This window comes from Sphaerimonospora mesophila, from assembly GCF_001417795.1.
Taxonomy (GTDB): Bacteria; Actinomycetota; Actinomycetes; order Streptosporangiales; family Streptosporangiaceae; genus Sphaerimonospora; species Sphaerimonospora mesophila.
The window spans coordinates 713,899-829,241 of the sequence record NZ_BCBX01000030.1 but is presented as its reverse complement, the minus strand read 5'-3'; the positions used below and the strand labels follow the sequence as shown (position 1 = coordinate 829,241).

General features: G+C 69.2%; 97 protein-coding genes (2 of these 97 only partly in view). 60 read left to right on the top strand and 37 right to left on the bottom strand.

All coding sequences use genetic code 11. The features are described from left to right. On the bottom strand, positions 1-127 hold the 5' portion of the coding sequence (locus AP234_RS03940; RefSeq protein WP_055478081.1) for a hypothetical protein. It extends 227 nt beyond the left edge of the window; the window shows 127 of its 354 coding nt (coding positions 1-127); it begins with the start codon at positions 125-127; its stop codon lies off the left edge, out of view. Positions 128-295: 168 nt separating this feature from the next. On the opposite strand from AP234_RS03940, the gene AP234_RS03935 reads away from it, so the two are divergent. From AP234_RS03935 to AP234_RS03930, 3 genes are all read left to right on the top strand, one after another. Continuing rightward, positions 296-1,024 carry a hypothetical protein gene (locus AP234_RS03935; RefSeq protein ID WP_055478080.1) on the top strand — a complete coding sequence of 243 codons (729 nt, stop codon included), beginning with the start codon at positions 296-298 and terminating at the stop codon, positions 1,022-1,024. Between the two features lie 724 nt (positions 1,025-1,748). Continuing rightward, positions 1,749-3,782: a helicase HerA domain-containing protein gene (locus tag AP234_RS34205; RefSeq protein ID WP_063842749.1), complete on the top strand. Its 2,034-nt coding sequence runs from the start codon at positions 1,749-1,751 to the stop codon at positions 3,780-3,782. Between the two features lie 2,124 nt (positions 3,783-5,906). Beyond that, the gene (locus AP234_RS03930) at positions 5,907-6,812 is read left to right on the top strand and encodes a DNA adenine methylase (protein WP_055478079.1); all 906 of its coding nucleotides are present in this window, start codon (positions 5,907-5,909) and stop codon (positions 6,810-6,812) included. Here AP234_RS03930 and AP234_RS03925 read toward each other — a convergent pair. Both AP234_RS03925 and AP234_RS34595 read right to left on the bottom strand, forming a co-directional pair. Then, positions 6,772-8,247 carry a hypothetical protein gene (locus tag AP234_RS03925; RefSeq protein WP_055478078.1) on the bottom strand — a complete coding sequence of 492 codons (1,476 nt, stop codon included), beginning with the start codon at positions 8,245-8,247 and terminating at the stop codon, positions 6,772-6,774. The genes AP234_RS03930 and AP234_RS03925 overlap by 41 nt on opposite strands. Positions 8,248-8,806: 559 nt before the next feature. Further along, positions 8,807-9,217, bottom strand: a complete 411-nt coding sequence (locus tag AP234_RS34595; RefSeq protein WP_200926202.1) for a hypothetical protein — start codon at positions 9,215-9,217, stop codon at positions 8,807-8,809. A gap of 88 nt (positions 9,218-9,305) precedes the next feature. Between AP234_RS34595 and AP234_RS39110 the strand changes: the two genes are divergently transcribed. Then, positions 9,306-9,434, top strand: a complete 129-nt coding sequence (locus tag AP234_RS39110; protein WP_268778007.1) for a hypothetical protein — start codon at positions 9,306-9,308, stop codon at positions 9,432-9,434. Positions 9,435-9,528: 94 nt separating this feature from the next. Here the strand turns inward: AP234_RS39110 and AP234_RS34200 are convergent, their stop codons facing one another. The 4 genes from AP234_RS34200 to AP234_RS39105 all read right to left on the bottom strand — a co-directional run bounded on the left by AP234_RS34200 (position 9,529) and on the right by AP234_RS39105 (position 15,879). Continuing rightward, entirely contained in the window at positions 9,529-10,593 is a 1,065-nt protein-coding gene (locus AP234_RS34200) for a restriction endonuclease (RefSeq protein ID WP_083501741.1), read from the bottom strand. Positions 10,594-10,595: 2 nt separating this feature from the next. After that, the gene (locus AP234_RS34195) at positions 10,596-11,678 is read right to left on the bottom strand and encodes an endonuclease NucS domain-containing protein (RefSeq protein ID WP_152990218.1); all 1,083 of its coding nucleotides are present in this window, start codon (positions 11,676-11,678) and stop codon (positions 10,596-10,598) included. A gap of 519 nt (positions 11,679-12,197) precedes the next feature. Then, positions 12,198-13,571 carry an IS1380 family transposase gene (locus AP234_RS03910; protein WP_268778006.1) on the bottom strand — a complete coding sequence of 458 codons (1,374 nt, stop codon included), beginning with the start codon at positions 13,569-13,571 and terminating at the stop codon, positions 12,198-12,200. A gap of 463 nt (positions 13,572-14,034) precedes the next feature. After that, positions 14,035-15,879, bottom strand: a complete 1,845-nt coding sequence (locus tag AP234_RS39105; protein WP_083501740.1) for a vWA domain-containing protein — start codon at positions 15,877-15,879, stop codon at positions 14,035-14,037. A gap of 691 nt (positions 15,880-16,570) precedes the next feature. On the opposite strand from AP234_RS39105, the gene AP234_RS03900 reads away from it, so the two are divergent. Next, positions 16,571-16,999 carry a PaaI family thioesterase gene (locus AP234_RS03900; RefSeq protein WP_055478075.1) on the top strand — a complete coding sequence of 143 codons (429 nt, stop codon included), beginning with the start codon at positions 16,571-16,573 and terminating at the stop codon, positions 16,997-16,999. 99 nt (positions 17,000-17,098) lie between these two features. Here AP234_RS03900 and AP234_RS03895 read toward each other — a convergent pair whose 3' ends face one another. From AP234_RS03895 to AP234_RS35885, 5 genes are all read right to left on the bottom strand, one after another. After that, on the bottom strand, positions 17,099-17,656 hold the full coding sequence (locus tag AP234_RS03895; RefSeq protein ID WP_235557938.1) for a GNAT family N-acetyltransferase: 558 nt from the start codon (positions 17,654-17,656) through the stop codon (positions 17,099-17,101). Between the two features lie 34 nt (positions 17,657-17,690). Then, positions 17,691-18,155 carry a hypothetical protein gene (locus AP234_RS37770; RefSeq protein WP_063842747.1) on the bottom strand — a complete coding sequence of 155 codons (465 nt, stop codon included), beginning with the start codon at positions 18,153-18,155 and terminating at the stop codon, positions 17,691-17,693. A 233-nt stretch (positions 18,156-18,388) separates the two neighbouring features. Further along, positions 18,389-19,906, bottom strand: coding sequence for a hypothetical protein (locus AP234_RS03885; RefSeq protein ID WP_055478074.1), 1,518 nt, complete (start codon positions 19,904-19,906; stop codon positions 18,389-18,391). Positions 19,907-19,916: 10 nt separating this feature from the next. Next, the gene (locus tag AP234_RS03880) at positions 19,917-22,622 is read right to left on the bottom strand and encodes a hypothetical protein (RefSeq protein WP_055478248.1); all 2,706 of its coding nucleotides are present in this window, start codon (positions 22,620-22,622) and stop codon (positions 19,917-19,919) included. Between the two features lie 290 nt (positions 22,623-22,912). Further along, positions 22,913-23,239, bottom strand: coding sequence for a hypothetical protein (locus AP234_RS35885; protein WP_152990217.1), 327 nt, complete (start codon positions 23,237-23,239; stop codon positions 22,913-22,915). Positions 23,240-23,538: 299 nt separating this feature from the next. On the opposite strand from AP234_RS35885, the gene AP234_RS03875 reads away from it, so the two are divergent. The 4 genes from AP234_RS03875 to AP234_RS03865 all read left to right on the top strand — a co-directional run bounded on the left by AP234_RS03875 (position 23,539) and on the right by AP234_RS03865 (position 27,009). After that, positions 23,539-24,021, top strand: a complete 483-nt coding sequence (locus AP234_RS03875; RefSeq protein WP_083501738.1) for a nuclear transport factor 2 family protein — start codon at positions 23,539-23,541, stop codon at positions 24,019-24,021. Then, positions 24,021-24,182, top strand: a complete 162-nt coding sequence (locus AP234_RS35880; RefSeq protein WP_152990216.1) for a DUF1028 domain-containing protein — start codon at positions 24,021-24,023, stop codon at positions 24,180-24,182. The genes AP234_RS03875 and AP234_RS35880 overlap by 1 nt, the downstream gene beginning before the upstream one ends. Then, positions 24,179-25,585: an amidase family protein gene (locus tag AP234_RS03870; RefSeq protein WP_055478072.1), complete on the top strand. Its 1,407-nt coding sequence runs from the start codon at positions 24,179-24,181 to the stop codon at positions 25,583-25,585. Before AP234_RS35880 ends, AP234_RS03870 begins: the two co-directional genes overlap by 4 nt. Before the next feature lie 101 nt (positions 25,586-25,686). Then, entirely contained in the window at positions 25,687-27,009 is a 1,323-nt protein-coding gene (locus AP234_RS03865) for an MFS transporter (protein ID WP_063842746.1), read from the top strand. A 42-nt stretch (positions 27,010-27,051) separates the two neighbouring features. On the opposite strand, the gene AP234_RS03860 is transcribed toward AP234_RS03865, so the two are convergent. After that, the gene (locus AP234_RS03860) at positions 27,052-28,476 is read right to left on the bottom strand and encodes a PLP-dependent aminotransferase family protein (protein ID WP_055478070.1); all 1,425 of its coding nucleotides are present in this window, start codon (positions 28,474-28,476) and stop codon (positions 27,052-27,054) included. Positions 28,477-28,605: 129 nt separating this feature from the next. Between AP234_RS03860 and AP234_RS03855 the strand changes: the two genes are divergently transcribed. From AP234_RS03855 to AP234_RS03840, 4 genes are all read left to right on the top strand, one after another. Next, the gene (locus AP234_RS03855; protein ID WP_152990215.1) at positions 28,606-29,661 is read left to right on the top strand and encodes an LLM class flavin-dependent oxidoreductase; all 1,056 of its coding nucleotides are present in this window, start codon (positions 28,606-28,608) and stop codon (positions 29,659-29,661) included. A gap of 389 nt (positions 29,662-30,050) precedes the next feature. Next, a complete protein-coding gene (locus AP234_RS03850) occupies positions 30,051-32,027 on the top strand; it encodes a hypothetical protein (protein WP_152990214.1) in 1,977 nt (658 codons plus the stop codon). Next, positions 32,027-33,448 carry an extracellular solute-binding protein gene (locus AP234_RS03845; protein WP_152990213.1) on the top strand — a complete coding sequence of 474 codons (1,422 nt, stop codon included), beginning with the start codon at positions 32,027-32,029 and terminating at the stop codon, positions 33,446-33,448. Before AP234_RS03850 ends, AP234_RS03845 begins: the two co-directional genes overlap by 1 nt. A gap of 383 nt (positions 33,449-33,831) precedes the next feature. Further along, on the top strand, positions 33,832-34,638 hold the full coding sequence (locus tag AP234_RS03840; protein WP_055478066.1) for an MgtC/SapB family protein: 807 nt from the start codon (positions 33,832-33,834) through the stop codon (positions 34,636-34,638). Positions 34,639-34,652: 14 nt separating this feature from the next. Here AP234_RS03840 and AP234_RS03835 read toward each other — a convergent pair whose 3' ends face one another. Further along, positions 34,653-34,937, bottom strand: coding sequence for a hypothetical protein (locus AP234_RS03835; RefSeq protein WP_055478065.1), 285 nt, complete (start codon positions 34,935-34,937; stop codon positions 34,653-34,655). Positions 34,938-35,102: 165 nt separating this feature from the next. Here AP234_RS03835 and AP234_RS03830 point away from each other — a divergent pair, with 165 nt between their 5' ends. Then, positions 35,103-35,900 carry a Scr1 family TA system antitoxin-like transcriptional regulator gene (locus AP234_RS03830; protein WP_055478064.1) on the top strand — a complete coding sequence of 266 codons (798 nt, stop codon included), beginning with the start codon at positions 35,103-35,105 and terminating at the stop codon, positions 35,898-35,900. After that, on the top strand, positions 35,891-36,088 hold the full coding sequence (locus AP234_RS03825; RefSeq protein WP_055478063.1) for a DUF397 domain-containing protein: 198 nt from the start codon (positions 35,891-35,893) through the stop codon (positions 36,086-36,088). Before AP234_RS03830 ends, AP234_RS03825 begins: the two co-directional genes overlap by 10 nt. Before the next feature lie 4 nt (positions 36,089-36,092). Here the strand turns inward: AP234_RS03825 and AP234_RS03820 are convergent, their stop codons facing one another. Then, entirely contained in the window at positions 36,093-37,451 is a 1,359-nt protein-coding gene (locus AP234_RS03820; protein WP_235557937.1) for an LCP family protein, read from the bottom strand. A 195-nt stretch (positions 37,452-37,646) separates the two neighbouring features. Between AP234_RS03820 and AP234_RS03815 the strand changes: the two genes are divergently transcribed. Beyond that, positions 37,647-38,735: a glycosyltransferase family 2 protein gene (locus AP234_RS03815; protein ID WP_083501736.1), complete on the top strand. Its 1,089-nt coding sequence runs from the start codon at positions 37,647-37,649 to the stop codon at positions 38,733-38,735. Here the strand turns inward: AP234_RS03815 and AP234_RS03810 are convergent. Both AP234_RS03810 and AP234_RS03805 read right to left on the bottom strand, forming a co-directional pair. Next, positions 38,712-39,398 carry a Uma2 family endonuclease gene (locus AP234_RS03810; RefSeq protein ID WP_083501735.1) on the bottom strand — a complete coding sequence of 229 codons (687 nt, stop codon included), beginning with the start codon at positions 39,396-39,398 and terminating at the stop codon, positions 38,712-38,714. The genes AP234_RS03815 and AP234_RS03810 overlap by 24 nt on opposite strands. Before the next feature lie 209 nt (positions 39,399-39,607). Next, positions 39,608-41,011 (bottom strand): SDR family oxidoreductase, encoded by a 1,404-nt coding sequence (locus AP234_RS03805; RefSeq protein ID WP_055478060.1) that lies wholly within the window; start codon positions 41,009-41,011, stop codon positions 39,608-39,610. Between the two features lie 161 nt (positions 41,012-41,172). On the opposite strand from AP234_RS03805, the gene AP234_RS03800 reads away from it, so the two are divergent. The 7 genes from AP234_RS03800 to AP234_RS03775 all read left to right on the top strand — a co-directional run bounded on the left by AP234_RS03800 (position 41,173) and on the right by AP234_RS03775 (position 47,273). Next, positions 41,173-42,681 carry a CDP-alcohol phosphatidyltransferase family protein gene (locus AP234_RS03800; protein WP_235557936.1) on the top strand — a complete coding sequence of 503 codons (1,509 nt, stop codon included), beginning with the start codon at positions 41,173-41,175 and terminating at the stop codon, positions 42,679-42,681. Next, a complete protein-coding gene (locus AP234_RS39100) occupies positions 42,678-42,806 on the top strand; it encodes a hypothetical protein (RefSeq protein WP_268778005.1) in 129 nt (42 codons plus the stop codon). Before AP234_RS03800 ends, AP234_RS39100 begins: the two co-directional genes overlap by 4 nt. Then, on the top strand, positions 42,803-43,474 hold the full coding sequence (locus AP234_RS03795; RefSeq protein ID WP_055478059.1) for a DUF5941 domain-containing protein: 672 nt from the start codon (positions 42,803-42,805) through the stop codon (positions 43,472-43,474). The genes AP234_RS39100 and AP234_RS03795 overlap by 4 nt, the downstream gene beginning before the upstream one ends. Before the next feature lie 91 nt (positions 43,475-43,565). Next, entirely contained in the window at positions 43,566-44,300 is a 735-nt protein-coding gene (locus AP234_RS03790; protein WP_055478058.1) for a sugar phosphate nucleotidyltransferase, read from the top strand. A gap of 122 nt (positions 44,301-44,422) precedes the next feature. Further along, positions 44,423-45,463, top strand: a complete 1,041-nt coding sequence (locus AP234_RS03785) for an iron-containing alcohol dehydrogenase family protein (RefSeq protein ID WP_055478057.1) — start codon at positions 44,423-44,425, stop codon at positions 45,461-45,463. After that, positions 45,441-46,199 carry a CDP-alcohol phosphatidyltransferase family protein gene (locus tag AP234_RS03780; RefSeq protein ID WP_055478056.1) on the top strand — a complete coding sequence of 253 codons (759 nt, stop codon included), beginning with the start codon at positions 45,441-45,443 and terminating at the stop codon, positions 46,197-46,199. Before AP234_RS03785 ends, AP234_RS03780 begins: the two co-directional genes overlap by 23 nt. 192 nt (positions 46,200-46,391) lie before the next feature. After that, entirely contained in the window at positions 46,392-47,273 is an 882-nt protein-coding gene (locus tag AP234_RS03775; protein ID WP_055478055.1) for a glycosyltransferase, read from the top strand. 27 nt (positions 47,274-47,300) lie between these two features. Here AP234_RS03775 and AP234_RS03770 read toward each other — a convergent pair whose 3' ends face one another. The 3 genes from AP234_RS03770 to AP234_RS03760 are packed head-to-tail and all read right to left on the bottom strand — an operon-like array spanning position 47,301 to position 50,793. Continuing rightward, entirely contained in the window at positions 47,301-48,095 is a 795-nt protein-coding gene (locus tag AP234_RS03770; protein WP_055478054.1) for an acetoacetate decarboxylase family protein, read from the bottom strand. Between the two features lie 53 nt (positions 48,096-48,148). Next, positions 48,149-48,790: a response regulator gene (locus AP234_RS03765; RefSeq protein ID WP_055478053.1), complete on the bottom strand. Its 642-nt coding sequence runs from the start codon at positions 48,788-48,790 to the stop codon at positions 48,149-48,151. Continuing rightward, a complete protein-coding gene (locus AP234_RS03760) occupies positions 48,778-50,793 on the bottom strand; it encodes a histidine kinase (protein ID WP_152990212.1) in 2,016 nt (671 codons plus the stop codon). The genes AP234_RS03765 and AP234_RS03760 overlap by 13 nt, the downstream gene beginning before the upstream one ends. Positions 50,794-50,941: 148 nt before the next feature. On the opposite strand from AP234_RS03760, the gene AP234_RS03755 reads away from it, so the two are divergent. Next, on the top strand, positions 50,942-51,292 hold the full coding sequence (locus AP234_RS03755; protein ID WP_055478052.1) for a hypothetical protein: 351 nt from the start codon (positions 50,942-50,944) through the stop codon (positions 51,290-51,292). Positions 51,293-51,328: 36 nt separating this feature from the next. Next, positions 51,329-52,033 (top strand): hypothetical protein, encoded by a 705-nt coding sequence (locus AP234_RS03750; RefSeq protein WP_055478051.1) that lies wholly within the window; start codon positions 51,329-51,331, stop codon positions 52,031-52,033. A 222-nt stretch (positions 52,034-52,255) separates the two neighbouring features. On the opposite strand, the gene AP234_RS03745 is transcribed toward AP234_RS03750, so the two are convergent. The 3 genes from AP234_RS03745 to AP234_RS03735 form a co-directional block, all read right to left on the bottom strand. Then, positions 52,256-54,406, bottom strand: a complete 2,151-nt coding sequence (locus AP234_RS03745; RefSeq protein WP_055478050.1) for an acyltransferase family protein — start codon at positions 54,404-54,406, stop codon at positions 52,256-52,258. A 284-nt stretch (positions 54,407-54,690) separates the two neighbouring features. Then, the gene (locus AP234_RS03740) at positions 54,691-55,617 is read right to left on the bottom strand and encodes a permease-like cell division protein FtsX (protein WP_055478049.1); all 927 of its coding nucleotides are present in this window, start codon (positions 55,615-55,617) and stop codon (positions 54,691-54,693) included. A 19-nt stretch (positions 55,618-55,636) separates the two neighbouring features. Next, positions 55,637-57,841 carry a hypothetical protein gene (locus tag AP234_RS03735; RefSeq protein ID WP_083501733.1) on the bottom strand — a complete coding sequence of 735 codons (2,205 nt, stop codon included), beginning with the start codon at positions 57,839-57,841 and terminating at the stop codon, positions 55,637-55,639. Positions 57,842-57,933: 92 nt separating this feature from the next. On the opposite strand from AP234_RS03735, the gene AP234_RS03730 reads away from it, so the two are divergent. The 4 genes from AP234_RS03730 to AP234_RS03710 all read left to right on the top strand — a co-directional run bounded on the left by AP234_RS03730 (position 57,934) and on the right by AP234_RS03710 (position 63,327). Next, positions 57,934-59,427 (top strand): hypothetical protein, encoded by a 1,494-nt coding sequence (locus AP234_RS03730; protein WP_063842744.1) that lies wholly within the window; start codon positions 57,934-57,936, stop codon positions 59,425-59,427. 258 nt (positions 59,428-59,685) lie between these two features. Further along, complete coding sequence (locus tag AP234_RS03725; protein WP_055478048.1) at positions 59,686-61,800, top strand: LCP family protein; 2,115 nt, start codon at positions 59,686-59,688, stop codon at positions 61,798-61,800. Positions 61,801-62,065: 265 nt separating this feature from the next. Next, positions 62,066-62,251: a hypothetical protein gene (locus tag AP234_RS03715; RefSeq protein WP_055478046.1), complete on the top strand. Its 186-nt coding sequence runs from the start codon at positions 62,066-62,068 to the stop codon at positions 62,249-62,251. Positions 62,252-62,664: 413 nt separating this feature from the next. Next, the gene (locus tag AP234_RS03710) at positions 62,665-63,327 is read left to right on the top strand and encodes a permease-like cell division protein FtsX (protein ID WP_152990211.1); all 663 of its coding nucleotides are present in this window, start codon (positions 62,665-62,667) and stop codon (positions 63,325-63,327) included. Between the two features lie 10 nt (positions 63,328-63,337). On the opposite strand, the gene AP234_RS03705 is transcribed toward AP234_RS03710, so the two are convergent. Continuing rightward, the gene (locus AP234_RS03705) at positions 63,338-65,167 is read right to left on the bottom strand and encodes an HNH endonuclease (protein WP_062414695.1); all 1,830 of its coding nucleotides are present in this window, start codon (positions 65,165-65,167) and stop codon (positions 63,338-63,340) included. Between the two features lie 1,135 nt (positions 65,168-66,302). On the opposite strand from AP234_RS03705, the gene AP234_RS03700 reads away from it, so the two are divergent. The 8 genes from AP234_RS03700 to AP234_RS03665 all read left to right on the top strand — a co-directional run bounded on the left by AP234_RS03700 (position 66,303) and on the right by AP234_RS03665 (position 74,393). Further along, positions 66,303-66,515, top strand: a complete 213-nt coding sequence (locus AP234_RS03700; RefSeq protein WP_055478043.1) for a hypothetical protein — start codon at positions 66,303-66,305, stop codon at positions 66,513-66,515. 172 nt (positions 66,516-66,687) lie between these two features. Further along, positions 66,688-67,590 (top strand): glycosyltransferase family 2 protein, encoded by a 903-nt coding sequence (locus AP234_RS03695; RefSeq protein WP_083501731.1) that lies wholly within the window; start codon positions 66,688-66,690, stop codon positions 67,588-67,590. A gap of 11 nt (positions 67,591-67,601) precedes the next feature. Further along, on the top strand, positions 67,602-68,672 hold the full coding sequence (locus AP234_RS03690; protein WP_055478041.1) for a glycosyltransferase family 4 protein: 1,071 nt from the start codon (positions 67,602-67,604) through the stop codon (positions 68,670-68,672). A gap of 103 nt (positions 68,673-68,775) precedes the next feature. Further along, entirely contained in the window at positions 68,776-69,627 is an 852-nt protein-coding gene (locus AP234_RS03685; RefSeq protein ID WP_200926200.1) for a class I SAM-dependent methyltransferase, read from the top strand. Next, complete coding sequence (locus tag AP234_RS03680) at positions 69,624-70,613, top strand: lysylphosphatidylglycerol synthase domain-containing protein (RefSeq protein ID WP_083501730.1); 990 nt, start codon at positions 69,624-69,626, stop codon at positions 70,611-70,613. Before AP234_RS03685 ends, AP234_RS03680 begins: the two co-directional genes overlap by 4 nt. Positions 70,614-70,927: 314 nt before the next feature. Continuing rightward, the gene (locus AP234_RS03675) at positions 70,928-72,055 is read left to right on the top strand and encodes a glycosyltransferase family 4 protein (protein WP_055478039.1); all 1,128 of its coding nucleotides are present in this window, start codon (positions 70,928-70,930) and stop codon (positions 72,053-72,055) included. Between the two features lie 229 nt (positions 72,056-72,284). Beyond that, positions 72,285-73,379: a sugar phosphate nucleotidyltransferase gene (locus AP234_RS03670; protein WP_055478038.1), complete on the top strand. Its 1,095-nt coding sequence runs from the start codon at positions 72,285-72,287 to the stop codon at positions 73,377-73,379. Between the two features lie 6 nt (positions 73,380-73,385). Next, on the top strand, positions 73,386-74,393 hold the full coding sequence (locus tag AP234_RS03665; RefSeq protein WP_235557935.1) for a DNA-3-methyladenine glycosylase family protein: 1,008 nt from the start codon (positions 73,386-73,388) through the stop codon (positions 74,391-74,393). A gap of 11 nt (positions 74,394-74,404) precedes the next feature. Here the strand turns inward: AP234_RS03665 and AP234_RS37035 are convergent, their stop codons facing one another. Beyond that, complete coding sequence (locus AP234_RS37035) at positions 74,405-74,569, bottom strand: hypothetical protein (protein ID WP_160330372.1); 165 nt, start codon at positions 74,567-74,569, stop codon at positions 74,405-74,407. A gap of 207 nt (positions 74,570-74,776) precedes the next feature. Here AP234_RS37035 and AP234_RS03655 point away from each other — a divergent pair, with 207 nt between their 5' ends. Beyond that, positions 74,777-77,368, top strand: a complete 2,592-nt coding sequence (locus AP234_RS03655) for a bifunctional FO biosynthesis protein CofGH (RefSeq protein ID WP_055478242.1) — start codon at positions 74,777-74,779, stop codon at positions 77,366-77,368. Between the two features lie 148 nt (positions 77,369-77,516). Here the strand turns inward: AP234_RS03655 and AP234_RS03650 are convergent, their stop codons facing one another. Beyond that, positions 77,517-78,842, bottom strand: a complete 1,326-nt coding sequence (locus tag AP234_RS03650; protein ID WP_055478036.1) for a coenzyme F420-0:L-glutamate ligase — start codon at positions 78,840-78,842, stop codon at positions 77,517-77,519. 124 nt (positions 78,843-78,966) lie between these two features. Beyond that, positions 78,967-79,923 (bottom strand): 2-phospho-L-lactate transferase, encoded by a 957-nt coding sequence (gene cofD / locus AP234_RS03645; RefSeq protein ID WP_055478035.1) that lies wholly within the window; start codon positions 79,921-79,923, stop codon positions 78,967-78,969. Positions 79,924-80,089: 166 nt separating this feature from the next. On the opposite strand from cofD, the gene AP234_RS03640 reads away from it, so the two are divergent. The 4 genes from AP234_RS03640 to AP234_RS03625 all read left to right on the top strand — a co-directional run bounded on the left by AP234_RS03640 (position 80,090) and on the right by AP234_RS03625 (position 87,419). Continuing rightward, a complete protein-coding gene (locus AP234_RS03640) occupies positions 80,090-82,327 on the top strand; it encodes a hypothetical protein (protein ID WP_152990210.1) in 2,238 nt (745 codons plus the stop codon). A 207-nt stretch (positions 82,328-82,534) separates the two neighbouring features. After that, positions 82,535-82,777 carry a WhiB family transcriptional regulator gene (locus tag AP234_RS03635; protein ID WP_200926223.1) on the top strand — a complete coding sequence of 81 codons (243 nt, stop codon included), beginning with the start codon at positions 82,535-82,537 and terminating at the stop codon, positions 82,775-82,777. A gap of 152 nt (positions 82,778-82,929) precedes the next feature. Next, positions 82,930-85,899, top strand: coding sequence for a glycosyltransferase (locus tag AP234_RS03630; protein ID WP_083501728.1), 2,970 nt, complete (start codon positions 82,930-82,932; stop codon positions 85,897-85,899). Further along, positions 85,896-87,419, top strand: a complete 1,524-nt coding sequence (locus AP234_RS03625) for a DUF5719 family protein (protein WP_055478032.1) — start codon at positions 85,896-85,898, stop codon at positions 87,417-87,419. The genes AP234_RS03630 and AP234_RS03625 overlap by 4 nt, the downstream gene beginning before the upstream one ends. Before the next feature lie 484 nt (positions 87,420-87,903). Here the strand turns inward: AP234_RS03625 and AP234_RS03620 are convergent, their stop codons facing one another. Beyond that, a complete protein-coding gene (locus AP234_RS03620; protein ID WP_055478031.1) occupies positions 87,904-88,371 on the bottom strand; it encodes a metallopeptidase family protein in 468 nt (155 codons plus the stop codon). A 111-nt stretch (positions 88,372-88,482) separates the two neighbouring features. Here AP234_RS03620 and AP234_RS03615 point away from each other — a divergent pair, with 111 nt between their 5' ends. From AP234_RS03615 to AP234_RS03595, 6 genes are all read left to right on the top strand, one after another. Further along, a complete protein-coding gene (locus tag AP234_RS03615; protein WP_055478030.1) occupies positions 88,483-88,848 on the top strand; it encodes a DUF3499 domain-containing protein in 366 nt (121 codons plus the stop codon). 64 nt (positions 88,849-88,912) lie between these two features. Next, on the top strand, positions 88,913-90,268 hold the full coding sequence (locus AP234_RS03610) for a phosphomannomutase/phosphoglucomutase (protein ID WP_055478029.1): 1,356 nt from the start codon (positions 88,913-88,915) through the stop codon (positions 90,266-90,268). A 4-nt stretch (positions 90,269-90,272) separates the two neighbouring features. Further along, positions 90,273-90,446: a Trm112 family protein gene (locus AP234_RS34585; RefSeq protein ID WP_083501727.1), complete on the top strand. Its 174-nt coding sequence runs from the start codon at positions 90,273-90,275 to the stop codon at positions 90,444-90,446. Continuing rightward, positions 90,443-91,600 (top strand): SIS domain-containing protein, encoded by a 1,158-nt coding sequence (locus AP234_RS03605; RefSeq protein WP_055478028.1) that lies wholly within the window; start codon positions 90,443-90,445, stop codon positions 91,598-91,600. The genes AP234_RS34585 and AP234_RS03605 overlap by 4 nt, the downstream gene beginning before the upstream one ends. Before the next feature lie 33 nt (positions 91,601-91,633). Next, complete coding sequence (locus tag AP234_RS03600; protein WP_055478027.1) at positions 91,634-92,551, top strand: cation diffusion facilitator family transporter; 918 nt, start codon at positions 91,634-91,636, stop codon at positions 92,549-92,551. Between the two features lie 164 nt (positions 92,552-92,715). Next, a complete protein-coding gene (locus AP234_RS03595) occupies positions 92,716-93,024 on the top strand; it encodes a hypothetical protein (protein ID WP_055478026.1) in 309 nt (102 codons plus the stop codon). 85 nt (positions 93,025-93,109) lie between these two features. Here the strand turns inward: AP234_RS03595 and AP234_RS03590 are convergent, their stop codons facing one another. Beyond that, positions 93,110-93,442, bottom strand: coding sequence for a MerR family transcriptional regulator (locus tag AP234_RS03590; RefSeq protein ID WP_055478025.1), 333 nt, complete (start codon positions 93,440-93,442; stop codon positions 93,110-93,112). Positions 93,443-93,662: 220 nt separating this feature from the next. Between AP234_RS03590 and ahcY the strand changes: the two genes are divergently transcribed. The 3 genes from ahcY to AP234_RS03575 all read left to right on the top strand — a co-directional run bounded on the left by ahcY (position 93,663) and on the right by AP234_RS03575 (position 97,158). After that, on the top strand, positions 93,663-95,090 hold the full coding sequence (gene ahcY, locus AP234_RS03585; protein WP_055478024.1) for an adenosylhomocysteinase: 1,428 nt from the start codon (positions 93,663-93,665) through the stop codon (positions 95,088-95,090). A 294-nt stretch (positions 95,091-95,384) separates the two neighbouring features. Beyond that, positions 95,385-96,632, top strand: a complete 1,248-nt coding sequence (locus tag AP234_RS03580; RefSeq protein WP_055478023.1) for an adenosylhomocysteinase — start codon at positions 95,385-95,387, stop codon at positions 96,630-96,632. 115 nt (positions 96,633-96,747) lie between these two features. Next, positions 96,748-97,158, top strand: coding sequence for a VOC family protein (locus AP234_RS03575; RefSeq protein WP_055478022.1), 411 nt, complete (start codon positions 96,748-96,750; stop codon positions 97,156-97,158). 161 nt (positions 97,159-97,319) lie between these two features. On the opposite strand, the gene AP234_RS03570 is transcribed toward AP234_RS03575, so the two are convergent. Continuing rightward, complete coding sequence (locus AP234_RS03570) at positions 97,320-98,228, bottom strand: RDD family protein (protein ID WP_083501726.1); 909 nt, start codon at positions 98,226-98,228, stop codon at positions 97,320-97,322. A gap of 75 nt (positions 98,229-98,303) precedes the next feature. On the opposite strand from AP234_RS03570, the gene AP234_RS03565 reads away from it, so the two are divergent. The 4 genes from AP234_RS03565 (at position 98,304) to AP234_RS03550 (ending at position 102,459) form a co-directional block, all read left to right on the top strand. Next, positions 98,304-99,296, top strand: a complete 993-nt coding sequence (locus tag AP234_RS03565) for a stage II sporulation protein M (RefSeq protein ID WP_055478020.1) — start codon at positions 98,304-98,306, stop codon at positions 99,294-99,296. Between the two features lie 164 nt (positions 99,297-99,460). After that, positions 99,461-100,255, top strand: a complete 795-nt coding sequence (locus tag AP234_RS03560; RefSeq protein WP_160330371.1) for a GOLPH3/VPS74 family protein — start codon at positions 99,461-99,463, stop codon at positions 100,253-100,255. A gap of 135 nt (positions 100,256-100,390) precedes the next feature. Continuing rightward, positions 100,391-101,869, top strand: coding sequence for an APC family permease (locus AP234_RS03555; RefSeq protein WP_055478018.1), 1,479 nt, complete (start codon positions 100,391-100,393; stop codon positions 101,867-101,869). Next, complete coding sequence (locus tag AP234_RS03550; protein ID WP_055478017.1) at positions 101,866-102,459, top strand: GNAT family N-acetyltransferase; 594 nt, start codon at positions 101,866-101,868, stop codon at positions 102,457-102,459. The genes AP234_RS03555 and AP234_RS03550 overlap by 4 nt, the downstream gene beginning before the upstream one ends. Positions 102,460-102,534: 75 nt before the next feature. Here AP234_RS03550 and AP234_RS03545 read toward each other — a convergent pair whose 3' ends face one another. The 5 genes from AP234_RS03545 to AP234_RS03525 form a co-directional block, all read right to left on the bottom strand. Next, a complete protein-coding gene (locus AP234_RS03545; RefSeq protein ID WP_055478016.1) occupies positions 102,535-103,941 on the bottom strand; it encodes a DUF58 domain-containing protein in 1,407 nt (468 codons plus the stop codon). Between the two features lie 181 nt (positions 103,942-104,122). Then, complete coding sequence (locus AP234_RS03540) at positions 104,123-105,196, bottom strand: AAA family ATPase (RefSeq protein ID WP_152990209.1); 1,074 nt, start codon at positions 105,194-105,196, stop codon at positions 104,123-104,125. Continuing rightward, entirely contained in the window at positions 105,193-106,443 is a 1,251-nt protein-coding gene (locus AP234_RS03535; RefSeq protein ID WP_235557934.1) for a DUF4350 domain-containing protein, read from the bottom strand. The genes AP234_RS03540 and AP234_RS03535 overlap by 4 nt, the downstream gene beginning before the upstream one ends. Next, complete coding sequence (locus AP234_RS03530) at positions 106,440-107,102, bottom strand: DUF4129 domain-containing protein (RefSeq protein ID WP_055478014.1); 663 nt, start codon at positions 107,100-107,102, stop codon at positions 106,440-106,442. The genes AP234_RS03535 and AP234_RS03530 overlap by 4 nt, the downstream gene beginning before the upstream one ends. Continuing rightward, complete coding sequence (locus tag AP234_RS03525) at positions 107,099-108,508, bottom strand: glycerophosphoryl diester phosphodiesterase membrane domain-containing protein (RefSeq protein WP_055478013.1); 1,410 nt, start codon at positions 108,506-108,508, stop codon at positions 107,099-107,101. The genes AP234_RS03530 and AP234_RS03525 overlap by 4 nt, the downstream gene beginning before the upstream one ends. A 362-nt stretch (positions 108,509-108,870) precedes the next feature. On the opposite strand from AP234_RS03525, the gene mtrA reads away from it, so the two are divergent. From mtrA to AP234_RS03505, 4 genes are read left to right on the top strand one after another with little or no spacing between them, the layout of a single operon-like run. Further along, entirely contained in the window at positions 108,871-109,548 is a 678-nt protein-coding gene (gene mtrA / locus AP234_RS03520; protein WP_055478012.1) for an MtrAB system response regulator MtrA, read from the top strand. Positions 109,549-109,563: 15 nt separating this feature from the next. Further along, positions 109,564-111,306: an MtrAB system histidine kinase MtrB gene (mtrB, locus tag AP234_RS03515; protein WP_055478011.1), complete on the top strand. Its 1,743-nt coding sequence runs from the start codon at positions 109,564-109,566 to the stop codon at positions 111,304-111,306. Next, on the top strand, positions 111,296-113,149 hold the full coding sequence (locus tag AP234_RS03510; RefSeq protein WP_083501723.1) for an LpqB family beta-propeller domain-containing protein: 1,854 nt from the start codon (positions 111,296-111,298) through the stop codon (positions 113,147-113,149). The genes mtrB and AP234_RS03510 overlap by 11 nt, the downstream gene beginning before the upstream one ends. A 55-nt stretch (positions 113,150-113,204) precedes the next feature. Then, the gene (locus AP234_RS03505) at positions 113,205-113,957 is read left to right on the top strand and encodes a phosphoribosyltransferase family protein (RefSeq protein WP_055478009.1); all 753 of its coding nucleotides are present in this window, start codon (positions 113,205-113,207) and stop codon (positions 113,955-113,957) included. Between the two features lie 9 nt (positions 113,958-113,966). Here the strand turns inward: AP234_RS03505 and AP234_RS03500 are convergent, their stop codons facing one another. After that, the gene (locus AP234_RS03500) at positions 113,967-114,455 is read right to left on the bottom strand and encodes an SRPBCC family protein (RefSeq protein ID WP_055478008.1); all 489 of its coding nucleotides are present in this window, start codon (positions 114,453-114,455) and stop codon (positions 113,967-113,969) included. Then, positions 114,452-114,814: an ArsR/SmtB family transcription factor gene (locus tag AP234_RS03495; RefSeq protein ID WP_055478007.1), complete on the bottom strand. Its 363-nt coding sequence runs from the start codon at positions 114,812-114,814 to the stop codon at positions 114,452-114,454. Before AP234_RS03495 ends, AP234_RS03500 begins: the two co-directional genes overlap by 4 nt. A 143-nt stretch (positions 114,815-114,957) precedes the next feature. Here AP234_RS03495 and AP234_RS03490 point away from each other — a divergent pair, with 143 nt between their 5' ends. After that, positions 114,958-115,343, top strand: partial view of an ArsR/SmtB family transcription factor gene (locus AP234_RS03490; protein WP_055478006.1) — the 5' portion only. 445 nt of this gene lie beyond the right edge of the window; 386 of the gene's 831 nt are visible here — the first part of the coding sequence; it begins with the start codon at positions 114,958-114,960; its stop codon lies off the right edge, out of view.

Sequence of the window (115,343 nt, the reverse complement as noted above, 5' to 3'; positions counted from 1 at the left end):
GCCGCCCCTTCTGATCCACGATCAGCACCGTGGTCAGGCCGCGCTCCTCCAGCTCGTCCCGAAGCTCGGTCAAGAGCCTCTCTTGGTATTCCTGCTGCTTTTCGCGGATCGTCCGCATCGGCTCCATGCCCTGTGCTCCCTTCGACTCGTACGGCGCGCCCGGTGTCGCGCCGATTGCCGTACGAGCGTCCGCCAGAGCAAGGGAACCTCTACACCGCAACTCAGGGACGTCTAGGGACGTCTCATGTTAACGTCGCAGGCAGAAGCAACCCCCGTCACAGGAGGTGCACCACCGGTGAGCGACAACCTGCGCCACGCCCTCGCCCGCGCCCGACTCCAGACCGTCGACGTCGCCACCGCCCTTGCCGTCGATCCCAAAACCGTCGACCGCTGGCTCAAAGGCCGCATCCCCTACCCCCGCCACCGGTGGGCCATCGCCGACCTCCTCCATGTAGACGAGGCCGACCTCTGGCCCGACATCGTCAAACCCCGCCGGCCCATCGTCTCCGAGGTCCAGGCCGTCTACGCCCACCGCTGGACCGTCCCGCAAGCCGTATGGCGTCGCCACTTCGAGGGCGCCACCCGGCAGATCGACATCCTCACCTATAGCGGCCTGTTCCTCGCCGAAGACACCGGCATGATCCGCCTGTTGGCAAGCCGAGCCCGCGAAGGCGTGCGCGTGCGTATCCTCCTCGGCGACCCCGACAGCCCCCAGGTAGCAGCCCGAGGAACCGAAGAAGGCATCGGCCCCGACGTCATGGCCGCCAGAACCAGAAACGCACTCACCCTCTACCGCCAGCTCCAGGACGTGGACGACGTCGAGATCCGCCTTCACCGCACCGTGCTCTACAACTCCATCTACCGTGCAGACGACGACCTTCTCGTCAACACCCACGCCTACGGCACCCCAGCAGCCCAGGCCCCCGTCATCCACATGAGAGCAACCGCGGACGAAGGTACAACAGCCGTCTACCTCGCCAGCCTCGAAGCGGTCTGGACAACCGCAGAACCCAGCACAGCCTGACCCGGCCGTCCCACCGTGATCGGAAGCAACTTTTCTTCTCGCTATCAAGGGCGAGCCGCCTACGGCGGCCCGCCTCGCGCGCTGGTCGGCCAGCCGGCCGGGCGTGCGGCTCTCCGGCCGGTCCCGGCCGGCGCCGCCCGCGCGCTGAATCCGAGCTCACAAAAAAGGAACAGTGATCTTCGCCTGCCATGGATGCAGGCACACCGGGCAGGGCCAGCGTCCCTATATCAAGCCGTGGGTGTAGACGAGGGCCGCAAGCTCCTCGCTCCAAGACAGAAGATCTGAGAAGAGTTCCTAAGCCAGGAGTTGAGGAACGGCTGAAATAGCAGGATGATCTATTTGGAGTGCACGACTGTCCAGCGGTCGGCTAGCTGCCGCTTGCATACTTCTTGCACTCTCTTCGAGTCCCGCCCTCAGAGATGGAGACAGAGAGCCATGATCGGACGGGCAGAGAAGATCACTTGCGAGGATGGCGGCACCGGTGATCTTCGCTCGGCAGGGTTAGGAGCTCTGGCATCGGTGACGGACGCTTGGACCCTTGCTGCAGAGCGAAGGCCTTCCGGTCAGTCTGTACCGCGGCAAACCCGGAGTAAGCGAGTTTCCTGTGACTCATCGTTACACGATGAGCGGTAGTCGGCGCAGTCCCGACCCCCCGAAGCGAAATTCGATTCACAAATCGAACCTGACGATCCGACCAAGGCCTAGCTGAACCTGAGAGGCGCGCATGAGCATCGTTACCGCCGTCACAAACAAGACCAAAGCTCTTAGCCCCCTGGCCGTGCTCATAAACGACGATTGCTTTGCCGTAGGCGGCATCTACCAATTGGATTACAGTTCGGCGGTTGTGCTCACTGACGACTATCAGAAGCACATTGCAGGTGGTGTCCCGCTTGGGGGCTACCTGCTCGCCGCGGCCGGGAATAAGACCGGAGCCGGGTTCGTGCTTGATGACGAGGAACTTATTCTGCTGCGTGTCCGCGGCACGGCACCGCTCCCAAACGAGGCGGATCTAGTTCAGACACGTCTTGCGGTCGTTCGGGATGCGACGACGAGCGGTAGGGCATTTGACGAGGTCACCGACGTGCTCACTCGGAACGAGCTACAGCAGTCAGCCTTCGACTGCGAGGTAATCGGAACCTTCTATACCTCTAATACCAACAGTGCGATCATAGAATTCGGTGCCGACATCGACAACGTTGTTGCATCCGCAAGGTATCAGGTCTTCCTACCCTCCTCTCGGGTGCTTTCCTGGCTCGCGTCCTATCCCGAGGCTGGGGCCGATGACACCCTTCCCCTCGGCACCGTTAGATTTGCTTCCACGATGCGGCGTTCACGTATGGCGGGGACTGACGCCGCCGAGGTGAAGGTCCATGTCTCCGACTTTATTTCCCGCAAAACCGCCGTGTTCGGGATGACCCGAACTGGCAAGTCGAATACGATCAAAACCCTGGTCACAGCCGTTCATAGGTACGGCTCAGAGCATGACAAGTCCATCGGTCAACTCATCTTTGATCCACAAGGCGAGTACGCAAACATTAACCCTCAGGATAAGACCGGCCTAAGGCTGCTCGGTGACGCAGAGACAGTACGGATCTACCGCTTTGGTGCTGATGGCTCCGATCCGCAAGTGCGCCCCCTTGGCATGAACTTCTACGACGTAAATAAGCTTGAAGCTGTAACCGACTTCGTGAACTCCGCAGTCATGGAACAGTACGGTGCTTACGCGTACGTGAAGAACTTTACCTCAATAAATTGGGAAGAGCCGCCGGCCTCGGAGCATTCCGAGCATGCGGCGTGGAGCCGTGCCCGTGTGGGATTTTATGGGCTCCTCTCCCTATGTGGACTCATCGGCGACCGCTTCTCCGACTCGGGTAAAAGTACAAACGTGAGAAATGTAAGTATCACGTTTACGTGGAACAAGACTGACTATGATGCCTTCAATAGCACCCATCCCGGGTTAGTCCAGGCGCCCTCGAGTGGGAATACTTACCGGCTCAGTAGCCCTCGTGCGGCTAAGGAGCTCACGCTCTATATGGCGAGTAATGGGAAATGGAATAGCTCCTCGTCCAACCCCAACGACCCGAGGCCGTTCAAGTTCATTGCTGAGGTGCTGGAACGAGCCAGCGTCAAGGCTGCCATTCGAACACTAAGAGAATTCCACACCTCGCATGCACAGGAGCGCGTTGAGGACCAGGTATGGGACGACATGATGAACGGGCGCCTTTCTATCGTGGATCTTGCCTACGGCTCGGGTGACGTTCCCCGGATTATCTCGGAGAACATCGTTACTCATATTCTAAATGAGGCCAATATTCGCTTCCGCAGCAACATGGACCTGATCCCACTACAGATCGTTGTCGAGGAAGCTCATAATTTGTTTGAACGCGGAGCTAAGGACACGGCTGCGAATCCGTGGGTACGTCTCTCTAAAGAAGCTGCCAAGTACAAGATCGGCCTAGTCTATGCCACGCAAGAAGTCTCCAGCGTAGATCAACGCATCCTGTCGAACACATCCAACTGGATCGTTGCCCACTTGAATTCGGATAAGGAGACCCGCGAACTGTCGCACTACTACGACTTCAAGACGTGGGCTGACAGCGTCCGCCGCTGCGAGGATATAGGTTTTGTTCGAATGAAAACCTACTCGGGAAAATACATTGTTCCTGTTCAGGTCGCCCGTTTTGATCACGACATGATCAACCAGGCACGTGTTGCGGCAAAGCTTAACCCCTATTCGCTGGAAGACCAGGACGACTGACGTGCCCTATCCGAATGAACGAGCTCACAGGCTCGGCCACGTCCCCACGGTCAACAACAAGGCTGTTCAAGAGGCGTTCTCGCGGTGGCAGGTCTCTCAGGCACGGCCTAGCGATGGCAGTGGGATCAGGGAACTATGTGTATCCGTCGACACGCTCACAAGCTCTACCGCTGCCTCGGACGTACGTTTCGCAATCACTGTGGACGGGTCGGACACGGAAGTCGAAGCGACCCGCGAGCACCCGACCATCAAGGTGGGATACATCCGCGTCGCCGGGTCCTTCCTTGAACTCGATAAGCTTACCTCCACAGAGACAGGGCCATTCGTCGACCCCCGAGAGGTGCGCCAGTCACACAGCGAATGGGCATTTGACACGGCGCTTCCTGGTTCCGGCTTAGTCAGACCTGGTTGCAGCGGGATCGACACTTGGCGCCAGGAAGTTGACCATTTCTTCAGTTCAACCAGGTTCGACCAAGACTCTCCGCTCACGCTCGCGGACGCGCTATTGACCATGCACGGTACCCCGGGTGCCCCAGCCGTAGACGCACCGATCCGAGCATGCCCAAACTGCCGACACCATTTCGCTGCTGGCGACGAGCCAAGAGTGAACAAAGCGGGAGGTTCCTGCCCTGATTGCCGGACTCCCCTTTATCTTACGGACGTGCTCCGGACTCACACCGAGTACACGCCCGAGGGATCTAATCAGACCTGCATTACTCGGGTGATGCTTGTAGCTGAGCGGCTTATGACGCTCAGCTACCTAGAACACTTTTTCACCAGTATCCTCCACCCCGAGGATATACTCCAGCGGACAATCTTTATCAGCGACGGACCGCTTGCCCTGCATGGCACCGTCGCGCCCTTGAAGCGCCGTCTCTCGAATTATCATGAGGCCATGTACAGATGGGCCGATGCCAAGGGTATCTCGGCACCATTACTCGTTGGTGTGGAGAAACAAGGAAGATTCGTGGAGCATGCCGAGCTTATTCGGGATTTAATCCCCGAGGGGCACGTGATGAGACTCACAACGGACTACATAAACCGGATGACTGGACGACCTGAAGGTAACCAATACGGCACGGACGAATTCTATGGTCGGCGTTTCATATACCGCACCACAACTGGCGACCCGCTCGTAATCACCGTCCCGCCCAAACCGGGTGTGTTGCCATACGAGGGACAAGGGGCCGAAGAGTTCAGTAGCTACCCGACTCTGCGAACAATATGTGAGGTTCTTGATTCCGTGCGAACGCGTCTATACCCGAATGCAATTATTCCTGTTGCGCTAGCGCACAATGCCGCTGCTCTTCCGCTCGGAGTGGGGCATTCAGTGCTGCGTGCCATGGCGCAGCAGGGCGTGGGCCTTCCCGAAAATACGCAAATCCGATACCGGTCGCCTTTCCGTTAGAAAGTTGGGCTCTGTCACCGCGGGTGCCGCGGGCAGGGTTCTCGTCTTCACCGAACGCCCGCGGGCATTGTGCGACGGCCAACCGGGCGGGCATTCTGCTCTCAGGACACGATCCTGGCTGACCATGTGCACGCGCTCCCCGGCCATCGAGATGAGAGACACTCTAGGCGAGCAAAGAGCCCCGCGGCCAGCGCCAAGACTAGGGTGACGTGGACCCGCCCGCCAAGGAGATGAGCCGTAGGCGGTGCGGGTGGGAGGCGCTTCTCTCCTCCTCGGTCACCTCGAAGGGATGCCGGTCCGGCCGCCCAAGGTCAAGCCGCCCACAGGCAGAGCAACCATCGGACGAGGAAGGTCACCAGGCACGACGGCTTGACCCAGGCGTCCGGCCAGGGCATTGCTGCGCCCGCCCGACGAGGAGATGACCAGGAGTGACGCTTACGTCACGAATGCCTTAACAAACCTGCCTGAAGCTATGGCCAGAGGATTACCATGCGGTGCTGTAACGGATATAGTCGTTACATGGATGATGTCGTCAGTCTAAGCGATGGAGACTTGGTCAAGCTAGGCCGCGCGGTGTATGCAGAGCGTATGAAAAGGCGTGGTGCCCTGAAGAAGTGCCGCAACTGCCAAGAGTTGTTCGCCGGGCGCCGCGACGCGAGGTTCTGTTCGGCACGGTGTCGCGTGGCGGCACACAGGGCGAGCAGGATGGAGGCAGCGTGACAGAGCCCCTCCGGATCGTTGCCTCAAGGAGGTACGGGACCTTATCGCCGCTGCGCTATCCCGGGGGAAAAGCGGCACTAGCCGGCTTGTTCGCGGACATAATTGGTGATCTAGGCCTGCAAACGCCCCGGTACGTGGAACCTTACGCAGGCGGCGCAGGCGCAGGAATCGCTCTGCTCAGGCAAGGGATCGTTGACCACCTAGTCATCAACGACATTGATCCAGCCGTGTACGCTTTCTGGCGTGCTGTGGTTGAGCACAATAAAAAGTTCGTGGAAATGGTTCATACGGTGCCGCTGACGGTTGCCGAATGGACACGCCAGCGCGAGATATATCGAACGGGCGACGACGACATACTAAAGCTTGGTTTTTCGTTCTTCTATCTAAATCGCACAAATCGCTCCGGCGTTTTGAATGCCGGAGTTATCGGCGGCCAAGACCAATCGGGAAACTATAAAATCGATGCCCGATTCAATCGCGACACTCTAGCCGAGCGCCTCGAATCAATCGGAGAACTTGCCAACCAAATTACGGTAACCAACCTAGATGGCCGTACCGTCATTCAGAATCACACTACCGACGAATCAACCTTCCTGTACATCGATCCGCCCTATGTTCGTGCTGGCTCTCACATGTATCTTAACGCGTTCGATGGACGCGACCATAAGGCGCTTTCTGAGGAGGTCAAGGCTATCCAGCAAGCGCATTGGATCATGACTTACGACGTTGCACCGCTTATTGAGAGACTTTATGGAACACACTTTCAATCCCGCCTTGAGCTGAGCTACTCCGCACGATACCCCGGCAAGGCAGAAGAGCTCCTCATAGCCTCGCCGATGGTTGCGGCGGCGATATCGCGCATCATGGGGTTGACTGTCCCAGCGGCCTCAGTAGATGCCTGATCAAGGGGTTCACGAGCTGCCATGCGGTCCGCACGTCGTTGGGTAGAACGACAGCATCAGCACTGTGGGATACGACGTTGAACCACTGAATAGAGCCCGGCGTTTGCCCATTTCCCGAGCTGATAGTGTTGATCGAACTTTTTAGGGCTTTGATGTTCCCATAATCCTGGATGACGCGGGGGAAGATTCGAGATAGTTCTCCCGTCACGGGAGAAGCCGTCGACTCAAAGTGGAACTTGATCGTGCCTTCCAGGACGGACCGCAGCAGCATAGCTGTGGCTGCTGGGAACTGAACTACATTGATGGCGCGTAGCTCAATATATCTGGTCTTGAGATTAACCCCAGCACCGGAGTAGTCGACGCCGGACAGATCCAGAGTGGTCTTCGTGTTGGGATGGTTAGGACCACGTGGTGTACGGGCCGGGTTCGACGTACCGCCAGGGCCCGGACCACCAGGGCTACCTCCAGTCCTGCTCCTGACTCCAGGCCGCGGAGGGGGAGTTGGAGAAGGTGAGGTACCCCCAGACGCGGTGGGAGCAGCCATGGGCTGACCAAAGCTCTCCAGTTTTGTCAGAAGGATGTTATATTCGTCCGTATCCTTCTTGAATTCCTGTGATCGCGTATTCAGCTTGTTTGCCCGAAATTGGTTCAGCAAATATTCGACTGCCGCAAGCTGATGCGGAGGTAGCGCACTAGCAATTTGTTCGGGCGTAAAAGTCCGAGGAAGCAGGTGCCCGTCGCGGTCAAACTCGATCCCTATAGCTGCGGCCAGGCTCTTGTGCCGGTAGGCATACTCGAACGCCGACATCTTCAAATCATCACCAGCCGCATAAGTGCGCAGACTGTGATCGTTGAAGTGTACGGCGGCCAGAAACTTGCGTGTAACGGCCATCCTGATAAATCGCACGACCTCGACGTCGGGGTACTGTGCCTTGACATCATCGACGGTGGTATCCGTGTCAAGGAGCGAGTAATAGAACGTGGCCTGCTGGTCACGACTCCAACGTCGCTTAGAGAGGCCCGTATGAAGCCGTGCGATATGAGGTGCCGCGGTCTCCCGGTCAGGAACCACGATAACCCGGATAGCCGTCGGCAAGCTTTGCGCCTCGACTTGGTATCGCCGGAGCAGTGCCCGCACCTCGTTTTCGTACGCAGGAACAAGAGACGGGTCACGAAGTGCTTTTAAGGCGCTGACGCGCCGGTTTCCTTCAAGGACCACGTAACCCGACGAGACCGCCATAACGATCGGCACCTCGTTGTCGAAGTATCCTTCACGTAGGATAAGGCGCGCTGCGCCCATGACATCTTCGGAAGCGAAAAGGTATTTGAGTGCAGCGGCTTCATTCGGGCTCCGAGTCGGAACTCGGTAGTTGTCGAGGTCTAAAAATAGGTCGTCAACGTCTGCCTCGATGATCGGATACGGACTGTAAGCCATGACTCTTCTTTCTCATCGCCAAGTAGCCACGTCAAGCCGGCCAAGGAAACCGGGGTAGCGGTATTCTGCCAAGCAATGGCAATCCGAATGCTGGGGAAGGGGGCCGGCTTGAGTGCGAACAAACCGCTCATGCCTCCAGGAACGCCTCTACATCCGGCAATTGTCACTATAGCCTCAAGCCCCCGACTGGGCGACGGATTATCGGATCGTTCCCGTTTGGCGGCTCATGTTCCTATCGCACCGAAAGGTGATGTTATATCCCAAATTGTGGTAGTTCTGCTGCCTGTGCTGAGGTTGCTACCGTACACAGCACGGCATACAGCAGCGCCCACGAACACCCCGCCACCCTGGTCCTGCATCTACCGCTCAGAGGGCGTCTCGCCATCTGCGAGAGGCTTGCTGCCCTCCGGGGGCTTGGCATCTGATGATGTGGTGACTCGTCTTGGCGAGCACGGGACATAAACGGATGATCTTGCATGTGCTGCGGGCTGGGCGAGGCGTTTCCCAGCTCGCATCAGGTGAGCCAGATGTACTGCCCGCGATCTCCTGATGCAGCTGTTCAATCAGGCTGCCGCGCGGCTTCCGGTCCTCGGGCCTGGCGGCCCTGCGGTCCGGGTCCACTTGGCGCCGGATGACGAGGGCAGGCCGTCGGACGTGGGTCTCGGGTGAGGTCCAGTCGATGAGCGGGACCGGGTTGGTTCGGTGTCCATCCCTCGCGGATTGTCTTCCGGATGCACTGCGCGACGAGGGAGGGGCGGATGCTCACCGATTGTCCGCCGAGCCAGTTGTCGGGTCTGGCGTAGGGGAGCGCGACGAGGAGGACGCTGGCCGGCTTCTCGGCGAGTTCGACGGCGAAGGTCATGGGGGTCCAGCCGTTCGCTTGGCAATAGGTGGGCTTGTGGCGGACGCGCCAGCGGTACGCCACATCGCTCACGGCGATGAGACGAGAGCCCTTCTTGGGAAGCGTCACCAGGCATCTCCTGATCATGGTCTGTTCCGTGACTGTTCCGTGGGAGCACCGAAACCAACGGCAACCGATGGAAGGTCCCGGAAAGCGTATGCCCTGGTCAGCGGCGAGATCCAGGAGTTATCGCAGGTCGCCCAGGAGTGCGGCGGAGAACACCCAGATCTACGAGGGCACCAACCAGATCCAGCGCATGGTCATGGCCCGCCAGCTGTTGAAGTAGTCGTTGACCTGCAGAAATCCCGCCTCCCATGTTGGGCAGGCGGGGTTCACTGCCGCGCGCTGACACCCCCGCTGCGGAGGTACAGACCTGAACGTCACGTCTCCGATGCAAGCATCCACACACGTTTTAATGGCAGGTCCGCCTGGATCTCCTCGGGCAGTTGATCGTAAACATGGCTGAGCTCCCGGAGAACATCATCGGAGGTCCAGAGTCGCACGTTGAAGAACTTTTGACGGAGTTCCCGATCTGCGTCACGAGTGACGCCATTCCAACTGACGACGAGGACCTGGTCGGCTCCTAAATGGCCGGCAACGCCCTGGACTTCACGAATAACACGGACGTCCACAGGTGCCTGTGTGAACTTTACCTGAATGCAGATTCGGGGGTGATCCATGCCAAGAGGGCCAGAGCCAGCCAACACGTCGCTCCTGCCGTCTTTACCGTTCGGGGCGATGAAGGTCGTCATACCTTTGGCTTGGAAGATAGCCGCTATTAGCTGCGAGAGCTTATGGCCTGGGAACCGTTCGCTGATCCGGTCGGTGATCTGATCACGCACCAACCTCTCCAGCTCGAACTCTGTGGCCTCGGTGTCGGTACCTGCCTCGCCTGCGGATTGAGTTTCTTCTCCAGCACCTGGGTCAGAAGCTCCGCTCGCCAATGCCAGGACACGCTTGTACGCGTCATTTCGAGTAAGTTCGCAGATAGTGAGAAGAGAGCCGAGCGAGTGCCTTAGATCCTGCCCGATCGCCGTTCGAGCGACTTCGGTGCGAAGCCATTTCACTGGCCGCGTATGACGGGCGTCTTCGGGGAGCTCGATCCGGTAGGCATAGTCGCCGGTCACTCGGCCGATGGCGATAGCGGGTTTGCTCTTGAGAGGGAGAACGACCAGATCACCCACTTGCATGCGATGTAACATCGTCCACAGCTGGCCAGTCCAGTTAGCCACTCGCTGCTTGGTAGCGTCTGGGTAGGTGCCAATCACTAGATCGCGTAGGGCGCTTCGGTCTTTATAGCTCGACAAGTCCTGGAGTTCAGGCCAGCCGAGCATGACCAACGCCTCATCGAGTGCGAGATTCTCGTGCTCGCCGCGTCGACCCGACCTAACCATCCATGCTTTGGGCATCATCGACCTCGTTGTTTCTTTCTTGAGCTCCAGCAACCCTAATTACTCAGTTCACCCCGAACGCTATCCGCAGGTACGTCACTGTCAGCCTGTTCGGCGATCTGACCGATACTCAGGCCCGACTCAATGTGCCACCATTTGCCGCCGTTGGCATAGGCAGGCCTGTCTCCCGTGACCTGTACCATGATCTCCTTAATCAATGTAGTGGGAGGGTACTGCTTGGAGTCGTAGGCCCATTTGAGGGGACGAGTGGAATCCGCAACCCATGTTGCTCTGCCACGTCGGGGATCTTCCTCAACCCAGCTCCTGATGTCTTCGAGAGCTGAAGAAAACTCCGGAGCAGGTGGGTCAAGGCGCAGATACAACTCAGTCCCCGGCTCGATCAGCCTGCGCTCCACGATCCGACGGACAGCGCGAGTGTTGCGACTGCCCTCTGTGGCACGGGCGGCAGCCTTGACCTTGTCCTCACGCATCGGCTGAACGACGAAGTCCTCGATGCCGGGTACCGGATACAACGTGGTCGCCGTGAGTACTGGCGATGCGCCAGTCACCCATGCCTGGACCTGGAGCAGCTTGGCCTCAATGCCCATCTCATTCAGCCAGACGACCGCTGAGAGCACCTGGGGAGGAAACTGCCGGGCTACGACGATGATGCGGGGCTGCCGAAGAATCTGCGGGTTGAGTTCCTCGCCCCCACAATGCTCTCGAAGGCGGCGGAGAGCCTCATCGTCTGTCAGCGGTTCAATGCCATGTGTCATGAATTTCGCTAGTATCCTGGCAAGATCTTGCTCTGTCAGTCGCGACACCATTGCCGCGTACGTGAGCGCTTGGAGATGCACATCCGTCGGCGCATCGTCTCGCTTAAGTTCGATGACGACCAGTCGACCCCCTGGGTCAAGCGCGAGGATGTCGAGCCGGTCCCTGACGGGCGCGCCATCCGCAGACGCCCACCGATCATATTCCTCGGTGAGGACGAGCAACCCCTCTTCCACCAACTCAGGATGTGTAATGATCCATTGCTGTAGATTTTTGCGCTCGGTGTAGTTGAGCTCGTGCAGCGAAACTGCCTTCGCAGGCGTCGGGCCCGAGCTTCCGAGTGCGAGCACATATGTCCCGGCCATGCTGCCTCACCTCATGGATCATGAGTAGGAACAGAGACGTGGCCGCAGCTCCGAATCTGGCAAGGAGCTCGACCTGGTGGAAGATAAATGGACGTCGGTGCATAGTCACATACCAGGCCGAACAGATGTTGACTTGAGTGCCATGCCCCCAGCGCTTGCGGCCCGCCCTACGCCCATCGCCTCCAGACGGAGGATAAACGAGCAGTAAGGCGAATGTGAGGGAATGGACCAATCAGGCCGCTCGGTTTCATGCGCCGGGGACGTGCCCGCCCCTGACGGCTGCGGTGATCCTGGTGATCAGTGGGAGATCAAGATCAGCGGCAACTGACGGAGGGTCCCGGCAAGCGTAGGCCTTAGCCTCGATCTTTCGTGCCGGTCCGGTGGCTGGCTGAGTGGTTCGGCTGGAGTGTGATTTTGGGGTCCTGGTCAGCGTGGTGGCCCGGCTGTCGCGCCGGGTGGGCGGGGTTCCACGGGCCCACGGGGGTGTCCTTCCTGGTCGTCGGGGCGGGTTGGTGCTGGTCAGGTCGGTGCCGGGAGCGCCTGGAGCCGGGTGATGGCGGCGACCAGTTGGCCGGCCCAGGGCCAGGATGCGGCGATGCCTAGGCGGAGACGCCGTCCGCCGCGGACCAGGCGGGCGGCGACGGCGAACAGGCGCAGCCGTAGCCGTTTCGGTTCATACCGGCGGGCCGGTCCGTCGAGGGCGAGCATCTGCATCCAGGTGATGAGCTCGCAGGCCAGCGCGACGATCTCCGTCCAGATCTGGTTCTGGGTGAAGTCGTGCAGCGGCAGGTTGCGCAGCCCGGTGTCCTTGGTGGCGCGGATGCGGTCTTCGCAGCGGGCGCGGCGGCGGTGGCGTAGTTCCAGGTCGGTGAGCTGGCCCCGCGTGGTGTTGGTGACGAAGCAGGTGAAGCGGTGCCCGTCGATATCGGTGAAGCGCAACTGGGCGCCCGGGTGCGGGCGCTCCTTGCGCACGATCAGGCGCATGCCTTTCGGCCAGCCGTCCAAGGTGACCAGGCTGGTGAGCTCGGCCACCCAGGCACCGGGGCGTACCTTGCCCTCGGCGTCGTAGGCGGGTGTCCACGCCTGTTCGGGCAAGACCCCGATCGCGGCCTGGACCTCGTCGGTGAGGGTGAACCCGATCGAGTACGACAGCCGCCGCCCGGGCCGGGTCAGCCAGGTGAGGAACTCGTGGGTGCCGCCGCCGGAGTCGGTGCGGATCAGCACCTGGCGGCGGTGGTGCTTGGGGAGCTGGGCCAGCGCCAGGCGGGTCGCGGTGATGTGGTCGGCGGCAGTGTTGGACCCGGCGTTGCCGGGCCGCAGCACGATCGCCAGCGGTTCCCCGCCACCTGCGGGGCCGTGGTCGGCGAAGACCGTCATCGGGTGGAACCCGAAGGTCTTCTTCCAGGTCGGCGCGGCCTGTTGCTTGTCGGAGTGGGCGATGACGATGGTTGCGTCGATGTCGATGGGGATCAGTTCACCGTCCGCGCCGGGGGCGTGGGTGCCGGCCGGCGTCCAGGCCCGCTGCCTGGCGGCGGTCCGGGCCACGCGGATCGCCTTCAACGCGCGGACGGGGTCGGCGGCCAGGCGGTCGATCGGCCGGGACACGGTCGGGTCGGAGGCGATCGGGCCGAACACCTCGGGCTGGGCGCGGAGCATCGCGATGTCGGCCAGGCAGTCCCCGCCCAGCGCCAAAGTGAGGGCCAGATCGGCGATGACCTTGCCGGGGTCGTGCACGGCCCGGGACGGACGCCACCGCTCCAACTGCGCTGACAGCGCCGCATCCAGCCCGGTGGCCCGCAACGTCTCCAGCAACAGCAGCCCACCGGTCTGCGAGACGAGTCCCGAGCCGTCAGCGGACACCATGATCTTGCGCCGGGAGACGATAGGCTTCACTCGGAAAGTGCCTTCTGAACTGGTGCGGACAGGACTCTAGACAAGCCCCATCCTCCCAGCTCAAAGGCGCTTTTCTCATATAAACGATCAAGCCCACTCAAATTCGCCGCGAAAGCCCGAGGCTAGCGATAACCGCCCCGTGTCCCTTTTGACTTGACACATAGCGCATCCAGTACCTCGGCCAGGTCGGACCGCGGATCGCGGATGGTGACGTGCTCCAGGTGGAGGGAGAGCACGTCGATCGGGGATGATGGCATGCGAACGCGACCCCTGTTCTTGATCGACTACCTAGGCGCCGACGATCATGAGGGGTCGCATTTGTCATCTCCACCCATCTCACCAGCCGAGAACGCTCGAGCCCTGGTCGCGCTGCTGAAGGGGCAAAGCGTGAAGCCCGGTTGAGGCCGGGCGGAGCCACGGGGTTCCGCCCGGCCTCGGGGTTGATCGGTTCAGGTGGATCGGGTCATGGGCAGTTGCCGATATCGCTTTCGGCGGAGGCCAGGACGACGTTGGTCTTGGCCAGGCCGAGGGCGTTGACCGTGACGTGGACGGCGTTGACGGTCAGGCCCTTGTCGGGGGTCGTGAACGGGATCTGCTCGTTGAGGACGAGCTTGACGACGCCCACGTTGACCGTTGTGTTGGGCTGGATCTTGGTGGGTTCTGCGATGACCACCGTGTTGCCGACCTTGAGGAAGGCGATCGTGGTGGCCCCGGTCGAGCCGGCGCAGGTGGTGGTGGAGCTGGAGTTGATGGTCTTTACGCTGATCACCGGGATGCCGGTGATCCCGATGGTGGTGTCGTCGATGGAGGCGGTGGCCACGGATTTGCCGGGGAACTCCGTGGTGGCGACCTTGGCGCACAGGGCGTGCGCGCTGATCAGTCCGCTGAGGGTGGCGGTGCAGGGCACCGAGGTGGCACCGGTCGAGGTCGTGGAGATGTCGCCGGTGTCGGGGGTGGGTGCGATGTCGACCAGTTGGATGCCGGCCAGGGAGGCGTCGGCGGTGAGGCCGTAGGCCCGTCCGGTCAGCCGCTGCGGCGTGACGGTGACCTGTTCGGCGCTGCACGGCGAGGTGACGGCGTTGTTGTGGGCGTCACCACTGTAGGTGGCGGACCACCGGTAGGTGCCGGCCGCGCCGATGGTCACATCGCCGGATGCGGCGGTGCCGCTGTCCGTCACCGTCCCGGTACGCGTCGCGATGGGCGTCGCACAGTCGGTGTCACCGGGCTCGAACAGCTCGAACTTGACGGTGCCCGTCGGGTGATACCCGTCGGACAGGGTCGCCGTGTCAGAGACGTTCCCGCCCGCGGGTACCGAGCCCGATGGCGTCGTGGCGATCGATGGGGTCGCCTTTGGGACGTGTTCGCTGATCGTTTCAGTGAAGCCCGGCGACAGGACGCCGTTGAGCAGGAAGTCCACCTTGCAGGTGAGGGTGCTTCCCGGTACGGCTTCGGCGCCGACGGAGACGGTCTCGGTGAAGGTGGCGTCATCGCCGCTGGTCACCGTCCGGCTGCCCGGAGTCAGGGACACCGACAGGTTCGGGTCGCAGTCGCGCAGTTTGTGGGTGACCGCCACCGGCATGTTGTGCAGGGCCGCCAGGATGGTGTCGCTGACCTCCGAGGAGTCGATGCCGGAGAACAGCCGTCCACCCGTGGCGTCGGTGATCGAGGTTGCCTGCCCGGTCGAGTCCAGCCCGGACAGGTCGAACGCGAGCACGGTGACGTCGGCCGCCTGCAGTGCGCTGATCGCATCGGCGAGCGTATGGCCGTTGCTGGGGTCATGGCTGGGCGCGTCCCCGATCAGCAACACCATCCGAGAGCTGTTCGGCCGGAAGTCGACCGCCCCGGACGCGACCTGGAACAGACCGTTGATGCCGTCCTCGGGGAAGTCTCCGCCGCCCGATGCGACCAGCGAGTTGAGACCGTTGGTGACGTCGGTCTGGTCGGCGGTGAGGTTCTGCGCCACCCGGAAGGACGTCGCGTCCGACATGTCCCGGTACTCGGCAACCGCGAATTGCGCGTCCGGCTGCGCCGAGGCGACGTTGGACAGGATGGTGTTCGCGTTGGTCTGCACGTTCGAGATGACCCCGCCCATGCTCCCTGTTGTGTCGATCAGGAATGTGATATCCGGCTTGGGCGGGATCGCCGGAGTGGACACGGTCTTGGCGATCGTCGTAGATCCACCCGGGGCCAGGTCCAGCGTCACCTCCGCCGGGGTCACCCCGGGAGCGGCGTATGCCGTCCCTGCCCCGGCCACCAGCATTGCACCGGCCACCACCACGTACATGGCGGCCCGTAATCTTCGCGTCATTCTCACGGTGTCATTCCTTCTGGTACGGCGTTATGCCATAACGAATTCGGGATCCGGCCGTGCAGAATTTCTGTGGTTAAGCCACCCGAGAAGCCGCCTCCTCACATGTTGGCGCGGGCCGATACCAAATCGCATTGGCTGTCAACCCCGGTGACCTTTTCAGCGCCGGCTGCTGATCAACGAGGCGGGGTGTGGCCACGGACATATGTTGACTGGTCAGTGAATAGATGTAAATAGGATGCTTACAGAAAGTTCCAGTCTGGCCGCAGTCGGCCACGTCTCGCCGGTGAGAGGCGTCCACGAGAAGCGATCTTTGTCGAGATCTTTTCGGCTACGTCAGATGAAATGAGTGATCCACGGTCTGCCTTGAAAAGGGCGGCCGTTTCCGGTCCTCCGGACCGTCTGAATCGTGGTCCCGGCTATCGGGTCGATCCGGACCACGATGCCGCCTTGCCTATGAGGTAACGGCTCCTCATGCGGATCGGCAGCGAGCAGAACATATCCGCGGGCACTGACAATGGGCATGCGTTCGACCGTTGGCCATATCCGCATCAACCGGACTCCGTGGGCCTCTGAGCGATCACTGTTCCGTCCGGAGACACCTCCGAAGGAGTGATCTTCGGAGCACGCCCTTCCGGCGATAGCCTCGAACGATGCCGATCGCACCGACAAGTGCTGAGGGAAAGGACACATGACCTCCACCGAGATCCTTGACATCGCCGCGGCCACCCAGGTGCTCGACTCTCAGCCCTTCAGCCGCGTCATCGGAGCCCGGCTGGTCGAGTTCGAGCCGGGCAGGGCAACGCTGGAGATCGACATACGCGACGATCTCCGCCAGCAGAACGGGTTCCTCCATGGGGGAGTGCTCGCGTACGCGGCGGACAACGCCCTCACGTTCGCGGCCGGAAGCGTGCTCGGCCCGGCCGTCCTGACCGGTGGATTCTCCGTCAACTACCTTCGCCCGGCGCGGGGTGGGACGTTGCGCGCGCAGGCGGTCGTCGTGCACGCCGGCCGGCGGCAGGCCGTGGCCCGCTGCGATCTGTACGCGGTCAGCCCCGAGGGAGAGAGCGTCCTGTGCGCGGTCGCCCAGGGGACCGTCATGACGACGCAGACCTCGTGACGAAAGATCGGCCGAGAGCGGGTGGATCCCCTGGGAGGGGAGCGCTTCATCCGCGTGGGGACCGCCACATTCGGACGGGGCTTGGAGCCGAAGCGCTCATCATGCGGATCCGCCAGGGGAACCTGCTGGCTGCAGGTCGAACTCGTCGCGCAGGATGGAGTAGAGGAGTTGGTCGTGCCAGCGCCCTCCGCGCCATTGGGCCCGCCGTACGACGCCCTCGAGCTGGAATCCGATCTTCTCCAGGCACCGGATCTCCGCCTTGTTCTCGGGATCGGTGGTCGCCTGGACGCGTTCCACCCGCGTGTGCGTGAACAGATAGCGAACGAGTTCCCGTTGGGCCGAGGTCCCGATGCCTCTGCCTCGTGACTCCGGCAGCAGGCCGATGGCGATCTCCCAGCACAGCGACGTGTCACGACGCCCCCAACGCCGCTCCAGCCACTCCACCCGTCCGGCGAGTTCGCCGCCCACCGTGACGGCGAGCATGTTGTCCGCTCCCGCCAGGAGCCCGCGAGTGCGCAGGGCCTCCCGCAGCGCCACAGTCGGAGTGAAGCCGAACCACTGGTGCCGGGTCGCACCGCTCTCACTCTGGAAGGCCAGATCGAAGGCGTCCAGATCGGCTTCGGTGACAGGCCGAAGTTCCAGACGATCGGACATCATTGTCGATTCTCCTCGGCTGTCGTGTCCGATGGTGTCAATCGGAAGGTGCCGGGTCGCTGCTCGGTCGGCCCCGACTCCAGATCTGAGTGCATCGAGGGAGGTCTTCGACGCCGCCGCCTTCAGGGATCATGCCCCAGAGGAAGGGGATCAGGTAGCGAGGCGGTTCGCCCAGGAGCACGGTCAGTTCGTCCTCTGTGACGTTGAGGGTGAATGCCGCGCCCGGTCGTGCTGAGTCCCATCCGTGTTCGACGGCCCGCCGGATGCATCCGTTGACGAGGATGGGACGGATCGCGATCGTCCGCTCTCCCAGCCAGTTGTCCGGCCGGGCGCAGGGGAGCGACACCACAAGGACGCTCCCCGGCTTGTCGGCTCGTTCAACGGCGAAGCCGAGCGGGCTCCAACTGTTGCCCTGGCTGTAGGTCGGCTTGTGGCGGACACGCCAGCGGAAGACGGTGCCGTCGACGGTGATGAGCCGCGAGCCCTTCTTCGGCATCGCCACGGCCGCCTCCAAGATCTGCTCTTGTTCCCTTGCCGTTCCGTGAGAGCATCGGAGTCAGCGAGAAATGGTGTGAGAACGTCTGTGAGCGTAACCGCCGTTCATCAATATGATCGAGCTGTTTTCGCCAGAAGCGCCTGTCGACTGCCGCAGCGGAGCCGCACTCGACGCGGCCGCCGGCCCCACCGGCTCGCCGAGCGTCCCGATGCCCGCGAGCGTCCTGATTCAGAACGGGCTCACTCCGCGCTCACGGCGACGTTCAACGTCGCACGGCTGAACGTGGCGAGGATCCGCTGGTGGGTCTGCCGGGGGAGGGACCGCGTCCCGGGTTCGCCGAGTGGTGTGCCCGGTCGGGCCGAAGCCTCACTCAGCAGGTCGTCGAGGCCGGCTCGGGCCACCATCAGGAGTCCGTGCGTGGCGCGGGTGCAGGTGACGGCGAGCCGGCCGAACGCCGAGTTGAACTCGTCGAGGTGGTCGGCTCCGGAGAGCGGGTGGACGGCGACGGTGATGGCGTTGGTCTGACCCTGCCAGGAGTCGACGGTCGAGGCGAGGAGCACGCCGTCGGGCAGGCCGTACTTGTCCGTCAGTCGCTCGACCAGGGCGGTCGCGTCGTCCACGGCCTGGTTGCGGGTGGCGAGAACGACGATCAGGGGGTCTCCCGAGGGCGCGGCTGAGCTGATTCGCACCTCGTCCTGAGGGCCGCCGACGCCGTCGTACCGCCGCCGCACCACCGTGAACTCGTTCTCCAGAAGCGGCGTCAGCAGGTCCTCGATCACCCCGAGGAGGGGCGGGTCGACGTCGGCCGCCTCGGGGTCGGCAAGGCCGTCGACTTCGAGCAATGTCGGGGTGCCGGTCGCGACGGACGCCCAGATCGCGCCGGCGGCCCCGGCCAGGGCCGGCAGCTCGACGGTACGGTCGCCCGGAGCGGCGACACAGTCCAGCCGGTCCCAGTCGCTGTAGAAAGCCCTCCAGAGGGGAAGCTGACTCGCCGTGGGGCGCCACACCGCGGGGAGGTCGACGGCGAAGGTTCTGTCGTCGTCTTCGTAGGCGGTAGGCCAGGCACGGTAGGGGTTGTAGCCGGGGTCGCCGCGCCACGGGTTCTGGCCGGGGTCGATCGGCGGCAGCTGGCCGACATCGCCCACGCCGACGGAGAGCGGGGCCAGCCCCTCGACCATCGCGTAGCGGTGCAGCGGCAACTGCCACGCCTCGTCGACGAACAGGACGTCGTACGGCACGTCGCCGTTGGCGGCGGGACCGAGATGATCGAGGAAGCGCTGCCCCTCACCCCACGCGCCCATCTTGTGCGAGGTCCCGAGGACCACCTCGCACGTCTGGGGAATGCCACCGGTGGAGGTGGCGACCGAGACGTGATCGAGCACGTCCTGCGGCACCTCAGGCAGCCGGTTCGCGGCCACGAACAGGCAGACCCGCGGAGCGTCCAGCCTTTTGCCCAGCTTCTTGCCCAGCTCGCCGGCGAGTGGGAACACCTGCTTGTTGGCGAAGGCGGTGACGCCGACGCGGGTGCAGTTCGGATGATTCAGGGCTGCCTCGACCATGCGCACGAGCGCGTAGGACTTCCCGGCGCCGGCGGCCGCACGCAGCAGGATCTTGTCGTAGTCCGCGTCACCGCTCAGTACGGCCGAGAGCGTGGCGATGGCGCGTCCAGCGGCCTCGATGTTCCCGCCGGCCGCGGCGTCGTGATGAATCGCGTCGTCGATCGACGCGGCCACAGGGGGTGAGAAGGTGATCGTCATTGCCGTTCACTCAGTCCAGGTCGTCGATGGTCAGCCGGTCCGGGGCGGGCGTGGGCGGAGGCAGCGGTTCCTCAGGCAGCCGCCCCTCGGCATCGGGCCCGACGTCGAACCGATCTTCGTCGACCAACGGCGGCCAGACCTCGGGGTTGAGCTCACCGCGGGCCCGGCGCTCCGCGAGCTCGTCCGACCACTCGGCCTCGGCGACGGCGTGGGGCCGGCAGCACCACCTGTGGCCTTCCGGGTCGGCGGCGTACGCGTCGGCGGTGCACGTGGCCTTGGGCGCGGACTGGTCGTCCAGGGACGGCCGCGCCACGGCGATCTCATGGCCGGATCGGAGTGGCTTGCCGAACCAGTCGGCGTCGGCCAGGACCAGTACGTCGCCGACGGCCAGGCCAGCAGGCATGACGGCCGGCTCCCAGCGGAGTCCTTCGGCGTCGTCGATCGAGGTGAGCGTGCCGACCGGCATCTGCCCGAATTTGAACGACCCTTTTTGGATCTTGATGGTCGTGCTCGGCTGCTCGACGAGACTGCGGCCGTTCCTGTGCAGCGCGGCGACCCGTGACCCGTTGACCAGGCGTCGTGACCGCACATCGAGGCGGACGGGGTCGAGATCGATCACCGTCGCGAGGGCAAGCTCGCGGATCCCGGCATCGGTCGCCCTGTCGTACGCGATCGAAGCATCGGCCAGGCAGGTGAGCTGGTCGAAGCATTTCCGGTCGGCGTCCAGCATGTCGACGTGGGAGTTGCGCCAGTTCCGGTGCGTACGAGAGAAGCGGACGAGGTCGGAGGCCTGTAGCGCGACCCGCCGGCCCCAGACCTCCTGCGCGTCGCCTTCCAGGACGCGGTGCACATCGCGCAGCCGCGAGATCGGCAACCTGTCGAGGACGGCCTGCGCCCTCTCGAGCACCCCGACGCGATAGTCGATCGCCGCCTCCACCAGCGCGTTGTAGGTCGCGGTGTCCCCGTCGTTCAGCGCCCGGTGGACGTCGTCGGAGACGGAGTTGGAGAGCCGAGCACCGGGGGTCTCCGGCTGCGCGGCGATGGTGTCGGAGACCTGGCGGTGGTCCAGCGGGTCGGCGGCCTCGGCCCAGGTGACCAGGTAGTCCAACCGGCCGGCGTCCACGGCCGGACCGCCGGGCGTCACATGTGAGGCGACCACGGCCCGCATGTCGACGACGGGCGAGCGCAGGCTCATGGCCCGGGCCCGGTCCTCCTCCAGCAGGAATCCGACCGCGAGCCGCTCGTCGGCGTGCAGCGGCTCCGGCACCGTGGCGGGCTCCCCGTCGAAGGTCAGGGCCGGGCGGCCGCTGTCGAGGTCGTGCTGCCAGCGCAGCCGGCTCAGCTCGATCCCGGCCAGGGAATCGGCGGCGGTGGCCAGCAGGTCGGCGGTCGGACGGTCCGGAACGACCAGGTGGACCGGCCCGAGACCGGCCCCCTGGATCTCGCGGATGGCGACGCCCAGCGTCCGCATCATCGCCCGGCGGGTGAGCGGCGAATGCGGGTCGGTGAAGACGCGCCGCACCCAGCGGGCCGGCCCGTCCGCCGCCACTTTCTGGACGGCCACGCCGTGCACGCCGAGAGCCGCGGCATCCGACTTCACGAGCACCAGGTTGATGGTGCCGGCCGACCCGCACGGGTCCGTACGGAGGCGTCCGGTCCATTGCGGGAGGCCGCTGACGGTGGCCCTGACCTGTGCGACGGTGCTCTGGGCCATGCCGCTCTGCGGCACGTGCCCGGCATCCCCAGTGGCGGACACGAGCCCGGCCAGAGCGGGTCGGCTGAAACGGTCGATTCCGATCTCGGCGAGCACGGCGAGCGGGTCGTCGTCGGCACGGAGCTCCTGCCGACAGTACGAGAAGAGATTGCAGGTCACGCAGCTGCGTGGGTCGAAGGCCGCCGTCAGATGAGCGATGTACGCCGACAGCTCCTCCTCACTCGGGGAAGAGCCGCCGAGCTTCGCCCTCGCCGCGAGCCGTTCGTCCGCTCTCATGCGGACCTCGACGCGATGGTCGTCCAGCAGCTCCACGACGGCCTCGGGCTGCAGGAAGGCGTTCCGCGGTACGGCCAGGGCGCCGTACCGGTGCACCCGCATGCCACTCGGCAGCCTGCTCCAGGCGGCGACGGACTCGGCGCCCAGGGCGACCTGCAGGAACCCTTTGAGCATCCGGCCGTCGTCGATGCGGGAGCGAATCCGCTCGTAGTCCTTCGCGTCGCCCATGACGAGCCAGGAGCCGATGCCGCCGCCGTCGCCGTTCTCGCGTGGGCAGACGACCGCGAAGTCCGGCTGAACGGCGGTCGCGTCGGAGACATCCTCCAGATTGAGGTACGGCACGGCGAGCGCCGTCAACATGGTGGCCTCGCCGGAGGAGGCCGCCTTGACGTGCGCCTGGGCGAGTTCGGCTGCCGTGACGGCGACATCGCCGTGACAGTCACGCCGTCGCACGGCCTGTGGGCGGGGGAGGCCGAGTTGTCCGACCGTCTTCGTGAGCAGCTCGGAGACGAAGCGTTCGGAGTGCACGAGGCTCTCGAAGGTCAACGCCCGCGTCCATCGGGCCTCGGGGATCCCGGCGGTGATGTCGGGATGGCCGACATGGGCGGCCAGCGCCTTACGGGTCCTGCCTGTGAGGAACGGATCCGTCAGCCGGAACCGCTCGCACCCGGCGTGCGCCGACGCCGCGACGGCGCTCGTGCCACCTCCTGACTGAAGTCCCCCCACGCCCACCGCTCCTCACGCTCTGTCGCCTTCGATAGGGAACTGTAGAGCGGGACATGGACACATGGGCCGTCATCGCTCTGAGGGACAGGTCTTCGACCGGGGAATCGAGGGCCGGGGCCGTACCGGACGCCGGTGCCGCCCCGGGCCTCCCCGATCCTCTGACTTCCCGACCGTCCGCCGTGTCGCTCCGGCAGGCCGCCATCACCGGCCATCGCCGACAGGACGTCCCGAGCCTCGGCGGCACCGATGCCAACTGGGAAACGTCGATTTTCGACGTTTCTCAGTTGCACTCAGTGGCGGCTGCGATCGCGGTTCCACCGGTTGGACGTCGTAATGGCCGTACACCGGAATCGTCGGGACCGGTCTGATTCCTTTCGCTTTCCGAACACGATCGGGACGCCGGCGGTCGGCATCACCCTGGATTCAAGACCGCAGTCGCGCATCGATTTCTCCGGACGCTCGGTGACCGGGCGGAGATCACCGCCTTCGGCGCTTACCGCAGGGTGGGCCGCGATTTCGGCGAGGGTCCGCTCGGCGACGGATTTTCCTTGATCAAGGCGCTCGGATGACGGGCGGCAGCGCGCCTGCCACAGATTGTTCTCGGGACGGTCCGGCATTCCGCCATCATGCGCCGCCCGGTCCGGCGGTCCCACCCGTGAACGGGCGTCGGCGGTCCGCGTCCAACGGCCGTGGCCGGCCACGGCCGCGCAGGCTCCTCTCTCCGGCTAACCCGCTCTGACCTGCTGATACGTCGAGATTGAGAGCACGCTCGGCCCCGCGGGAATCCCGGCGGCCGGCGCTCTGGAGGATGGGCGATGATCGCCGATTAGTAGCCACTCGGGCCGGAGTGGATATCGACCGCCGTTGGTTTCCTCGGTAGCTTCTAGCCAAGCCATCCGAGCAGGAAGAGAGCGCGATGGATATGAATACCGCGGACGCCGCTTCACCGGTTTCGACGTCGTTTGACGGCGGTACGGAGACCGATCGCGAACAGCTTCTGTTTCTCCACCATGAATACCTCAGAGCGAACGACGACCTCGATTATGAACGCCTCAAGAACGTCTGGGACGACAATCCGGAGAACCGGCACTACAACACCAACGGGCACACCTACGACGGCCTGCCCGACTGGGAGAACATCTGGAATTTCTATCGTCCCCAGTTCCGGCTGATCAGCCCGTACTCGCCCGGCCGGGTGCGAATCGTCGTACGCGGTGACATGGCCTGCATCACCGCCGACTACGTCAGCCGCCACAAGGAGTGGATCGGGCGGACCTCGGAGCACAATCCGAGCTACTATCGGGCCACCCAGGTGGCCGTACGGACCGAGGGCGAGTGGAAGGTGATCCACGCGCACTTCTCGGTCCAGGACACCGGCCCTCGTCCCGACCGCGTCTGATGACCTTCTCCATCGTGGCGCGCGACCCGGTCGCCGATCGCTTCGGCGCGGGCATCGCCACGGCACGTCCCCGCGTCGGAGGTCGGACGCTCGTGGCGCGACGCGGAACGGCGGCCACCGCCTGTCCGCACCCCTCGGCGGACGGGGGCGGCAGGGCATGACGACGGACTTCCACACCTGGACCGCGATCGAGACGGCGAAGAAGATCAAGGACAGGGCGGTGAGCCCGGTAGAGGTGATGGCGTCTCTGCTCGATCGGGCGGCTCTGCTGGACCCGGCCTATGCGTCGCTGCAGGCTCTGGACGCGGAGATGGCGATGGACGCGGCCCGGCGAGCCGAGGCCGAGATCACGTCGGGGGCGCCGATCGGGCCTCTGCATGGAGTGCCGGTCAGCGTGAAGGATCTGCTGGCGACCGCCGACCTGCCGACGCGGCGGGGCTCGAGGCTCGTCGCGCAGGACACCCGGCTTCCGGACGCCCCGAGCGTTCGCCTGCTGCGGAATTCGGGCGCCCTGGTGTTCGCGAAGACGACGACATCCGAGTTCGGCCACAAGGCGACGACGGACAGCCTGATCAGCGCGCCCACGTGTAACCCATGGGACAGGTCGAGGACCGCCGGAGGCTCGTCGGGGGGCGCCGGGGCCGCGGTGGCGCTGGGCCTCGGACCGCTGGCGGTGGCCACGGACGGGGGAGGCTCCATCCGGATTCCCGCCTCCTTCTGCGGGGTGCTGGGAGTCAAACCGACGTCCGGCACCGTTCCCACCTTTCCGCCCAGCCGGCTCGGGGTGCTGGGGCACATCGGCGTCCTGAGCCGCGATGTCAGGGACGCAGCCCTGGCCCTTGCCCTGCTGGACGGCCGCCATGAGGCCGATCCCGACGTCGAGTGGGAGCCGGAACCCCTCATCGCGGCCGAGCGCGGACGGGTCCGCGTCGGGGTCTACCGGACGGTGGACGGGACATCCGTCGACCCCGACGTCGACCAGGTGCTCTGTGAGTTCGTACGCGGCCTGGAATCGATCGGCCTGCCGGTCTTCGAGGTCCCGGTCGACCTTCCGGAGGCGGGGCCGATCTGGGACACCCTGTTCATGTCGGCCATGGCGGACGAACTGGCGATGTTCGACGGACGCGCGACGGATGGCGTGTCGTCGAGCCTGCTCGACGCGCTCAGAGCGTGGCGACGGACGCCGTCAGGAGCCGGAGAGGAGGCCGAGGTGCGCCGCGCGGTCCTGCGGCACACCGTGGCGGCCCTGTTCGGCCACGTCGAGATCCTGGTCGGCCCGACCCTGCCGGTCACGGCCTTCCCGCTCGGACAACGGGGGCCGGTGCGTGCCGACGGCCGGCGTGACGATCTCACGAGCTGGTGGAGGAACACCCAGCTGTGGAATCTGACCGGCATGCCCACGGTCTCGCTCCCCGCCGGCTTCGACCGTACGGGCCTGCCGGTCGGCATCCAGATCACCGCCAGAACCGGCCAAGATCATCTCATCCTCCGGGTGTGCCGGACCCTGGAGGCCGAGGGCCGGACCTCCCTGGGGGCGTTCCCCCGCGTGGCCCTCGCCGACTGACGCGCGAGACCTCACGAGTGCCACGGCGTTCGCGCCACGGACGATTCCCCGCTTCTCGGTCCCCCCATTCTCCAACCCGCTCCGAGAAAGGTGCCCCCCTCATGAGTGACACACCGAGTGCCGTACCGGCATCGAGCAGCCGACCTGACGTCGATCCGGCCGCCACGAGACGGGTCGTGCGCGCCGGAACCATCGGAACCGTGATCGAGTATTACGACTTCGGGCTCTACGGCTACACCGCGACGGTGCTGGCCAGGGTCTTCTTCTCCGACGAGAACCCGACGACGGCGCTGCTGTCCAGCCTGATCGTCTTCGGTGTCGCGTTCTTCATGCGCCCGCTCGGCGGGGTCGTCTTCGGACACATCGGCGACAGATTCGGCAGGAAGCACGCGCTCGCGTTGACGATCATCGGCATGTGCGCCGCGACCTTCCTGATCGGGATCCTCCCGGGCTACGGCGCGATCGGCATCGCGGCCCCCGTCCTGTTGCTTCTCGCCCGGCTGGTGCAGGGAGTCTGCGCGGGCGGCGAACTCGGCGGTGCGGCGGCCTACATCGCGGAGAGCTCGCCGGAGAACCGCCGCGGATTCCTGACCAGCATGACCCAGTTGGGCTCGATGGTGGGCCTCGTGGGGGCGTCCCTCATCGTCGCCGTCGTCACATGGGCGGTCCCGGTCGACCAGCTCGACTCCTGGGGCTGGCGGATCCCCTTCCTCGTCGCGCTCCCGCTGGGGCTGGTCGGGCTGTACATCCGGTACAGGCTCGCCGACTCTCCGGCCTTCCAGGCGATGTCGAAGACGGAGAAGGTGGTCTCGACCCCGCTCCTGACCGTGGTGAAGCGGCATCGGGCCGGCGTCCTGAAGGTCATCGGCATCAACGTGCTGGCCGCCCCCGGCTATTACATCGCGTTCGTCTACTCGAGCATCTTCCTTCAGGGACAGGGAGGATATTCGACGAGCGCCGCGACGTGGATGACGACGATATCCCTCCTGGTGGCCACGGGTGTCATTCCGGTCGCGGCCCTGGTCTGCGACCGGGTGGGTCGCAAGCCCGTCCTGATGGCGGGAAGCGTCGGATTCGCGGTGCTGGCGTTCCCGGCGTTCCTCTTCATGCAGAGCGACACCCCGGCGGTGGCCATCCTCGGCCAGTTGATGCTGGCGATCTGCGAGGCCGTCATGATGGGCGCCATGCTGGCGACCCTGGTCGAGCTGTTCCCGGCGACCGTTCGCTACACGGGGATCGCCCTCGGCTTCAACCTGGCGCATGCCGTGTTCGGCGGCACAGCGCCGTACGTCTCCGCCTGGCTGATCAGCACCACGGGGTCGGCGATGGCCCCCGCGTGGACCGTGATCGCCGTGGCACTGGTCGCGATCGCGACCATCCTCACCCTGGAAGAGACATCCCGGAAACCCCTGCGCCTTGTCTGAGCGGGCCTGATCGCGATGAGAACGGCGAGTGGGCCGGCCACGTCAGGGCCGGTAGTTCTTCCAGGCTTCGGCGAGCCGGTCCACCGCCTCGATCGTCTCCCCGGCCGATCGCGCCAGCGATATCCGAATGGTCGCCGAGGGCTGCTCCGAGAGGTCGAAGACCGACCCCGGGACCACCTCGACGCCATATCGAGCCGCGATATGCGCGAAGTGCAGGCCGGTCCCACGTGGCAGCTCGGCCCAGAGCGCCAGGCCGCCGTCGGGGCGGCGCCAGGTCCACTCCGGGATCACGGCCGACAGGCCGGAGTCGACGATTTCACAGTTGGCCCGGAGCCGCCGCCGACGACCGTCGACGAGTTCCTGAGACCGTGGCAGGAGCTTGGCGGCGACGATCTGCGGCAGCAGGCTCGCGCCGCTGTCGAACAGGGACTTGAGCCTGGCGATCCGGGTGACGACGCTGCGTGGAGCCCGGATCCAGCCCAGTCGAAGCGTCGGGCTCAACGTTTTGGAGAGGCTGCCGACAGTGATGATCGGACCGTCAGGGGCGTATTGCGCGGCGGTGTGTCCGGGCCGATCGCCGAGGCCGTACTCCAGCAGGGTCGCGTTCTCCACGATCGGCACGTCGATCTGCGTGGCCAGCTCGGCCGTGGCTCGGGCGTGCGAGTCGGTGAAGCGCAGGCCCGTCGGATTGTGGAATCCGGAGGTCAGCCAGATGAGACCCGGCTGCCTGGTCCTGGCCAGCCGCGCCGCGCTCTCGACGAAGTCGTCGCAGCAGGCCGGCGGCAGGGGAAGGGCCGCCAATCCCAGGTGGCGGAGCAGGTCGAGTGTGCCGTTCCAGGTGGGGCTCTCCATCGCGACCAGGTTCCGCTCCCGCGCGAGGGCGGAGAACAACAGCGAGGTGCTCTGCTGGACGCCTGTGGTGATGACCACCTGGTTGGGCAGGGTGGGCATGCCCAGGCCGGAAAGGTGCGCGGCGACCGCGTCCCGGAGAACCGGGAAACCCAGCGGCAGGTACCCGCCCAGCTCGCTGTTGGCGGCCATGTCCCCAGGCGATATCGCGGCCAGGGCGTCCACGATCCCCTCCGCGTCCTTGAAGGCCGCGGTCGCGAGGTCGATGACTCCGGGTACGGGCTCCAGCGCGGCGCGAAGCACTCGCAGAACGGCGTACGAACGGGCCTCCTCGCCGGCCCGGTCCGTCGGCCCGGACGGGCTCGCCGCTCTGCGCGCGATCCAGGTCCCCGCCCCCTGTCGCCGCTCCAGCCAGCCCAGGTCGTCCAGCCGGGCGTACGCGTTGATCACTGTGGTGCGGCTCACGGACAGGGATTTCGCGAGTGCCCGTTCGGAAGGCAGGCGGGTGCCTATCGGCAGCTCTCCGGACTCGATCCTCCGCTGGATCGCCAGGGCGAGCTGATCGTACAGTGGCCCGCTTCCCCGGGCCCATATGCCCAGAACCTCGTCGAGGCTCATCGTTGTCCCACCTAATCCCTCAGACAGGAGCTTAAGGGTATGAAACGGTTTATCCATCTACAACAGTTCGCGACCTGGACGATCGCCTCGATGCCCGCGGAACAGACGAGCTGAGACCGGAGTGACGCCGTGCGTTTGAAGATCAGTGCAGTGCTGCCGGCTCAGTTGCCGATGACCGCCTGTCTCGCCGCCGCCCGGCTGGCCGACGGTACGTCGATCCATCGGCTGTGGGTCACCGAGAACCTCTACACGCGAGGCGCCTTCGCGCTCGTCGGGGCCATGGCGGCGGTGACGGAACGGGTGCGTCTGGCGGTCGGCACCGTGAGCCCCTTCCTGCGTAATCCAGCGGTGCTGGCGATGGAGGCCGCGACGCTGCAGGAGATCTCCGGCGGCAGGTTCAGCCTGGGCGTCGGGGCCGGACCGGCGACCCGGCTCGCCCAGGCCGGCGTGCACACCGAGAGGCCGCTTTCTGAGCTCACGGAGGCGGTGGAGGTGCTTCGGGACGTGCTGGCGGGTAAGCGGCCCGACTACCGCGGCCGGCGCTTCGCCAACGAGGCGATCACCCTGGAGCCGCCCAGCCCGTCCTGCGCCGACGTCGACGTCTACCTCGCGGCGATCGGGCGACGCATGCTCGGTGCCGCGGGACGGCATGGCGACGGCCTCCTGATCTCGATGTTCTGCCCGCATGCGCAGGTGCGGGAATCGGTCGCCACGGCCCGGGCCTCGGCCGCCGAGGCCGGTCGGAACGCCGGCGAACCCGACGTGGTCGTGTACCTGCCGATCAGCGCGAGCAGGACCGACCCCGCCGGAGCACGGCGACGCGGCCGGGCCTTCCTCGCGGAGAACTTCGCGCGGTTCCACGGAGTGGAGGCGTACGAGCGGATGCTCCTGCGGAGTCCCCACGTGGACCGGGAGGTGATCGCCGGCATCGCGGCCGCCTATCTCGGCGGAGACGAATTCGACCACCTGATCTCGGACGAACTGCTCGACGACTTCGTGATCTGCGGCGGCGAGGAGCAGTGCGCACGGGCCCTCGAGCTCTGGTCGGCCGACGACCTGGGCGTGAACGAGGTCGCGTTGGCGCACTGCGGGCCGGAGCGCGACCTGGCGGAGGCGATCGAGGTGCTGGGCATGCTCGCGGCGGCCGGCGGCGGCTCGCGGCCGGCCGCGGTACGGGAAGCCTGACCGTCGTCGTGATGCCCCGGCCGCTCGGCGTTCCGGGGCATCACGGTTCCATTGCCGTTGTTTCCGTGCTTTCCCCGGTATATCCGCTGATTTTCTAACCGTTCGCGCGTGAGGCAGGTTTACGTGATCATTACTGACGAGTAAGGGTTACGCTTCGCAGTCCGGCCGCACACAATTGGGTTCGATGTTCATGATCCGGCTTCGGCTGGGAGTTGTCCGGCTCGACGAACAGGCCTCTTACTATGTCCGCGCCATCGCCGCCCATGGGAGAAAACCAGCGGAGACCCTCGGGAGACGAACCCGGAAGAAATGATCACGAGGAGGACGCGCCCGGTTCCGACCGCCGCGCCAAAGTGGTCGACGGGGCGTTGACGGCTGCGCTCAGCTCGGTGGCGGTAAAGATCGCGGAGATGTCCTGGGACGCCCTGCACCGTCAGATCGAGCGGTTGCCGGGCGGACCGCTCGCCGTGATCCCGACGGTGGGGTTGCTTCTCGCGTTTCTGCTGCGCTTCAGCCCACGGCTGGGCGCCATCCCGCCGAGGGTGCTGCGCTGGTCGGTGGGCAGGGCCACGCGCGTCATCAGGGCGATAGGGTGGCCCGCCCGCCTCACCCGGTGGATGCGCAGGCTCCGCGGATGGCTCGCCCGCGTCCGGGCGCCGCTGGCGGTCGGCTATCTCGCGGCCTGTTTCGGCGCGGCGGTCGCGTTCGTGGGGTTACTGCTCACCCAGACGGTGGGGGGTCCGTGTGATCCGCCCCAGGAACTCCGCGTGATAACCGCGCAGGAGAACGTGTCGGCGTTACGTGAGCGCAGTGAGGAGTACACCGCGGAGAACCGGACGTGGGCCGGGTGTGCGCCGTTTCGGATCTCCGTGGGGGCCGCTCCGTCCGTCGATGAGATGATCAAGGGTTTCGGCAACAGGTGGCATCGGGATTATTCACTTCAGGAGAACGCGCCGTATTTCCGGCTGCTCGGCCTGACTCCCGACGCCTGGATCGCCGGCAGTTCGGCGGAGGTCGATTACGTCAGGGAGGGCGTCTCCACCGAAGGAAAGGGTGTCCCCGGGGAAAGCGCAGAACTGGTGAAGGGGCCGAGTGTCGCGACCGAGGGGATGGTGTTCGCCACCTTCGCACGCGTCGACGAGCTCGAACAGGCCGTCGCCGCCTCGGACGGAAACCACGAACTCGAGAACCTGGTGCCGCAGATCCGCTCTCTCGGGATGCACATCGTCTATCCGCAGCCCGGTCTCTCCTCCGCGGGGCTCGTCGCGGCCGCCTACCTCGTGGATCTGACCGAGGCGGCCGGTGACGCACCCGAGAACGTGAACTTCGACACGAGCGTCAGCGCCCTGCTGTGCCGTATGCGCGGGGACGCGGACCAGCAGTTCCGGAACAACCTGGTGCTGGTGGTGCCGTCGCACAGCGTCGTGGACTACAACCGGGGAAGGGACATGGCCCAGGAAGACTGCCCGAAGGGCGCGTCCGACGGGTCGTACAGTCTCAACGCGATCTCCTCTCCCGGACTGCCCGCACTGGACCACCCGTTCGTCAAGATCGACTGGTCCGGAAACAACGACCCGGCCCGCGGCGCGCTTCTGGATGATTTCGCCGGCTGGCTCGCCGACCGGGGGCTGTTCGGTGGCGGAAAGCCGGAGGGCACGCCGGGTGAAGGCGGCGCGGCCGACGCGGGTGCGGCCAAGAGCAGGAAACTCGACGCGCGGGTGCTGAAGGAGGCGCGGCCGAAGATCGCCGAACTGTTTCATCAGGTGAAGCTGCGGATCATGCTGGATGTCTCGGGATCCATGCCCTGGTCGGCCGACGCCTCCAACATTCGCGACGCCTTCTCGCGGATGAAGCAGACCCTGATAACCGATGACCGGCTCTCCGTGGGCATGTTCTCCAGAAAAGGGAACGGCGAGCTCGCCCTGGAATCCGTACGCCTGCCCGACGTGGCCACGGGAGAGGCGCGGCCGGGAAATTTGGACGCACTGCTCCAGCGGATCACGCTCGACGACGGCCCCCGGTTCGACGCGCCGATATCGCAGATGCTCGAGGGGTTGGACGACCTGCTGCCCGGCCGTTCGGTCGCCGTCGTCACGGACGGGGGGATCTTCAATGACGAAATCGATCCCGAACGTGCGGCGCAGACCATCGATGCGGCGTTGAGCAAGAGTGAAAGCGTGCAGAACCTCTACATCCTGGTTCTCGGCGGACAGTGCCCGGCGGGCGTCTCCGCCCCGGCGCCGGCCCTGTCGCCATCCGCGCACGACACACCGAAAGACAAACGGATGGCCTGCGACCTGACCACCGAGAACGATATCGGGGACGCGCTGACCCGAATGATCTCCAAGATCCGGGAGTGGTCCTGATGTCGAAGGCGCGGCGGAATTCGGGTCAGCCGCGCCAGACCCGTGTCGCCTGGGCGGGGTTCGCCGCGGGTCTGATGATCGTGACCCTGATCGGGCTTCGCCCCCTCGGCTGGATCTCGACCGGGACCGACTGCCATGGCGGAAAAGACGGGAAAGACCAGGAACTCGTCGTGGCGACCGGGGCGGAGGTGGGCGCAGGCGGCATCCGGCGCCGCTTGATCAAGGAATGGAACAACGATCCGAAGAAGAACATCAAGGCCAGGCTCGTGGAGATATCCGAGTCCACGGACGAGCAACGTGCCGAGATGGTGGCGGCGGCGCAGTCGGGCAGGTGCGTCTACGACGTTCTTCTGCTGGACGTCGCGTGGACCGAGGAGTTCGCCAGGAACGGATACATCGTCCCGATCCCGGCCGAGGCACTGGCCGGACGGGAGTTCCTGCCCAACTCACTGGAGACGGGAAAGTTCGAAAACGAGCAGTACGCGGTGCCCTTCGCCGCCGACGCCCCACTGCTGTACGTACGGAACGATGGAAAGAACCCTCCTCCGCCACCGAGGACCGTGCCGGATCTCCTGTCGTCCGCACGAAATCGTGGCTACGCCGCGCAGTTCAGCGACTATGAGGGCGGGACCATCAACCTGATGGAGGCGATCCTCTCCGGAGAAAGCACGGGAACCGGCGGAGCCGAACGGATCATGGACGCGCTGAAGGATTCGGGAAAGGTCCTGGGCACCCTGGAGGAATGGCATGACGTGGCGACCGCCAGCAATGGCGACCTCCGCGAGGAGAGCAGCCTGCAGGCCTTCCGATCAGGATATGTCGGATATATGCGTAACTGGCCTTTCGCCTACCGTCGTCTGGTCATGGACCCCTCGATGCGGAACGACCAGGGAGGCTTGAAGTTCGATCTTCAGGCGTTTCCGGGGGTCGGCATTCTGGGCGGGGTGAACCTGGCCATCACGCGGAACTCTCCCCACAAGAAGGCCGCCGCCGAGTTGATCGGCGCGCTCACCTCCCCGGACGCCCAGCGTCTGCTGTTCGCCTGCGGTGGCTACGCGCCGGTCCTCGAGAGCGTCTACCGGGACTACGCGCAGGTGACCGGTGGGGCGAAGACGTGCGGGGAACTGCTGGACGGCGAGACCGGTGAAGGGGACCGCTCCGCCGAGCCGGAGTCCGAGATCACGACCGGTCAACTCCGCGATTTCGCCGAGGCGGTCCACCAGGCGGTGGACCGGGCCGTGGTGCGGCCGAAGTCGGCCTACTACTCCACCTTCAGTGAGGTGTTCCGTTCGTGTCTGCTCCCGGTCGTCCTCGGCTCCGCGGTCCCTCCCGACTTCGCCGAATTCGCGGACGCACTTCGTGACGCGATGGACGGCAAACGACACTCAGGCGACCACTGCCCGGCACCACCCGAAACCTGAGCCGTGAACAGGCGACCCCCTGCCCCGCGCCGCCACCCCCCTTCCCCCCGTGATCTTGTAGTTGCTTGCAAGCAGCTCCGCTCACCTGCGCATTCGCCTTTCGTGATCTTGCAAAAACTCGCAGGAATGCCTCTTGGTCAGGGAAAACACCGTTTGTGATCTTGCAGTGCAAGATCACGAATTGGATGGTCGCAGGTGGACCCTGTTATGTGCGAGGTTCTGCAAGATCATGAAAGGGGTTTGTCCAGGTCATCGGCCGTTGCTGCGAGCATTCGCAAGATCACGCCCTTGGTGTGTGGGGGGCCTCGGGTTTACGGCTGACGGGAACGTGTCATGACACTCCTTGGCGCTTCGCCGAGTGAGCGGTGGAGGGGAGACGTGTGATGGGCACATCGGCGGCCGGAGTGCTGGCGGCCCCGCTGGGCGGGGAGGGCTGGTCCGAGGTCGTCAAGCTGGGGTTGGCGTTCATCCTGTCCGCGGTCATCGGGTTGGAGCGGGAGTGGCGGAACAAGAGCGCCGGCCTGCGCACGCACACCCTTGTCGGGGTCGGCGCGGCGCTGTTCATGCTGGTCTCCAAGCACGGTTTCGGCGATGTGCTCGCCCATGGCCTCGTGGTGCTCGACCCGTCCCGGATGGCCGCCCAGATCGTCTCCGGGATCGGCTTCATCGGCGGCGGTGTGATCTTCGTACGACGCGACGCGGTGCGCGGGCTGACCACGGCGGCCGTCGTGTGGGTGGTGGCGGCGGTCGGGGCCGCGGCCGGCGCCGGTCTGCCCATCCTGGCCACGGGAGTGGCCGCCGGGCACTTCCTCGTGGTGTTCGGGCTCACCCCGATCGCCAACCGGCTGCCCCGTCCGGCCCGGTTGCCGTTCCAGCTCCGCCTGACCTATCTGGAGGCCGCCAAGGCGCTGCCGGAGGTGCTGGAGATCTGCCGGCGCCGGAAGTTCACCGTCTCCGATGTGAGCGTCGACCGGTCCGCCTTCCACGTCGAGCACGGGCACCTGATCGAGGCCGGTCGGGACAACGGCCGGGAGCATCTGCTGGGCGAGCACGTCGCCGGATCGTCGAAGGCGTCTGCCGTGCTGTCGGTGCGCGGGACCGGTTCGATCCCCGACCTGGTCGCCGAGGTGGCGGCCCTGCCGGGGATCGTCACGGTCAGCGGCGGTGTCACGGAGACTCCCAACGAGTGATCCCCTCCGCCCGCTCACGTCGGGAGGATCGGGCTCTCCTCGATGTCGAGCACCCGCATCACGATCTCGGCGACCTTGCGCAGTTCCGTACTCGTGCCGACCAGGTCGCCCCACGACCAGCGGAACACCACCAGATCTCCGTGGGGCTCGGCGACGATCGTGTCCGTCATGGAGCACGAGTTCAACGACACGACCCGGATCGCCGGGCGCCGGCGATACTCCACCGGGCTTACGGAGAATCGGTCCTTGTCGATGAGATCGGCGAGGCCCTTCAGCGCCTCCCTGGGCGTGATCCGCATCGGCTGTCCCCCTACCTCTCATGGTTGTGGGCATCCAGGATCACACTGGTCGATTACTTCCGGTAGATCTAATATCTACACAGCGCAATCAGTGGGATCGTCCGCCGAGCACGGTGGTGTCCCGTGGGATCTGGTACGGCTGAGCCGTACGGCTGGGAGGATCGGATGCCGGCCGCTCGTCAACTCGACCCCGGCGCATCGGCGCTGTCGTTCTTCGGCGCCGAGCTTCGCCGCTTCCGGGCACGGTGCGAGATGAGCCAGGAGGCTCTCGCCAACAGGATCAACTATGGGCCTTCCCTGGTCGGAATGATCGAGACCGCGCAGCGGATGCCGACCCTGGAGTTCGCCGTCGCGTGCGACGAGGCCCTGGAGACCGATGGCGCGCTGGGCCGGCTCTGGCCGCTCGTGTCGCGGGAGCGCCAGCCGTCGTGGTTCGCCCCCTGGCGGGAGATCGAGCACGAGGCGACCTCGCTGCGGACCTGGCAGCCGCTGGTCGTGCCCGGCCTGCTCCAGACCCCCGACTACGCCAGGGCGCTGCTGCGGTCCGAGGACGCGGTCGTGGCCCGGATCGAACGTCAGGCGATCTTGCAACGGGAGAACCCCGCGCCGCCGACGCTCCGCTGCGTCCTCGACGAGTCCGTCCTCCTGCGGCCGGTCGGCTCCGCCGAGGTCATGCGAGCCCAGCTCGAGAAACTCGTGAAGGACACGGAGAACTCCCGGGTCTCCGTGCAGATCGTCCCGATGGGTGTGCATCCCGGCCTGCAAGGTGGGTTCGTTCTGGCGACCACTCCGACGGGCGCTGCCGTAGGGTATTTGGAGACGGCGGCGAGGGGCCAGGTCACCACTCACCCCGACGACCTCGACGTGCTCAACGAGGTCTATGAGGAGATCAGGACCGAGGCGCTCTCCCGCACGGATTCGCTCGCCCTCATCAGACGAACGGTGGAACGCAGATGGACGTGAGCAGGCTCTCCTGGCGGAAGAGCAGCTTCTCCGGCACCAACGGCGGGGACTGCGTCGAGGTCGCCGAGCTTCCCGACGGCGGACGCGCGGTCCGCGACAGCAAGGCCCCCGACGGCGCCGTGCTGTGGTTCACCCGGTCGGAGTGGGCCGCCTTCACCGCCGGCGTCCGCGCCGGCGAGTTCGACTGACCACCTACTGCTTGCAGATGTTCTGGGTGGCGGTCCGGGCCGAGGGGGTCGGCGAGGTCGTGGGGGAGGGGGTCGCCGTGGCCGCGACCGTCACCTTCTTGACCGTGTTGTTCCGCTGACCGAGCACGACCTCGATGCCCGAGACGTCCGGCTGCTCGCGCAACTCCGCGCCGGGGAACGCGGCGGCGACCGTGCGGGCCGAGTCCTCCCGGCCCGGCGGATAGCGGACCACCGTGTTCTCGAAGTCGTGCTTGGCCGTGTTACCGGGTGTCGACGGCACCTGGAACCCGGCGGCGACGAGAGCGGTCTTCGTACGGGCGCCCAGCCCGTTGATCGTCGTCCCGTTGAGCACGCGGACCGCGATCCGCTCCGGAGGGATCGTGGGCGCGGTCGGCGACGGCGACGGTGACGGCTGCCCCGACGGCCTGGCGGAGGCGGAAGCCGTACCGGAGGGTTTGGGAGACGTCTCGATCAGCGGCTGGTCCTTGGCGATCCGCTGGAACAGCTCCTTCGCGGCCGGCTTGTCCCACAGCACCGCGGACTCGCCGGTCGGCGTCCGGTAGTTCACGTCGGCCAGCGGCACGGTCGCGAAGGCCACGTCGTCGGTCGAGACGCCCTTGAGCTGGTTGGCCAGCCCGAGCAGGTCGTCCGCCAGGGCCTTGTCGACGGTGATCGCCTTGAGCGCCGAGCCGACCATCCCGGTGAGCCGCGCCGGGTTGGTCAGCGTGCCGCCGCTGATCGCCTTGTTCAGCAGGGCCGAGATCACCTGCTGCTGCCGGTCGATCCGGTCGAGGTCGGAGCGTGCCGTGGCACGTGTACGCGCGTAGGCCAGCGCGTTGATGCCGTCCAGGTTGTGCGTCCCCGGCTGCATGGTGAGCCGGGTCTTCTGGTCGTTGATCGGCACCGGGGTGCAGACGGTCACGCCGCCGAGAGAGTCCACGACATCGATGAAGCCGAGCACGTTGACCTCGATGTAGTGGTTGATGCGCAGCCCGGTGGCCTCCTCGACGGTCCGCACGGCCAGCTTGGCGCCGCCGAACTGGTAGGCAGAGTTGATCTTGTGGGTGCCCTTGCCCGGGATCTCGGTCCAGGTGTCCCTCGGCAGGCTGACGACCGTCACCCGCTCGCGATCCTCCGACAGGTGGATGACCATCATCGTGTCGGTGCGCTCGCCGACCTCGCGGCCGAGATGGAGCTGGTTCTGCTGCTGCCTGGTGAGGTCGTCCCGCTTGTCGACGCCGACCAGGAGGATGTTCATCGCGCCGCGCGGCCCGGAGTCGCCGGCGGTCCCGGCCTCCACCGCCTGGATCTGCTTGGCGGCGTAGCTGGACGCCAGCCACATGCCCCCGGAGCTGAGCAGCACGACCCCCGAAAGGGCGCCGGAGATAATGACTGATCGGAGATTTGTCCGTTTTTGTCGGGCGCGTCGGGCCGTGATCCTGACCCCCCCGTAGCCGTCTCCGCCTATGCGGACGCCGGAGTCCTCCTCTTGGTCGCCAGGCATTCCCGTCCTCCGGTTGCCGCCTCCACCCCCCCGTACAGTAGCGTGAGCGCAACCATGAATCCCTTCTCCGACTCGCGCCGGCCGAGTCAGACGTCCATGCGCGGCTGGCCACCGGTTTCGGTGATCATGCCGGTGCTCAACGAGGAACGGCACCTGCGCGAAGCCGTACGGCAGGTCCTCGACCAGGACTACCAGGGCCCGCTGGAGGTCGTCCTCAGCGTCGGCCCGTCGAAGGACCGCACGCAGGAGGTGGCCGACGCGATCGCCGCGGCGGACCCCCGCGTGATCGTCGTGCCCAACCCGACCGGCCGCACCCCCAACGCGCTGAACGCGGCCATCACCGCGTCCCGCAACCAGATCGTGGCCCGGGTCGACGGGCACGCGATGCTGCCCCGCGACTACCTCCGCACGGCCGTGGAGACCCTGGAGACCACCGGGGCCGACAACGTCGGCGGCATCATGGCGGCCGAGGGCATCACGCCGTTCGAGCAGGCCGTCGCGCGCGCGATGACCTCGAAGATCGGGGTGGGCAACGCGCGCTTCCACACCGGCGGGAAGGCCGGCCCCGCCGACACCGTCTACCTGGGCGTCTTCCGCCGTACGGCGCTCGACCGGGTCGGCGGCTATGACGAGCACTTCCAGCGCGCGCAGGACTGGGAGATGAACCACCGCATCCGGGAGACCGGTGGCCTGGTCTGGTTCCAGCCGCGCATGCGGGTCACCTACCGCCCGCGGCCCAACGTCCGCGCGCTGGCCAAGCAGTACTTCCACTACGGCAGGTGGCGCCGGGTCGTCGCGCGCACCCACCAGGGCACGATCAACCTGCGCTACCTCGCGCCGCCCATCGCGGTGGCGGCCATCGCGCTCGGCCTGGTCGTCTCGCCGTTCTTCTGGCCCGGGTTATTGATCCCCGGTGGCTACGTCGCGGCGATCCTCGCCGGTTCGGTCGCCACCGGTCGCGGCCTGCCGGCGGGCGCGCTGGTACGGCTCCCGCTCGTGTACGCGACCATGCACATGTCCTGGGGCACCGGCTTCCTGACCAGCCCGCCCAGCCTCAGCAAGCAGCCGTCCGGCAGCATGCGGGTCGGCAGGTCGCGGCAGGAGGGCGAGCGGGTCGGCCTAGACGACCTCTTTGAAGACTGACGTGTCCAGGGTGAAGTCGATCGGGTCGGGAATGTAGATCTCCCGCCCGAACGTCACCGTGGAGATCACCCGGTAACGCCCCTCCTTGGGCTCGCTGAAGACGGTCACCGTCCCCGACTCGGCGAGCGGGTCGACGAGAAGCATGACGGGGACGCCCCCACCCGCGTAGATGTCGGGCTTCAGCTCGCGGTCGTCGTAGGCGCTGCCCGGAGAGACGACTTCGGCGACCAACTTCAGACCCGACGACAGCAGTTCCCGGCCGCCCCACCTCGTGCAGTTCAGCGGGGCGAGCACGAAGTCGGGTTCGAGGGGGTCACGGGTGCCGTCGATGCACACGTCGACGTTGCCGGCGAAGGCTTCCCACCCGCGCTCGTCGATGATCGGAATGAGCAGGCGGAACAACCGCATCGCCGCCCTGCCGTGTTCGGGGGTGCCCACGGGGCTCACTATCAGTCTCCCATTGATGATCTCGGTCCGGAGGCCCGGAAGGTGGGGTAGCGCGTCGAACAGCTCACGGGGAGTGCTGGGCAGCGGTTGCTCGGGAACGGGCTCCAGGGTGGGCCGATGCGTCGGCGTCGGCCCGTCTTCCGGCGCGGGGCCGTGCGCATGCGCGGTGCTGCGTACAGGTGCGCGGCCGTGCGGCTTGCGTGACGTGGCGACCATCGTTCGCACATCCCTTCGTATCCATGTCGATACGCTCCGTAGGTATCGCGAGTATTTCACTCATCCCTGACAAGCGCATTTCCCTGTGGATAAGTGCTCTCGTCCGGCAGCCTGGCCGCCCGGGCCCAGGGTGGCCTTGATCGCCCGTCGAAGTGCCTACACCCGGAGGACCGGCTCGATCACGGTGCTCGTGGACGGGTCGGACCGGCTCAGGCGTGTGCCTGCCGTACGGTCACGACCTGCCCGGTGAGACGGGACAGGAGGACGTCGAGGCTGGTCCTCGCGACGGCCCCGGCCGATGGCGGCGTGGCGGGTTCGGCGTCGGAGGCATGCGGGTGCGCCGGCGTGGCGGTCCGCTCCGGGTCGACGCAGTTGACCCGCACCCCGTGGGCGGCCCACTCGTCGGCCAGCGCCTCGGTGAGGCTCACGACGGCGGCCTTCGCGGAGGAGCGCAGACCATGGGCCGCCGGGCCGTACGCGTGGGGCGAGGGGGTGTGCAGCAGCAGGTGGCCGCCGCTCTCCGCCAGGTATTCGAACGACGCGTCGGCGAGGTTGACCGGCCCGAGGTAGCCGACCGCGGCGGTCTCCGCCGTGACGCGCGGGTCCGCCTCGGCCGGCCCGCCCGGGTGCGGCACGGCCACGGCGTTGACGACGTAGTCGATGCGCCCGGTCTCGCCGTACACGCGGGCGAGGGCGTCGGCCACCGCCGCGGGGTCCTCGACCCGTACGCCGTCCGGGGCGCGGGGGAACCAGCGGACGGCCGCGCCGTACCCCTTGGCGAGCTCCACGAGCTCGGCGCCGACGCCGGCGCCGCCGAAGACGACCAGCGTGCGCCCGGACAGGCCGTCACGACAGGCGTCGTCGGTGAGTGCCGGGACGGCGCCCCCGGCCGGCCGGAAGAGCCGTTCGGCGATGGCGACGTCGACCGGATGGGTGACCTTCATGTTGCGCTCGTCGCCCGGCACGATGTGGATCGGCACGTCGGGCAGGTAGCGCAGCACCACGCCGCAGTCGTCGGTCGCCGGCCGCTCGCCGAAGGCCGGGTCGGCGAACGCGAGCTCGTACGCCGCGCGGATGACCGACAGCCGGAAGCACTGGGGGGTCTGCACGCGCCGCAGCACCGAGCGGTCGGGAATGTCACGGACGATCTCCCCCTGCGACCCGGGGGCGGTGACCACGATCGTGTCGGCGGACGGGATCGCCACCTCGACGGCCTCGTGCCGTTCCAGCGCGGCCACGCACTCGCTGATGATCCGCGGCTCGATCAGCGGCCGGGCCGCGTCGTGCAGCAGCACGTCGCACTCGTCGTCGCCGAGCGCGCGCAGGGCCAGCCAGGTCGACTCGGTACGGCTCGCGCCGCCCTCGATGACCTTGGTCACCTTCCGGTAGCCGTTCCGGCGCACCAGTTCCTCGGCGACCTCGACGAATCCGGGAGCCATCAGCACGACGACCTCGTCGATCTCCGGATGGCCGTCGAACGCGCCGATGGTGTGCTCCAGGATCGTCCTGCCGGAGATTTTCAGCAGCTGCTTGGGGATGTCGAGACCGATCCGCCGGCCGACGCCGCCGGCCAGCACCACTCCGACCCTGCGCAGACGCGATTCCGCGATCATGTTCTCCTCCCCGCACCCGACGATACCGGGGCACGAAGCACGGAAAGGTGATTGCCACCAAGTGATCACTCGGTTACGTTGCGAGGTGAGTGTTCGGTTACCGAGGTGAGTTCGGAATGTCAATACGGGCCGACCCGGGCAGATCTGGCATGGCGCCGGGCATGACACGGGGTGGTGACACGGTGGCGGTGGTCCTGGCGACCACCCCGGCGGCCGATCTGCCCTGCCCCGACGGCACCACCCTACTGGAGCGGCTCACCCGCCAGCTCGTCACGCTGCCCGTCAGAGACGTCCATGTCGTGGCCAGGCCGGACGGCGTCCACCCGCAGGCGGCCAAGCCGTACGAAGCCGGGCCGTACAGACTGCCCGACACCACGAGCGACGGGCTGGCCGAGGACCTGCGACTCGTCGCCAAGACGGCCAGGACCGCCACGTCACCGCTGGTCGTGCTCGCGGCCGATGTCGTCGCCCACACCGAGGCCCTGGCCACGCTGCTGGCCGATCCCGACCGGCCCACGGGGGCGATCGTCGGGCCCGTGGCCGGATCCGGCGAGCGGGCGCCGCTGCACCCGCCGGTACGGACGGAGTCGGGCCGGGTCGTCGCGGCGGGCAACTCCTTCCACGAGGTCGAGCGGGCCGACGGCACCTTCGGCGGCGTGCTCCAGGTGGGCGAGGCGCACCTGACGAACCTCGCCGAGGTGGCGGAGGAGCTGGGCGATCTGGCGGAGCGCGGTCTGCTCGGCCGGGCGGGCGACGCCGAGGTGCCCGACCTGCTGCTGACCGGGCTCGTACGCACCGGGGTGCCCGTCCGGTCCGTCGCGATCGGCGCACTGCGCTGCGCGCGGGTGGCCGACCGGGCCGGGGCCGAGGAGGCGGTCAGCGGGCTCGCCGAGGTCGACGAGTCCCGGGCGCGGCTCGACGCGGCGATCAAGACGGGCGACGGCTTCTTCACGACGTTCTTCGTCAGCTCCTGGTCGCGTCATGTCGTACGGCTCGCCGCCCGGCTCGGGCTCACGCCCAACGCCGTCACCGGCATCTCGGTGGGTCTGGCGCTCATCGCGGCCATCTGGTTCTCCGAAGGGCAACGGACCGGACTGGTGGTCGGGGCCGTCGCCCTGTATCTGTCGTTCGTCCTCGACTGCGTCGACGGGCAGCTCGCCCGCTACACGCGGAGATTCTCCGCACACGGCGGCTGGCTCGACGGGATCTGCGACCGGCTGAAGGAGTTCGTGGTGTTCGTCGGGCTGGCCTTCGGCTATCAGGCGGCGCAGTCAGGTGAATCCGGCGGCGTGTGGCCGCTCGCGGTGGCCGCGGTGATCCTCCAGGTGGTCCGGCACATGGTCGACTTCTCCTACGCCGGGTCGCTGGCCGACTCCGGCGCCGTCGCCGGGCCGCGCCGTCCTCTGGCGGAGAAGGCGGAGACCGATCCGGCGGCGGGGCCTCCGGCCGGTCCGCCGGTCGCGTCGTCCCCACCCGGAGGTGGTGGGCCGTCCGCCAGGACGTACTGGCTCAGGAAGATCATCGTGCTGCCGATCGGGGAGCGGGTGGCGCTGATCGCGATCACGGCCGCCCTGTTCGACGCGCGGGTGACGTTCCTGGCGCTCCTCGGCTGGGGCATGGTCGCGCTGGCGTACATGTCGGCCGGCCGGATCATGAGGGCGTTTTCATGACGACCGGCACGGTCACGACGGCGGGCCAGGACATGACGACCGGCACGGTCACGACGGCGGGCCAGGACACGGCGATCGGCACGGTCACGATGGCGGGACCGGTCATCCAGGGGGAGCGATCATGACGACCACGCCGTCCACGGAAGCAGCGGACATCACGCCGGCTCCACCCCGCACCGTCGTGGCCTATCGCGACGACGGTCCGCTGGCCAAGGCCATGGGCCTGCTGCTCTCCGGCCAGATCCCACCGCTCCCGCCGGTGATCGCGGGGGCCTTCGTGATGGGCGCCCTGCTGCTCGCGGGGATGACGGGCCGGGGTGATCTCGCCATGTTCGCCCCGGCCGTGCTCCTGCTGCTGGCGGGGTCCGGCGCTGCGCACGACCACGACGGCCGGCTCGACTGGCTGGTGCCGCCGATCCTGCGGCTCACGGAGTACGGATTCATCGCGGTCGTCGGCTTCGGCCGGTCGGTGCCGCCGGTGCTGATCTTCGCACTGCTCGGGGCGCTGGCCTTCCACCACTACGACGTCGTCTACCGGGTGCGGCAGCGCGTCCAACCACCCCCGTGGCTGGCCGCCGTCGGGCTGGGCTGGGACGGCCGGCTGCTCGTCATCGCCGTGGCGGGCCTGCTCGACGCGGCGACCGTGGTGTTCGTGCTGCTGGCGGGATATCTGTGGGGTGTGTTCGGCTGGGAGAGCGTCACCTGCTGGGGCGCCGCACCGGGAGTCACCCCGTCGGCGCAGGAGGGTCCTGCGGCGGCCGTTCCGGCGGCCGGACAGGGGAGTCGAGATTGACGCTATGACCGGGTGATTGCCCACACCGGACCAAAAGCCAACTAACCTTTGGGGTTACTGCCTCACGCTCGACCTCAAGGAGTGCGCGAAATTGCTCGGAATGGTGCTGGCCGCCGGGGCCGGACGCCGCCTGCGGCCGTACACCGACACACTGCCCAAGGCGCTGGTGCCGGTCGACGGTGAGACCACGATCCTCGACATCGCCCTGCGCAACCTCGCTGCGGTGGGCCTCCGCGAGGTCGTCGTCATCGTCGGCTATCAGGCTCAGGCGGTGCACGACCGCAAGGCCGATCTGGAGAGTCGTCACGGTGTCACGCTGACGCTCGTCCACAACGACAAGGCCGAGGAGTGGAACAACGCCTACTCCCTGTGGTGCGCCCGCGACCACTTCGCCAAGGGCGCGCTGCTGGTCAACGGTGACACCGTGCACCCCGTGTCGGTGGAGCGTACCCTGCTGTCGGCCGAGGAGGACGGCTCGGACATCCTGCTCGCGGTGGACGACGTGAAGCCGCTCGCCGACGAGGAGATGAAGGTCACCCTCCAGGACGGCCGGCTCAAGAGGATCACCAAGCTGATGGATCCCGCCGAGGCGTACGGCGAGTACATCGGCGCGACGCTGATCCGGCCCGGGGCGGCCGAGCGGCTGGCCGACGCGCTGCGGGCGACCTTCGAGCGTGACCCCCAGCTCTACTACGAGGACGGCTATCAGGAGATGGTCGCCCGAGGTGAGAAGATCACGGTGGCGCCCATCGGCAAGGTCGAGTGGGTCGAGGTGGACAACCACGACGACTTGGCCAAGGCCCGTGAGATCGCATGGCGATACTGATCCTCACGGGTCTACGGGAGTCCGGGCGAGGCGCTCTGTACTGCCCTTCCGCGGACATCCCCCCGGGCCGCCCGCGGGCCCTCACCGTCGCCTGAGGAGTTCTCATGCCGATATTGGCAAGGATGCTTCCCGCCCCCCTCACGATGGAGGTACGGCGGGGCGCGATCGCGCAACTCGGCTCGTTGCTGGCCGACAGCCGGGTGGCCACCTCCGGCCAGGTGGCGGTCGCGGTCGGCCCGAACCAGGGTGACCGGATCGCCGAGATCATCGCACCCTCTCTGGGCGATGCCAAGGTCTTCCGGGTCGCCGCTGGAACGGTCGATGCGGCCATCGCGCTCGGCGGCGACCTGCGCAAGGGCGCCTTCGAGGCGGTCGTCGGGATCGGCGGCGGCAAGACGATCGACGCCACGAAGTACGCCGCGTCGCTGGCCGGGATCCCGATGGTCGCGGTGGCCACGAACCTCTCCCACGACGGCATCTGCTCGCCGGTGGCCTCCCTCGTGCACGACGGGGGCAAACCCTCGTTCGGCGTGCCCATGCCGTTAGCGATCATGGTGGACCTCGACTTCGTCCACGACGCCCCGCCCTCGCTCGTACGCGCCGGAGTCGGCGACGTGCTCGCCAACCTGTCCGCCATCGAGGACTGGCAACTCGGCAGGACCGAGCGTGGTGAGCCCATCGACGGCGTGGCGATCTCCATGGCCCGCACCGCCGCCGAGGCCGTGCTCGGCCGGTCCGACTCCGTCGAGTCCGACGCGTTCTTGACCGTCCTGGCCGAGGCGTTGATCCTCTCGGGCATGTCGATGGTCATCGCCGGGTCGAGTCGGCCGGCCAGCGGTGGCGACCATGAGATCATGCATGCCGTGGACCAGCTCTTCCCCGGGACCGCCAATCACGGCGAACTGGCCGGGATCGGCACGGCTTTCTGCTTCTTCCTCCGCGAGGACGCCCACCGGCTCGGCCAGGTGACCGGCTGCCTGCGGCAGCACGGGCTGCCCGTCACCCCCGGCGAGGTGGGCCTGTCGAACGAACAGTTCACCGAGGCCGTCATGCTGGCCCCCAACACCCGGCCCGGCCGTTACACCATCCTCGAGCACCTCCGCCTGGCGGAGGACGAGGTCAGGGCGAAAGTTGAGGACTATGTCCGCGCCGTCGGTCGCTGAGCTTCGCGCGGTCGCCCAGCCGCAGACCACCATGGACCGCCGCAGCGGCGAGCACTGGGCCGGGCTGCTGTACATGCGGCGGCTGTCCATATACGCCACCTGGCTGCTGGCCAAGACGCCGATCACGCCCAACCAGGTGACCGGCCTGATGATCCTCAGTGGGGTGGCCGCGGGAGCCGTACTGGCCCTGCCGGGGATCGCGGCGGCGGTGGGCGCCGCGCTGCTGATCCAGCTCTACCTGCTGCTCGACTGCTCGGACGGTGAGCTGGCCCGCTGGACCGGTCGCACGTCGATCACCGGGGTCTATCTCGACCGGGTGGGGCACTACTTCGCCGAGGCGGCGCTGCTCATCGGCCTGGGTTTCCGTGCCTCGCAGACGGTGCCGGACTGGTACACCGTGCTCGGCTTCGCCGCCGCGCTGGGCGCGATCCTGATCAAGTCGGAGACCGATCTGGTCGACGTGGCACGCGCCCGGTCCGGGCTGGTCGCCGCCACGGAGACGCAGGCGGGGCAGTTCACCTCCCGCCGGCTCGGCCTCGCCCGCAGGATCGTCGGGGCGACCCGGTTCCACCGGTTGATCCAGGCGGTCGAGCTGTCGTTGATCGTCGTGATCGCGGCCGTGCTCGACCTGTGGTTCCCCGCCACCCGGGTGCTGGTCGTCGCCTGCGCCGTCGTCGCGGTGATCCAGCTCGTGCTGCACCTGGTGAGCATCCTCGCGTCCCGGCGGCTTTCATGATCGGGCCGCAACGGGGACGCCGGTTTCCTCCAGGGAAGTGTCGCGGCTTCACCTGCGGTTCGGTAACGGTTCGCTGGCAGTTCCGATACCCTTATCGCGCAGTGAACGCGGCGGATTCCGGATGGCCCGGCCACACAGACTCGGTGATCATGAAATTGTGTGTAGTGCGCCCAGCGTCGAGGCGATGACGCCGTGAAGATTTCGTGTGTCATCCTCACCATGGGCAACAGGACCGCCGAGCTCGACCGTGCGGTCGCATCCGCGCTCACGCAGACCGACGCCGACGTCGAGGTGGTGGTCGTCGGGAACGGCGCCGATGTTCCCGCTCTCACGGCCCGGCCGCTGCCCGGCTCCACCGCCGATGTCAAGACCGTACGGCTCCCGCAGAACGTCGGCATCCCGGAGGGGCGCAACCGCGGCGTCCAGGAATGCTCGGGGGACATCGTCCTCTTCCTCGACGACGACGGATGGTACGCCGACTCGGCGGTCGCCGCCCACGTCCGTGACCGGTTCGCGCACGAGCCCGACCTCGCCGTGATCTCGTTCCGGGTGATGGACCCGGAGGGCGGCTCGGTGCAGCGGCGGCACGTGCCCCGGCTGCGCGCCGGCGACCCCGAACGATCATCGCCGGTCACGACCTTCCTCGGCGGTGCCTGCGCCATAAGGAAGTCCGCGTTCCTGCAGGTGGGCGGGCTTCCGGAGCGGTTCTTCTACGCGCACGAGGAGACCGACCTGGCCTGGCGGCTGCTCGGCGAGGGCTACCGGATCGAGTACGACGCGCAGACCGTGATGTATCACCCGCTGGTGCTGCCGAGCCGGCACGCGGACTTCTACCGGCTCAACGCCCGTAACCGGGTCTGGCTGGCCCGCCGCAACCTGCCCTGGCCGCTCGCCGCGACCTATCTGCTCAACTGGATCGTCCTCACGCTCGTCCGTGAGCGGTCCGCGACGGCCGCCAAAGCGTGGTTCCGCGGCTTCGCCGAAGGGCTGCGCGAGCCGGCGGGCGAGCGCCGCCCGATGTCCTGGCGCACCGCCTGGCGGATGCTCCGCCTCGGCCGCCCCCCCATCGTCTGAGGGCCCCGATCCAGGCGCCGCCCCGGTTCACATCTCCTCGGCGTCGGCGAACTCCATCGCGAGACGGTCGATGGTGACGGTCATCAGCGCGTGCTTGGGCAGACCGAGCTCGCTCAGCTCCTTGGCGACCGGGTGGTTGCCCAGCCTGACCAGCGCGCCGCCGGGCCGCCAGCGGATGCCACGCGGGCGGACGGTCCAGGGCACGCGGCGGGTGACCCCCTCGGCGTGGGTGTAGGCGTCGAGCATCCTTATCCCGTCACGCCTGCCAGGCAGCGCCGTACGCAGCGCCGCCGCCGGCAGCGGGAGACCCGGCCGGGTCAGCAGGTCGACGACCAGCCGCCCGTCCCTGCGCACGGTGCACCGCTTGTACGGCGTGCCGAGGCGGAGGTCGATCTCCGCCAGTTCCTTCGGGAACCCCCAGATGCCCCGGCCCGCCTCCAGCGTGAAGCCCTGGTTCACCGGCAGCCAGTGGATGAAGGCGCCGCCCCCGGCCGTCCGCAGGTCTTTCAGACCGGCCAGCGCGCCACGCCGGGGCGGCGGGCCGCTCGCCGGAGGCCGTACGAGAAACGCGACGCCGAACTCGTGGTAGGCGTCCAGATCGGAGTCCCGGTACTGCACGAACAGCAGCGTGCAGACGGCCCTGCCGGGCAGCACCTCGGTGACGTCCATCCCGGAGTAGGCGAGGACCGCTCTGGCGGGATCGGCCCGCACGAGGTACATGGCGGCGCAGAGCGTGGCATCCCGGACCCTGACCGGCATGTCCACCCGGCGCCCCTGAACAAGGTGGCTGACATGGCTCGGTACGCCTTCGCGTGGTGACATGCCTCCCAGTACAGCAAGCCCGGCCGCCGAATGACACCCGTCGCCCCGGCGGGTCACGACCTGTTCAGGTAGACGAGCACGGCCAGCACACGGCGGTGGTCCTCCGCCGAGTTGGCCAGGCCGAGCTTGGCCATGATCGAGCTGACGTGGGTCTCGACGGTCCTGTCGGTGAGCCACAGCCGCCGGGCGATGCCGATGTTGGTGCGGCCCTCCGCCATGAGCGCCAGCACCTCGCGCTCCCGTCCCGTCAGCGAGGCCAGGGGATCGGCGATGCCGCGGCCGCCGATGAGCCGGGAGACGACCTCGGGGTCGAGGGCCGAGCCGCCGGCCGCCACCCGCCGCAGCGCGTCGAGGAAGTCGTCGACGTCGAACACCCGGTCCTTGAGCAGGTAGCCGAACCCGCCGCGCGACACCAGGTCGACGGAGTGGCGGGTCTCGACGTGCTGGGAGAGCATGACGATGCCCAGGTCGGGGTGGCCGTCGCGGATCAGCCTGGCCGCCCGGGCGCCGTCGTCGGTGAGGTCCGGCGGCATCCGCACATCGATGATCACCAGATCGGGGTCGGTGGCCTCGACCGCGGCGATCAGCCCAGGGGCGTCCTGCGCCTTGGCCACGATCTCGTGCCCGGCATCGGCGAGCAGCCGGGCCAGCCCCTCCCGGAACAGCGCCGAGTCTTCACCGATCACAATGCGCACGGCAGCACCGCCTCCACCCGGGTGCCGCCGCCGACCGGACTCGTCAGCCGCAGCGCACCGCCCGCGGCCTCGACCCGGTCCACGAGACCGGCCAGCCCCGCGCCGGGCCGCACCTCGGCGCCGCCGGGCCCGTCGTCGCTCACCCGGACGGTGACCAGGTCGCCGGTACGGCTGACGCGGACGCCGATCGAGACCGGGCCGGCGTGCTTGACCGCGTTGGTCATCGCCTCGCTCGCCACGAAGTAGGCGGTCATCGCCACGTCGTCGGACAGACCGTCGGCGGAGACGTCCAGCGACACCGGCACGGGGGCCTTGCTCGCCAGCATCGCCAGCGCGTTGCCGAGGCCGTCGTCGAGGCTGCTCGGCCGCAGGCCGTGCGCGATCCGCCGCAGCTCGGTCACCGCCGCGGCGAGCTCGGCCACCCACTCGTCCATCAGCGCGTCGAGGTCGGCGCCGGCGCCGCGGCGGCGCTGCGCCAGCCGGATGGCCATGCCGAGGGAGACCAGGCGCTGCTGCGCCCCGTCGTGCAGGTCGCGTTCGAGCCGCCGCCGCTCCTCGTACCCCGCGTGCAGCAGCCGGGTGCGGCCGGCCTCGGTCTCGGCGAGGGCCAGGCTGACCTCGATCCGCAGCCGGACCACCTCCACGAGCAGTGCGCCGGCGGCCGCCACCTCGCGCAGCAGTTCCCTGCTGCCCGTCCTGCCGCGTACGATCGCGCCGATCTCCCGGCCGCCGAGCCGTACCGGCGCCGTGTGCGCGTCACCGGCGTCGACCGGGTCGCCGGCCGCGTCGACCAGTCCGGGCGAGCCGGGCAGCCGGTAGCCGACCCGCAGCAGCGGGTCGCGCAGCGCGGCGCGCAGCACCCCCTCCAGCTCCTCGGGCTGCGCCTCGCCTGCGTACGTCCGGTCGCGCAGTTCCTCGATGGCGGTCAGCGCCGCCTGCCGTGCCGGGTAGAGCCTGCGGTCGACCCGGCGCTGCAACCGGACGCGCAGCGGCGCCAGCGCGGCCGCGCACACGGCGGTCGCAGCCGCCGCCGCGATCGGCGAGTCGCGACCGGCGGTCAGGCCGGCGAGGAACGCGGCGACCGTATAGAACGCGAGCAGGATCGTGGTGACCAGGGTGTAGGTGACGGCCGCGCTGATCGCCCTGTCGACGTCGTAGAGGTCGTGCCGCAGCACGGCGATCGCCGTCGCCACCGGGATCGACACGGCCGTCGCCGCCAGGCCGACGACCACCAGGTCCGCACTGCCGAAGAACAGGTAGCCGGCCCAGCACAGCAGCAGCGTGAGCGGCAGGAAGCCGGCGCCGAGGGCGAACCACTTCAGCTGCGCCCGCCCGACCTCGTCGGCCGTCCGCCGGTAACGGATCACCGCGGCCGACGCCGACGTGACCAGCAGCCCGAGGAAGACCGGCAGCAGCGCCTCTCCCACGGTGAGCAGCATCGGCACGTACGCCTCCGGAGGACGCAGCAGATGCGGCGTGTTCTCGAACGGGGGCGGATACGGGTCGGTGACGGCCGCCGCGATCAGCGTGAACAGCGTCGGCACGGCCAGCAGTCCGACGGCGACCCAGCGCCGGCACCGGCCGGGCAGCCGGCCGTCGGGGAAGACCAGCATGAGCAGCGCCGCCGGCACATAAAGGAACATCCAGTCGCCCTGCGACAGCGCGGCGTAGACCTCGGCGAGCGGCAGGCCGGGCCGCCGGGCGAAGGCCGCGGTGTACAGCTCGCCGAGCGTGACCCATACCGCCGCCGCGCCGACCAGCACGAGCAGCGGGCCGACCACGCTGCGCGGCCGCCGGACGGCGACCACCACGCCGAGCACGACGGAGGGCAGCGCCAGCGCGGTGCCGATCGCGAGCGCCGTGCCGTTCTCGGCCGCCGTGTGGGCCGGGTACGCCGCCGAGGCCGTGCCGTCACCGGCGATCACGGCCAGCACCACCTCGATGATCGTCAGCGCGCACACCACGGTCACGGCCGCGTACGCGAGCAGACGGGGGAGTGCCACGACCACACGGTAGGCCGTGGCGTGGCCGGAGTGAATACGTGCCAGTACGGAGACCGGACCAGAGGCGGCGCGGATCCGCAGGTGGGGGCCGCACACCCACACTGCCGATATCGGCCGTCCGGTCGACCCGACGACTCAGGAGAAACACGTGAGACGCTCCGTCCCCCTCATCATCGGACTGGTCCTGGCCGGCCTGTTCGCTCTCATGGACGTGATCCCGCTGCCGGCCGGCGATGGTGAGCACCCGCCGGTCGCGGTGGTGATCGCCGCTGCCGTGCTCGGCCTGATCACCCTGGTCGGCATCGTGCCGGCCTGGCGCGGCAGCCGCGCCGGGGTGGGGGCCGTGATCGTCACCAGGCTGCTGTCGGCGCTGACCGCCGTACCGGCGTTCTTCGTCGAAGGCGTTCCCGGCCCGGCCGTCGGCGCGGCCGCCGCGGGCATCGTGCTCACCCTCGTCTGCGTCGCGCTGCTCGCGCCGGCGCTGCGGTCCAACGCCTGATCTCGTCGCCCTCAGCCCCACCTCTGGAGGAGAATCATGGAAACGACCGTCCCGTCCGCCGCGTCGACTTCCGGAGCGTCCGCACCGGCGGAGCCGCCCGGGCCGCGCAGCCCCGCGCTCGCGCTGGCGCTGCTCATCGGACCATGGGGATTCGTCGTCGCGAACGGCGCCTACGCCTGGGCCACGCGTAACGGAGGAGACGACAGCACCGGGGCGAACGCGCTCGCGCTCGTGGCGGCCCATCCCGGCCTGTATCGGCTCAGCACCATCGCCGCGATGCTGGGCAGCCTGCTCATGATCCCGGCGATGCTCGGCGCCCGGAGGCTTGTGGGGGACCGGAGCCGGAGACTCGGTTTCCTCGGTGCGACCCTGGTGGCGGCGGGATACACCTGCTACTTCGCGGTCGCCTTCACGGGATTCACCGACTTGGCCATGGCGGAGCGCGGCGGCCCCGTCGCGGATTACGCGGCGGTCCTCGACAGCGTCCAGAGCGACCCGTGGGGCCTGTGGGTGTTCGTCCTCTTCGCGCTCGGCAACCTGGTCGGCACGCTGCTGCTCGGGGCGGCCCTCCTCCGCAGCCGCGCGGTGCCGATCTGGGCGGCCGCCGGGGTCATCGCGTGGCCTCCGCTGCATGTGATCGGGCTCGTGGCCGGCACCGAGTGGTTCGAGGTGGCGGGCGCTCTTCTACAGGCGGTCGGCCTGGCCGTCACGGGCCTGCGCCTGCTGTCCTCCGCACGGTGACCGAGGGGGTGGCCGGCACGTGTGCGGGCGGCGTGCCCACTCCGCCCGCACACATGTGATCTAGTGCCGCGACTGCCAAGGTTTGCCCGGACGGCGTGGTGTCCAGGGCGGTGCATCGCAAGGCGGAGGAGGAGCTGAGTAGCGGAGCTACGAGCGACGACGACAACGCGGCGAGGTGCCGCCCTGGGCGACGCGACGGGGCAAAGGTTGGCGGGAGGGGCACTAGCGTCGAGCCTGCGGCGCGGCGACCGGATGAGCCGCCTGGGGCGGCCGCTGGGCGTCGGGAGCCGGCGAGTGCTCTCCCTGGGGCTGCTGGTCCTTCGACGGCTGCACGCGCGGCCTGCGGTAGAGCCAGACCAGCCGCGGCTCCAGCAGCCACTTGAACACGGTCCGGGTGATCGGCATGCACAGCACGATGGCCAGCGCGAACGAGGCGCTCGCGATCGCCGCCACCCCGAGCGGGCCGTACAGCCAGGGGACGCTCAGCCAGCCCATCTCCTTGGCGATCAGCACGGGCACCCCGTGGAGGAGATAGCAGTAGAGCGTGCGGGTGCCGAGGTCGGAGAACCACGTCTCCCGCCTCGGGACCAGCGAAAGCACGGACGCCGACAGGGCGAGCGCGGCGACCAGCAGCGCGATCCGCAGCGTCATGCCCTCCCACCAGACCAGCTTCAACTGCGCATAGCTGTTCTTGTAGTAGATCGGGCCGAGCTTGACCGTGTAGTTCTTCACCAGGTAGATCGCCACGGCAGCGCCCCCGATGAGTACGAGCACGGACAGCACCCGCACCCAGCGACGCCGGAGGTAGTCGAAGTGCTCGGGCTTGAGCACGAGGCCGATGACGAAGAACGGCATGAGCCCGAAGAACCGGTCCATGCTGAAGTCGCCGCTGAGCTTGGAGAAACCCGCGAACAGGTAGACGATCACCGAAATGGTCACGGGATAGCGCATGCGCTTCCACACCGGGGTGGACAGCCGCCAGAAGAGCAGCGCCAGCAGATACCAGTTCAGCCAGGCCGGATCCATGATCGTGAGAGACCACTTCTGGCCCAGGGCGGTGCGGAGCAGGGCGTAGCCCACCTCGACGATCACGTACGGCACGAGGAACGTGTCGACCAGCTTGTTCGTCTTGGCGTTCGAGTTCCAGAAGTTCCTGGACAGATAACCGCTGATGATGACGAACAGCGGCATATGGAAGACGTAGATGTAAAGGTACGCCGCCCGTGCGGAGCTCGCCGACAGCGTCGGCACGAGCGAGTGACCCAGCGGCACCAGGGCGATCAGGAGGAACTTGACGTTGTCCAGGTAGGGATCGCGCTGCCGCTTGCGGGACGGCCGGGGGGTGGGGTCCGGCTCCGGATCGGGCTGCCGCCCGTGGTCGAGCCCGGCGGGCTCCGGCCGTCGATCCTGCGCGTACCCGCCGGTCCGGCGGTGGCCGAAGCCTTCTTCACGGGCGCTCTGCCGCCCGCCGAAGGGGTCGGGCTCAGGGGTCCCGGGGAAGGCCTGGAACCCGTGGACCTCCGTCGCGGCCTCCTGGACGTCCCGGAGCGCCGCGACGTCCCTGCGGTCTCCGTCGTCCTCCCAGCTCGTGGCCGGGACCCAGGCGGGCAGCGGGGGCGCCCCCTCGGGGAACGCGTTCTCCGCCGCGCCCGTCCGGCCGCCCGGCCTGCCCGCCATGCCGCCGTGGTCGGCAGGCCCTCCCGCGGTCCGGCTCCAGGGGTCCCACTGGGCGGGGGACGGCGCCGCCCCGGGCGCGGCGTCCGGCCACTGCGGCGCGTGGAGCTGGGACGACTGGATCGGCGACTGGATCTCCGTCACCGGCCCGTCCCGCTCCCAGTCGCCGTACGGCTCGGGCCGGCCGAAGGCCCCGGTGCCGGCCGGGTGAGCCGAGGAGGCCGGGGGGTCGGCGTGGCGGCCCCGGGAGGTGGAGAAGTAGTCGAACTCGGAGGGGGCCGCGGTGAGCCCGTCGGGCATCTCGCCGAGCCTGGCGGCGCCACGCCTGCGCGGACGCCGTACCGGGAGGGGCGGCTTGTCGATCTGTCCCTGCCCGGTGGCGTTCGGCCCGGCCGGACCTTCGGCCGGGGAGGCCGACGGAGGCGGAGGCGTCGCGGCGGCCAATGACGGCGGGGCGGCCAGGGGAGTCGAGGCGTCCGGGTAAGCCGAGTGGGCCGAGTGGCTCGCGGGTGTGGAGGAGCCCGGGCCCGAGTGCGCCTGACCGGGGCCGTGCTCCGCTCGCTGACGATCGCCGCTCTCCGCCGGGCCGGGCGAGTCCACGGTGATCCGGCTGATCACGCCGGTGGGGGCCTCTTCGTCATCGGCGCTGACGTCTGACTGCGGGACCTGGGCCGGAGGGTGATGACGGATGTCGCTCACGAGAGAAACGCTCAGCTATCTGTGGAAGGCTCGGGCTGTGGGGCTTTGAGGGGCAGGCCGGGCCCGGCGAATCCTCGGATCCGCGCGAAGCGGCCGGCGTTCGGACACTAGCGAAGGCGGCCCGGCACATCACCCTCAACGGGCGAACACGGCGCGTCCGCCGATCACCAACCCTAACGTTCCGGCGAACACCTGTCGCGCCAGGGACTAAACGTAACCGATGTGACACCTAGCGGATCTTCAGGTTGGGCGGAGCGGAAGGAGAGCGGTGACGCCGGGGCGGTTCAGCGCCGGAATGCGGAAATATCGCTCACGTCGTTCACCCCGGGCATCCCCTCGAAGATCTTGTTGATCGTGTCCCTCGCCGGCGGCCTCTTCAGCTTCACGTAGAACGTCTCGGGCAGATGAGCGACGTCGTTCGCGGCCGAACCGGTCTCCTCCCAGTAGGAGTGACGGAGCATCTTGAGGTAGTGCGCGGGGTCCTCCAGGTAGACGGTCTCGACATCGGGCAGGGCTTTGATGCGGTCGAAGACGTTCCGCTTCTCGTCCTCGGTCGGCCTTCCCCGCCCCTTGCAGGGGTTTGTGGGCAGGCTGCTCGACTCGGGGCAGAGGGAGATTCCGATGTCCGCCTTGTCCCACCAGAAGCCGTCCCGGAACAGGAAGACGTTCGACACCCCCGGCAGGGCCTCGATCCGGCTCCGCAGCGCCTTCCAGTCCCCGGGCTCGACGCGGGCCCGGTACGCCTCCGGTATGTCGACGAGGTCGGGCTCTGTTCCCTCCGTCGATTTCTCCCGGAGGTTCGCGCGGGCTTCCTCCCGGCTCTCGAAGCGGATATCTCGTAGTTCCGGCATCGCCCGCAGACCGGCCTCGATCTTCTGCCTGTCGGCGGCCGTGGGTGCCTCTCTGTCTCGGCAGTTCTCCCAATCGGAGTCGAAGTCCGTGCCCTTGCCCTTGCACAGGTTCACGGTCAGAAACCCCGTCTGGGGCCAGGGACCGTCCGGGGGCGGCAGCGGCTGGTTGGACTTCTCGTACAGGTGCCGGCCGCCCACGCCCAATCCGGCCACCAGTGCCGCCGACAGTCCCACCGCGGTCAGCAGCCTCCGGTGCGCCCGTGCCCACTCGGCGGCCCGCTCGCTCGGCCGTGGCCCATCGCCGGAGTCGGCGCCGAACGACAGTTCCTCACTTCGCGGATCTTCTGGCGACGGACGCATGCGGGGACTGTACCGATCATCACCGTGGGACGGTCATCCAGACGTCGATGTTGAGCGACCAGGTGCCGTCGGGCGGATCGACCAGGGAACGCTCGTCCTGACGGGTGCGCAGCGCCACCACCGGGGAGGCCGTGCCGTACGGCTCCAGCTGGTCCGCCTGGGCGGCGAGCAGCACGGGGACCCGGCCGGCGGCCCGCACCTCGCCGATCAGCCGTGCCACGTCGGCGTACAGCGGCAGGCTCGTGCCGGGCGGGAACGCGACCCGGGCGGCCGGCACTCCGCACACCCCGCGTACGAGCTGACCGAAGCGGTCACCGGTCACCCGTTCGACGAACAGCACGGACGCGTTCCGCGGGAGCGCGGCGCACAGGTCGGCAGCGGCGGCGGCCTCACCCCGGTTCACCGGCGAGAACGCCGTGCCGATCGACGTGACGGCGGCCGGGACCACGAGCAGCACGGCCCCGGCGGCCACCAGCGGACCGGTGCGGCGGCGCCCGGAGTTCCCTGCTCGCGCACGCAGCCACCGCAGACCCCAGACGGCGAGCAGGATCAGCCCGGGGATCACCACGGGCACGAGACGCCGCGAGGCCCAGGGGTGATCCGGCGTGATGCCGGGCCGCCACAGCGTCGTCACCGTGGTCCACCCGATGATCGCCAGGGGCAGCAGCAGGCCGAGCTCCCGCCCCCTGGCCAGGCGATGGACGAGTACGGCCGCCGCCAGCGTGGCCAGCACGACCACGGGAATCCCGACGTACCAGAACAGCCAGTGCAGCGAGTCCTCGTAATAGAGGCGCGTGCGGTCGAGCGGCAGGCGGCTCGCCTCCTGCGTCTTCTCGATGAACTCCGCGGTCAGCGCGTCCTCCGGGCTGTCCGGGACCCGGCGCACGGTCTGCACCCAGGGGCGTACGGCGAGAGCCGCCATGACCAGCACGACGAGCCCGGCCGCGACCCCCGGCAGCCGCCGCACCGGCCATCTCACTGGGCTGCCGCGCGAGAGCCGGGCCGCCGCGAGCCGCGGCGCGAGAGCCGTACCCGCCGCCGTGAGCACCAGCACGGCGGCGCAGATGCCCAGCAGGGGGTTGAGCGAGCCGGAGAGATATTCGGCGTACGGCCGGGCGAGGGCATAGCAGGCCGTGAGGCCCCAGAGCGCGCCGACGGCGAGCCCGCCCAGCAGCGGCACGCCGAGCCGTCCGGCCACGCCCGCGGGGAGCGGTGCGCCGCCGGCACGGGTACGGGAGATCCGATGCAGCGCGATGAGCAGCCCGGCGAAGGGCAGCACGGGCAGCACATCGCGCAGGCCGTCGATGCGGACGAGCAGGGAGAGCCCGAAGGCCAGCCCGGCGAGCGCGGCGGACACCTGAGCAGACCGTGTCTGATCTGTCCGTGTCTGAGCAGGCGGTGTCTGATCAGATCGGGCCCGGCGCCAGGCGTCGGCCCACAGGCTCAGCCCGCCGAAGATGAGGATCAGCGACGGGATCTCGCTGAAGGTGGTCCTGGAGGTGTAGAGCACCGGAAGGCTGACCGCGAACGCGAGCGCCGCCAGGGGGGACCAGCGTGCGCCGACCAGGCGAGCCACCGCCCCGGCGAAGGTCAGCACGGCGAGCGCGCCCAGCACCGGCGGCACGAGCAGCAGGCCGGGGATGCCCGCCACCCAGTCGCCGATCGCGTGGACCATCGGCGACCCGGCCATGAACTGGGGGAGGATCCCGTCGTCCGTGTCGTAGAAGCCCATGCCGTCGAACCGCAGGGCCGGGTCGGGGCCGCCGAAGTCTCCCCTCGGGATCGGCAGCGAGCCGTGCCGTGCCAGCCAGATGGCGTACTCCGCGTAGGTGCCCGGATCACGCCGGACCAGCAGCTGTTCCCCGCGGAAGATCCCGTTGAAGACGCCGGAGGCGACGGCGATGGCCAGCACGGCCGCCGTCTGCCCGGCCGTCGCCGAGATCGTCTCGCCCGACTGGCGCAGGCCGTACCAGCGCAGGCCGTACCAGCGCAGGCCGTACCGGCACAGCAGCACGGCCAGTCCGCCCCCGGCCACCAGCATCGGCAGCGGCCGGAACCAGCCGAGCAGCAGCAGTGGCAGCCCGGCGAGCAGCCACCCGCTGAGGACGAGCACGGGCACGGCGGACCCGACGGCGAGCACGTGGCCCGCCGAGGGCCGGGCCGTCTGTCGGTGCGGAGATCGGTCGGTCGCGATGACGCCGAGCGTAACCGCCTGCCCTGACACCTTCTCTCTCCGCGCACTCAAATCGATCAAACGTGTCCCCCGCACGGTCCGGTAGCGTACGCCCAGGACAAGCATGGGGGCCGGAGTTGCGGGTGACGGTCTTGGCCCGTCGGCACGGGTGGTTTCTGGGGGTTTTCGGACTGGGCGCGGTCCTGCGGATCGTGACCGTGCTCGGGTACCGGCCCGCGCTGTGGTTCCCCGACTCCTATACATACGTGGTGACCGCGATGCGGCCGAGGCCCGACCTCGTCCGGCCGGCCGGCTACTCGATGTTCCTGCGCCTGTTCGAGCCGTTCCACAGCTTCGCCGTGGTGACGTTCGTCCAGCACGCGCTCGGGCTGCTCGCCGGCGTCATGATCTACGCCACCGTCCTGCGGCGGTGCGGTCGCACCCGGCTGACGGTCCCGCTCGCCGCCCTCGCAGCGGCCCCCGTCCTGCTCGACGCGTACCAGATCGAGATGGAGCACCTGCTCGTCTCCGACACGCTGTTCACGTTCCTCGTCGTGGCCGCCGCCTGCCTCGCGCTGCGCCGACCGCCGTCCACGCGGACGGCGGTCGCCCTCGGCCTGGTCCTGGCCGCCGCGACGCTGACCAGGACCGTCGGCCTCCCGCTCATCGCGGTCTTCGCGTTCTTCCTGGTCCGGTACGGCTTCGGCCGCGCGCGAGCGGCGCGACGGGACGCGCGGCAAGGCGTGCGGCGGCGTGTGGGGGCGTTCCTGCTGGCCGCGCTCATGCCGCTGGCGGCGTACCTGGGCTGGTTCTATGCGGCACATCATCGGGTGGGCCTGGTCGGGGCGAACGGGGTCTTCCTCTACGCGCGGACGATGGTGTTCGCCGACTGCTCGATCATGCGGCCGAGCGCCGACCTGGCCGTGCTGTGCGATCCCCGGCCTGCGGTCGAGCGTCCGACCATGCAGGAGTACGTCTGGAGCGAAGACTCGCCCGTGGTCCGGCTGCCCGGCATCACGTTCACCGAGGAGACCGACGCGCTGGCCGGGAGGTTCGCCTGGCTCGCGATCCGGAGCCAGCCGCTCGACTACGCGGCGGCGACGCTGACCGAGCTGGGACGGACGTTCACCTGGCGGCGGCACGTCTACCCCGACGCGGAAACCTACGGTCATTACGAGTTTCCCGCGGCCACGCCCCCACCACCCACCCGGCAGCCGGCGATCGTCGGGAAGGAGTTCGCCGAGCGGTACGAACAGGGTCCCATCACCGTGCGGATCGCCGAGCCGTACGCCGGCTGGATGCGGTCCTACCAGCAGGTGGCGTTCCTTCCGGGGGCGGTGCTGCTCGCCGTGCTCCTGCTGCCGCTGGTTCCGCTGGTCCGGCGTCTCCGTCGGCTCCCGCGTCTCCCGGATGGGACGGGGACGCCGTGGGGCGTGGCCTGGGCGGCCGCGTGGGTCCTGCTGGTCGTTCCCGCGGCCACGGCGCAGTTCGACTACCGGTACGTGCTGCCCGCGGCCCCGCTGGCCTGCCTCGCGGCGGCCCTGGCCGTGGGCGTACGCGCCCGCGTTCACGCCGGTCCCGACGCCGGTCCGGGGGGTCGTTCCGACCAGGAGTCCGGTAAAGCGCAAGTAAAGTAGATGTCAGAGCCGTACCGCAAAATGTCCCAGTTTTAGTATGATCTGCCGCTGGGTCGTCCGGGACCTCGCAGAGTGATCGCACGAGAGTGGTCACGGCTCCGATCCCATCAATCAAGGCGCCTCGACTCGCCTCCGTGACCTAATCTCGTGAGCGCGACGGGTGATCGCCAAGCAAGGAGGACACGTGCGCGAGCGGATCAGTAGCACCTCCGATCGTTCGCCTGTGCCTCCACCCGATCGTGTGACGAGGGCCGTCCGATGAGCGAGCGTCGCCGTGCCTCCACCCGCAACCAGCAGAGCGCGTCCGTTCCGGCGGACCAGAAGGTCTGGGGGCCGCAGGACTCCGGGGCGTACGGCGGCGGCGCGCGGGGTGGTGGTTCCGCCTCGCACGGCCGTTCCGGCGCCGTGAGCGGCGGGCGTGGCCGTCGGCGCCATCGGGACGAGTCCTCCTATGAGGGCTCGTACGGCGATTCGTACGGCGACGATCCGTACGGCAACGCCCCGGCCTCCTACGGCGACGCCCACGCGGCGTCCTTCGGGGATTCCTACGGCGGCGGAGACTCCTACGGCGGCCGGGAGGACTACGCGGCCCCTCGTGGGCGGCGGCGCGGCGGCCACCCGACCGGTGAGGACGCCCGGGCCTACGCACCACCGACGCAGGCGGCACCCGCCGACGGCGACGACTTCTACGAGGAGGATCGGCCGAGACGACGTCGCGGGCGCAGGGGCGGCGAGGAGGAATCCGCGGCGGCCTTCCAGGCGGCGGACGGCGGCGGCTACGACCCGCCCGTCGACGATCCCGGCGGCTCCGGCCGCCGTGGCCGCCGCGGCGGCGGAGGAGGATCCTCCGGCGACGACGAAGGAGGCGGAAGCGGCGGCGCACGGCGCGGGCCGGGCCTGTGGGGCTGGGTCAGCATCGTCATGACCAGCGTGCTGGTCATCGGCACGCTCACCGCGTACAAGACCTATCGCAGCACGCTGGGCCTGATCAGCCGGGAGAAGTCCACCGACGAGCTCGACAAGAACCGTCCCGAGAACCAGAAGGGCGCGATCAACGTGCTGCTGGTCGGGTCGGACACCCGGACCGGGGACAACAAGAAGTACGGACAGTACCTGGTCAACGACGGCGAGCGCACCGACACGATCATGCTCCTGCACGTGTCCCCCGACCGGGACTCCGCGACGCTGCTCAGCTTCCCCCGCGACTCGACGGTGATGATCCCCGCCTGCAAGAACCCGAAGACCGGTGCGATCAACCCACAGCACGTCGGCATGATCAACTCGGCGTTCTCCGAGGGCGGGATGATCTGCACCCGACGGACCATCGAGGAGCTCACGAAGATCCGCATCGACCACTTCGTGAAGGTCGACTTCACCGGCTTCAAGAACATCGTGAACGCCCTCGGCGGCATCGAGATCTGCCTGCCCCACGCGGTGAACGACAAGAAGTCGAAGCTGAACCTGCCCGCGGGGCGCCAGGTGGTACGCGGCGAGGCCGCCCTCGGCTACGTACGGCTCAGGCACGGCATCGGCGACGGCAGCGACATCGGCCGGATCAAGCGCCAGCAGGTCTTCATCTCCCAGGTGGTGAAGAAGGCGACCAGCAAGGCCCTGCTGACCGATATGGGCAAGCTGACGGCGTTCATCGAGGCGACGGCCCAGTCCGTGACCATGGACGACGACCTCAACACCGACACGCTCATCCAGATCGCGCAGAGTGCCTCGAAGCTCACCGCCAAGGGCTTCAAGGCCACCACCGTGCCGTGGATCCCCGACCCGGCGAACCCCAAGGCCCGGGTCGTGTGGAAGCAGCCGGACGCGGACAACCTGTTCAGTGCGATCAGGAACGACACCGAGGTGAGCCCGACGGCGTCCCCGAGCCCGGCCGGCGCGGCCGCCTCGCCCGGCGCGAAGCCCAAGGGACCGGCCATCACCAAGCCGCAGCAGGTCAAGGTGCAGGTGTTCAACGGCACCAACGAGAACGGGAAGGCACGGGAGGTGGCCGAGGAGCTGGCCGCCCAGGGCTTCAAGGTCGTCGGTGTCGGCGACGCGCGCCAGCCGGACAACACCGATCAGCCCAAGACGAAGATCCAGTACACCGGGCAGGGCTGGGACTACGCCAAGGTCCTCACCGGGAAGGTCCGGGTGCGCATCGGAAAGGAAACCGGTCAGGTCGCTCCCGAGACCGGGAAGGTCGTCGCCGGCACGGTGACCCCCTTTACACCCGCGACCCCCCCTGCCGACGCGCCGAAGGGCAAGGTGCCGGGCCCGATCATCCAGCTCGTCATCGGCGCCGACTGGGACGGCGTCAAGACGCCGATCCAGGTCGGGGACAACGCGGTGACGGCCGAGACGAACATCTGCGCGACCTGACCGTGTATGGGAGCCACTCCGCTCCGGAAGCTCCGCGGCGTGAGGAACTGTCGCTCGACGTCGATCCGGAGGGCCGAGCACGGCGGGGTGAACGGGTCACGGGCCGGATGCGGGCACGCTGGAAGCTTGCCCTGGTGATGGTGGGGGTGTCGGTCCTGCTGCTTGCCGGTGCGGGTGGCAGTGGCCTCTACACGGACCACCACCGGGTGCTGCCACCTCCGGACGGCCCCTGGCCCCAGACGGGGCACCTCTCGGTGTTCTCCGTGTGATCCGGTTGTCTGCCTTCGCGCAGAGCGTCGGCTATGTGCTGTCGATCCCCGGCCCCGTCCTGGTCGGGGTGCTCTACCAGTACACCGGCGGCTGGCAGTGGCCACTGGCCCTCATGCCGCTGCTCATGCTGTGCCAGCTCGTAACCGGCTATCTCGCGGGCCGTGACCGCCAGATCGGCTGACGACTTCGGATCCCCACCTGGAGTTCGGGCTGTCGGACACGCAGGTGCCGGTCCGAGCCCTGCCTGCTGGGGGATTTATCGGATCTGATGCTCCTTGGTGAGACATCGGGTATGAGTAAAGTCGCCTCATGCAGCCGGAATCTTCACAGAGTGAGGAATTGTCATTCGGCACCGAGTCCGACGATGGGCCGCGACAGAGTGACCGGGCCGCAGGCTGGGCGCGGGCGCACCGGAGGCTCCTGGTCGTAACGGGGTTGTCGGTCGCGCTGGTCGCCGGGCTTGGCGTGGGCGGCTGGCGTCTTTATGAGAACTCCCGCCAACCGTTGCCGCCCCCGGACGGCCCCTGGCCCCAGACGGGCACCTTCCTGGTGCACCTGTGCCGCCTTACCTGGAGAGCGGAGCCGTGTGGAGGCGTGGCGGCCACCGAGGAGCAGAGGCATGATGTTGAACGGCTGCTCGCGAACATGCCCGAGATCGGCGAGTACCGGCGCATGACGCCAGAAGAGGCCCTCGCCATCGCCCGGCAGGATTTCAGCGTCGGTTATGCGCTCACCGCAGGCATGATGTCCGGTACGTACGGTGGCACCCTCGCCCGTGGCGATTGGCGGCGCGCACTCCGCCAGATGCTGGGGGTGCCGGGAGTCGCCGCTATGGAATCATTCCGGGACGACTTCTGGTGGGGAAAGTCTGACATTTCGATCAGGTTGTGTCCCGAGAGTGCGGCCTTTTCCGGCAACTGTGAGGTTCGCGGCAGGGCGAGTGAAGAGGAAAAGCAGATCGTCCTCGACCGGATCCGCGCACTCCCAGGCGTCGGCACCATCTATTTCGAGGACGCGAAGCACGCGCTGGTGGTCGTACGTCATGCGCAGTGGCTGGACAGCCGCAGATACGCCGACAGTTCACGAATGTCGGAGGCGTTCCACGTCAAGTTCACCGGAACCTGGGACTTCTCTCGGATCGAGAAGACGTTCACAGAACTGCCAGGGGTGGCAAAGGTGGTGCGGGACGCCAGCCCCTGGCGGGCCACGATGAGCCAAGATGAACGGGGTGACCAGGCTGACCATGGCGCCGGATGAGCTACATGCGTTAGCGTTTTCTGGTGGGTGAGGGGCCGGTGTAGGTGAAGGCCCAGCGGTCGGGGCCGGTCTGGCGGCGTTTGTAGTGGCCGGGGTTCCGGTAGCGGTCGCGGTTGTGGTATTGGCACATTGGCCCGAGTTTGGCCAGGTCGGTGCGGCCGCCGTCGCTCCAGTTGTCGAGGTGGTCGACCTGACACATGCTCACCGGGAGGGGGCAGCCGTCGACCATGCAGGTGTCGTAGCGGGCGGCGATGGCGCGGCGTTGGGCGGGGGTGGCCAGGCGGGCCTTGCGGCCCATGTCCAGGACCTCGCCCTCGGCGTTCATCACCAGGCGGACCAGGGTGGAGGTGCAGGCCAGGCGGTGGATGTCGGTGATCGGCAGCAGGTGTCCGGTGGACAGCAGCAACCCGGGCAAGGTCCGCAACGCGGTCTGCCACCGCCAGTCCCTGTCCCCGAGGCCCGTATCTCCGAAGTCCATGCGTCCGGTGGGGTCCATGCCCCCGAAGTCCATGCCCCCGAAGTCCATGCCCCCGAAGGCCAAGCGCTCATGGTCCCTGCCCTCACGGTTTCTGTCCGCACGGTCCCTGTCCTTGCGGTCTCTGCGTCCGTGGTCGGCGGGCCGATCGGTGCGGCCGGGGCGATGGCTCTCAGCCGGATCGTCCTGACCGGGATTGCCGCTGAGATCACCTCTACTGGGGACGCCCCTACTGGGATCACCCTCGCTGGGACCGTCTCCAGAGGCGTTGCCGGGAGCGCCTGGATCTGCGTCGGTCTCCCGTGGCAAGCTCTGCCGGTCGTTCCGGGCAGCGTCACCAGGCCTGGTGTCACCGGGTGTGGTGTCGTCGAGCGTGGTCTCCCCGGGGGCGGGGACATCATCTGGGTCGGCGCCGTCCCCGTGGCCGGACTCGGGAGCGGGCTCGGGAGCGGGCTCGGGAACGGGGGCAGGACCGAGGTCCGCACTGGCGTCCCCTCGGGCTCCCAGACCAGCCCCCGTGCCGGAGCCACGCTCCGGGCCGTCATTCCGGGCCGCGCCAGCAGGCGCGGTGTCGTCCGGTGTGGTGTCGTCGGGAGCGGAGTCTCCCGGGGGAGCACTGTGGTGGGTGGCGTCGTCGGGGAGGGATTCGGCGTTGATCAACACCAGGAGTTCGGTGGTGATCTGCTGCTCCAGTAGCGCGATCAGCGCGTCGGCGTTGCGGACCCGCTGCGGCCGGTCATCACCGTGGGCCTTGGGTTTGGCATAGGCGTCCAGCACGGCCCGTAGCCGGGCGGCGGCCTCTCGCGGCAGGTGGAACTCTCCCTCCACCCCGCCGGTGTCGGTCTCTCGCAGCAGCAGAAACCGCGCGTCGTAATCGGCGTCGGCGTCGTTGAGCTCTCCGTCGGGGTCCAGCACCGCCCGCAGATACCGCCCCGCCTTGGCGATTTCCTCCGGTCCGGCGGAATCGGCCAGCTCCAGCAGAATCGTCTCGGCTTTGGCCGCGTCCTCGTCGCTCAACCCGGTGGTGGCCGCGCAGATCGCCGCCACCACGGCCTCGGTCAGATTCCCGGCGGCGAACCGGGCTCCTACCTCGGGCAGGCGGGCCAGCTCTATGCCCAGGGCCACGGTGCGGTAGGCCGTCCGGCGGCTCATCCCGCACACCGACCGCAGCCACGTCCGAGTCGAGGCATGCCCGGCCTGGCGGGCGGTCCCGGCCGCGTGCACCCGCTGCGCCCGCCCCGCGATCGCCGCCTCCAGCCGATCCCGCGCGAACGCCAGTTCTTCCAGCTGGGCCAGACACACCTCCGGTGAGTCCGGAACCGCTGTCAACGCCAGCGCCAGCGCACTCTCGCGGACCTGGCTCACCAACGGCCACGACAACGACCCGTCCGCGGAACCCGCCGCACAACCACCACCCAGTCCGTCCCCCGAATCACCCGAAGCATCACCTGAGGGATCACTTGAAGAACCCGCCGAGAAACCGTTCGACGAGCCGCCCGGAGCATCATCCGTAGAACCGACCGTCGAACCGCTTGAAGCATCATCCGAGGAGCCACCGGAAGGGGCATCCGCAGGCTCCGAGATATGCCGCCGGCGGGCGTCGTCACGATCGTCGATGCGCGCCTGGGGAACGTCGGCCGTAGAAGCTGTACCAGCGGAGGCGGCATCGACGGAGCGGGCATCCGCCACCCGGTCCGCAGACACACCATCCTGGAACGTACGATCGGGGGACCGAGTGGGAACAGTGGCAAGCCAATCGGGCCAACCAGACCACGACGCAGCACTTCCCCGACCACCGGAGGAACGGGCGGCCGCACGCGCCGACGCCTCGGCCCGAAACGCAGCCCACCACCCAGGACCCAGCAGCGACCGATCCCGGGGACGCGGCGAATCCGGATCGAACAATCCAAACGGCTTGGTCAGCTCTGCCGGCTCCACGCATCCCCCTTCCCGCTTCTCGGCTTCCCTCGAGAGCGCTTCGTATCGAAAATCTGTACTAATAGTCTCACGGCTAGCCAGAGAATAGCAATAGTTTCCGGTGACTAATTGAAAGTAATTATGAGAGATAAATGCCGATCACAACGAATGCGCGTAATGTCGGAAATGGTGGATCCGGAAGATGGAACGTCGGATCAGGAGAGATATTTACTACGCGCCGCAGGGTGCGACACGGGGAGACGCGAGGCTGTGGATATCTTGGGTCAAGATCGGACCGGCCCGTGGCCCCAGACCGGGCGACTTTCGGTTTTCTTGTCCGGGGAGGAAGGGGCGGAGGCCTTTGAAACCTGCGATGGGGAGGCCACGGCTGGCCGAAGTGGGCAGGATTTCAGCAGAGTTAGGCAAGAGCACCCGTTGGGAGCTCGGGCGGCCGCAGGGCAGCGAACAGCTCAGGCTGCGCCGCTTGCTCCTGGCCGGTACGACTAATAAAGCTTCGCATGGTCACCCGACCACCCAAAGGAACCGACAGCAAGAGCTGAGAGGGCATCAGTAAAGTAGCTTCATGCAGCCGGAGGCTTCGCGGAGTGCGGAACTGTCGTTCGGCGCCGATCCGGAGAGCGGACCGCGACTGAGTGAGCGGGTCGCTGCCTGGGCCGCCCGCTGGGCGCGGGCGCACCGGAGGCTCCTGGTCGCGGCGGGGTTGAGCGAAGCGGCATTCGACGGGATGCCGGGCGTGATCGGCGTCGGCAGGGTCTCGCAAACATGGACGCGGTGAGGTGAGGGGTGGCGGGTCCGAGCAACCAACCCGACACTGGTTCCAGCAGTTGCGTTACAGGAAGCTGAAGTGAGGCTCAGGAGTAACGAAGCCGCTGCGAAGTGAGGCCGCGGTTTGACGGGGAAGAGTACATTAACCGGACGTGAGCCCGCCCAAGACCTCTGGAAGCGCCGTGTCTGACGTCGAGAATCCGTACGTGACGATCGTCCTGCCGTGCTACAACGAGCAGGACCACGTGATCGACGAGGTCGAGCGCATCTGCGCGGCGATGGACGACAGCGGTTACACCTACGAACTGCTGGCCGTGGACGACTGCTCCACGGACGAGACCCTGGCGCGGCTCCGCGAGGCTGCGCCGCGGTTCCCGCACATGCGGGTCAAGGCGTTCCACCGCAACGGCGGATCCGGCACGGTGCGCAGGATCGGCACCCAGGAGGCCCGCGGCGAGATCGTCGTGTGGACCGACGCCGACATGACGTATCCGAACGAGCGCATCCCCGAGCTGGTCCAGCTTCTGGAGAAGGACTCGACGATCGACCAGGTCGTCGGGGCGCGCACCAGCGAGGAGGGGTCGCACAAGGTCCTGCGGGTGCCGGCCAAGTGGTTCATCCGCAAGGTCGCCGAGCATCTGGCCGGACAGAAGATCCCCGACCTCAACTCGGGCCTGCGGGCCTTCCGCAAGTCGGTGGCGAAGCCGTACCTGCGGCTGCTGCCTCCGGGCTTCTCCTGTGTGACGACGATCACGCTGGCGTTCCTGTCGAACCAGCACGACGTCTACTACCTGCCGATCGAGTACGCCAAGCGGGCCGGGAAGTCGAAGTTCAGCTTCGTCTCCGACGCCTACCGCTACATCCTGCAGGTGCTGCGGATGATCATGTACTTCAACCCGCTCAAGGTGCTCATGCCGCCCGCCATCTGGCTGGTCGTCATCGCCGTGGTGAAGGGGCTGACCTGGGACATGATCAAGGACCCGTTCTCCCTGGCGCAGAACACGGTGACGATGTTCGTCAGCGGACTGATCATCGGCTCGATGGCGCTGCTGGCCGACCTGATCGTCCGGTCCAGAGACCATTAGGCGGGCCGCGCGTGAAGATCTCGATCGTCGGCCCCACCCATCCCTACAAGGGCGGCGGGGCGCAGCACACGACCGAGCTCGCCCACCGGCTGAGCGCCCGGGGCCACGACGTGGTGATCGAGTCGTGGCGTGCGCAGTATCCGGCGTTCCTCTATCCCGGGCAGCAGACGATCGACAGCCCGGAGGGCGAGCCGTACCCGCATACCCGCCGCGACCTCGACTGGCGGCGGCCGGACGGCTGGGTCCGCTGCGGCAGGCGGCTGCGCGCTGCCGACCTCGTCGTCCCCGCCGTGCTCAGCCCCGTGCAGGTGCCCGCCTACCTGGGCATTCTGTACGGCCTGCGCGGACGCGCCCCGGTCATCGCGCTGTGTCACAACGTGCTGCCGCACGAGCGCAAGCCGTACGACGTGCCGTTGATGAGGGCCCTGCTGCGGCGGGCCGGCGGGGTGCTCGTGCACTCGGAGCAGCAGGCGGGCGTCGCCCGCGAGCTCACCGGCACGCCGGTGCGGGTGGCCGCACTGCCGCCGCACCTGCCCGCGCGTAGCCCGGCCGCAGCCGGCGGACGTGAGCCGTACGGCAGGCTGCTGTTCTTCGGCATCGTCCGCCCCTACAAGGGCCTCGACCTGCTGCTGCGGGCACTGGCCCAGCTGCCGGACGTGGGCCTGACCGTGGCCGGGGAGTTCTGGGGCGGGCTGGAGGAGACCCGGGCGCTCGTCGCCGAGCTGGGCCTGACGGAACGGGTCGAGCTGCGGCCGGGGTACATCGCGGCCGAGGACGTGCCCGGCCTGTTCGCCGGGGTCGACGCCCTCGTGCTGCCGTACCGCTCGGCGACCGCGAGCCAGAACGTGTGGCTCGGCCACGAGCACGGCGTGCCGGTGATCGCGACCCGGGTCGGCGCGCTGGCCGACAACGTGTCAGACGGCGTCGACGGCCTGCTGGTGGAGCCCGACTCGGTGGGCGCGCTGGCCGAGGCGCTCAAGCGGTTCTACGAGCCCGGCATGCCGGAACGGCTGCGCGCCGGCGTCCGGCCGGTCGACCCCGAGCCCTACTGGAGCGCCTATTTGGACACGCTTCTCGCGTGATCTCACCGGCCCGGCGGATCGCGCGCCGGGCGGGCCGGGCGAAGGTACTGTTGGGCACCGTGGAACGGAACCCTGATCGCGGGCGTCGTGGCGGTGATCGGTCGTGAGCGCACAGCGGGCGGCCCAGCTCGAATACTCCGAGTTCCAGGCCGCGATGCTCGACGAGGACAAGCGCCGCAGGAAGGCCGCGAAGATCATCGCCGTGCTCGCGCACTTCCTGGGCAGGGAGAACGCCGATCCCGGTGAGATCCTCGCCGGGCTCACCGTCGGCGACGTGGGCTGCTCGGCCGGGTTCATCGCCGACGAGCTCGCCCGCGCCGGCGCGGCCCGCACGCTCGGTGTGGACATCGACGTGCCCGGGCTGCGGAAGGCGGCCGACCGGTTCGGCGCGCGGGTCGGGTTCGTCTGCGCCGACGGCGGCACGCTGCCGTTCCCGGACGGGTCGCTCGACGTGCTCGTCTTCAACCACATCTACGAGCACGTGGTCGACCCGGACGCGGTGATCGGGGACATGCACCGGGTGCTCGCCGACGACGGGGTCCTCTATCTCGGGCTCGGCAACCGGCTCGGCGTCATGGAGCCGCACTACAAGCTGCCCTTCCTGTCCTATCTGCCGCCCGCTGCCGCCGACCGGTACGTCAGGGCGTTCGGCCGGGCCGACCACTACTACGAGCGGTTCCGCACCCGTCGCGGTCTGCGGCGGATGCTGGAGGCCTTCCACGTGTGGGACTACACCTTCCCCGTGCTCGCCTCGCCGGAGCGGTTCGCCGGGGGCGAGCTGTTCCCCGGGCCGGTGGGCCGTGCCGTACGGGAGACCCTGGCGCGGACGCCGCGCGCCGCGCTGCACGCCCTCCTGCCCGTCGTGCCGACGTACCTCTGGGTCGCCACCAAGACGCCGCGGCGGCCGCTCGGCGGTGCGCTCCCACAGCCGCCCGAGCCGGTACGCACGCCGTGACGCTCGGCGAACCGGGGGAGGGGCGTGGGCCCGCCACGGCGTCGAGCGGCCGGACGAGCGTACGCAGGGTGGTCCGCGTGCTGTTCCTGCTCGTCGCACTCGGGTTCGGCGCATGGGCGATCGCCGGGCGGTGGGCCGAGGTCTCCGACGGGTTCGCCCGGCTGTCGTGGCCGGGGCTCGCCGGGTCGCTCGCGGCCGTGCTCGGCGCGCTCGTCGCGGGGATGATGATGTGGCGCGCGCTGCTGGCCGACCTCGGATCGCCGCTGGCGTTCCCGGACGCCGCCAAGATCTTTTTTGTCGGTCAACTCGGCAAGTACATCCCCGGGTCGCTGTGGCCCGTGCTCGCCCAGATGGAGATGGGGCGTGATCACGGTATTCCCAGATCGCGCAGCGCCGCCGCGTTCTTCCTGACCTATCCGGTCTATCTGGCGAGCGGGCTGCTGGTGGCGGCCGTCACGTTGCCCGTGTTGGCCGGGGAGTCCGTGGCCCGGTTCGCCTGGCTTCTGCTGCTCATCCCGGTGCTGGTCGCCGCGCTGCATCCGGCGGTCGTCAACGGCGTGATCGGCTTCGGGCTGCGCAGGCTGCGGCGGCCGCCGCTCGAACGGCCGCTCACCCGTCGCGGGGTGCTCGTCTCCGCGGGCTGGGCGCTGGCCGGCTGGGCGGCGTACGGCGTGCACCTCGCCCTCATCGTGCGTGGCCTCGGGGGCACCGGGGCGACGGCGGTGATCCTGAGCTTCGGGGCGTTCGCGCTGGCCTGGTGCCTGGGCTTCCTGGCGGTGATCGCGCCGGCCGGCGTGGGCGTCCGGGAGGTCGCCATGTTCGCCGCGCTGGCCCCCGTGCTCGATCAGGGCGCGGCCACCGCCGCCGTGCTCTGCTCCCGGCTGATCGTGTCGGTCGGCGACCTGGTCTGCGCGGCCCTGGCCGGCCTCGTCTCGCGGCGCGCCGTCTCTTCCTCCGGCGCTACCGAGAACGCCAAGCAGCACTGATATTCCGTACAAATCGCGCGTTCGCCTGGCATTTCCGCGTAATAGGGATGGGTTCCGAAATTCTCGGCCGGTCCCGCAGGTGATTCCCGCCACGGTTCGGGGGACTTCCGGGAAGAGAGTGAAGGTGAAGGGTGACCGCGGGAGGACTCTCCGTGATCGCCCGGTGAGCTGAAGGATGAGCTGAAGGATCACCGGGGGCTCATGGGGGAGTAGTCGGCACGGCCCCGGCCGCCCTCGCCGGATGACCGCCGGACCAATGAGTCCGGGCGGGGGCCCGCTCCCGCCGCCGGGGCTCGCCGAGGGGAGCGATCTGGTTGACACCCCGAGTGCTCGTCGACGCCGCGGCGGTTCCCGCCGATCGCGGCGCGCTGATCCGGTACGTCGACGGACTGGTCGCCGCCCTGCACGAGGTCGGCGCCGACCTCGCCGTGGTGTGCCAGCGCGCGGACGCCGAGCGGTACGGCAAGCTCGCCCCGACCGCACGGATCCTGGCCGGCCCGGTCGCCATCACCAACCGGGGCAAGCGCCTGGCGTGGGAGCAGTTCGGCCTGCCCGTCCTCGCCCAGCGCGCCGGGGCCGACGTGATCCATGCCCCGTACTACTCGATCCCGCTGCGCTCCGGCCTGCGGGTCGTGGCCACCATCCACGACGTGGCCTGCTTCACCGAGCCGGAGCAGCACGACACGGCCAGGGCGTCGTTCTTCCGCTCGGCCACGCGCACCGCCGTACGGCGGGCCGACCGGCTCATCGTGCCGTCCAAGGCCACGCGGGACGAGCTCGTCCGGGTGCTGGGGGCCGACCCGGCCAGGATCGACGTCGCGTATCACGGCGTGGATCCGACGCTGTTCCACCCGCCCGGCGAACGCGAGATCCGACAGGTCGCCGACCGGATCGGCCTGCACGGTCATCCGTACGTCGCCTATCTGGGCGCGCTGGAGCCGCGCAAGAACGTGCCGAACCTGATCCGCGGCTTCGCCGAGGCGGTGGAGCACCTGCCGGCGCCGCCGGCCCTGGTGCTCGCCGGCGGGCCGGGCTGGGACGGCGAGGTCGAGGCGGCGCTGGCCGGCCTGCCGTCCAGGATCAGGATCGTCCGGCCCGGATATCTCCCCTTCGCGGATCTGCCGGGCTTCCTCGGGGGCGCGCTCGTGGTCGCGTTCCCTTCGCGCAGCGAGGGGTTCGGGCTGCCGGTGCTGGAGGCGATGGCGTGCGGCGCGCCGGTGCTGACCACCCACCGGGGCTCACTTCCCGAGGTGGGCGGCGACGCGGTCGCCTACACGGAGCCGGACGCCGAGAGCGTCGCCGCCGCGCTGCGCGCGCTGCTCGAGTCGCCGAAACGGCGGGCGGCGCTGTCGGCGGCGGGGGTCGGCCGGGCCCGGGAGTTCACCTGGCGGCTGTCCGCAGAGGCCCATCTCGCGTCATATCGGCACGCGATGAACAGCTGAGCTCAGTGCCTCGGCCGCCAATCTTTGCCCTGTCGCGTCGTCCAGGGCGGCACCTCGCCGCGTTGTCGCCCCACCCACGAAAATTCCTCGCAGGCTCGGAATTTCCGCGGGGCCCGGGATCGTCGCCCATAGCTCCGCTATGGACTCCTCCTCCGCCTTGCGATGCACCACCCTGGACACCGCGCCGTTCGGACAAACCTTGGCGGCCGAGGCACTAGTCTGCCGGGCTATGGGTGACTCCAGTTCGCGATCGCTTGAGGCGATCCTCCTCGTCGGTGGTCAGGGAACGCGCCTGCGCCCGTTGACGATGTCGATTCCCAAACCTCTCCTGCCCACCGCCGGGGTGCCGCTGCTGGAGCATCAGCTCGCGCGCGCAGCCGCCGCCGGGGTGCGGCACGTGGTGTTCGCCACGGCCTATCGCGCGGAGATGTTCGCTGAAAGTTTCGGCGACGGCGACCGACTCGGGCTGGAGATAACGTACGTGACCGAGGACGTGCCGCTCGGCACCGGAGGCGCGATACGCAACGCGTCGGCGGCGCTGCGTTCGGGGCCGGACGACCCGGTCTTCATCCTCAACGGGGACATCATCTCGGGCCACGACATGACGGCCCAGATCGCGGCGCACGAGAAGGCCGACGCCGTCGTGACGCTGCATCTCACCACGGTGGAGGACCCGCGCAGGTACGGCTCTGTGCTGACCGAGGCCGACGGCCGGGTCAAGGCGTTCATCGAGAAGTCGCCGACTCCGATCACCGACCAGGTCAACGCGGGCTGCTACATATTCCGCCGCGGCGTCATCGACGAGATCCCGGCCGGCCGTCCGGTCTCGGTGGAATACGAGCTGTTCCCGAAGTTCCTGGCCGAGTCCGTGCCGATCATCGGGCACGTGGACCCGGCCTACTGGCTCGACGTGGGGACCCCGGCCGCTTTCGTCCAGTGCTGCTGCGACCTCACCCTCGGCCGGGTGCGGTCTCCCGCGCTGCCCGTCCAGGGAGTGCCCGCGCTCATCGGCGAGGGGGCGGTCATCGCCCCGGACGCCCAGGTCGCGGGCGGCTCGACGATCGGGGGCGGCGTGCTCGTCGCGTCCGGTGCGGTGGTCGACGGGAGCGTGGTGATGGACGGCGCCGAGATCGCCGAGGAGGCGAAGGTGTCGCGATCCGTGGTGGGGCGTGGCGCCAGGATCGGCCCGGGTGTCGTGGTCGAGGACGCGATCGTGGGTGACGAGGCAGTAGTCGAGGCGGGCAACGAACTCCGCGGCGGCGTCCGGATCTGGCCCAGGTCCGTAATATCGGACACGTCAATCAGGTTCTCCAGCGATATGTGATCATTCGTGTCCGATCTCTTTTCCGTGCCGGCGTCCGCCCCGCCACGGTCGTCCGAACGCGGGTGGCGGCCGGACGCGCCGGTCGACGTGGCGCTCACGCTGGCGCCCCACCGGCACGGGGGCTCCGATCCCACCTGGCGGCGCACTCCGGACGGCGCCGTCTGGCGTACGACCCGGACCCCCGACGGCCCCGCCACGCTGCGGATCACCACGGTGGACGGAGTCGGAGAGGTCCGCGCCCGGGCCTGGGGCCCCGGAGCGGAGTGGGCGCTGGAGACGCTGCCGGGGCTTCTCGGCGCGGACGACGACGTGTCCGGGTTCGCCGGTCTGCTGACCGACCTCGCCCGGCGGGCCCGTCTCGGCGAGACCGAGCAGGCACGGCGTGCGATGGTCGTCGCCCGAGCCGCCGCCCGTCATCCCGGGTTGCGCATCGGGCGATCCGCACGGGTCTTCGAGGCGCTGGTGCCGGCCGTGCTGGAGCAGAAGGTCGTCGGCAGGGAGGCCTGGCGGGCCTGGCGGTGGCTCGTCCGCCGGTACGGCGAGGCCGCGCCGGGACCGGCCCCCGAGGGGATGGCGGTGATCCCGCCACCCGAGGTGTGGCGGCAGATCCCCTCGTGGGACTGGCATCGGGCCGGGGCGGAGGCCGTACGGGCCAGGACCGTCGTCAACGCGGCACGCCACGCCGAGAAGCTGGAATCCACGTGTGGCGAGGCGGGCTCGGCCGAGGCGGACCGCCTGCTGCGGGCGCTGCCGGGCATCGGAGTGTGGACGTCGGCCGAGGTGCGCCAGCGTGCCCACGGGGACTGCGACGCGCCCAGCGTCGGCGACTACCATCTGCCGAGCATCCTCGGCTGGGCGCTGACCGGCCGGAAGACCGACGACGCCGGCATGCTCGCCCTGCTGGAGCCGTTCCGGGGGCACCGCCACCGGGTGATCAGGCTCATCGAGCTCAGCGGCGTCCGCCCGCCCGCTCGCGGTCCCCGAATGTCCGCCCGCGACTACCGCTCGTTCTGACATTCGCAGGATCACGGCGGAGAGCCCGGGTGCGAGGTCTCCGTGTTCGGAGCGCTTCGGGGCGCCGGGTCATCGGGGTCCGTCGGTTTCCAGTCGAGGCCGTCGCGGGTGTCGGCGCCGAAGAACGGGGCGAGCAGGGCGACGGCGGCGATGAAGACGAGCATGGCCCAGGACATCGGATCTCCCGTGAAACGCGTGCGGAGGGTGACCATTCGAGTGTGCTCAGCCGCGACTGTTCACGTCCAGTGAAATTTTCTTGCCGCTTTCATTAAGCTCTGCTGAAATATGGTGGATCTCGGATGGACCCGCCCCAGCCGGGCCCGTCGAAGTTTCGTACTGTTCATCGTGTGCGTAACGAAGTTGTGATCCCCACAGAGGCCGCGATGCGGCGGGCGCTCGCGCGGGCGCGGGACGGCAAGACGCTCGACACGGCCGAAGCCGCGGTCCTGCTGCAGGCGCGCGGGGACGACTTGGAAACCCTTCTCGAACACGCCTCGCGGGTCAGGGACGCGGGACTCGTCGCGGCCGGACGGCCTGGCGTGATCACCTATAGCCGCAAGGTCTTCATCCCCCTGACCCGGCTCTGCCGCGACCGCTGCGGCTACTGCACGTTCGCGACGGCCCCGCACAAACTGCCCAGCGCGTTCCTCTCCCCCGACGAGGTGCTGGAGATCGCCCGGCAGGGGGCGGAGATGGGCTGCAAGGAGGCCCTGTTCACGCTCGGTGACCGGCCGGAGGACCGCTGGCACCAGGCGCGGGAGTGGCTGGACGCGCACGGCTACGACGACACGCTGTCCTACGTGCGCGCGATGGCGATCCGCGTCCTGGAGGAGACCGGGCTGCTGCCGCATCTCAACCCCGGCGTGATGACCTGGCGCGACCTGCAGCGGCTCAAGCCGGTCGCGCCGTCGATGGGCATGATGCTGGAGACCACGTCGGAGCGGCTGTTCAGCGAGAAGGGCCAGGCGCACTACGGCTCTCCCGACAAGGACCCGGCCGTACGGCTGCGCGTGCTGGAGGACGCCGGACGGTCCAGCGTGCCGTTCACGACCGGCATCCTGATCGGCATCGGCGAGACCATCGGGGAGCGGGCCGATTCGATCTTCGCGATCCGCCGCGTGGCCAGGGAGTACGGCGGCGTCCAGGAGGTCATCGTCCAGAACTTCCGCGCCAAGCCCGACACCGCGATGCGCGGCATGCCCGACGCCGACCTGCACGAGCTGGCCGCGACGATCGCGGTGACGCGGCTCGTGCTCGGGCCGAGGGCGCGGGTCCAGGCCCCGCCCAACCTGATCGGCGACGAGTACGCCCTGATGGTCCGCGCGGGCATCGACGACTGGGGCGGCGTCTCCCCGCTCACGCCCGACCACGTCAACCCCGAGCGGCCGTGGCCGCAGATCGACGAGCTGGCGGACCGTACGGCGCGGGCCGGGTTCGAGCTGCGGGAGCGGCTGACGATCTATCCGGAGTACGTGCTGGCCGGGGAGCCCTGGCTGGACCCCCGGCTGCGCGATCACGTGGCCGCGCTGGCCGACCCGAGCACCGGCCTCGCCAGGGAGGGCGCGAAGCCGGTCGGCCGGCCCTGGCAGGAGCCGGACGGCGGGTTCGCCACCGGGATGCGCACTAGCGGCCGGGCCGACCTGCACGTCGCCATCGACGCCGAGGGGCGTACGGCCGACCGGCGGGACGACTTCGACAGCGTGTACGGCGACTGGGCCGCACTGCGCGACCGCCTTCCGGGCGGGAGCCGTACCGGCACGGCCGGTGCCGTGGTCGACGGCGTGGTGCGGGAGGCGCTGCGGCGCGCGGAGAGCGACCCGGCGCGGCTGACCGACGAGCAGGCGGTGGCGCTGCTGGGGCTCGCGGGCGACCAGACCGGCGCGGGGGCCGACGACGCGGGGCTGGACGAGCTGTGCCGGATCGCCGACCGGCTGCGCCGGGAGGCGGTGGGCGACGACGTCACCTACATCGTGAACCGGAACATCAACTTCACCAACGTCTGCTACACCGGCTGCCGGTTCTGCGCGTTCGCGCAGCGGCGGACCGACGCCGACGCCTACACGCTGTCGCTGTCGGAGGTGGCCGACCGGGCGCAGGAGGCGTGGGAGGCCGGGGCCACCGAGGTGTGCATGCAGGGCGGCATCCATCCGGATCTGCCGGGCACCGCCTACTTCGACATCGCGCGGGCGGTCAAGGAGCGCTGCCCGGACATGCACGTCCACGCGTTCTCCCCGATGGAGGTCATCAACGGCGCGAGCCGGACGAACATGTCGATCGAGGACTGGCTGCGGGCCGCCAGGGAGGCCGGGCTCGACTCGCTGCCGGGGACGGCCGCCGAGATCCTCGACGACGACGTCCGCTGGGTGCTCACCAAGGGCAAGCTCCCCGCCGCCGAGTGGATCGAGGTGATCACCACGGCGCACCGCCTGGGCATCCCGACGACCTCGACGATGATGTACGGCCACGTGGACACGCACGAGCACTGGGTGCGGCACATCCGGCTGATCAGGACGATCCAGGAGGAGACGGGCGGCTTCAGTGAGTTCGTGCTGCTGCCGTTCGTCCACCACAGCGCGCCCATCTATCTCGCCGGGATCGCCCGGCCGGGCCCGACGCCCCGTGAGAACCGGGCCGTGCACGCGCTCGCCCGGATCATGCTGCACGGCGCGATCGCGAACATCCAGTGCTCGTGGGTGAAGCTCCAGGACGAGCTGTGCCGTGCCGTGCTCGCGGGCGGGGTCAACGACATCGGCGGCACGCTGATGGAGGAGACGATCAGCCGGATGGCCGGGTCGGAGAACGGGTCCTACAAGACCATCGGCGACATCGCCGCCATGGTCGCGCCGACCGGCCGGCCACTGCGCCAGCGGACCACGTCGTACGGCACGCCGGACCCCGAGCGTCTGGCCGCGGCCGAGCGCAGCGACGGGGTGTGCCGCAGCGTGCGCACCCCACTGCGTCTGATCGACGGATGAGGGTGGGCCTTATCGACCTTGACGTCATCGCTGCGAAAACGGCCTCCGAACAGCGTTAACGTCAAGGTCGATTCCGGCGGGCCCGGTTCGCTGGGGAGTTTGTCCGAAATCCTGTCCCGGCCCGGACTCGCCGCGAGCCCGTGCGGCCTCAGCGGGTCACGATGAAGTCGGCGGGGTCGCGGCGCGGCCGGTCCCGTGGCGGCGCGGCGGCGTGGCCGATCGCCACGGCGCCCATCGGGTCCCAGTCGTCCGGCAGGCCGAGCACCTTGCGCACCACGTCGCGGCAGAACATCGTGGACGACACCCAGGCGGAGCCCAGTCCCTCGACGGCGAGCTGGACGAGGAAGTTCTCCACCCCCGCTCCCGTGGCGACCACGAACATCTCCCGCTCGGCCGCGTTCCTGCGCTCGTCGCGATAGGTGTGCGAGCCGTCCATCACCAGGCAGGGGACCGCCAGGTAGGGCGCGTTCCGCAGCACGTCGCCCCGCCTGATCCGGCGGGCGATCGACTCCTCGGAGAAGCCGTCCGCCCGCAGGTCCTCGATCCAGGCGTCCCGCATCGCGTCGAGCAGTGTCGTTCGCGACTCCGCGGTCTCCAGGAGGACGAACCGCCACGGCGTGGTGTGGTGCGGGGCCGGGGCGGTCACGGCCGCCGCCACCGCCCGGCGTACGGCCTCCGGGTCGACGGCCTCGGCGGTGAACTCGCGGATCGTGCGGCGGGCGTGCACCACGTCGGCCGAGCCGTACCGGAACATGTCCATGTCGGCGGGCCGCACCAGCGCGCGGGCGCCGGGGCCGTCGTCGGCCGTGACCAGGCCGGGCAGGCCGCGTACGACGGCCACCGGCACGCCGGAGAGCTTGCCCTTGACCAGCTCGGCGGCGGCCGCCAGCTCGTCGACGAGCGCGGTGACGGTCGCCGACAGCTCGTTGCCGTAGGCGTCGGACCTCCCGCGGAAGTCGTCGAGCGGCCGGACCCCCGCCGCGCCGATCGCCACGTCGGTCAGGCCGTTCCGCCACGGGCGGCCGAACGTGTCGGAGACGATCACGCCGACCCTGATCCCGAGACGCTCGTGCAGCCCCCGGCGGATCCGGCGGGCGGACTCGTCCGGGTCCACGGGCAGCAGCAGGACCGTGCCGGGGGAGGTGTTGGAGGCGTCGACCCCGGCCGCCGCCATGACGAAACCGTGCCGCGTCTGTGCGATCACGGTGTCGCCGCGACGGGCGACCACCCGGGCCGTCTCCTCTTCGATGGCGGAGGCACGGCCGTCGCCCTGTTCCGTACGGCTCTGTGTTGTACCGGTCCGGCGGATCCGGCCCTCGGCCTTGCTGACGATTTTGGAGGTCACGACGAGGATGTCGCCGTCGGCCAGGCCGTCGGTCAGGTCGGGTACGGCTCGCGCGACGAGGTCGGCGATGTCGTCGCCGGGCCGTACTTCGGGCAGTCCGGGCACGCCGGTGATGGCGATGGTGGTCACGGTTTCCTCAATGCAAGATCACGGACGGTGTCGTCCCTGGTGAGGGTGGTCGGCTGCGAGAAACTGCAAGATCACGGACGGTGTCGTCCCTGGTGGGGATGGTCGACTGCGAGAAACTGCAAGATCACGCGAGGGGGCGGGGGGTGGTGGTGAGGAGGGTGGCGAGGCCGAGGGCGGCCGCGGCGAGGTCTCTGGTGGCCTCGGGGGAGTCCATGAGCAGCGGCCGGGCCTCGACGGTCACCCCGTCGAGGTGGACGCCCTTGTCCTGCTCGGCCACGAGCCACCCGTCGATCAGGCGTGAGCCGTACAGCTCGAGGACGGCCTGGGCGGTGGTCTGGACGCCGATCGCGGTCAGGCAGGCGTCGGCCATGCCGCGGACGGGCGCGCCGCCGATGATCGGGGAGACGCCGACGACGGTCTTCTCCTCCAGCGCCGTCCGGATGCCGGGGATCTGGAGGATCGCACCGATGCTGACGACCGGGTTCGAAGGCGGAAAAATCACGAAATCGGCGTCTCGGATGACCTCCAGGACGCCGGGAGCCGGACGCGCCGCCTCGGCGCCCACGAGCGCGATCTGCTCGGCCGGCACGGATGCCCGCAGCCGCACCCACCACTCCTGGAAGTGGATCGCGCGCCTGCCGCCGTCGTCGGAGACGACCACGTGGGTCTCGGTCCGGTCGTCGGACATCGGCAGCAGTCGCACGCCCGGCCGCCAGCGCACGCACAGCGCCTCGGTCACCTGGGAGAGCGGATAGCCGGCCGCCAGCATCTGGGTGCGCACGATGTGCGTCGCGAGGTCACGGTCGCCCAGGCCGAACCACTGGGGCTCCATCTCGTAGGCGGCCAGCTCCTCCTTGACGGCGAAGGTCTCATCCGAGCGCCCCCAGCCCTGCTCCTCGTTGATGCCGCCGCCCAGGGTGTACATGACGGTGTCGAGGTCGGGGCAGACGCGCAGGCCGAAGAGCGTGATGTCATCTCCGGTGTTGCCGATCACGGTGATCTCGGCGTCGGGGGCCGCCGCCTTGAGGCCGCGAAGGAAGCGGGCGCCGCCGATTCCTCCGGCGAGGGACACGATTCGCATGTCTCTCAGTCTTCCATCGAGCCGCGGGTGAACGACCACCCCTGACATGGGATGATGGAGGTAAATGGTAGGCCATCGCCGCTTACGAGGTTCTTGTGAGTGCCGACACCAATGTCGGCCATGTGCAAAACTTCCCCGAGCGTCGTTTTGACCGATGGGGGTCCCCATGCTCAAGGCCGATACCGGCCGGCTGCGCGAGCCGGCCGCTTTGATCATGCTCGCGGTGCTGGTCACGAGCACCCTCGTCGGCATCGCACGGATGCTGATCAGCTCGGGGGCGTACGCCTCGCCCTTCGGCATCCGGGCCGCCGTCGCCCTGTCGGTCCTCGTGTCCCCGGTGCTCACCGGCCTCGCCGCGGGCGCGGTGCTGCTCGTGACCAAGTTCGGCGCGCCGACCCCGCGTGCCCGCCTGGTCGCGCTCGGCTCGGCCGGGACGCTCGGCCTGGGCGTCCTCTTCAGCCTCGTCGGCGTGTTCGGGGTGCTGTTCGGCGACGGCTTGACCTTCCGCGACACGTTCGAGTATCTGATCAGCGGTCTTCCCATGATCGCGTTTGCCGCGCTGGGCATCGTCTTCGCGATCAGGTCCGCCGCCGACCTTCAGCCCGGTGCCGCCTCGGCCGCGCCGTACGACCGGCCGGGACAGAGCTTCTACGGCGCACCGCACAACGACGGCTACGCCGCCCAGGGACAGCCCTACGCTCCCGGCCTCCCCCAGAGCGGGCAGCAGGGCGGCCTTCCCCAGGGCGGGCAGCAGGGCGGGCACGACGAGGGCGGCTACGGACCCGGCCACGGCCAGGGCATGCCCGCGCAGTCCGCGCAGCAGGGCCACCCCGCGCCGCCCGGGGCCATCCCGCCGACGCCCGGCCACCCGGGTCAGTACGGCCAGCCCGGGCAGTACGGCGACGCGCCCGGCGCAGGCCAGGGACAGCAGGGCCAGTACGGCCAGTCCGGGCCGGGCCCCAACCATCAGGCCCCCAACCAGCAGGACCATGGTCAACAGGGTCATGGGCAACAGGACCACGGCCAACCGGGTCACGGTCAACAGGACCACGGTCAGCAGGATCACGGCCAGCAGGGCCCGGGCAGGCACGGGCACGGTCAGCCGGAGCAGGGGCCGGGCCAGGACCAGGGGCAGGCGGCGCCCGCCACCTCATACCCGCAGCTGCCGCCACCCCCGTCGGCGTCCGAACAGCAGCAGTACGCCCACGACCCGTACGGGACTCCGTACGCGGGGCAGGACCGCGGTCAGGGGGCCTTCAGCCAGGACCGCTCCCAGGACCCCTACGCAGACCCCTACGCTCAGAACGCCGCTTACCCGCAGAACGGCGCACCCGGCCAGGACAGGCCGGCGGAGCCGTACGGCCAGCCCGCCCAGCCGCAGCACCAGCAGCAGTCGTGGTCGACGGCGGAGCACAACCACCTGCCCGCGGCGCCCGCCCCGGGGCAGGGGCACCAGCCGTTCCAGACGGGGGCGCACTATCCCGACTATTCCGACCAGTACGGCGCCACGCCTCCCCCCGCCGCGCCGAACCAGGGCGGACCCGGCGAGTCACCGCAGCAGCAGGGCGGGCAGCACCATTCGCCCCAGCACCAGCCCCCGCAGCAGCAGGGCGGGCAGCACCATTCCCCGCAGCACCATTCCCCACAGCATCAGGCCCCGCAGCAGCAGGGGCAGCCCTCCGGCGGCTATCCCTCGCCCCCGCAGGGCCCGGTGTTCGACCAGTACGGCTATGCCGGCCAGCAGTCCGGCGCCGAGGCGGGCTTCGGCCAGGGCGCCTATTCCGACCCCGCGTACGGATCGTCCCCCTCCCCGGCGGCGCCCTACGATCAGAGCCCGCAGTACGGCCAGCAGGGCGGCTCGCCGTTCGGCGGCTACTCCGGCCCGCAGTTCGCCCACCAGGCGGCCGAGCAGCCACCCGCCACCCCGTCCTTCGACTCGGGCTTCGAGTCGTCCTTCGGCGACGGGCCGACGTACGAGAACGCGACCGACCCGCGCGAGCAGCAGATCGCGCAGGCGTACCAGCAGGCGCAGAACTACCAGCAGCAGGCCAGGCCGTCCGATTACTCCAGTGGACCGACCGGGCCGCTGAACGGCCCGCAGGACTATCAGGACTTCTACGACAGCCCGCTCGGCCACCCGCAGTCGTCCGAGCGCCCCGCCTACCCGGTCTCCGGCGGCGACTCCGCAGACCAGACCGTGCGGTTCGACCCGGCCGCCTATCAGGGAGATCAGCTGAGCGGCCCCGGCCAGGTCATGAATCCGGGCAGGCGAGAGGAGCCCATCGACCCCACTGCGATCTACGCCCCCGACAGGTCCCAGGCAAAGTATGAGGAAGGTTCCGGCAGCGATCAGTCAGGCCGTGGAACCGACCCCAACCTCCCTTGGTATGGTTCCGATCGCTGACTAGGCCGAAGAGCGCTACGGATGAACCGGGGCAAGCGGGTCTTTCCCCGGGTATCGTTATGCCGCTTGACGCCACACGCGCTACGTGCGTGTAATTACAGACATGTTGTTACGCCTTCTCGCGGGTGGGTATAGGGGGAGGCGTTTTATGGGGGGCTCCATGTGGGCGGGCGAGCGACAGGGAGGTGTGCATTGACCGATCTGGTCATGGCACAGGCGCTCGATGGCGAAGATCTTGGGTGGCAGGAACGCGCCTTGTGCGCGCAGACCGACCCGGAGGCGTTCTTTCCCGAGAAGGGTGGCAGCACTCGGGAGGCCAAGAAGGTGTGCCGCTCGTGTGAGGTGCGGGCCGAGTGCCTGGAGTACGCACTTGAGCATGATGAGCGGTTCGGCATCTGGGGCGGGCTGTCGGAGCGTGAACGCCGCAGGCTCAAGCGTCAGGCGGGCTGAACGGCCCGTTTCGGCGGACCCCGGACGACGGGTGTCTCCGTCGGGCGAACGGGTCCGGTTCGATGCCGGTTTTCCACGCATGTGATCGGGCGGGTCCGGGGTGCCGTATCGTGGTCGGCGCTCAGCCGAAATGACCCCCCCAAGGATTCGACGTGCACTCGGTCACCGCGATCGTCGTCGCTCACGACGGCGCCCGATGGCTCAAGGAGACGCTGGCGGCGGTGCTGCGCCAGACCCGGCCCCTTGACCGCGTCGTCGGCGTCGACAACGGCAGCCGCGACGGCAGCGGGCGGATTCTGGTCGAGGCGTTCGGCAGCGGCAGCGTACTGACCCTTTCGAGGTCGACCGGCTTCGGCGAGGCCGTACACGACGTGCTGCGGCGTCTGCCGCCCGCGCCGGTCCAGACGTGGGCGGGGCACGAGCCGGGGCAGGTGCGGGAGTGGCTGTGGCTGCTCCACGACGACTGCGCGCCCGACGCGGGCGCGCTCCAGGCGCTGCTCGCCGCCGCCGACCGGGACCCCAAGGCGGCCATCCTCGGGCCCAAGCTCCGCGACTGGCTCGACCGGCGGGTGCTGCTGGAGATCGGTGTGACGGTCAGCAGGTCGGGGCGGCGCGACACGGGTCTGGAGCCGAGGGAGTACGACCAGGGTCAGCACGACGGCGCGCACGGCGTGCGGGACGTGCTGTCGGTCTCCACGGCCGGCATGCTGATCCGCCGCGACGTCTGGGAGGAGTTATCCGGGCTCGACCCGGATCTCCCGCTCTTCCGTGACGATCTGGACCTGTGCTGGCGAGCCAGGACGGCGGGCCATCGCGTGCTCAACGTGACCGACGCCGTCGCCTGGCACGCGGAGGCGTCCGCCCGGCGCCGCAGGCGCATCGCGACCAGCGACGAACACCCGCGCCGGCTCGACCGGCGCAACGCGCTGTTCGTCATCATGGCGAACGTGCCGCTGCGGGCGCTGCTGCTGTCGGTGGTGCGCAACGTGTGCGGGTCGCTCGTGCGGACGCTGCTGTTCCTGGTGGCCAAGCAGCCCGCCAACGCCCTGGACGAGGTGGTCGCGCTCGGCTCGATCTTCCGCCATCCGCTGCGGCTGTATCGGGCGCGCAAGGCCCGCAGGAAGGGCAGGAAGCAGGGGTACCCGGCGGTCCGGCGCCTGCTCACGCCGCCGGGGGCGGCCTTCCGGCGGCTGGCCGACATGCTGCAGAGCTTCCTGGCCGGCGCGGGCCCCGTCGACTCCTCGGGCCGCCATCATGCGGGACTCGGGGCAGGCGAGACCGCGCAGGAGGAGGGGGAGGAGCTGCTCGCCGACGCGGGCGTGCTCCAGCGGGTGTTCAGCAACCCCGGGGTGCTGCTCTGCCTCGCGCTCACCGCGGTCACGCTGGCGGCCGAGTGGCCGCTTCTTGTGGGCGACCAGAGCGGCGGAGAACTGCTCGGGGGCGGCGCCCTGACGCCGGTCGTCGGTGGTGCGGCGGATCTGTGGCGGTTGTACGCGGAGGGGAACCACACCGCCGGGCCGGGCTTCGCCTCCTGGGCCCCGCCGTACGTCGCGGTGCTCGCGGCGCTGTCGACTGTCGCTTTCGGCAAGACCTGGCTCGCGGTCAGCGTGCTCCTGCTGGGCTGTGTGCCGCTGGCCGGACTTTCGGCGTATGCCGCCACCAAGAGGATGATTCCGTACACCCCGGCCCGGGTCTGGCTGGCGGCCACCTACGCGCTGCTGCCGGTCGCGACCGGCGCCATCGCGAGCGGGCGGCTCGGTACGGCGATCGTCTTCGTGCTGCTCCCGGTGTACGCGGCGCTCGGCACCCGGGTGGTCGCCGGATCTCGCCGTGCGGCCTGGGGATTCGGCCTGCTCCTCGCGGTCGGAACGGCCTTCGTCCCCCTCGTCTACATCCTGGTCGCGGTGCTGGGCGCGCTCGCCGCCGTGTCCTTCGGCGGCATCCGGCGGGGCATGCGTACGTCGCTGGCGATCGGTCTCGGCACCCCCGTCCTCCTGCTGTTCCCCTGGCTGGCCGAGCTCGTACGGGAGCCGGGCCGCATCCTGCTGGAGGTCGGCCTGCGCGACCCCGCCCTGGCCGATCCCCGCCTGCCCGCCGAGTCGCTGCTCATGCTGAGCCCGGGCGGCCCGGGCGTGCCCCCGTTCTGGGTGACCGCCGGTCTGGTCGCCGTCGCCCTGGCCGCGCTGCTGCTGCGCCGCGACCAGATGATCGTGGTGATCGGCTGGGGGGTCGTGCTCTTCGGCGTGCTCATCGCCATCGTCGTCAGCCGCGTCGTGGTCGACGGAGTCCCGGTCTGGCCCGGCGTGCCGATGGCGCTGGCCGCCACCGGCCTGCTGCTGGCCGCCGCGCACCCCGCCTACCGGATCAAGGAGTTCCGCGCGGCAGGCGGGTTGCGCCGTCTGGGTGCGCTGCTCATCGTGGTCGTCGCCTTCGCGACCCCGATCGCGGCCGCGTCGCTGTGGGTGAAGTCCGGCGCCGACGGGCCGCTGCGGCGCACCGTGCCCGATCCGATGCCCGCCCTGGCCGCCCTCGGATCCGCGGACGGCGAGGGCACGCTGCTGCTGCGGCACAGGGACGGGCGCGTCGCCTACACGGTCCTCCACGGCAGGGCCCCGTTGCTCGGCGAGGCCGACCTGGAGCCGCCGGACGAGGAGCGGCGGCGGCTCACCGACGCCGTGGCCGGGCTCGCCTCCGGCCGCGGCGGCGCCTACATCCAGACGATCGCGTCCTTCGGGGTCCGGTTCGTCACCGTGCCCGCTCCCGTCGACCCGGCCCTGCGGCGTGCGCTGGACTCCGAGCCCGCCCTGGTGCGGATGAGCCTGTCGCCGGTGGGCGGGCTGTGGCGGATGGCTCAGCCGGTCACCGTACCCGCACGCCCGGCCGGTGACGACGGCAGGCGCCGGGCCTGGCTGTGGGGCCAGGGGGCGCTGCTCGCGCTCGTGCTCATTCTCGCTTCGCCGGGCCGTACGACCAGGGAGGAGGAGTACGGCGAAGCCGACGTGCCGATGGAGGAGGAGCCCGCCGGGGGCCGGCGCAGGGCCGGCCGTCGCGCCAAGGCCGCCGGGACCGGGGAGGACAGGGCGGCGGAGGACAGGGCGAAGGCGAACAGAGTGGGCGCATGAAAGCCGTGATCGAGAACCGCTTCGGCCTGCTCGCCCTGGTGCTGGTCGCGCTGGCCGCGCTGTACGGCGCCGCCTATGTCGGTCGGCCCGCCCCGGTGGCGCAGGCCCGGCCGCAGGCGGTGAAGGCCCCGGTGGAGGCGGTCTCCCTGGTGTGCCCGGCCCCCGGCGGCAGCCGGATGAGCGTGGTGACCCCGCCCGGCGCCGAGGGGGCCGGTGCTGAGGGAGCCGGCAGTGCCGTGCTCACGCAGGTGCGCGCACCCGGGGCGGGTGGGGACGGCAAAGCCGACAAGAAGGGCAAGGGCGACAAAAAGGATAAGGATGGCGAGGACGGGGAATCCCGGAAGCCGGAGGCGGTGATCGACAGGCCGGGCGTGCTGTGGCAGCGAGAGATGCCCGCCGGCGGCGGGCCCGTCATGGTGGCGGCAACCGGCTCGATGGCCCCCGGGCTGGAGAGCGCGCAGACCGCCCGTGAGACCTCCGGAACCCAGCGCGGGCTGGCGGGTGTCCGCTGTGTCGAGCCCGGCGCCGAGACCTGGTTCGTCGGTCCCGGCCCGGCCGGGGCGGACGTACGGCTCTATCTCGCCAACGCCGACGCCGCGCCCGCCGATGTGTCCCTCATGATCTATTCGGGTGAGGGTCCGGTGCTGAGCGAGCGGGGGAGCGGGGTGATCCTCCAGCCGGGCGAGCGTCAGGTGATCGACCTGCGTGACGTCGCGCCCTCGCCCCTGGTGATGGCGCTGCGCGTGAGCACGGGCAACGGACGTGTGGCCGCGGCCGTCAAGGTCTCCTTCGGCGGGAGGGGCGTCGACTGGCTGCCGGCCGCCGCCGCGCCGGCCACCACGGTGGTCGTCCCCGGCATCCCCGGCACGGCGGGCCGCCGCGAGTTGTACGTCGCCGCCCCCGGTGAGGAGGACACGGTCGTCCAGGTGAAGGCCGTGCTCAAGGACGGCTTCTACGCCCTGAAGAACAAAGAGGACGTCGACGTGCCGGCCGGGTCCACGGCGACGCTGGACCTGACGACCGGCGTCGGCGGGCAGCCCGCCGCCCTGGTGTTGACCTCGGATGTGCCGATCGTCGCCGGGATGGTGATGACCGGGACCGGATCGTCCCCGGATGTCGCGTTCATCGCCGGGGCGCAGCCGATCGATCTCGGCAGCGTGGTGGCCGACGGCCGGACCTCACGCAAGCAGACCTCGCGCCTCGTGCTGTCGGCCCCGTTCGCCGCGGGAGCCGTACGGATCCGGATCCTGCCCAAGGAGGGGACGGCGCCCGAGCCGATGGACGTTCCGGTGCCGGCCGGCCGGACCAGGGAGGTCAAGCTCCGGCCACCGGCGGAGACCGGCTCGGCCTTCGCCGTCGTCGTGCAGCCGCAGCCCGGCTCCGGCCCGGTGTACGGCGGTCGCGTGCTCGACGAGCCGACGCGCGAGGGGCTGCTGATCACCGCGCAGCCGCTCGCGCTCGCGCGGATCTGGGCGCTCGTTCCGCCCACGGTCGATTCCCCGGGCGCCGTTCTCCCCTGAAACCCGTTCTCCTCTGAAACCCGCCAGTCGAAAGTCCGCTATTTTCCGAATTAACACCGTTCCACCGCCACCCACCCGAATAACCACCCTCCCCCGTGATCTTGCGAATACTCGCGGACAAGCCCGCTGACGTGCACATTCTCGTGTCGTGATCTTGCAGTTTCTCGCACTGATCCCGCTTGAGTGGGAGAACATCATTCGTGATCTTGCACTGCAAGATCACGAATGACGAATCCGCCGACGGGAGTGGTCGTCGCGGAGTTTCTGCAGGATCACGAGAGGGATCGGTGCAGGTCATCGACCATCCCTGCGAGCAACTGCAAGATCACCACGTGGGTCTTCTTTTGGTTTCTTTCTTTGTTTGTTTCTTTGAGAGAAGGGCGGGATGCGTGGTGGGTCGATGCGTGATTTCGCGTCGTGGACCGTACGGCCGGGAAATCGTGGCGAGTGCCGGCGGCGGGGTCGAAGTCCCGCCGCGAAATGATCAGTGACGGTCGTCGTAGCCGGGGTCGATGGTCTCCGGGGTGAGGCCGAGGAGGCTGGCCACCTGCTCGACGACGACGTCGAAGACGAGCGTGCCGAGTTGGTCGCGGTCACGGGCCCTGGCCTCGAGCGGACGGCGGTAGACGATCACCGCGGCCGGGTCCTGCCCGGAGGGGGACTCCGCCCGTCCGAGCGGGATCGGGTCGGACGAGAGCCGGGTCGGCCCGTCGATCAGTTCGTTCGACGGAGGGACCTCCTCCACGGCGAACTCCACCGACGCGAGCTGTGCGCCCCATCGGGGCCTGAGCCGGTCCACCGCGTCGAGCACGAGGTCGTCGAAGCGTTCACCGCGCGACTTCGCGATGGGCACGTGCGAGGGGGCGATCGGCCCGCGCATGCCGCGGCCGTGCCGGTCGCGCCGCCGCACCCGCCGCCCGGGCTCCGGCCTGGGCTCGCTCCGCTCGCTCACGCAGTCAGCTTAGGCCGTGCGGGGTGGATCTTTTGCATGGATTGTGGCGACACGCTCGATAAGAGTGCGGGGGTGGTGGCAATGTGAACGCGGACCGGATACGGTCCCACCGTGAGCCCCGTCCGCAGCTGTTCCCGTACCGCCTGCAGGCAGCCTGCCGTCTTCACACTCACGTATGTCTACGCCGACTCCACCGCCGTCCTCGGTCCGCTGGCGACGTACGTCGAGCCTCACTGTTACGACCTGTGCGCGGAGCATGCGGAGCGGCTCACCGCCCCGCGGGGATGGGAGGTCGTACGGCTTCCGTCGGAGGCCGTGTCGCCGAGCGGTGACGATCTGGAGGCGCTCGCCAACGCGGTACGCGAGGCGGCCCGCCCCACCCCGGCCGCGGGGGAGCCCGTCGGGCAGGCGATCGAGGTGGGCCGCCGGGGGCATCTGCGGGTGCTGAAGTCGGCACAGCCGAACCGGGAGCGGTGACCTCGGGTCATGACCGCGCTATAGGCTCGAGAGCGAAGACGTCACGACTTTTAGGGGCTATGCGGTGGCCGACCTCACCAAGATCTTCAAAGCGTACGATGTGCGCGGCGTGGTGCCGGACGAGCTCAACGAGGAGATCGCACAGGCCGTAGGGGCGGCCTTCGTGGAGGTGACCGGCGCCGATTCGGTGGTGATGGCGCACGACATGCGGACCTCCTCCGGTCCGCTCGCCGCGGCCTTCGCCCGAGGCGCGACCTCCCGCGGCGCCGGCGTGGTCAACGCCGGCCTGGGCTCGACCGACATGCTCTACTACGCCAGCGGCAGCCTGAACCTGCCCGGCGTCATGTTCACGGCGAGCCACAATCCCGCCCAGTACAACGGCATGAAGATGTGCCGCGCCGGAGCCGTGCCGATCGGTTCGGACACCGGACTGTCCGAGATCCGCGACCGGGCGGCCGAGCTGATCGCCGGCGGTGCCGCCGGCACGGCCGGCACGGGCACGGTGACCGAGCGGAATCTTCTCGGCGGCTACGCGGCCCACCTCAAGACGCTGGTCGACCTGTCCGGGATCCGCCCGCTCAAGGTCGTGGTCGACGCGGGCAACGGCATGGGGGGATACACCGTCCCCGAGGTCTTCACCGGCCTGCCGATCGAGCTGACCCCGCTCTACTTCGAGCTCGACGGCAGCTTCCCCAACCACGAGGCCAACCCGATCGAGCCGGAGAACCTCCGCGACCTGCAGAAGGCGGTCGTCGACCGGGGCGCCGACATCGGCATCGCCTTCGACGGCGACGCCGACCGGTGCTGGGTGATCGACGAGCGGGGCGAGTCGGTCTCGCCGTCCACCGTCACAGCACTGGTCGCGGTCCGCGAACTGGCCAAGCACCCGGGGGCCACGATCATCCATAACCTGATCACGTCGCAGGGTGTGCCCGAGATCGTCAGAGAGCACGGCGGCGTCCCGGTCCGCACCCGGGTCGGGCATTCGTTCATCAAGGCGGAGATGGCCAGGACGGGGGCGGTCTTCGGCGGCGAGCACTCCGCCCACTATTACTTCCGCGACTTCTGGTTCGCCGACTCCGGCATGCTGGCGGCCCTCCACGTGCTCGCCGCGCTGGGCGAACAGGACCGGCCGCTGTCGGAGGTACTGTCGCGCTACTCGCGGTACGCGTCCTCCGGAGAGATCAACAGCAGGGTCGCCGACCAGGCCGCCGCTCTCGCCAGGGTGCGCGAGACCTTCGCCGGCCGGGAGGGGGTCACCCTCGACGAACTCGACGGCCTCACCGTCAGCGGTCCCGACTGGTGGTTCAACCTGCGGCCGTCGAACACCGAGCCGCTGCTGCGGCTCAACGCCGAGGCGGCGGACGAGAAGATGATGGCGGCCGTGCGCGACGAGGCGCTCGCCGTTGTGAGGAGCTGACGAGTTGAAGATCGACGACTGGCTGCTGGACATCCTGGCCTGCCCGGCGTGCAAGGCTCCGCTCCGCGCGGACACCGACGCGGACGAGTTGGCGTGCACCTCCGACACGTGCGGCCTGATCTACCCGGTGCGCGACGACATCCCGGTCCTCCTCGTCGACGAGGCCCGCAAGGCATGAGCCGCGCCGGAGGGGCGCCGGGCCGGAGTTTCGAGCCTGATCGGCTCGACGACCAGACGTGCCTCGTCGAGGGCGACCCCGCCGGCATGCTCAGGGCCGTCGCGTCGTCGGCCGCCCAGGTCCGCATGGCGTACCGCTCGGCCCGTGAGGCGGAGGCCGGGCGGGTGGCCGCCGACGGCAGGCCACGGGCGATCGTGGTGGCCGGAATGGGCGTCTCCGGGCTCGCCGGGGAGGTGCTCGATGCCGTCTGCGGAAACGGCGCGTCGCTGCCGATCGTGACCGTGCGCGGCTATCGGCTGCCGGGCTGGGTGGGCGCCGCCGACCTGGTCGTAGCGGTCTCGCGCTCCGGCCACACCCAGGAGACGCTCGGGCTGGCGGCCGAGGCCGTACGGCGCGGCTGCCGGATGCTCGGGGTCGGTCCGGTGGGGACACCGCTTCGGGATCTCGTCGTGCGGGCCGGCGGGCCGTACGTGCCGGTCTCCGGGGCGCCGGGCCCGTCGCGTACGGCACTGTGGGAGCTGGCGGTCCCGCTGCTCGTCGCCGCCGCCTCGCTGGGCCTGGTGGAGGCGGGCGAGGACGTGTTCGAGTCCGTGGCCGGACGGCTGGAGGACATCGCCCACCGGTGCCGGCCGTCGAGTGAGTCGTTCATCAATCCCGGCAAGACGCTGGCGCTGGAGCTGGCGGACAGCGTCCCGATGATCTGGGGCACCTCGCCGCTCGCCCGGGTCGCCGCCCACCGGCTCGCCTGTCAGCTCAGCGAGAACGCGAAATATCCCGCTGTGTGGGGTGAGCTGCCCGACGCGGGTCACGACCAGCTCGCCGTCCTCGACGGTCCGCTGGCCGGACGGGACGTCTTCCACGATCCGTTCGCCGACGGGCCGGGCGGATCCGGCGGCCGGCTGCGGCTCTTCCTGCTGCGTGACGCCGAGGAACATCCGCAGGTCGTCAAGGGCCGGACGCTGTCCGTACGGCTCGCCGAGGACCGTGGCGTGCCGGTCTCGGAGATTCTCTCCGAGGGCGTACATCCGCTGGAGCGCCTCGCCACACTGGTCGGGCTGGGTGACTACGGCAGCGTTTATCTCGCCCTGGGATACGGCGTCGACCCCACCGTTGTGCCGGCCGTAATGGAACTCCAGGCCCGGGTTTCCCCATAAGATCTCCCGTGGCCGAAGTGTGAGGAGTTCCACGTGAGTGCGGGTGGCGGTACAAAGGCGATCATCGCGGCGCTGGCCGCGAATCTGGCGATCGCGGTGGCGAAGTTCGTCGCGTTCGTTTTCACCGGGTCATCGTCGATGCTCGCCGAGTCGGTGCACTCGGTGGCCGACTCGGGCAACCAGGCGCTGCTGATCCTGGGGGGCAAGCGCGCGGCGCGTCAGCGCACCCGCGAGCATCCGTTCGGCTATGGACGTGAGCGTTACTTCTACGCCTTCGTCGTGGCCGTGGTGCTGTTCACGATCGGCGCGCTGTTCTCGCTGTACGAGGGCTGGCACAAGATCTCCGATCCGCATCCGGTGGAGTCGCCGCAGTGGGCCTTCGGTGTGCTGATCTTCGCCATCGTGGCCGAGGGATTCTCGTTCCGTACCGCGATCAAGGAGTCGCGTCGGCTCAAGGGTGACAAGTCCTGGGTCTCGTTCGTCCGCCGGGCCAAGGCCCCCGAGCTGCCGGTCGTGCTGCTGGAGGACTTGGGCGCGCTGCTCGGCCTCATCTTCGCGCTGTTCGGCGTGACGATGGCGGTGGTCACCGGTGACGGCGTGTGGGACGGCGTCGGCACCCTCGCCATCGGCGTCCTGCTCGCGATCATCGCGATCGTCCTGGCCGTGGAGACCAAGTCGCTCCTGATCGGCGAGAGTGCCGCGCCCGAGATCGAGGAGCGCATCTGCGCGGCCGTGGAGGAGGCCCCGGAGGTCGACAGGGTCATCCACCTGCGGACGCTGCATCTGGGGCCGGAGGAGCTCCTGGTCGCGGCCAAGATCGCGGTGCGCCACGACGAGACGGCGGCCGAGGTGGCCAGGGGGATCGACGAGGCCGAAAGGCGCATCCGCGAAGCCGTACCGATCGCCCGGGTCATCTACCTCGAGCCCGATCTGTACCGCGTTCAGGTCTGATCTCCGCGCCGTGGGGACGGCTCTCCGGTCGCCGGTCGCACCCGGCGGCCGGATTCGTCCGCTCCAGATCTTGATTCGGCGGCCTCCGAGGCTCAAAACTATTAGGAAAGTTTCCTAAGCAAAGCGCGATCGCGAATCGCGCTCCGAGGACGGAGAAACCCCCCATGACGACCAGGAAGTGGACCGTCATCCCCGTCGCCGCCATGCTCGCCGCCGGACTGGTGGCGGGCACGGCGCCCGCCGCGCACGCGACGCCGACCGGCTGCACGACCAGCGTGACCAGCGACACCGCCACCGCCACCGCCCACTGCACCGGCGGCACCGGACAGTACCGGGTCGCGGTGAGCGTCCTGCACGCGAACCCCAGTGTCGGATGGGTCGCCAACTGGGGTCCGTGGGTGACCGCGGGCAACGACTCCTCGTGCTACGTCCCGCCCGGCACGATCATGTCCCTCCGGGTCGAAAAGCGCTGACGCGCTGACGGACGAGGGCCGGTGGAGCCGTACGGACTCCGCTGGCCCTCATCCGTCCGCCTCCCCGTCGCGTCGGACTGGCGGGTCAGGAGCCGCGGAGGAGGCGCAGGGCCTTCTCCTTCTCGAAGTCCAGGGCCCGGCGCGGCGCCGGGATCCGGCCGATCCGCACGCCCAGGTCCCGTACGGCCTGGCCGACGGCGGGCTCGGTCAGCGCGCGCAGCGCGAAGGCCAACTCGGCGGGCGAGACGTCGAAGCGGCGCTCCAGATCCATCGCCTGACGTACGGCGGACAGCTCCTCGGGGCCGAACCGCCGGTGGGCGCCCCGATCGCGGATCGGCGGCAGCAGCCCGAGCGCCTCCCGATAGCGCAGCATCCGGGGAGACATGCCGAGCCGTCTGGCGGCCTCCGTGATCCGCATCGAAGCCGCCACCTCCGGTTCAGGCGCTATCGGTCACCGGAGCGATGCCGTTCCGGTGCCGGGTAGGTCGTTTCCGCCCACGGTAGACGGTTTCGGGCCGACGCGGGAGCCGTACATGGGCGAATCTCACATTCTGATGTCAGGTTCGCACGTGATCGGATGCATGCGATGGTTCTCGCCGCCTAAACTCGCTGCGACGGACAATGGAGGGAAGACACACATGGACTTCAAGGTCGCCGACCTTTCGCTCGCGGACTTCGGCCGCAGGGAGATCCGCCTCGCGGAGCACGAGATGCCGGGACTCATGGCGACCCGGAAGGAATTCGCCGCCGCGCAGCCGCTCAGGGGCGCCAAGATCATGGGCTCGCTGCACATGACGATCCAGACGGCCGTGCTGATCGAGACGCTCGTCGCGCTCGGCGCCGACGTCCGCTGGGTGAGCTGCAACATCTTCTCCACCCAGGACCACGCGGCGGCCGCGGTCGTCGTCGGGCCGGACGGCACGCCCGAGAACCCCTCCGGCGTACCGGTCTTCGCGTGGAAGGGCGAGACGCTCGAGGAGTACTGGTGGTGCACCGAGCAGGCCCTGCAGTGGCCGGACGGCTCCGGCCCCAACATGATCCTCGACGACGGCGGCGATGCCACGCTGCTCGTCCACAAGGGCGCAGAGTTCGAGAAGACGGGCGTGGTGCCGACGGCGGGCGAGGACGACCCCGAGGAGTGGGCCATCATCCTCGACACGCTGCGCCGCACCGTCGGCCCCGACAAGCGGTGGACCAAGATCGCTGAGGGGATCAAGGGCGTCACCGAGGAGACGACCACCGGCGTACACCGGCTCTACGAGATGCACCGGGAAGGCCGGCTGCTCTTCCCGGCGATCAACGTCAACGACTCGGTCACCAAGTCGAAGTTCGACAACAAGTACGGCTGCCGCCACTCGGTGATCGACGGTCTCAACCGGGCCACCGACGTGCTGATCGGCGGCAAGGTCGCCGTCGTGTGCGGCTACGGCGACGTGGGCAAGGGCTGCGCCGACGCGCTGCGCGGCCAGGGCGCCCGGGTGATCGTGACCGAGATCGACCCCATCTGCGCGCTCCAGGCCGCCATGGACGGCTTCCAGGTGACCACCCTGGACGACGTCGTCGGCACCGCGGACATCTTCGTCACGGCGACCGGGAACTACGGCATCATCACCGCCGACCACATGTCGAAGATGAAGCACCAGGCGATCGTCGCCAACATCGGGCACTTCGACAACGAGATCGACATGGCGGGGCTCGCCCGCATCCCGGGCATCGTGAAGGAGGAGGTCAAGCCCCAGGTGCACACCTGGACCTTCGCCGACGGCCGCTCGATCATCGTGCTCGCCGAGGGCCGTCTGATGAACCTGGGCTGCGCGACCGGTCACCCGTCGTTCGTGATGTCGAACTCGTTCACCAACCAGGTGATCGCCCAGATCGAGCTGTTCACCAAGACCGACGACTACCCGACCGGTGTGTACGTGCTGCCCAAGCACCTGGACGAGAAGGTCGCCCGGCTCCACCTGGACGCGCTCGGCGTCAAGCTCACCACGCTGTCCAAGAAGCAGGCCGAGTACATCGGCGTGGACGTCGAGGGCCCCTACAAGCCCGACCACTACCGTTACTGACCCACCCTCCCCGAGGTGATCTTGTAGTTTCTCGCAGATGTGGGTCGTTACCTGCACCGTTTCCTCTCGTGATCTTGCAGTTTCTCGCACGCGGGAGAGTTTCCGCTGGTCGGACGGGGTGTGCTCGCTCTGTGATCTTGCAGTCGGAATTGTCGGACTGCAAGATCACGGAAGGTGTTCTCGCTGGTGGCGGCGGTCGACTGCGAGTTTCTGCAAGATCATGAACGGGAAATCCGCAGGTGGGCATGGGGGTCTGCGAGCTTTCGCAAGATCACGCCATGGGGGAGGGCTGGGGTGGTGACGGTAGGCGACGTCGCCGAGGCGGGAGAGCGCCGGATCGGCTGGGCGGCCAGGGCCATGCCGGTGCTGACCGCGCTGGGGGAGCGGTTCGCCGACGAACGGCCACTGGAGGGGCTGCGGATCGCCGCCTGCCTGCACGTCACAGCCGAGACCGCCGTGCTGCTGGGGACACTCCGGGCGGGTGGCGCCGAGATCGCGCTGGCCGCCTCCAACCCGCTGTCCACCCAGGACGACGTCGCCGCGGCCCTGGAGACGTACGGCATGGCCGTACACGCACGGGCCGGAGTGGACAGGGCGACCTACTACCGGCATATCCACCAGACGCTCGACATTTCCCCGAATATCGTGCTCGACGACGGGTGTGACCTCGTCAACATCCTCCACACCGAGCGGATGGAGCTGCTCGACGCGGTGAGCGGCGGCTGCGAGGAGACCACGACCGGGGTCATCCGGCTCCGCCAGATGGCCGCCGAGGACGCCCTGCGATTTCCCGTGGTCGCGGTCAACGACACCCGCACCAAGCGGATGTTCGACAACCGGTACGGCACCGGCCAGTCGACGCTCGACGGCATCATGCGGGCGACCAACATCCTGGTGGCCGGCCGCACCGTCGTCGTGGCCGGGTTCGGCTTCTGCGGCCGGGGTGTCGCCGAGCGGGCGAGGGGCCTGGGCGCCCGGGTGATCGTGACCGAGATCGACCCGGTGAAGGCGCTGGACGCCATGCTGCAGGGGTACGAGGTCCGGCCGATGGGGCGGGCCGCCGAGATCGGCGACGTGTTCGTGACCGTCACCGGCAACCGGGACGTCATACGCGGCGAACATCTGGCCGTCATGAAGGACGGCGCGATCCTGGCCAACGCCGGCCATTTCGACGTCGAGATCGACGTACGCGCACTGGAGGAGTCGGCGACCGCCGTGCGTTTCGGCATCCGCCCGAACACCGACGAGTACGTCATGGCCGACGGCAGGCGGCTGCTGCTGCTGTCGGAGGGCCGCCTGGTCAACCTCACCGCGGCGGAGGGCCACCCGGCGGCGGTCATGGACATGTCGTTCTCGGCCCAGGCCCTCGCCGTCGCCTGGCTCGCCAAGGAGTCCGTACGGCTGACGCCGGGCGTCTACGACGTGCCGGCCGAGATCGACACCGAGGTGGCCCGGCTCAAGCTCGCGGCCGCCGATGTCGAGATCGACACCCTCACCGACGACCAGGAGCAGTACCTCCACTCCTGGCGTCTCGGTTCATAGCGGGCTCTGTCGAGGTGGGACCGACGGCCCAGGGCGTGGCGGCCGGTACGAACGCCGAATCCGGTCGGCTCCATGAGCGAGGCTGATTGTCGGTCGGCCGGGCTAGGTTGCTGGCATGGCTTCTCGTTCTGATGACCTGTTCTCCGGGGTCGGCCGGATGGTGGTGCTCGTCGACGACCCCGATGCGGCACTCGCGTTCTACCGGGACGTCCTCGGGTTCACCGTGCTGTACGACCAGACGGTCGGTGGATATCGATACCTGCACATCGGCGTGCCCGGTCAGGACGGGGTCGGCCTCTGGCTGATGCCCGTCACCTCCGACCGGGAGCGAGAGCTGATCGGCGGCCAGAGCGGGGGACAGCCGTTACTCGTCCTCTACACGGCCGACCTCGATCGCGTCGGCGCGCGGCTGCGCGAGCACGGCGTCCGGGTGTGGAACGAACGTGACGACGCGGGCAGCCGTTCCCTCCACTTCGCGGATCTGTACGGGAACGTGATCGTGGTGGTCCAACTGCTGGGCGGGTGACCCGACGGACGAGGACAGGCGCGACCGGAGGCGACCTCTCCCTTCGCGTTCCGGTCGCGCCTGCCTCAACCCCACTTGCAGGCACTGCCCCAAGGCCTGCGAGGGTCACAGGTGCCCTGGAAGCGGGGATGTACACCTCCGGCCGGTAATTAATCGGAAAATCAGGCCGGTGGGACGAACCCACCGGGCGTCGGCCCAGGTGGCGGCCCCTGCGGCGCCCCGGGATCCGCTCCCCCCGCCGAGTACCCGCCGGAAGCACCGTACCCGCCGGAAGCGCCGTGTCCGGGGGACGTTCCGTACCCGGGCGGCACGGAGCGTCTGCGGGCCTGCGCCCGGGTGAGCCGGATCTCGGTGCGGCGGCGGCGTTCTGCGAGCACGGCGGCGAGATAGGCGTGCGGTGGGACGCCCGGCGGAGGCGGCGGGCTGACGCGGGACATCACCTGGGCCGAGATCCGCGTCCCCATCTCGTGCTGGACGGCGGGGGCGAGATCGTGCCAGCGGGAGAGGTACTGCCTGGCGGTGCCCGCCAGCTCGTCGGTGAGCTGCGAGAGCTCCAGCGTGGCAGCCCAGGAGGCGAGCCGCGGCGGCATGACCGGCGGCGGGTTCTGGCGCGGCCCACGCTCCCCGATGACGAGGGTGCCGGCGAAGACGTCGCCGAGCCGTTTGCCCTTCCCGTTGGCGAGCGAGGTGATGAGCGCGGGGGCGCCGGCGAAGATCCAGAACTCCACGACCCCGGCGAGCCCGCGAAACAGCGCCTGCCGGAAGCGCTCCGGCCCGCCGTCGTCGCTCACCACCCGCAGACCGAGCACGATCTTGCCGACGCTGCGGCCCCTGCTGATGGTCTCGAACACCACCGGACAGGCCACGAGGACGAGCACGGTGAGCAGGATGTTCAGGCCCGTGGCCAGCGCGTCGTCGGTGATCGGGGAGGCGAGGGCGATGAGCAGGTGCATGACGAGGAGCAGGGTGATCTGAATGGCGAAGTCGATCAGGAACGCCAGCGCGCGGCTGGAGAACTGGGCGACCCGCACCTCGACGACGACGGCCTCGCCGGTCACGACTTCGGACACACTGGGCACCCTACCGGGGGTATCCGTACCGGTTCCGCCGCGCTGACCGTCCATGAGCCCGATAGGGTCCGATGCGTGGACATGGACGCGTTCGTCGCCGTGAACGGACCGGTCTGGGACCGGCTCGACGAGCTGGTGCGGTGGCGCCGGAGTCTGGACGGCGCCGAGGTCGACGAGCTGATCGAGCTCTATCAGCTGGCGACCACGCACCTGTCCATCGTCCGCTCGGGATCGGCCGATCCGATCCTCGTGGGCCGGCTTTCGTCGCTGGTCGCGCGGGCCCGCTCGGCGGTCACCGGGGCGCACAGCCCGGCCTGGCGGGAGCTCGTCCGGTTCTTCACGGTGTCGTTCCCCGTGGTGGCCTACCGGGCGGGCCGGTGGTGGTTCGGCGCGGCGCTCGGGTCGCTGGCCGTCGCATATGTGCTCGCCGTGTGGGTTGTTAAGGACCCCTCGGTACAGACCGTCGTCGGGACTCCCGAGGAGATCAGGCAGCTCGTCGAGCACGATTTCGCCGACTACTACTCCGAGCATCCGGCCGCCTCGTTCGCCGGTCAGGTCTGGGTGAACAACGCCTGGGTGTCGCTGCAGGTCATCGTCTCGGCGATCCTGCTGGGGCTGCCGATTCCGTGGATTCTCTGGCAGAACGCCGCGAACCTGGGAATCGTCAGCGGGCTGATGCACGCCAACGACAAGGCCGACGTGTTCTGGGGACTGATCCTGCCGCACGGCATGCTGGAGCTGACCGCGGTCTTCCTCGCGGCGGGGGTCGGCATGCGGCTCGGCTGGACGGTGATCGACCCTGGGCCAAGGCGCCGCGCGGAGGTGCTGGCCGAGCAGGGCCGGGCCGTGATGAGCGTCGCCCTGGGGCTGATCGCCGTGCTGCTGATCTCCGGACTGATCGAGGCCGGGGTCACCCCGTCGGGTCTGCCCACCTGGGCCCGCATCGCGATCGGCGCGCTGGCCGAGGTGCTCTTCCTCACCTACGTGATCGTCTTCGGACGCCGTGCCGTACGCGCGGACGAGACCGGCGACATCGAGGACGCCCCGGATCTGGCCCCGACAGCCTGACGACACCGCACGGCGACGAATTTAGGTAGCCCGAAATTCCGATATTTGAGTCAGCCGCATTCTGACCAATTTCCCGGCGATGTCAGACCGCGTCCTGACCGAAAAATTCCAATTTCTTTCACAGGGCTGACAAAGCTGACAATTGGGTTATACGATCGCCTCTCGTGACTGAAGCCGATCTTGCGGGTCCCCCCCTGGCAAGTGACCTCTACTTCGTCATACATGACGACAGAACAGGCCAGATGCGGCTGCATCCTCGGCTGACCGGACTCGGTCTTGCCGCGGCCGTCGTGGGCGAACTGATGCTCGCCGGACGCGTCGCCATCGCGGTCGCCGCGGGCCAGGCGCGGCTCACCCCGCTCCATCCCGCCCCCGCCGGGACGTCTCCGGGGGCCGTGCCTTCCGGCGCCGCGGCGGGCACGGCCATGCGGCGCCCGGCGGCGGCCCCCGCGCCGGGCACGGCCTTCGCGCCGGGCGTGGCCCATGCGCCCGGGACGACCCGCGAGCCCGGCGCGCCGCCGGTGATCGACGGGGTCGCCCAGACCGCGCTCGGCCACATCGTCGCCGAGCCGGCCCATTCGCTGCAGACCTGGCTGCATTTCCTCGCTCGTACGGCTCACGCCGACGTGGCCGCCCGCTTGACCGCGGCCGGGCTGCTGCGACCTCCCTCCGGCAGACGGCTGCCGCGCCGGTCCCGGCCGCAGGTCCCCGTCGATCCCAACGTGGCCCTGTGGCCCACCGGGCGGCTCAACCTCGCCATTCAGCGTGGTCAGCGGCTCGACGTCCGCGACGCGCTCCTGCTGGGGCTGGTGGTCGCGACCACGGTCGCCAGGACGGTGCTGTGGGAGCCGGAGTCGAGACACCTGGCGGACTCGATCGCCGGGCTGCCCGCGCCGTACCGGGAGTTGATCGCCCAGACCAAGGCGGCCATCGGCGACGCCGTCATCAGCCCCCGATGAAAGCGCCCAGGCGAAAGCGGCCCAGGCGAAAGTTTCCGTAAAAGCGCTCGTAAAAGCGCCCGTAAAAGTGCCCATGTAAAAGGCCCCGGTGAAAGTGCCGGCGCGAACCGACGCCCCCCTCCACGGAGTTTCCGCATGTCCCTGACAGAGCACAGAACGACGAGCGCCGTCTCGGCGGCGCTGGCCAAAGATCGCCTCGGCGTGCCGTCCGTGGTGTTCTTCGTCATCTCGGCGGCGGCGCCGCTGACCGTCATCGCCGGCGTGGTGAGCACGGCCTACGCCGCGACCGGCGTCACCGGTGTGCCGCTGGCGTTCGTCCTGCTCGGCGCCATCCTCGGGCTGTTCGCCGTCGGCTACGTGACGATGGCCCGCTACGTGGTCAACGCGGGCGCGTTCTACGCGTACACCGCCAAGGGCCTCGGCCGGCCGGTCGGCGTGGCGACCGCCTGGGTCGCGCTGCTGGCCTACAACGCGCTCCAGGTGGGCCTCTACGGTGTGATCGGCTCGGCCGCCGAGCCGCTGTTCGTCGACTGGTTCGGCATCTCGCCGCCGTGGTGGGTGATCGCGCTGGCCTTCTGGGCGCTGACCGGCGTGCTCGGGCTCATGCGGGTGGACGTGAACGGCAAGGTCCTGTCCGTCCTGCTGCTGACCGAGGTCGCCGTCGTCGTCGTGTTCGACATCGCGGATCTCCTTCACCCGGCCGCCTCGGCGGGCTACAGCCTGGAGGTCTTCAACCCCGGGAACCTCTTCGTGCCCGGCGTCGGCGCCGTGATCGCGATCTGCGTCGCGTCCTTCTCCGGCTTCGAGTCGTCGGTGGTCTTCTCGGAGGAGACCAAGGATCCGAGGCGCACGGTGCCGCTCGCCACCTACGTCGCGCTCGTCGTCATCTCCGCGTTGTACGCGCTGTCGTCGTGGGCGCTGACCGTGCCGGTCGGCGTGGACAGGATCGTCGACGCCTCCCGTGAGCAGGGTCCCGAGCTCCTGTTCGCCCTCGCCGGACAGCACCTGGGGCCGACCATCGCGACCATCGGGTCCGTCCTGTTCGTGACCAGCATCGTCGCCGCGATGATCGCCTTCCACAACACGATCGCCCGCTACATCTTCGCGCTCGGCCGGGAGAACGTCCTGCCCGCGGGCTTCGCCCGTACCAACCCGCCGACCGGCGCCCCGATCATCGGGTCGCTGACCCAGAGCGTCTTCGGGCTGGCCGTGATCGTCGTGTACGCGGCCTTCGATCTGGACCCGCTGGTCCACCTGTTCTTCACGATCGGCTCGTTCGGCGGCCTGGGCGTTCTGCTGCTGCTGACGGGTACGTCCGTCGCCGTGCTGGCCTTCTTCCTCAAGACCCCCGGCGTGGAGAACGTCTGGCGGACCAGGATCGCGCCGGCCATCGCCTCGGTGCTGCTGATCGTCGTCCTCGGGCTCGCCCTGGTCAACTTCGACACGGTCCTCGGCGTGGCTCCCGACTCCCTGCTCCGCTGGGTCCTGCCCGCCGCCTACTTCGCCGCCATCGGACTCGGCGTCGCCTGGGGCCTCGCCCTGCGGCGCAACCGTCCCGGGGTCTACGCCAACATCGGCCTGGGCGCCCAGGCCGCCGTCAGGAGGAGCAGTTGACCGAGATCATCCGGATCCAGCACACTCCGGAGGCCGCCGCGGTGGTCGGCGCGATCATCGCGGAGTCCTTCCACGAGCTCGAGGTCTCGACCTGGATCGTCCGGCCCGACGAGGACCGGCGCCGGGTGCTGCCGCCGTACTTCGCCCTGTTCACCGAGCACGCCTTCGCACACGGCGAGGTCTACGTGACGGCGGACATGTCGGCTGCGGCCGTGTGGCTCGACAACCAGACCCCGCCCCTTCCCGACGTACCGGACCTGGAGGCGCGCCTCACGGCGTTCGCCGGTTCGCACGCGCAGCGGTTCGCCCTGCTCGGCGAGGAGATGGACAAGCGGCACCCGCATGACCCGCACTGCTATCTCGCGTTCCTCGCGGTGCTGCCGAACCGGCAGAGTCAGGGGCTGGGCGGCCGGCTGCTCGCCGAGCACCACGGCAGGCTCGACGAGGCGGGGACCGCGGCCTATCTGGAGGCCAGCAACGCCCGCAGCAGGGAGTTCTACCTGCGCCACGGCTACGCGGATCTCGGCGAGCCGCTGATCCTGCCCGACGGCCCGCCCATGTTCCCGATGTGGCGGCCCCCGGCCTCCTGAGCCCGGCCTGCTCCGACGAGGGGTCCGTACGGAGAACTCCGTACGGGCCCCTCGTCGAGGCGTGCGAAGCGTTCTTCAGAGGCGGCCGGCGGCCTTGAGCGCGAGGTAGGCGTCGGCCAGCGCCGGCGCGATGTCCTCGGGGAGCGCGTCCACGACCTCGACGCCGTGGCCGCGCAGCAGCGCGGTGATCCTGCGCCGCTCCCCGCGCAGCCGTTCGGCCGCCGCCGCGTCGTACACGCGCTCGGCCGTGCCCCGGCCGGACGCCATGGCGGCCACCCGCGGGTCGGCGACGGCGGCGACCAGGACGAGGTGGCGGGAGGAGAGCTGGGGCAGCACCGGCAGCAGGCCCTCCTCGAGCGAGGCCGGGTTGAGGTCGGTGAGCAGCACCACGAGGCAGCGGCGACCGGCCCTGGCCAGCACGGTGGACACCATCCCGGCCCCGTCCGACTCGACGAGCTCGGCCTCGATCGGCGCCATGACGTTGACGAGCGAGGAGAGCAGCTCGGTTCGAGAGGCGCCGGAGAGCGACGCGCGGACCTTCCGGTCATAGGCGAGGAAGTCGACCCGGTCGCCGGCGCGGGAGGCGAGCGCGGCCAAGAGCAGCGCGGCGTCCATCGACCAGTCCAGCCGGGGCCAGCCCGCTTCCGGACGGCCCGCGGCCGCCGCAGGAGGCCCGTCGTGCCCCGCTCGTGGCCCGCTCGACCTCCCGTCGCCCGCAGCCGGTTCCCCGGCGAGCGGGATCGGCGCGGCCCCGACCCGGCCCGCCGACGTGCGGCCCGTGTCGAGGACGATCAGCACCCGCCGGTCGCGCTCGGGCCGCCAGGTCCGTACGACCACGTCGGAGCGCCTGGCGGTGGCCCGCCAGTCGATGGACCGGACGTCGTCGCCGACCACATACTCCCTGAGCGAGTCGAACTCGGTGCCCTGGCCGCGTACGAGCGCCGGGTGGTTGCCGTCCAGCTCCCGCAGCCTGGCGAGCCTGCCGGGCAGGTGTTTGCGGCTGAGGAACGGCGGCAGCACCCGGATCGACCACGGCACCCGGTGCGTGCCCTGCCGCCCGGCCAGGCCGAGCGGCCCGAGTGAACGGACCGTCACGACGACGGCCTCGCGGTCACCCCTTCTGGTCGGCGTCAGCGTCGTGGTGAGGCGCCGCCGTTCGCCGCTCGGCACCGCGAACCGCACCCGGCGCGGCGTCGCCCCCGCCGAGGGCGGCCACGCGTCGCGCAGCACGCCCCGGACCCGGCGGGGGCCGGGGTTCTCCACGATCAGCCCGATCTCGGCCGACCGGCCGAGCCGTACCAGCCGTTCGCCGTCCCGGACGAAGCGCAGCGCGCGCACGCTGCCCGCGAGCAGCAGGTCGACCACCACGAGCGCGGCGAGCAGCAGCGCGATCCCGGCCACGGCGAATCCGGGCCGCGGCGCGAAGAGCACGGCGACCGCGCCCAGCGCGGCGAGCAGGGCGGTGCGTCCGGTCAGCGCCACGACGCGGCCGCTCCGGTCGGTACGGCTGTCGCCGCCTGCTGCATGATCACGAACTCCATATCCGCAGGTCAGCGCCGGTGCATGCGATTATCTGCAAGATCACGGCAAGAGAATGGGCAGGTCACGGCGTTCTTTGCGAGCAACTGCAAGATCACGGGGTTTCTTTTTTCTTCTCTGGAGGTCAGCGGGGGACGGGGACGGTGGCGAGGATGCCGTCCAGGATGCCGTCGGGCGTGGCGCCCTCGATCTCGGCCTCCGGCCTGAGCTGCACGCGGTGGCGCAGCGCGGGCCGGGCCAGGGCCTTGACGTCGTCGGGGGTGACATAGGTGCGCCCCGACAGCCAGCCCCACGCGCGGGCCGCGGCGAGCAGCGCGGTCGCCCCTCGCGGGGACACCCCGATGCGCAGCGACGGAGACTGGCGGGTGGCCCGGGCGAGGTCGACCACGTATCCGAGCACCTTCGGCGCCACGTGCACCTGCTTGACGGCGTCGCGGCCGGCCGCGAGGTCGGCCGCCGTGGCCACCGGCTTGATCTCGGAGAGGTCGCGGGGGTCGAAACCCAGCGCATGCCGTTCCAGCACCGCGATCTCCTGCTCCCTGGGCGGCAGCGGCACGGTGAGCTTGAGCAGGAACCGGTCGAGCTGAGCCTCGGGAAGCTGGTAGGTGCCCTCGTACTCGATGGGATTCTGCGTCGCGGCCACGATGAACGGCTCGGGCAGCGCGCGGGCGGCGCCGTCCACGCTGATCTGGCGCTCCTCCATTGCTTCGAGGAGGGCGGCCTGGGTCTTCGGCGGAGTCCGGTTGATCTCGTCGGCCAGCAGCAGGTTCGTGAAGACCGGCCCCTTGCGGAATTCGAACTCCGCCGTCTTGGCGTCGTAGACGAGCGAGCCGGTGACGTCACCGGGCATCAGGTCGGGGGTGAACTGGATCCGCTTGAAATCCAGCGCGAGCGCGGACGCCAGCGTGCGGACCAGCAGGGTCTTGGCCACTCCGGGGACGCCTTCGAGCAGCACATGCCCCCGGCACAGCAGCGCGATGACCAGGCCGGTGACGACGGCGTCCTGGCCCACCACGGCCTTGGCGACCTCGGCGCGCAGCGCGGCGAGCGCGGCGCGGGCCGCCTCGGCCCCCGGCGGGTCCGCTCCCGGTGCGGGGGGCCCGGCGACTCCCTCAGATCCAGCGGATCCGAAAGGCGCTGCTCCAGCGGAACCGAAGGGCGTTGCGCCGGGGGATCCGGGTGACACGGCTGCGGTCAAGAGTCTCGAACCTGCCTTTCGAGTCTGTCGAGGTGTTCGGCGAGCGCCACCAGGCCGGCGTCGTCGGTCGGCGCCGGGCCGTACAACGTGGTCCGCACGTGGTTCAGATCCTCCCCGGTCCGTACGGCCACCGCAGCGGCGACCTCGTCGGACGCCGCGGCGGGGGGCAGCCCGAGCCGCGGGACGATCCGGTCGGCGGCGGCGGCACGCAGCGCGAGTGCCGCCCGGTCACGCGCCCGCCTGGCCCGGTAGAGCCGGCCGCGTCCCTCCACGGTCTCGGACGCCCGGACGATCACGGGAAGGCGCTCGACCACGACCGGGCCGAGCCTGCGTCCGCGCCAGACGGCGGCCACCGCCACCGCGATGACGAGCTGGAGGACCGCCCAGCCGACCCCGTCCGGGACGAGGTCGCCGAGTGAACGCGCCTCCGTGGCATCGGATCCGCCGGTCTCCCCGGCGTCGGAGCGGTCACCGAGGTCCGGGGCGACGAGCCAGACCAGCCGTCGCTTCGCCCCGGCCAGGTTCAGCGCGAGCGCGGCGTTGCCGTCCTCGGCGAGCCGGAGGTTGGTCATGAAACCGCCGTCGCCGGCCACGGTGACCGTACGCCCGTCGAGGACGTACCGGACCAGGGTCGGCCGCCCCTCGGCGGGATAGCAGCCGGTGGATCCGGCCGGTCCGGTGAACGACAGGCCGCCCAGATGGGCGCTCCCGGCCAGGACGGCCGCCCGTAGCCCGCATTCCGGCTCACGCGATCTGGCGCGGGTGGCGCGGTTCCTGGGCGTGACCCCGGCCGCGAGGATGCCCAGGTGCGGCGCCCGCCCCACGATGAGTCGGTCGGCCGGGGAGGCGGCGAGCCGTCTCGCGTCCGCCTCGCTCACCTCGCTCGCTTCGGTGACGACGAGCAGGCTGTCGGAGTCGGCCGTGGCGACCGCGGCCGAGACGTCGTCGACGCGTTCGACCGCGACGCCATGATCCGCGAGCACCTCGGCGAGGGCCCGCGTGCCCACCAGGGACGTGTCGGCGGGGTCGGCGTACCTGCCGCCCGTGTCACCGGACGGCGACAGCAGCAGCGGCACCACCGCCGCAGCCACCACGATGATCCCCACCAGCACGATCCCGCGCAGCCGGCGCCACCGCCCGGTCTTCACCACGGCGGTTCCCGTCTCCGGGGGAGAGGCCGTCTCCTCCGCTTCTGGCGGCGTCGGCCCGCCGGTCGCGGGGCGGCTGTCGCTCGTCCGGGTGCTCACGTGGCCGCCTCCAGCGAGACCCGGGCCTTCCTGAGGCTGTCGTCGAGAGTGGTGAGCTGGAGATACGCCTTCTGGGTGCCGGGAACCTCGCCGTACGTGACGTCGTCGAAGACACGCGCCGCCCGCCGCAGCGCGACGGCGTGGGAGGGCAGCGCGGCGCCGGCGGTCTCGGCCAGCTCGGTGGCGGTGCGGCCGGGCAGCGGGCTGACGATGGCGCGCTCCTCCAGGTCGCGGGCGATCGCGCGGAGCCGCTCCTGGATGGCGGCGCGCCAGTTCCCTTCGGCGGCGTGCCGCTGCGCCGCGGTCCTGTGCTCGGCGGCGGACAGCTCAGCCCGGTCGAAGACCCCGCCGGCGCCGGCGCCGCTGACGCGCGACATCCGGCGCAGGGCCCACAGCAGCAGCGCCGCCAGGGCGGCGAGGATCACGCCGATGACGATGAGCGATATGACGCCGCCCGCCGAGCCCGTGCCGGAGTCGGCCAGATCGCCCAGGAACTCGGTGAACTTCCGCCAGAGCCAGTCGACCAGAGACTCATGCCGGTAGTCCGGCCGCTGCAACTCCCGCTCCGCCTCCTGCCGGGCCTGGTCGCGCCCGACGTCGACGGGGGGCCCGATCAGCGACCCGACCAGAGACAGGGCTGTCCGTGAGGACAGCGTCACGGCCGGGGTCCCTGGTACGGGTCCTGGTACGGCGGCGCCCCGGCGCCCGGGTCGGCGGGGGCCGACGCCGCGGCGTAGGACGGATGCCACAGGTCGTCGACGCCGGCGTGCACCCACCCCTGCTCCTGGTTACGGGCGGCGGCGGTCCGCAGCACGAGGTCGAACGCCTCGGCCCGCATCCGCCGGTCGGCGTACAGCAGACCGTTGACCCCCGCCTGGAACGGATAGGTGATCATCGAGGTCAGGATGCCGCCGACGGACACCAGCAGGGCCCCGATGATCGCCGATGCCGCCGAGCCTCCGCCGAAGAACCCCAGCAGGGTCCCGGCGAGGCTGAAGGGGAAGGAAAGCACCCCGCTGACCACCCCGACGATCAGCCCGGTCAGCAGCACGATGCCGAGCACCCGCCACGAATCCCCCTTGACCAGCCGCCACGAACGGCGCATGGCGTCGGTCGCGCCGAGCCCTTCCAGCACGACCGATGGGGCGGCCAGGGCGAGCTTCGTCTGGAAGAACAGCACGTAGGGGACGTAGAGCAGGACGAACAGCAGGAAGAGGAGGAGCAGCGCCCCCACATCGGAGCCGCCCAGATCGTCGAGTGAGCCCGCCATCGCGAGCGACACGAACGCCATGATCGCGACCAGCGCCGGGGCGAGCAGGATGAGCCCCTGGAGCAGGACCAGCCCGAGCAGCGCGGGCACCCGCGCCCTGGCCAACCGCCACGCCTCGCCGGCGGTGATGCGTCCGCCGAAGACCGCGCGGCCGAGCACCCGGGTGAGGATGCCGGTGAGGACCGTGGTGGCGAAGAACGTGATCACGAGGGAGATCAGCGTGCCGATGAGCTGGGCGACCTCTCCGAAGGGCAGGGTTTCCACCGTCTCCGACTCGCCGCTCAACGCGGTGCCGTAGTCCTGCAGCAGGATCGCCTGCCCCACCGTGACCGGGAGCGTGGTGATCGCGGCCACGATGGCCGAGAGGCCGAGCGTCGCCTTCGGGTTGGCCCGGATCAGCTTGATCGAACCGTCGAGGATGTCGCCGAGGGCCAGCGGGCGCAGCGGGATGATGCCGGGCCGGGGAGCCTGGGGCGGCGGGTGGAAGCCGTACGGCCCGTACTGGTGCCCGCCGTACTGCTGTCCGCCGGGGCCGTACGGACCGGGTCCGTGTCCATGGGGCGGGCCGTACGGCGGCGCGCCGTGCGGCGGCCCCTGGGGGCCGGGACCGCCGGGACCACCGGGGCCATCGGGACTACCGGGGCTACCGGGGCTTCCGGGGTCGAGGGAGGCGCCGGGCCGTTCCTGGCCGCCCGGCGAGACCCAGGACGCGCCGGCCCCGCCGTGGTACGGCGGGGGTTGCTCGGCCGACCAGCCGGGGGGTACGTCAGGCGTAGGATCGGGGGCGTCTGTCATGTCCCAATCCTGGCATGTTGCACGGCCCGCCGCATGATGGCGTGGCGCCGATCGGAGCGGCCGCCGACGTGGCCGGTCCCGCGCGATCGGATCAGCCGTACGAGACCGGTGGGAGACCCGGACGAGACCCGCGCGGGCGTCGCTCCCGAGCCCGGACGGCCGCCGGAACACCGGGGTGAGTGTCAAGCGGAATTCAAGATCCTGACCGCATCCGGTCAGGTAATCGCGCTTCCTCGGTCCTGGGCCTAAACTTCGTCCTCTGTGATGGTGGTGTTACCCCCAAGCGGCGCCCACGGGTAACCTTCCAGTGAAACCTGTGATAATCACTCAAATCTCCCAAAGCGTAGAACGAATGAGGGGCCATGAAAGGACGCGTGCTGGTCGTCGACGACGACGCCGCTCTCGCCGAGATGCTCGGCATCGTATTGCGCGGGGAGGGTTTCGAGCCGTCGTTCGTCTCCGATGGTGACAAGGCGCTGGACGCGTTTCGCGACACCCGGCCCGACCTCGTCCTTCTGGACCTGATGCTGCCCGGGGCCGACGGCATAGACGTGTGCCGCCGCATCCGCGCCGAGTCCGGTGTCCCGATCGTCATGCTGACGGCCAAGAGCGACACGATAGACGTGGTGCTCGGCCTGGAGTCGGGCGCCGACGACTACATCATCAAGCCCTTCAAGCCCAAGGAGCTCGTGGCGCGCGTCCGGGCGCGGCTGCGCCGTACCGACGAGCCGACCCCCGAGATCCTGCAGATCGGTGACATCACCATCGACGTGGCCGGCCACTCGGTGAAGCGGGGCGAGGAGACGATCAACCTCACGCCGCTGGAGTTCGACCTGCTGGTGGCGCTGGCGCGCAAGCCGCGCCAGGTGTTCACCCGAGAGGTGCTGCTCGAGCAGGTCTGGGGATATCGCCACGCCGCCGACACCCGGCTCGTCAACGTGCACGTCCAGCGGCTCCGCGCGAAGATCGAGAAGGACCCCGAGCACCCCGAGATCGTGGTGACGGTCCGGGGCGTGGGCTACAAGGCCGGCCCGGCGTAACGCCTCACCTCCGGCATGCCCGCCTCCGCCGCCAGGTCCCGCCGCAGGACCCCGGGCCAGATCGCCCGAGGGGCGCGCAGGCGCGCCCGCCGCGCGGCGGGCAGGCTGCGGCGGAGCTGGCGGGGCTCACTGCAGTTCCGTGTGGTCACGAGCACGCTCGTGCTGTCGATGGCCGTCGTGGTGGTGCTGGGCGTGTTCCTCATGCAGTCGATCACGGCGTCGGTGCTCCAGGGGGCCCTGCAATCGGCCAGGGAGGAGACGCAGGCCAACATCGCGACGGCCAGCGGCTATCTCGTCCCGCCGCCGCCCGACATGACCGACGCCCTGCCGGACGGCACGGAGGGTGAGGCCGGCGACCCGGTCGGGAAGGCGGCCCAGGCACTGGTCGACCGCTCCGGCGGGCGCTACGACATCGTCACCTTCAACGAGAGCAAGGTGGGCCAGCGCCGGGCCACCGGTGGCATCGACCCGGCGAGCGTGCCGGAAGCGCTGCGTGCGAAGGTGCTGCGCAGCGACGCGCTCGTCGAGCAGCCCGCCAAGCTCCGCTATGTGGGAGACAAGCAGCCGGTGAGCGGCATCGTCATCGGCGCCAGGATCAACGGGACCTACGAGATCTACCACCTGTTCCCGCTGGGCGAGGTGGACACCACGCTGCTCGCCGTGCAGCGCATGCTGATCCTCGCGGGCGTGGTGCTGGTGCTGCTGCTCGCCGGGATCGCCTCCCTGGTCACCCGCCAGGTCGTCACCCCCGTACGGCTCGCGCGGCAGGCGGCGGAGCGGCTCGCCGCAGGGCGGCTGGAGGAGCGGCTCAAGGTGCGCGGAGAGGACGACCTGGCCCGGCTGGCCGCCTCCTTCAACGAGATGGCCTCCAACCTCGCCCTGAAGATCCACCAGCTCGAGGAGCTGTCCCAGGTCCAGCGGCAGTTCGTCTCCGACGTCTCGCACGAGCTGCGCACCCCGCTGACGACCGTCCGCATGGCCGCCGACCTGCTGTACGAGAGCCGGGAGGACTTCGACCCGGCCGCGGCGCGGTCGGCCGAGCTCATGCAGAACCAGCTCGAGCGGTTCGAGTCGATGCTCGCCGACCTGCTGGAGATCAGCCGCCACGACGCGGGCGCGGCCACGCTCGATCTCGAGCCCGCCGACATGCGCGACGTCGTCCTGCGCGCGGTCGGTGACTCGGAGGCGCTGGCCGAACGGCAGGCCACCCGGTTCGAGCTGCGTCTGCCCAGTGAACCCTGCGTGGCCGAGGTCGACAGCCGCAGGGTCGAACGCATCCTGCGCAACCTGCTCTTCAACGCCATCGAGCACGGCGAGGGCAGGGAGATCGTGGTCACCCTCGGCGCCGACCGCGACGCGGTGGCCGTCGCCGTACGGGACCACGGAGTGGGGCTCAAGCCGGGTGAGGAGACGATGGTCTTCGACCGGTTCTGGCGGGCCGATCCGTCACGGGCCAGGACCATCGGCGGCACCGGGCTGGGACTGGCCATCTCCCGGGAGGACGCCGTGCTGCACGGCGGCTGGCTGCAGGCCTGGGGATCGCCGGGGGAGGGCAGCCAGTTCCGCCTGTCGCTGCCCAGGGTGGCCGGGGCTCCGCTCAGGGGATCGCCGCTGCCGCTGGTGCCGCCCGAGGTGGAGATGCGTCGCTCGTGGCGGGGACACGGCACCCCGGTCCTGTCCCCGGCGGTCGGGGCGATCTCCGAGGTCGGCGTCGGCGTACGGGAGACCGCGGACGCGGGCGGTTTCGATGTCGCCTAGAAGATCAACCGGGACGGGAGGCGCCCACCTCGCCAGGGAGCCCGCCGGACGCGAGTGCCGGCGCGCCGCGGTGACGGCCGTCGCGTTCGCCCTGCTCGCCTCGGGCGCCGGCTGCACCACCGTGCCGACGAGCGGCAGCCCGCGGGTCGTGGCCGAGGACAGGGCCAGGGACACGCTCAGCCAGCAGTACGTTCGCATGATCGCAGAGCCGCCGAGGAAGGACGCCTCGCCGGAGGACATCGTCAAGGGGTTCCAGGCGGCCACGGCAAGCTTCGACGACTCCCGCCTGACCATGGCCAAGCGGTACCTGACCGACGACGCCTCCCGGAAGTGGAACCCCGCGAAGCAGACGAGGATCTACGAAGAGGGCAAGATCTCGAGCCCGATCCGTTCACTCAAAGACGCCAAGGAAGCCACGGTCACGCTCAAGGGGACGGCCGTCGCCACCATCGGACCGGGAGGCGGCTACACGCCGGCGACCGGCGCGGTGGACGAGACGTTCCGGCTGGTCAAGGAGGACGACGGCCAGTGGCGGATCGCTCAGCTTCCCGAGGGACGACTCCTGTCCTCGGCCGACCTTCAGCGGGCCTACCGCCCCGTTGACCTGTGCTTCGCCCCGGCGACCCCGGTCAACGGCCTCGTCGTCGACCGGGTCTGGGTGCCGATCATTCCCGGCAGGGGGCTGCCCGAGACCCGGGTACGCCGGTTGCTCGCCGGCCCCACCCAGTCGATCCAGGGCGCGGTCGTCAGCGCCTTCCCCAGCGGCACGGAACTCAACCGCATCACGGTCGAGGGCGGCGACACGCTCGTCGTCGACTTCACCTCGGCCGTGGAGTCGGTCTCCGACGACCAGATCGACATGATGAAGGCCCAGCTCGTGTGGAGCCTGAGGGACCTGGTGACCGGCTTCACCGTCGAGATCCGCGTCAACGGTGAGCTCTTCCGCGGGATGGGCCTCCGCTTCAAGCTGTCGGACTATGCCCAGTTCGACCCCGATGTGGTGACGCCCCAGGCCCAGGCGTACTTCATGCAGGACGGCAGGCTGCACCGGGTGAAGGACAAGGGCGGCGGCGACCCGCTCCCGGGAGCGGCGGGCGAGCGGGACGTCGAGTTCCGGGCCCCTGCCGTCTCCGGGGACTATCAGCCCAGGATCGCCGCGCTGGTCAACGACGACGGGGTCTACGTGACGGGTACGACCCCGGGTGGCAAGTGGCAACGGTGGATCGCGGGCAAGGACCTCACCGGTCCCTCGTGGGACCGCTACGGATCGGTGTGGGCCGCCGAGATCAGCGAACCGGGCAAGACCCGGGTGTGGCAGGCGACCCAGGGGGAGGCCCGCCGGGTGAGCATCCCGCCCGAGTTGGCGAATGGCCGCCTGAGCGCGCTCCGGGTGTCGCGTGACGGCGCCAGGGTGGCGGTGATCATGGACGAGGGCCTCGGCACCACCGTGAAGATCGGCACGGTCTTCCGGGTCGGCCGGCAGATCAGGATCGGCAACGTACGCACGCTGGTCGAGGCCCAGGACCGTCAGGAGATCAAGGCGATCGCCTGGCAGGACGCCGCCGACCTGCTCGTGCTCTCCAAGGGCAAGGGCGGCCAGGAACTCGCCACCTGGTCGGTCATGGAGGGCATTCCGGTCGCGGCTCGGGCGATCAAGCTCGACGCCCAGACCGAGCTCGACTCCATCGCCGGTGCCCCCGATCACGTGCTCGCCGGAACGGACACGGACAAGGGCGAGCCGGGCCCGGGCCACGGCGAGGTGCGCACCTACAGCGGTGACAAACGGGAGTGGACCATGCTCGCCAAGGACGGCGCGACCAACCCCGTCTACCCCCTCGGCTGACGCCGGGAGGTTCGGGGAGCGTGGTCCTGTCGGTGGCTCCTGGCATGGTGGGGGCGTGCTCGCGGCCCTTCTCGATCTCGTCCTCCCGCCCTGCTGCGCCGGCTGTGGCAAACCGGGATCAGCGGCGTGCCACGCCTGTACGGCGGAACTGCTGCGGAATCCGGCCGCCCGCCCGCCGGACCCGCCGCCCGCCGGTCTGCCGGAATGCTGGTCGGCGACCACCTACGACGGCGCGGCCCGCCGCATGCTTCTCGCACTCAAGGAACGCGGCCGTACGGTCGTCACCCCGGTTCTGGCCGCCGGCCTCGCCCGGGTGGTGACCGCGGCGCTGGAGGCCCGCATGGAGCCGGTCGACCGGCGACCGCTGGCGCTGGTCCCGGTGCCGAGTGCCCGTGCCGCGTCGCGGAAGCGGGGGCACGATCCCGTCCGGGCCGTCACCGAGGCCGCCGCGGCGGAGCTGCGCCCGCTGGGCCAGCCGGTCGTGTCGGTGCCGATGCTCCGGCAGTCGAGACGGGTGGCCGATCAGGCGGGGCTCAGCTCGGCGCGGCGCGCCGCGAACCTGTCGGAGGCGTTCGAGGTGGTGCCGGGCCGTACGGGGCTTCTCGCGGCGCTTCAGCGCCGGGGAGCCGTGGTCGTCCTGGTCGACGACATCGTCACCACCGGATCGACGCTGGCGGAGGCGGCACGGGCGCTCCGGCTGGCGGGGGCCGAGGTGCCGTTGGCGGTCACGGTCGCCGCCACCCCCAGGAGAACCGGAACCCGGCCGCCGGGGCGGAACGGCCGTGTCCGGAGGCGTTCGGCGGCATGAGGAGACGCGTCACGACCGGGACGGCGTGTCGGCCGCGATCTTCGCGTAGCCCCCCAGGATGACGGACCATCCGTTCTGGGACGCGACCGCCTCCGACAGCTGCACGGCGCTGCCGCCGTGCCGTTCGATGTGCCGATGCTCAAGGTCGACCCGGGTGTGTCCGGCGTCCTCGGTGAACCGCACCTCCACCTCGCTGGCGTGGCCGGGGTCGGGGTCGTACTGCCACTGTCCGTTGATATGCCACGTCACGACCAGCCGGTGCGGCGGCTCGAAGACCAGGACACGCCCCCAGTCGCACTCGCTGCCGTCCGCGCTCCGCTCGTACCAGCGGCCGCCCGCCCGCGGCTCGAGGACCGCCTCCGCGATCTCCGTCGCGCCGATCCTGTGACTGCGTGGCCACCATTTGTCGAAGCCGTCGGTGAACACGCTGAACGCGCGCTCGACAGGCAGCGGCACCGTCACCGTGTGCCGTACCGGTTCGATGATGTCGTCGCTCATGGTCGCTCCTCTTCTCGGCGATCGCCTTCCGGCGGGCCGTTCTGCTCCTGTGCGGCCAACCGCTCCGCCGTCTCCTGGAAACTCCGCAGTGCCCGGCCCCACATCTGGTCCAGATAGGCGTGGATGGCGTCGACGCCCCGCCGATCGATGCGGTAGACGCGTCGCGTCCCGTCCGCCTGATCGGTGACGAGACCCGCGTCCTTCAGCACGCGTAGGTGCTGGGACACCGCCGGCCTGCTGACCGGCAGTTGCTCGGCGAGCAGGCCCACTGCCTTGGGACCGCGAGCGAGGCACTCGAAGATGGCACGCCGTGTCGGGTCGGCCAGTGCGGAGAGCGCGTCAGCTCCGTTAGTTCCCACGAACCGTAAGTCTGTACTTACCGACTCTCCTTGTCAACGGGGTCTCGTCTGGGCGGTCTTGCGGTGATTGACATGCAGCCGTTTGGCTGCATATTTTTGAGTAGCCAAACGGCTGCACATTCGGAGTGGCGAGAGTCGAGGGCATGGACGAGGTGTTCAAGGCGCTGGCGGACCCCAGTCGCCGTCGATTGCTGGACAGCTTGAACGCACGGAACGGGCAGACCCTGCGGGAGCTGTGCTCGGGCCTGGACATGGCCAGGCAGTCGGTCAGCAAGCATCTGGCGATCTTGGAGTCGGCCGACCTGGTGACCACGGTCCGGCGGGGCCGGGAGAAGTTGCACTACCTCAACGCCGCCCCGATCAACGCCATCGCCGAACGATGGATCAGCCGATACGACCAACACCGGGTCCACGCCCTGTCGGACCTGAAGAGAGCACTGGAGGACAGCCGGATGCACAAGCCCGAGTTCGTCTACACCACCTACATCAACACCACGCCGGAGCGGCTCTGGGAGGCGCTGACCGAGCC

Bases quoted from the DNA above. Each gene is read 5' to 3' on its own strand.
- AP234_RS03785 (WP_055478057.1), top strand. From the start codon at position 44,423: ATGCTTCCCGCCCCCCTCACGATGGAGGTACGGCGGGGCGCGATCGCG.
- AP234_RS03750 (WP_055478051.1), top strand. From the start codon at position 51,329: ATGGAAACGACCGTCCCGTCCGCCGCGTCGACTTCCGGAGCGTCCGCA.
- AP234_RS39110 (WP_268778007.1), top strand. From the start codon at position 9,306: ATGCCCTGGTCAGCGGCGAGATCCAGGAGTTATCGCAGGTCGCCCAGG.
- AP234_RS03860 (WP_055478070.1), bottom strand. From the start codon at position 28,476: ATGAGCCTCGACGAGGTTCTGGGCATATGGGCCCGGGGAAGCGGGCCA.
- AP234_RS39105 (WP_083501740.1), bottom strand. From the start codon at position 15,879: ATGACGCGAAGATTACGGGCCGCCATGTACGTGGTGGTGGCCGGTGCA.
- AP234_RS03830 (WP_055478064.1), top strand. From the start codon at position 35,103: ATGCCGGCCGCTCGTCAACTCGACCCCGGCGCATCGGCGCTGTCGTTC.
- AP234_RS03780 (WP_055478056.1), top strand. From the start codon at position 45,441: ATGTCCGCGCCGTCGGTCGCTGAGCTTCGCGCGGTCGCCCAGCCGCAG.
- AP234_RS03595 (WP_055478026.1), top strand. From the start codon at position 92,716: ATGACGACCAGGAAGTGGACCGTCATCCCCGTCGCCGCCATGCTCGCC.
- AP234_RS35880 (WP_152990216.1), top strand. From the start codon at position 24,021: ATGACCTTCTCCATCGTGGCGCGCGACCCGGTCGCCGATCGCTTCGGC.
- AP234_RS03925 (WP_055478078.1), bottom strand. From the start codon at position 8,247: ATGGCTTACAGTCCGTATCCGATCATCGAGGCAGACGTTGACGACCTA.
- AP234_RS03740 (WP_055478049.1), bottom strand. From the start codon at position 55,617: ATGCGTCCGTCGCCAGAAGATCCGCGAAGTGAGGAACTGTCGTTCGGC.
- AP234_RS03510 (WP_083501723.1), top strand. From the start codon at position 111,296: ATGTCGCCTAGAAGATCAACCGGGACGGGAGGCGCCCACCTCGCCAGG.
- AP234_RS39100 (WP_268778005.1), top strand. From the start codon at position 42,678: ATGACGACCGGCACGGTCACGACGGCGGGCCAGGACATGACGACCGGC.
- mtrB (WP_055478011.1), top strand. From the start codon at position 109,564: ATGCCCGCCTCCGCCGCCAGGTCCCGCCGCAGGACCCCGGGCCAGATC.
- cofD (WP_055478035.1), bottom strand. From the start codon at position 79,923: ATGCGAATCGTGTCCCTCGCCGGAGGAATCGGCGGCGCCCGCTTCCTT.
- AP234_RS03640 (WP_152990210.1), top strand. From the start codon at position 80,090: ATGCTCAAGGCCGATACCGGCCGGCTGCGCGAGCCGGCCGCTTTGATC.
- AP234_RS03590 (WP_055478025.1), bottom strand. From the start codon at position 93,442: ATGCGGATCACGGAGGCCGCCAGACGGCTCGGCATGTCTCCCCGGATG.
- AP234_RS03795 (WP_055478059.1), top strand. From the start codon at position 42,803: ATGACGACCACGCCGTCCACGGAAGCAGCGGACATCACGCCGGCTCCA.
- mtrA (WP_055478012.1), top strand. From the start codon at position 108,871: ATGAAAGGACGCGTGCTGGTCGTCGACGACGACGCCGCTCTCGCCGAG.
- AP234_RS03625 (WP_055478032.1), top strand. From the start codon at position 85,896: ATGAAAGCCGTGATCGAGAACCGCTTCGGCCTGCTCGCCCTGGTGCTG.
- AP234_RS03700 (WP_055478043.1), top strand. From the start codon at position 66,303: ATGCAGCCGGAGGCTTCGCGGAGTGCGGAACTGTCGTTCGGCGCCGAT.
- AP234_RS03885 (WP_055478074.1), bottom strand. From the start codon at position 19,906: ATGACGATCACCTTCTCACCCCCTGTGGCCGCGTCGATCGACGACGCG.
- AP234_RS03835 (WP_055478065.1), bottom strand. From the start codon at position 34,937: ATGCGGATCACGCCCAGGGAGGCGCTGAAGGGCCTCGCCGATCTCATC.
- AP234_RS03770 (WP_055478054.1), bottom strand. From the start codon at position 48,095: ATGTCACCACGCGAAGGCGTACCGAGCCATGTCAGCCACCTTGTTCAG.
- AP234_RS03655 (WP_055478242.1), top strand. From the start codon at position 74,777: ATGCGGCGGGCGCTCGCGCGGGCGCGGGACGGCAAGACGCTCGACACG.
- AP234_RS03810 (WP_083501735.1), bottom strand. From the start codon at position 39,398: ATGGTCGCCACGTCACGCAAGCCGCACGGCCGCGCACCTGTACGCAGC.
- AP234_RS03865 (WP_063842746.1), top strand. From the start codon at position 25,687: ATGAGTGACACACCGAGTGCCGTACCGGCATCGAGCAGCCGACCTGAC.
- AP234_RS37035 (WP_160330372.1), bottom strand. From the start codon at position 74,569: ATGTCCTGGGCCATGCTCGTCTTCATCGCCGCCGTCGCCCTGCTCGCC.
- AP234_RS03555 (WP_055478018.1), top strand. From the start codon at position 100,391: ATGTCCCTGACAGAGCACAGAACGACGAGCGCCGTCTCGGCGGCGCTG.
- AP234_RS03725 (WP_055478048.1), top strand. From the start codon at position 59,686: ATGAGCGAGCGTCGCCGTGCCTCCACCCGCAACCAGCAGAGCGCGTCC.
- AP234_RS03870 (WP_055478072.1), top strand. From the start codon at position 24,179: ATGACGACGGACTTCCACACCTGGACCGCGATCGAGACGGCGAAGAAG.
- AP234_RS03875 (WP_083501738.1), top strand. From the start codon at position 23,539: ATGGATATGAATACCGCGGACGCCGCTTCACCGGTTTCGACGTCGTTT.
- AP234_RS03805 (WP_055478060.1), bottom strand. From the start codon at position 41,011: ATGATCGCGGAATCGCGTCTGCGCAGGGTCGGAGTGGTGCTGGCCGGC.
- AP234_RS03525 (WP_055478013.1), bottom strand. From the start codon at position 108,508: ATGACAGACGCCCCCGATCCTACGCCTGACGTACCCCCCGGCTGGTCG.
- AP234_RS03840 (WP_055478066.1), top strand. From the start codon at position 33,832: ATGGGCACATCGGCGGCCGGAGTGCTGGCGGCCCCGCTGGGCGGGGAG.
- AP234_RS34205 (WP_063842749.1), top strand. From the start codon at position 1,749: ATGAGCATCGTTACCGCCGTCACAAACAAGACCAAAGCTCTTAGCCCC.
- AP234_RS03825 (WP_055478063.1), top strand. From the start codon at position 35,891: ATGGACGTGAGCAGGCTCTCCTGGCGGAAGAGCAGCTTCTCCGGCACC.
- AP234_RS03900 (WP_055478075.1), top strand. From the start codon at position 16,571: ATGACCTCCACCGAGATCCTTGACATCGCCGCGGCCACCCAGGTGCTC.
- AP234_RS03500 (WP_055478008.1), bottom strand. From the start codon at position 114,455: ATGAGCGACGACATCATCGAACCGGTACGGCACACGGTGACGGTGCCG.
- AP234_RS03670 (WP_055478038.1), top strand. From the start codon at position 72,285: ATGGGTGACTCCAGTTCGCGATCGCTTGAGGCGATCCTCCTCGTCGGT.
- AP234_RS35885 (WP_152990217.1), bottom strand. From the start codon at position 23,239: ATGCCGGACCGTCCCGAGAACAATCTGTGGCAGGCGCGCTGCCGCCCG.
- AP234_RS03800 (WP_235557936.1), top strand. From the start codon at position 41,173: ATGACACGGGGTGGTGACACGGTGGCGGTGGTCCTGGCGACCACCCCG.
- AP234_RS34195 (WP_152990218.1), bottom strand. From the start codon at position 11,678: ATGGCCGGGACATATGTGCTCGCACTCGGAAGCTCGGGCCCGACGCCT.
- ahcY (WP_055478024.1), top strand. From the start codon at position 93,663: ATGGACTTCAAGGTCGCCGACCTTTCGCTCGCGGACTTCGGCCGCAGG.
- AP234_RS03605 (WP_055478028.1), top strand. From the start codon at position 90,443: ATGAGCCGCGCCGGAGGGGCGCCGGGCCGGAGTTTCGAGCCTGATCGG.
- AP234_RS03895 (WP_235557938.1), bottom strand. From the start codon at position 17,656: ATGATGTCCGATCGTCTGGAACTTCGGCCTGTCACCGAAGCCGATCTG.
- AP234_RS03575 (WP_055478022.1), top strand. From the start codon at position 96,748: ATGGCTTCTCGTTCTGATGACCTGTTCTCCGGGGTCGGCCGGATGGTG.
- AP234_RS03845 (WP_152990213.1), top strand. From the start codon at position 32,027: ATGTCGAAGGCGCGGCGGAATTCGGGTCAGCCGCGCCAGACCCGTGTC.
- AP234_RS03635 (WP_200926223.1), top strand. From the start codon at position 82,535: ATGGCACAGGCGCTCGATGGCGAAGATCTTGGGTGGCAGGAACGCGCC.
- AP234_RS03815 (WP_083501736.1), top strand. From the start codon at position 37,647: ATGAATCCCTTCTCCGACTCGCGCCGGCCGAGTCAGACGTCCATGCGC.